We start from the raw sequence: 111,902 nt of genomic DNA, 5'->3' as shown, positions 1-111,902 counted from the left end.
GCACAGAGCGAGGTCGTGGAGTCCGTGGACACCCTCCACCGGACGGCCGACGCGGCCTGGGAGCGGGCCCAGGCCGAACCGGACGCCGAGGCTCCGACCTGGACCCGGTACGTCGTCGAGCCGGCCGAGGCAGAGTTCTTCCAGGGCGACGCCCGGCGGCGGCACGTCCGGCTCCGCTACCGCCGTACGGAGGCGGGCACCGGGATCTGGACGCGCGAGCTGCTCTGGCCTTGAGGAACCTCCGTGTCAGATCGTGGGAGGGTCGACCGGAGCCGCCCGCACGCGGCCCCGGTCGGCCGTTCTGGTCCTACGCGCCGGCCAGGACCTTCCGTACACCGTCGGTGACACCCGGCAGATCACCGGTCGGGGCCGCCCACTGATGCAGGTCGTGTTCGGTCAGGACGACCGGCCCGGTCTCGGCGACGGTGACGGCGAAGTTGAACTGGCGTGTGGTGGTACCGCGACTGTTCTCGTAGTCGAAGTGCCCGAGGTAACGGTCCACGGAGGAGACGGTCAAGCCGGTCTCCTCCCGTGTCTCCCGCCGGGCCGCGTCCAGGATGCTCTCCCCGGCGTCCACGTGCCCGGAGGGGATTTCCCACAGGCCGCCCATGAAGTCGTCCGGTTTGCGGCGGACCAGGAGGACGCGGTCGGCGTCGGTGACGACGGCCGCGGCCACGAAGGTGGTGATGCCCTCGGCTTCGGCCTCCTCTGTCAGGGTTCGGGCGAGGTCGGAGGAGACGGTCACAGGAGCTCCTTGTGGTGTTCGCTGACCTTCCTGGCCGCGCTGACGTACTGGCCGGCCAGTTTCAGATCCTGTTCACGGTGCCAGACGGGCAGCTTGATCGTGTGCGTGTGAGCCTTCTCGGCGATGGGGAAGTCGCCTCCCTCGCCGTCCCCCTTAACCCGGTTTCAACAGGAAGAGGGCACTATGGGAGGAAGGCGAGTCGCTGGAGGTACCGATGCCACGAGCCCGTTCCCGTTACGCCCCGGACCGGGGTCTGACCGGTCGCATGGTCACCACCATGTTCCTGATCGGGCTGCTGTACGTCGTCTTCGTGGGCGTGCTCCTCGCGGCCCTGCGCGGTTCCTGGCCGATCATCCTGATCATCACGGGCGGCCTGTTCATCGCGCAGTTCTGGTTCAGCGACCGCATCGCGGCGTACGGCATGGGCGCCCGCGAGGTCACCCCCGAACAGGCCCCCGAGCTGCACGGCACCATCGACCGTATCTGCGCGCTGGCGGACATGCCGAAGCCCAAGGTGGCCATCGCCGAGAGTGACGTACCGAACGCGTTCGCCACCGGCCGCAGCGAGAAGACCGCCCTGGTCTGCGCGACCACGGGCCTGCTGCGCAGACTGGAACCGGAGGAGTTGGAGGGCGTCCTCGCGCACGAGATGTCGCACGTGGCGCACCGGGACGTCGCCGTCATGACGATCGCCTCGTTCCTCGGTGTGCTGGCCGGCATCATCACCCGCATCGCGCTCTGGGGCGGCTTCGCGCGCAGCCGGCCCGGCAACGACCCGGCGGGCATCCTGCTCCTGCTCATCCCGCTGATCAGCGCCGTCGTGTACGCGATCAGCTTCCTGCTCACCCGGCTGCTCTCCCGCTACCGCGAGCTCTCCGCCGACCGCGCCGCCGCCCTCCTCACCGGCCGGCCCTCCGCTCTCGCCTCGGCCCTGACCAAGGTCAGCGGACAGATGGCCCGCATCCCGACCGAGGACCTGCGCAAGGCGGAGCCGTACAACGCGTTCTACTTCATGCCCGCGTTCTCCGCGAAGGAGTCCCTGGGCCGGCTGTTCTCCTCGCACCCGACGCTGGAACAGCGCCTGGACCAGCTGTCCCGCATCTCCACCGACCTGTCCCGATAAGGAGCCGTTCCGTGGGCCTGCTCGACGCCATCCTCGGCCGCAGCAAACCCGTCCGCCCCGACCTCGACCAGCTCTTCGCCGTCCCCTCCGCCGCCCTCACCCTCCAGGCCGCCACCGGCTTCACGCCGACCGGCCTGGGCTCGGTCTGCTTCGCGGGCGTGGAGGGCGGCGGTTTCGCGCGCCTCCAGGAGGACGTACGGGAGCTGCTCGACGCGGACACCGAGCGCGGCGGCATCCCGGTGGAGTTCAGCCGGGACCCGTACGGCTACACCTGGCTCCTCGCCACCCACCCGGCCGACGACACGGCGGGCCTGGTCAACGACCTGCACGCGGTGAACACCCTGCTCCAGGACGGCGGCTTCGGCCCGCACCTGCTCTGCTCACTGATCGGCTTCCGGGACACGGAGGGGCGTGCGCTGGCGCTCGTCTACCTCTACAAGCGCGGCACGTTCTACCCGTTCGCCCCGCTCCCCGGCGGTGCCGAGAAGCGGGACAACCAGCTGGAGCTCCAGGTGCGGGGCGCCCTCGGCGACGACCTGCGGGTGGAGAAGGACCTGTCGCGGTGGTTCCCGGTGTGGGGCGCGCCGGGGCTGTGAGCTGCTGCATGGGCTGGTGATGGCCCAGCTGGCTCCAGCGGCCCACGAGGAGTGACTCCGGTGGACCTCAGCCTGCGGGCCGGAAGACCGGTACCGCCTCTCGGAACGTGACCGTCAGCCCCATCCCTATGCGGAGGTCGGCGTGCGTGCACTCCACGACCTCCGTCATCATCCGCGGCCCCTCGGCGAGGTCGACGACGGCGGCGACGTACGGGACCCGGTCCCCGAACGGCGGCAGGTCGTTGCGGTGGACGACGGACCACGTGTACAGGGTCGCCCGACCGCTGGCGCGCTCCCACCCCACGTCCTCGCTCCAGCAGTACGGGCAGAACTCGCGCGGGTAGTGATGCGCCCGGCCGCACCCGCCGCACCGCCGGATCAGCAGCCGCCCCTCCCCCGCCGCGTCCCAGTACGGCCGGGTGAAGGCGTCCGGCTCCGGGAGGTCGAAGCGCGGGGCCGCCGCTGCCCGGTCCGCGCTCACAGGAACAGCCCGAACGCCGCGTCCAGCGACCACGTCTGCCAGGCCATCGCGAACAGGGCCACCAGCGAGATCAGGGCCATCATCGCGTTCTGCCCCTGCTCGGCCCAGTCGTGGATCATCAGGACCAGGTAGAGCAGGTTGAGGAGGAGACCGGCGACCAGGGCTATCGGGGTCAGGAAGCCCGTCACCAGGCCCAGGCCCAGCGCCAGTTCGGCGTAGACGACGACGTACGCGATCAGCTTCGGGCGTGGCTCGACGACCCGCCGGAAGCCGGTACGCACCACACCCCACCGGTGCTTGCCCGCAACGTCCGCCGCCCAGGCGATCCCCGTCCCCCGCTCGAACCAGCCCTTCCGGTCCTTGTGCCGCCAGCTCTCCAGCCACCACAGGCCGAGGCCTATACGGAGGACGGCGAGCCATTCCGCACCGCTGAGCCAGATCGTCTGCATCGGCCCTCCAACCACTTGTTTCTGACGGTACGTCAGTTCAGCGGATGTGGGCCGACCGCGCAAGAGGTCTGCACAGTCCTCAGCGCCGCTGCCCGCGCCCCAGCAGCCACGCCAGGTAGACACCGCCCAGCGCGCCCGTCACCACACCCACCGGCAGCGGGCCCGCCGTCGGCAGCGTGATCGCCACCAGGTCGGAGGCGGAGAGCAGGAGAGCGCCCATCGCGGCGGCGGGCAGCAGCCCCGTTCCCGTACCGCGGCTGAGGCGGCGGGCCAACTGCGGTGCGCAGAGCGCCACGAACACGATGGGGCCGGCCACCGAGACCGCCACCGCGCTGAGCCCGACCGCGACCAGGAGGACGAGTACGCGGGTGCGGCCCGCGTCGACCCCCAGGCCGCCCGCCGCCTCGTCGCCCATCTCCAGCAGGTCCAGGCGGCGGACCAGCGGGAGAGCGAGCAGGAGCAGGGCCGCCAGCGCGAGGAGAGCCGGGAGGATCTGGTGGCGTTCGGTGGAGCCGAGGCTGCCGATCAGCCAGAGTTGGGCCGACTGGGCGTGGTCCAGGGCGGCTCGCGTGAGCAGGTACGCGTTGACCGAGGTCAGCAGCGAACCGACCGCGATCCCGGCGAGGATGAGCCGGTTGCCCCGGAACGAGCCGCGTCGGGCCAGGAGTTGGACGATCACCGCCGTGGCCAGACCGCCTCCGGCCGCGCCCACCGCCACGTACGCCGGGTTCCCGTGCAGCAGGACCAGCAACGCACCCGTCGCCGCACCGGAGTTGAAGCCGACGATGTCCGGGCTGCCGAGCGGGTTGCGGGAGAGCTGCTGGAACAGCGCTCCGGCCGCGCCGAGTGCCGCGCCCACGACGAGACCGAGCGCCACGCGGGGCAGCCGCAGTTCCAGGACCACGAACGCGGCCTGCTCCGAGCCCGCGCCGAACAGGGCGGCGAGCACCTCGGCGGGCGGTACGAGACCGTCCCGGGTGAGTGCGAGGGCGCCGCCGGCCGCCGCGAGGAGTGCCAGGAGGAGGGTGACGGCGAGGGGGCGGGGGCGTACGCGGAGGGAGAAGGCCCGGCTGCCGCGTACGGTCATGGGCTTGCCGAGAACGGTCACGCCGCCACCGCCTTCCGCGAGGCCGACCGGTTGCGGCCGATCAGCCAGATCAGCACCGGCGCTCCCACGAACGCCGTCACGATGCCCACCTGGATCTCGGCCGGCCGCGCGATGACCCGGCCCACGATGTCCGCGACGAGCAGCAGGCCCGCGCCGATGAGGACCGCGTACGGCATCAGGCGGCGGTGGTCCGGGCCGGTGAGCAGGCGGGCCACGTGCGGGGCGACCAGGCCGATGAAGCCGACCGGGCCGATCGCGGCCGTCGCGGCGCCGCTGAGGAGCACCGTGGCGAGCGTGCCGAGCAGCCGTACGCGTCCCGGCGCGACGCCCAGCGCCCGGCCGGCCTCGTCGCCGAGCGCGAACGCGTTCAGGGCCGGCGCGACGGTGAGCGCCAGCACCGCACCGGCCAGCAGGAACGGCAACACCTCCCACAGCACCGGGAGTTCGCGGCCGGAGAGGGTGCCGACGGACCACATCCGCAAGGTCCCGTACGCGTCCGCGTCCAGCACCCCGAGGCCACTGACCACCGCCCCGAGCACGGCGGTGACGGCGACTCCCGCCAGCACGAGCCCTTCCGGAGTCCCGCGCCCCGCTCCCCGGCCGCCGAGCAGATACACGACCACCACCGCGACCGCCGCTCCGAGCAGCGCCCACCAGACGACGGCCTGGAGCGAGCGCGTACCGAGCAGAACGGTCGCAGCGACGACGGCGCAGGCGGCGCCGGTGTTGACGCCCAGGATGCCGGGATCGGCCAGCGGGTTACGGGACATGCCCTGCATCACCGCACCGGCCAGGCCCAACGCCGCCCCGGCCGCCACGGCGAGGAGCGTGCGCGGCACCCGGACCTCGCGGACGAGCGAGGCGTGCGGCGCGTCCGGGTCGAACAGTGCGGCCAGCACCTCGGCCGGGGGCACGGGCTGCGCGCCCACGGCGAGGCCGCCGGCCACGGCGAGGGCCAGGAGGACCAGCCCCGCCGTGAGCCCGGCGGCGTACCGCACGCGTACGGCGGGTTTCTTACGGATCACAGCGCTTGAGGTTCACGGTGCTCATGGTTCACGTCGTTCCCGGCCACCGTCAGCCGAAGGCCTTCTCGATCTTGTCGATCAGGTTGCCCGCGCTGTAGTAGTCCAGCCGGAAGGTGTCGAGGCCGAGGCCGTAGACGCGCTTGTCCTTGACGGCGGCCAGCTCCTTCCAGACCGGGCGCGCGGTGGCGGCGGTGATCTCCTCGGGCGTGTGGCTGACGAAGAGGAGCGAGCTGTCCTTCGCGGTGTCGGCCACCTTCTCCTGGCTGAACTCGGCGAAGTCCGAACGGCCGCCCTGCGTCTGGCCCTTGCCGGCCGGCGGTTCCAGGACGGTGAAGCCGAGCGAGGTGAGCAGCCGGCCCTGGGCGGACTCGGGGGTGAAGACGGTCATCGCGGACTGGTTGTCGCGGACCAGCGCGGCGGACTGGGTGGGCACGGTGATGGCGGCCTTGACCTCGCCGACCCGCTTGTCGTGGGCGGCGACGACCTCGGTCGCGCGCTTCTCCAGGCCGAGGTCCTTGCCGAGACGGGCGGTGAGGTCCTGCCAGGAGACGTCGTCGTGGCGGTAGAGGAGGGTCGGCGCGACGACGGAGAGCTTGTCGTAGAACTTCTCGGCGTTCTCCGCGCCGGAGGAGGCGCCGACGATGAGGTCCGGCTTCAGCGCGAGGACTTTCTCCACGTCGGGCTCGAAGCCCTGGTAGGCGACCTTGACGCTGTTCTTGGCGGCCGCGTCGGACCACTGGGTGAAGAAGCCCTGCTTGTCGGTGATGACCGAGGGCGGGGTGGCCTGGGAGGCGATGACCGGGGCGTCGAGGGCCAGCAGGTGGCCGGTCATGGTGACGCTGACCGAGACGATGCGCTTCGGCTGGGCCGGGACCTTCTCGGCCGTACCGGCGTCGTGCTTGACGGAGCGGGTGGCCGAGGCGGCCTTGTCACCGCTCTTGTCGCTCTTGGCGCTCGCGTCGGCCGTACCGCCTCCGCCGCCACCACAGGCGGTGAGCGCGAGGAGTCCGGCGACGGCGAGCGCCGCGCCCTTGAACCGAGTCCGGACCTGTCTGCCGTTCATGTACGTCCCACCCCTTCGACCGCCCGGCGGGCTCGCGGCACCGCACCGCGCGAGGGCCCCCCGATGGTCACCTCACATCAACCGAAGCAAGGTTAGCCTTACCTTAGATGGGGCGAGGGGAGCGAAGGGTGCGCAACCGCCACATCACGCCCCTCGTGATCAATTCGCAATCGATTCCCACCTTGACCGAGACCCATCAACAGAGCGGGCGATTACGCTCCGAACCATGCCCAACAGCCCGTCCCCCACCGGCAGTACCGACGCCGTCGCGCTCACCGACCGTACGGACGACCGTCCCGTCTACGTCATCGGCGGCGGCCCCGGCGGCCTCGCCACCGCAGCCGCGCTCCGCGACCGTGGCGTACGGGCGGTGGTCCTGGAGAAGGCGGACCGGGTCGGCGCCTCCTGGCGCGGCCACTACGACCGGCTGCACCTGCACACCACCCGGCGGTGGTCGGCGCTGCCGGGGCTGAAGATGCCGCGCAAGTTCGGGCGGTGGGTCGGCCGAGACGACGTGGTGCGGTACCTGGAGAAGTACACCGAGCACCACGAGCTGGAGGTGGTGACGGGCGTCGAGGTGACCCGGATCGACCCGGCTCCCGACGGTTCCGGCGACTGGCAGCTGACCGCCACCGGCGGCCGGGTCCTGCGGGCCCGCGCGGTCGTCGTCGCGACCGGCTTCAACCACACCCCGCGCATACCGGAGTGGCCGGGCCGCGACACGTTCACCGGCGAGCTGCTGCACGCGGCGGAGTACCGGAACCCGGCCCCGTACGCCGACAAGGACGTCCTGGTGGTCGGCATCGGCAACACGGGGGCCGAGATCGCGGCGGACCTGGCGGAAGGCGGCGCCTCGCGGGTGCGGATCGCGGTGCGTACGGCTCCGCACATCGTGCGCCGCTCCACGGCGGGCTGGCCCGCGCAGGCGACCGGCATCCTGGTCCGCCGGCTGCCGGTGTGGCTGGTGGACCGGGCGGGGTCCGTGATGGCGCGGATCGCCGTACCGGACCTGTCGACGAAGGGGCTGCCGCGGCCGGAGTCGGGCCTGTACTCGCGGGTGCGGGAGGGTGCGATTCCGGTGCAGGACGTCGGCCTGATCGACGCGGTGAAGAGCGGCACGGTGGTCCCGGTGGCGACCGTCGCCTCCTTCGAGAAGGACGCGGTGGTCCTGGCCGACGGCACCCGCCTCACCCCGGACACGGTCATCGCGGCGACCGGCTACACCCGGGCCCTGGAGCCGCTGCTCGGCCACCTGGACGTGCTGGACACACGGGGCCGCCCGCTCGTCCACGGCGCCCGCACACCGAAGCAGGCGCCGGGCCTCTACTTCACCGGCTTCACCAACCCGATCAGCGGGATGCTCCGCGAGATGGCCCTGGACGCGCGGAAGATCGCGAAGAGGGTCGCGCGGGCGCACTGAGACGCCGTTCTCAAGCTGTGAATCGGACGCGGGCATGGGGGCGACGGTCGCGTTCCGGAGGCGTCACCGCGTGACGTCTCCGGATGGCGCTGCGGGTCACCCTGATGCAGAAACAGGTTCCGACCTGGCCGGACTGCGCGTACAACCATCGCCCCAATTCGTGTGTCCATTCTAGTGAGTCACTCGGCTCGTGGATCATTCGGGTCCCGCGGGGCCCTGCCCCGGGGCCCCCTTTTGTTGGGGACACATGCGAATTCGTGCCACGGTGGCCGGCGTTTCCGGTGCCATCGTTCTTTCCGCTCTCGCCGTACCGGCCGCGCAGGCCGATGACGGGCGTTCCTGGACCCTGGAGCCCGGTTTCAAGGCCGTCCTCCCCACGGTCGGGGACACGTCGAAGCAGGCGTCCGACGAGACCGCGACGAGCGATGACCCCAAGATCATCTCGTCTGTTGTCAACGCGGGGAAGCCGATCGTGATCGGCACCAAGGTCAAGAAGACGGTCTCCTTCTCCGCCACAGCGACCGCCGGCGCCTTCTTCGGCGGTGTCAGGGATGTTGCTACGTTCATCTGGGTCGGCGGGTCCATCGATGACGAGGACACCTTCGGCTTCCGCCCCGACGCAAAGTCGATCACCTGCAAGGCTGTCGACGCGGTCACCACGACCTGCAACGGCACCATCACTCTTGACCCGGCACAGATGATCAACTCTCACGCCACCTCGTGGCACGTCGGCGCTTACGCCATGACCGGGCATACCGACGAATTCGTGGAGTTCTCGGCCTCCAGGGTCCGTGTCCAGAGCTTCTCGCAGCTGACGGTGAACGCCTCCCCGGAACCGGTGAAGAAGGGCAAGATCATCACGATCACCGGAAAGCTGACCCGCGCGAACTGGGACACCGGCACGTACAAGGGCTACGTCAACCAGTCCGTACAGCTCCAGTTCAAGAAGAAGGGCGCCAAGAGCTACACGACCGTCAGGACGGTCAAGACCGGCTCGAACGGCATCCTGAAGACCACCGTCAAGGCCACGGTCGACGGCGCATGGCGCTACAGCTTCGCCGGCAAGTCGAACACCGCAGCCGTCTCCTCCGCGGGCGACTACGTCGACGTGAAGTAGAACCACCAGGCCAACGCGGCAGGACACCGTCCCCGCCGAGGCCGCTGAGGCCGCCGCCGCCTGGAGTTCCACAGACACCGGCGTCGGCGGCGCTTCCGTTCGTGGAACGGTCACCACGACCGCTCCACGAACGACCAAGCACAGCTCCCCTTCCGAACCCACCGCGCCCGAAATCAGGCCTCGACTCGTCCGCCCGCACGGCCATCCGCGAGCCCCAGGGCAGCGGCACCCCCGGGTTTCGACCTGACCAGCCTGTGCGTACAACCATCGGCCGCATTCGTGTGTCTGTTCTAGTGAGCCAGTCGGCTCGTGGATCATCCGGGTCCCGCGGGGCCCTGCCCCGGGGCCCCCTCTCGTTGGGGACACATGCGAATTCGTGCCACGGTGGCCGCCGTTTCCGGTGCCATCGTTCTTTCCGCTCTCGCTGTACCGGCCGCGCAGGCCGATGACGGGCGTTCCTGGACCCTGGAGCCCGGCTTCACCGCCGTCCAGCCCAAGGTCGGGGAGAAGTCGAAGCAGGCGTTCGGCGCGACCGCGAAGGCCGCCGCCCCGAGGATCACCTCGGCGGTCGTCAACGCGGGTAAGCCGATCGTGATCGGCACCAAGGTCAAGAAGACGGTCTCCTTCTCCGCCACGGCCACCGCCGACGCCGGCGTCGGCGGCGTCGCCGCGTTCATCTGGACCGGCAAGTCCATCGACGACAAGGACAGCTTCGGCTACGGCCCCAACGCCAAGTCGATCTCCTGCAAGGTCGTCAGCGCGACCACCACGACCTGCAAGGGCACCATCACCCTTGACCCGACGGAGATGATCAACTCCGACGCCACCACCTGGCGCGTCGGCGCTTCGGCCGTGACCGACGAGGGCGACGAGTTCCAGGCCTACGCGGTCTCCAGGGTCGGCGTCCAGAGCTTCTCGCAGCTGACGGTGAACGCCTCCCCGGAACCGGTGAAGAAGGGCAAGATCATCACGATCACCGGAAAGCTGACCCGCGCGAACTGGGACACCGGCACGTACAAGGGCTACGTCAACCAGTCCGTGCAGCTCCAGTTCAAGAAGAAGGGCGCCAAGAGCTACACGACCGTCAGGACGGTCAAGACCGGCTCGAACGGCATCCTGAAGACCACCGTCAAGGCCACGGTCGACGGCGCATGGCGCTACAGCTTCGCCGGCAAGTCGAACACCGCAGCCGTCTCCTCCGCGGGCGACTACGTCGACGTGAAGTAGAACCACCAGGCCAACGCGGCAGGGCACCGTCCCCGCCGAGGCCGCTGAGGCCGCCGCCGCCTGGAGTCTCGTAGACGCCGGGTCGGCGGCGCTTCCGTTCGTGGAACGGTCACCGCGACCGTTCCACGAACGACCAAGCACAGCTCCCCTTCCGGACTCACCACGCGTGACCTGGGAATTCGCGGATCGAAAGCAGCTTCTGAGCTAGTTCCTTAACCTCCGCCCCTACTCTGACACTCCCTAAATCGGGGTGACCATGGCGAGCTGGCTCAACACACTGGTTCGATGCGGCGCGATGATGAGCAGCCTGTGTCCGGTGACAACGTCCGTGAGGGTGTCGTTCGCGTCGGGGACACCGTTCGCCGTCCGGCCGGACCATGAACTCCCGCTGTGCATGCCCTCCTTGCGACCTGGCCCCCTGGAACCTCGTGGCCGAGACGAGACGCGGTGGGCCTTCATCGACTGGGACGGCGCAGGTCCCGGCTCGCGCCTGTGGGATGTCGCCTACGCCGCACGAGCAAACGATGATCACGACGAGCGCGGGTCTCGCCTACGTCGCCGACTTCGGCGCCTACCGCGAGACGGCCGGCACCCTCGGCATGGCCTGCAGGGCTGCGGGCGGCGGCCTGACCTGCGCGGAGCGGGAGGAACAGTTACCGGAGGCCGAGTTCGTGGAGACGTGCCCGGCCGGCCCGTGAGCGGCGCCGACAGGTAAGCGGCCCGAGGCCGGCCACATGCGTGCGCCGTTGACGTCGTCAACGGTGTCCACTGGTCTCCTCGGACTGGAAGCGCGCCCTGCACACCCACTTCACCGCCGCCAACCTCATTCCCGAAGGGGACCTGGCCGTACGTACCCGCCAGGGCGTCAGCCTGCTCGCCGGCGCCCTGCGCACGCTGCGCCCCGTACGGCGCCGCAGGAAGACGCAGTGGGGCCGACCGTGTCGTGACACGGTCGGCCCTTGTGCGGTGGGGGTGCGGGCGGTCAGTTGCCGGAGGCCTGGCGGCGCATCCGGGCGGCGAGCAGCAAGCCCGCGCCGCCGATGAGCGCGGCGCCCGCGCCTCCCGCGATCATGGGCGTGTCGCCCGCGCCGGTGGAGGCCAGCTGAGTGCCGCTGCCGCTCTGCGGGGTCATGGCTGTGTTGCCGGTGCCTGTTCCCGTGTTTTTCTCGTCGTCGTTCCCGGCACCAGCACCGGCATCGTCCTGGTCTGTCCGACCGTCGCTCTTGTCGTCGCCCTTGTCGTCGCTACTGTCGTCGTTCTTGCCGTCGTTCTTGTCCTTCTCCTGCTGGGCCTTTTCGTCCTTCTTCCGGGCCTCGTGCTGGCCGGTGAGCAGGAACGCGGCACGGTCGGCGGGGGTACCCGCCAGAGCGGCGCGGCCGGCCTTGACGAGCTCGGGGCCGCCCCCGTCGATGATCTGGGCGATCTCTACGCGGTTGTCCTGGTCCCGCAACTCGTGCTGCGTCACCTCCAGGAAATGGCGCAGCTCGGCCGGGGTCGGGGAGCCGTTCAGAAGCTTGCTGATTGCTTCGCTGAGGATGGGGCCGTCCCAGCCCTCGTCGATCCGGGCGAGTTCGGCCCGGTCGTCCTCGGCCTGCGCGATGTGACGGCCCTTCTCCAGGAAGGCGATGCGGTCCGCCGGAGTGCCCAAGAGGGCCTTCTTGACGGCTTCCTTCAGCGCTGGACCGGCGGTGTTGGCCAAGCGGGCGATCTCGACCCTGTTGTCGATGTCACGGAGCTTGTGCTGGGTGACCTCGTAGAAGTGGCGGAGGTCTGCCAAGGTCCGCCCGTCGGTCTTCAGGAAGCCCTTGATTCCCTCCTCCAGGCTGGGGCCCGCAGAGTGCAGGAGCCTGATGATGGCGATCCGGTAGTCGTCGAGACGGATGCGGTGCTGGTCGGTCTCGATGAACGTGCGCATGGCCGCGGGGCCGTCGGCGATGGCCTTGTGACCGGCTTCCTTCATGTACTCGCTGGCCATCGGGTCGGCGATGATCGGAGAATGGTCTTGCGGTCCTGCTCCGCCTGGTCCTCGTCGGAGTCTGCCGCGGCCTCGCGGTCGGGGGCGGTCGGAGCCGGCGGGTTGGTGGTGGCCCCGGCGGCCTGGTTCGTGTCGGCGAACGCCGGCGACGCGAGGAGGACGGCCGGAGCCAGGGCAGCGGTGGTCACAGCTGCGGCGATCCGGGACAACTTCACGAAAAATACCCCCTGAAGGAATGGTCTTTGCGACGCAAAGACCATTCACCGCCGCCAAAGGTTGTACACGTAAGCCGTCGGCTCGGCGTCCCGGCCCTCCTGCTCTCGTAAAAGCTGCCGGAGCAGGCCGTGAGCTGCGCTTACATGCCCGCGTCGGCACATTCGGCGAAGTAGCCGTAGACGGTGTTCCAGTGCGGGAAGCCGTGCGGGAGATACCGCCACTGGACCCCGGTGCGGCCCACGTACAAGATCGCGTCCATGATGTCGCGCAGGTCATGCTCAGGCGGCCGGTTCAGAAGCTGATTTCGATCCTGGTGCGCCATGCTGGCCCCATGACGAGTAAGGGGTGGGCCGTCGCAGCCATGGCCTGGTGTGTGATGGCAGTGCTGTTCGTGGGGGTAACCGTCTGGGCGGGAGCTCTGGGACTTGTGCGGCTGGGACTAGCTGGGGAGGAAGCGCAGATACGCCTCTCACATTGCCAGCTCAAGGTCGACGGTCGCGGGGGGAGCCACAACGAGTGCGTGGGCAAGCTCGTGGACGGTGAGAGTAGCGACACTGTGAAAGTGGGATACGACGGTGAGGCGGGGGAGACCGTAGCGGCTACCAAGACACCGTTGGGGGCCTATGCGGTGATTGACACCAGTTTCACCTCATGGGGGATGGCTGCCTTGTCTCCGCTGCTTCCGCTCGTGGCTGCGGGGTTGACTGCCCACCTTGCTGTCGGCGCGGGTCGCCGATGCTTGCGACCGAGCGTGTCAAGCGCCTTGCCATGAGGATTATGGGGGTCGCACCAGTTCCCCCGCGGCTCAGCCTCGTGCGCCCCACCCTCTTCTCCTCACACCGCCATCGAGCCTGGCTGAGATCCGCCTGATCCGCCCTCTTTCGGATCTATAAGGTTCCCGCCCGTACCCCCCTCATCGGTGCCGCGTGCCCGGATGACCTTGTGGCCGCCTTAGTGGAGGACACCTACAGACTGTGCCCCGCCCCTCGCACCCGGCGCCATAGGAAAAGGCAGAGGTCAAAACTCAAGCTGAGGTCCCGCGTCGCCGCTACGGAAGGTTCTCCAGCCGCTCCATGTTGGCCTCGCCCCACTCGCCGAGCGGAGTGAGCGCCGTGATGAGCGAGCGGCCGAACTCCGTCAGCGAGTACTCCACCTTCGGCGGCACCTGCTGGTGCACCTCGCGGTGGACCACGCCACTCGCCTCCAGCTCGCGCAGTTGCAGGATCAGCATGCGCTCGCTGATCCCGGTGACCGTCCGGCGCAACTCTCCGAAGCGCAGCGGTCCCTCGTCGAGCCAGAACAGGAGCAGGCCTTTCCACTTGCCGCCCATGACATCGATGGCGGCGTCCAGTCCGCAGGTGTAATTCCGCTTCGGCATCGGCCCTCCGGGGAAGCTCGCCACTGACAGAACTGTGGGTACCCAACAGAATTGTTGGTACTTGCAGAAGATTCAGTGGCCCCGCAGCATGGAACAGGCGGCGCAGAGAGCCCACAACTCCCCTTTGCGCGACCGTCCTTCACTCCATCCCGCCGTCGCAGGAGCACTCCACGACCGAGCACCCCCGCACGCCCGTGACCGTCATCGGACTGGGCTCGATGGGCCGCGCGCTGGCCGAGGCATACGTCAGGGCCGGGCATCCGACCACGGTCTGGAACAGGACCGCGTCGAAGGCCGCGCCGCTGGTGGCGCTCGGAGCCCGGCAGGCGCGGACGGCCGACGAGGCCGTCGCGGCGAGTGGTCTGGTCATCGCCTGCCTGACCACGTTCGCGTCCACCGCCGAGGCGCTCGGGCCGGCCGCCGCGACGACCGGAGGCCGCACCTTGGTGACTTTGAACAGCGGATCACCGGCCGAGGCCCGTGCGATGGCCGAGTGGGCGTCCGCGCACGGCGCGCGCTACCTCGGCGGAGCGGTCAAGAACGTGCCGTCCGCCGTCGGCGCCGAGGACACCCTGCTGTACTACGGCGGCGACCGGCGCGTCTTCGCCGAGGAGATCGACCGGCGTGACTACGGCGACACCGCGTCCTCGGTGGACCTGTTCCTGGCCGGAGCGGCCCACGACGAGGCGTTCGCCGAGGAGGCCGGGCTGGACGTGGCGTGGCACCTGCCCTTCCACGATCTGCTGCGGCGCGCCGTCGACGCCGGTCATGGCGGCCACAGCATCTCGGCCCTGACCGAGGTGCTCAGGAGCCCGGCGTGATCCGGACGAGGTGCTCAGGAGCCCGGCGTGATCCGGACGCGACGCCCTACGCCCACACTCCGCGCGCCGCGACGCTCCGCGCCCACGGTTCCAGGTGGGCCGGAGCGCGGCCCAGGACCTGTTGGACGCCGTCGGTGACCTCGGCCGTGTGGCCTGCGCGGTGCAGGGCGAACATGGCGTTCAGCGCGTCGGCCGCCGCCTCCGGCCAGCCCTCGGCGAGGAGTTCGGCGCGGTACGCGGCCGGGGTGAGCTCCTCGTAACGGATCGGGCGGCCCGCCGCCTCGGCGATCGTGCGGGTGGCCTCGGCGAAGGTGAGTGCGCGCGGGCCCGACAGGTCGTACGCCTTGCCGTCGTGGCCGTCCTCGGTGAGGACCGCCGCCGCGACCGCCGCCACGTCCTCGGCGTCGATGAACGGTTCCGGCATGTCACCGATCGGCAGGCCGAGCCGGCCGGCGCGGAGCGGGGCCAGCCAGAGGTCCTCGTCGAAGTTCTGGAAGAAGTTGTTGGGCCGCAGGAGCGTCCACGCCGCCCCGGTCTCCTGGACCGCCGCCTCGGCGACCGCCATGCCCTGGCCGAACTCCTCGCCCGCCTTCTCGATGCCGTGGCCGGAGAGCACGACGAAGCGGCGTACGCCGGAAGCCTCGGCCTGCCGCACGAACTCCCGTACGGGAGAAGGGTCGTCGGGCGCCACGAGGTAGAGCGCGTCGGCTCCGGCGAGGGCCGGCTCCCAGGTGTCGGGCAGCGTCCAGTCGAAGCGGACCTCGCCGGAGCGGGAGGCCGGCCGGACCGTGGCCGTGCCGGAGTCGCGCAGTCGGGCCACGACCCGGCGGCCGGTCTTGCCGGTGGCGCCGAGGACCAGGACGGTGGGCCGGGTGGTGCGGTGGGTGCCGGTCTTCGCTGTCATGGGGCAACTCCATCGCGCGGCGGCCATCCGGGCCATGGGCGCCCGTCCGCCGTACATAGGTGAGCGTCCGGCCCAGGGGTACCACCGGTCCGGGCACGTGGTGTTTCTGCCTATCGTGGCGCCATGGACGTGTTCGACGAGCTGTTGCGGGGCGTGCGGGGCAAGGGTGCGGTGTTCGGGCGGTCGGTGCTGTGGCCGCCGTGGTCCCTGCGCTTCACGGACGGGGCCTACCTGACGCTGTGCCTGCCGATGCGCGGGGCCGGGTGGATCGTGCCGGAGGGCGGGGAGCCGCTGCGGCTGGCGGTCGGGGAGGCCGCGATCGTACGGGGGCCGGCGCCGTTCACCTTCACCGACGACCCGGAGAACGCGGCGAAGCCGGGCGTACGGGAGGTGCGGTGGAGCGCGGACATGGCCGCCGCGCCCGAACTGGACGGCCCCACCGTGCTGTTGGCCGCCACCTACGACGTACAGGAGCAGGTTCCTCAGCGGCTGCTCCGGGCGCTCCCGCCAGCGCTCGTCGTGCCCGACGAGGACGACTGCGGGCCGATGCGCGACTATCTGGTCGCGCAGATCGGCGGCGCGCGGCCCGGGCACCAGATCGTGCTGGACCGGCTGCTGGACTGGATGCTCGTCTGCACCCTGCGCGACTGGTTCGACCGCCCGGAGGCCGAGCCGCCCGGCTGGTACGGAGCCCTCGGCGACGAGGTCGCGGGCCCCGCGCTACGGGCGATGCACGAGGACCCGGCCCACCCCTGGACCACGGCGGAGCTGGCGGCCCGGGCCGGGGTCTCGCGGACCACGCTGGCGAAGCGGTTCACGGAGCTGGTCGGCGACGGCCCGGTGGCGTACCTGACCGAGTGGCGCATGACCCTCGCCGCCGACCTGCTGACCCGCCCGGAGCTGACGGTGGCGGCGGTGGCCCGACGGGTCGGCTACGCGGACGCCTTCGGCTTCAGCGCGGCGTTCAAGCGGCTGCGGGGCGAGAGCCCGAGCAGGTACCGCCAGGAGGCCACGGCGGCGGGGCGCGCGCCGGGGCGGGAGGCTCCGGCGGGGTGAGTGCGGGGGCGGCTCCGGCGGGGGGAGCGGGTGTCGGCCGTCAGGCCGTGACCACCGGAACGCCTTCCGGCCGTCCCGCCAGCAGCGCCGCGATGTGGTCCGCGCAGCGCAGGGCGGCGGTGGCCATGGCGGTCCTGGTCATTCCCGCGATGTGCGGGGTGAGCAGGGCGTTCGGCAGGCCGAAGAGTGGTGAGGCGAAGGCCGCGTGCTCGTGCGCGAAGGTGTCGACGGCGGCCGCCGCGAGCGGGTGCGCGGGGTCGCGCAGGGCCTCGGCGAGCGCCTGCTCGTCGACGATGCCGCCCCGCGCGGTGTTGAGCAGGATGGCTCCCGGCCGCATCAGCGCCAACGCGTCCCGCCCGATGAGCCCTCGGGTCTCCGGGGTGAGCGGCAGGTGGAGCGAGACCACGTCACTGGTGGCGAGCAGGTCGGAGAGGGTGGCGGCGGGGCGGAGGTTCGGGGTCGGTGGATCGGGCGCGGGTGCCGGGGGCCCGGGTACGGCTTCCGGTACCGGGGGCCCGGATGCGGCTTCCGGTGCCCGGCGCCGGCCGTACGTCCGCACCTCCATGCCCAGCGCTTCCGCCCGACCCGCCAGGGCCAGCCCGATGCGGCCCGGGCCGACGATGCCCAGGGTCAGCTCCGACAGCTCCGGCGGCGGCGCCACGGGCGCCCGCCACTCCCCCCGGTGCGCGGACTCGTCGTACGACCGTATGTCCCTTGTCAGCGTGAGCAGTTGGGCCAGCGCAAACTCGGCGACCGCCGCCGCGTTGGAGCCGGGCGTGTGGGTCACCGCGATCCCGTGCCGGGCGGCGGCCGCCAGGTCGACGTGGTCCGTGCCCGCGCCCGCCCGGCCGATCACGCGGAGCGGGTGGGCCAGGCCGGGCCGGGTCGCCCCGGCGAGGAACGCCGCCCGCAGCGGCACCCCGGCCCGGGACTTGACCGCGTCGTGGCCGAGCCCGTCCCGTACCGTCTCGGCGAGCAGCGCGGCCTCGTCGAAGGGGTCGAAGTCGGTGAAGTCCACCCGGCCACCCCGGCCTCCCCAATCGGCCCGACCTCCCCAGTCGGCCCGCGCCCCGGCGCGATCGGCCACCCGCCGCAGGTTCAGCGTGACGGCCAGCCCGTGCCCGAGCAGCCGCTCCAGCTCCCGGCCGAGCAGCGCACCGGGCGCCGCGTCCACCAGCAGCACACGGAACCGTTCCATCAGCCCCTCCGTCCGGTAGGCGGCCCGACCTCCGTAAGGCCTGAACACCCCCTGCGCACCCTACCGCGCACCCCCGCCCCACCACCTCCTTGACCTCAACTCAACTTGAGGTTCTACGTTCGACTCATCGGGCAACACCCGCAAGGAGCAGCCCACATGACGACGACCCCGTACCTCACCGACGCCGAACTCGCCGGTCAGCCCGCCGCCTACTGGACCGGTCTCGCCTACGAGGCACTCATCGCCTTCACCCGGGACCAGCAGGCCGAACTCGGCTTCACCCAGCCCCAGTTCTGGCTGCTGCGCAACCTGTCGGAGAACGACCTCTCGCCCGACGGCCACGGCATGACCGTCCCCGAGCTCCAGCAGGCCATGCGCACCTACATCCGGCCCGAGGACGACCTGGCGGCCGAGTCGGAGGGGCTGGTGGGGCGCGGGTGGCTCACCCGGGACGGGAGCGGGCGGCTGTGGATCACCGAGGCGGACGAGGAGGCCCGGGTCGGGCTCAAGCGGCACGCACCGGCGATCCGGGCCCGTATCCACCAGGACATCGACGACGCCGACTACGTCACCGCGCTCAAGGCGCTCCGGCAGATGATCCACAACACCGGCGGCGACCCGGACCGCTGAGGCCCGGACACCTCACCCCCAGGCCCCCTCCGCCGCCGCGTCCCGGAAGACGTCGGCAACGTCACGCGGCGGGCGGCCCAGGGCTCGGCGCACACCGTCCTTCAGCGGGGCCTCCCGGCTCGTGCGGATCGGGTCCAGGGCGGCCGTCCAGAGCTTGGCCTCCACCTCCGACATGCCCTGCGCCACCAGCCCGTCCCGGAACGCGGTCTCCTCGGCCGCGACGTAGACGGCAGGTGCGCCGCCCCGCGCCTTCGCGATCTCGTCCAGGACGTCGGCGATGCCCAGCGCGCGCGGGCCCGACAGCTCGTACGCCTCGCCGTCGTGGCCGTCCTCGGTGAGGGCCGCCACAGCAACGGCCGCGATGTCGTCCGCGTCGATGTACGCCGCCTGACCGTCGCCGACCGGGAGGGCGAGCTCGCCGTCGCGTACGGCGTCGAGGAAGACGCCCTCGGTGAAGTTCTGGATGAACCAGCCGGGCCGCAGGATCGTCCAGGCCAGGCCGGAGGAGCGTACGGCCTCCTCACCTCGCACGTGCGGGCCGTCGTCGAGGAGCGGCGAGCCGAAGTAGCCCGGCACGTCCACGCCTCGGGCCGAGAGCAGCACCAGCCGTCGCACTCCGGCGGCCACGGCCTGCTCCACGAAGGCGGGCGTCGGGGACGGCTCGGTGTCCAGCGGGACGATGTAGACGGCCTCGGCCCCTTCCAGGGCCGGCGCCCAGGTCGCCGGGTCGGTCCAGTCGAACCTGGTCTCGCCGGACCGGGAGGCCGCCCGGGCCTCCACCCCGATCTCGCGGAGGCGGGCCACCACGCGGCGGCCGGTCTTGCCGGTGCCGCCGATCACCAGAACCGGAGACGAGGACGAGGACGGGAGCGGGGACGAGGGCGAGGACGGGGACGGGGCCTGTGCGGGCGTTGCGTCTGGCGTGTGTGTCATGGCTCAAGCCTGGCCCGGGCCCCTCCGGCCCGCCATGGCTCAGCGTCCGGGAGGGATGTCCGACCGTCCGGGCCCCGAAGGGACCGCCCGGACCCCGGAGGAACCGCCCGAGCCCCGAAGGGACCGCCCGAGCCCCGGAGGAACCGCCCGAGCCCCGGAGGAACCGCCCGAGCCCCGGAGAGACCGTCCGGGTCCCGGAGGCGGAAACGCGTGAGGCCCGGATCCAGGGGATCCGGGCCTCAGACGTTTTCCATCAGTAGCGGGGACAGGATTTGAACCTGCGACCTCTGGGTTATGAGCCCAGCGAGCTACCGAGCTGCTCCACCCCGCGTCGGTGAACCCCACCCTACGCCACTTCCCGCCCGGCCGTGACCAGCGGCGACCGTCGTCCCGTACCGCCGGAAGCCTTTGCCTGCACGACCATTCCTGACGGCCCGTCAGTTCAGTAACCTGACAGAGCGTCAGCCAATCGCGCCTGCCCCCCACAAGGACACCGGGCCGGCGGACCATCGAGCAGGACCATCGAGCAGGAGTGGCGGAACGATGCTTGGATCGACTCACGGCACCCTCACCACCGACTTCCGCGCCCGGGTGGTGGCCTGCGGCGAGGAGCCGCACGCCTCCGTCGTCAGTCTGCCCACCGCCACCCGGCAGGGTGGGCTCGATGTCAGCGGGCGGCCGCTGCACCTGGCCGTGCCCGACCTGGACCGCTTCTTCCGGCCGCGTTCGGTGGCCGTCGTCGGCGCCTCCGACACCGAGGGCCGCCCGAACACCGGCATCACCCGGCAGCTCATCGCCTGGGCCGAGCGCGTCGGAGCGCGGCTGCATCCGGTGCACCCGGCCCGCGACGCCGTGTTCGGCCTGCCCTGCGTCCCCTCGGTCGCAGCGCTGCCCGAACCCGTCGACCTCGCCGTCCTCCTGGTCGCCGACCCGCTCCCGGTGGTCGAGGAGCTCGGCGAGGCCAAGATCCCCTTCGCCGTGGCCTTCGCCTCCGGGTTCGCCGAGACCGGGGAGGCAGGCGCGGTGGCGCAGGCGCGGCTGGCGGCGGCCGTGGAGCGGTCCGGCGTACGGCTGCTCGGGCCGAACACCAACCTGAACGCCTTCGAGGAGTTCCGGGACGACCTGGAGGGCCCGGCCATCGCCCTCATCACCCAGTCCGGCCACCAGGGCCGGCCGCTCTACACGCTCCAGGAGCTCGGCATCCGGCTCTCGCACTGGGCGCCCACGGGCAACGAGGCCGACCTGGAGACCGCCGACTTCCTCGCGTACTTCGCGCAGCGCCCGGAGGTGGGGGCCATCGCCTGTTACGTGGAGGGGCTCAAGGACGGCCGGGCCTTTCTGCTCGCCGCCGACCGGGCCGCGCGTGCGGGGGTGCCGGTGGTGGCGGTGAAGGTGGGGCGTACGGAGGCCGGGGCCGAGGCCGCCGCCTCGCACACCGGGAAGCTGACCGGGGCGGACCAGGTGGTGGACGCGGCGATGCGGCAGTTCGGGGTGGTCCGGGTGGACGGCCTCGACGAACTCCAGGACACCGCGGCCCTGTTGGCCCGCGCCCGGCCGCCGCAGGCCGAGGGCGTCGCCGTGTACTCCATCTCCGGCGGTACCGGCGCCCACTTCGCGGACCTGGCGACGGCGGCCGGCCTCCCGCTGCCCGCGCTCTCCGCCGCCAAGCAGGACGAGCTGCACACCTGGATACCCGGCTACCTCAACGTGGCCAACCCCATCGACAACGGCGGCCATCCGGTCGGCGACGCGCGCGGCCGGAAGATCATCGACGCGATCCTCGCGGACCCGTCCGTGGGGGTCCTGATCTGTCCGATCACCGGCCCGTTCCCGCCCATGAGCGACCGCCTCGCGCAGGACCTGGTGGACGCCGCCGAGGCCACGGACAAGCTGGTCTGCGTGGTCTGGGGCTCCCCCGTGGGCACCGAGGACGCCTACCGCACCACGCTCCTCGGCTCCTCCCGCGTCGCCACCTTCCGTACGTTCTCCAACTGCGTCACCGCCGTGAAGGCCTACCTGGACCACCACCGCTTCGCCGCCGCCTACCGCTCCCCCTTCGACGAGGCCCCCCGCACCCCCTCCCCGTCCTTCCGCAAGGCGCGGGCCCTGATGCGCCCGGGGCAGCAGCTCAGCGAGCACGCGGCGAAGCAGCTCCTGCGCGCGTACGGGATCCGGGTGCCGCGCGAGCAGCTCGTGACCAGCGCGGCGGGCGCGGTCCGGGCGGCCGGTCCGGTCGGCTACCCGGTCGTGATGAAGGCCTCCGGGCCGCACCTGGCCCACAAGACGGAGCTGGGCCTGGTGAAGGTGGGCCTGACGTCCGCCAGCCAAGTACGCGACGCCTACCGCGAGTTGACCGACATCGCCCGCTTCGAGTCGGTGGACCTGGACGGCATCCTGGTCTGCCAGATGATCGACCGGGGCGTGGAGATGATGGTCGGCGTCACGCACGACCCGCTCTTCGGCCCGACGGTCACGGTCGGGCTCGGCGGTGTCCTGGTGGAGGTGCTGCACGACACGGCGGTACGGGTGCCTCCGTTCGGCGAGAAGGAGGCCCGGGACATGCTCGGCGAGCTGCGCGGCCGGGCGCTGCTGGCAGGCGTACGCGGCGGAGCGCCGGTCGACGTGGACGCGCTGGTGGAGGTGGTGCTGCGGGTCCAGCGGATGGCCCTGGAGCTGGGCGACGACCTGACGGAGCTGGACATCAACCCGCTGGTGGTGCTGGGACGCGGCCAGGGCGCGGTGGCGCTGGACGCGCTGGCGGTGTGCCGGTGAGCGGGGAGGCCGGGGGCCGTACGCCGGAGGTCGGCCCGGAACCCGGGGGCCGTACGCCGGTGACCGGCCGGGAATCCGGGGGGCGTACGCCGGTGGTCGGCGCGAAGGCCGGGGGCCGTACGCCGGAGGTCGGCCCGGAACCCGTGAGCCGGGCGCCGGGCGCGGGCCCGGAACCCGTCGACCGTATGCCACCGACCCCCGCACCCGCCGAGTCCACCGTGCTCCACCGCCTCACCACCGACGGCGTCTCCTGGATCACGCTCAACCGGCCCGAGGCCATGAACGCCGTCACCTGGGAGCAGCGCGAGCGGGTCATCGCCCTGCTCGCCGAGGCCTCCGCCGACCCCGCCGTACGGGCCGTCGTGCTCACCGCCACCGGGCGCGGCTTCTGCGCGGGCGCCGATCTGCGCGGCGCGCCCGCGCAGGCCCGCGAACGGGTGCCCGGCGATGTCGCCCGGACCATCCGGCTCGGCGCGCAACGGCTGATCGCGGCCGTACTGGATTGCGAGAAGCCGGTGATCGCCGCCGTCAACGGGACCGCCGCCGGGATCGGCGCGCATCTGGCGTTCGCCTGCGATCTGGTCCTGGCGGCCGACACCGCGACGTTCATCGAGGTCTTCGTACGCCGAGGACTCGTCCCGGACGGTGGCGGCGCGTATCTGCTGCCTCGGCTGGTGGGGCCGCAGCGGGCGAAGGAGCTGATGTTCTTCGGGGACGCGCTGTCGGCGGCGGATGCGGAGCGGACGGGCCTCGTCAACCGGACCGTACCGGCTGACGAGTTGGCCGGCCTTGCCGCCGCGTGGGCCGGGCGGCTGGCCTCCGGGCCCACGCGGTCCCTGGCCCTGACCAAGCAGCTGGTGAACGCGTCCCTGGACAGCGACCGGGCCACGGCGTTCGCGGCGGAGGCGGCCGCCCAGGAGATCAACATGACCACGCGGGACGCCGGCGAAGGTGTGACGTCCTTCGTCGAGCGGCGGACGCCGGAGTACCGGGGGTACTGACCGGGGCAGTCCGCTCTCCTCGCCCGGCCGCCGCATCCGCATGGGCATCCGCATCCGCCGTACACGCACCTGAGGCGAACGAGCACGTGGCTCATGCGGGTTCACATCTGACGATCCGTCAGTTCTAATGGCCGGGTGATGGGACACGCAGGCATGGCCGCCACCGCCGTCCGGTACCTCAGGTCCGTCGGCGCCGCCACGACAGCAGACCGGACGCCGCTGGAGGCGCTGCCCCGGCCGGACCTCAGGGCCGTCCGGGACGGCGAGCGGCTCCCGGTCGACCCGGGCGAATTCCGCCGCGTACTGGGCCACTTCGCCAGCGGCGTCACGGTCGTCACCGCGCGCGACGCGGACGGGCCCACCGGCTTCGCCTGCCAGTCCTTCGCCTCGCTCTCGCTGGACCCGCCACTGGTGTCCTTCATGGTGGCCCGTACGTCGACGACCTGGCCGCGCATCGCCCGCGCCGGGGCGTTCTGCGTGAACATCCTGGGCGCCGAACAGGGCCCGCTGTGCCGGGCGTTCGCGGTGAGCGGGGCCGACAAGTTCGCGGGCGTGGCGTACGAGGAGGCCCCGGCGACCGGTTCACCGCTGCTCGACGCCGTACCGGCCTGGATCGACTGCCGCGTCCACGCCGTCCACACCGGCGGCGACCACCTCATCGTGGTGGGCCGGGTGGAGGCGCTGGGCGCGGCGGAGGACGCGGAGCCGCTGCTGTTCCACCGGGGCGCGTTCGGGCGGTTCAGCCGCTGAGGGCCTCGGTATCGGTCCGGCCCGGCGGTTCACCGGTCAGCCGCCGGCGGCCCCCGAAGCCGCTCTCGCCCGCCGGATTACCAGCGACATCAGCGCGGCCACCGCGCACAGCGCCCCCGACGCGTACCAGACCACGTCGTAGCTCCCGAAGACGTCCCGCGCGACCCCGCCGAGGAACGCCACCACCGCCGCGCCCACCTGGTGCGAGGCCAGGACCCAGCCGAAGACGATGGCGCTGTCCTCGCCGTACTGCTCGCGGCAGAGCGCCAGCGTCGGCGGGACCGTGGCGACCCAGTCGAGGCCGTAGAACACGATGAAGAACACCATCGGCGGCCGCACATCGGGCGCCATCAGCATCGGCAGGAAGAGCAGCGAGACACCGCGCAGCGCGTAGTAGACGGCGAGCAGGCGGCGGGCGTCGAACCGGTCGGTGAGCCAGCCGGAGAAGATCGTGCCGATGACGTCGAAGACGCCGATCACCGCGAGCAGCGAGGCGGCCGCCGTGATCGGCATGCCGTGGTCGTGGGCGGAGGGGACGAAGTGGGTGCGGATCAGGCCGTTGGTGGAGGCCCCGCAGATCGCGAAGGTGCCCGCCAGCAGCCAGAACGGGCCGGTGCGCGCGGCCTGGAACAGCACCTTCACCGTGCGGCGCGCGGCACCCCGGGCCGGGGCGGGCTTCGCCACGTACACACCGCCGTACGGGGCGAGCCCCACATCGGCCGGGTGGTCGCGCATCAGGAGCCAGACAAACGGGACCACGACCAGGGCCGCCAGAGCGACCGTGACGGAGGCGGGCCGCCAGCCGTGCTCGTCGACGATCCAGGCGCAGAGCGGGAGGAAGACGAGCTGGCCGGAGGCGCCGGCCGCGGTGAGGACGCCGGTGACCAGGCCCCGGCGGGCGACGAACCAGCGGTTGGTGACGGTCGCGGCGAACGCCAGCGCCATGGAGCCGGTGCCGAGGCCGACGAGCAGGCCCCAGTAGATCATCAGCTGCCAGGACGCCGTCATCCAGACGCTGGCGAGCGCCCCGGCCGCCACCAGGCTCAGCGCGGCCGCCACGACCCGCCGGATGCCGAAGCGGTCCATCAGCGCGGCGGCGAACGGCGCTGTCAGGCCGTACAGCGCCATGTCGATGGAGACCGCGAGCCCGATCTCACCGCGCGACCAGCCGAATTCGGTGTGGAGCGGGTCGATGAGCAGGCCGGGCAGCGAGTTGAAGGCCGCGCCGCCGATGATCGTCACGAAGGTGACGGCGGCGACGATCCACGCCCGGTGGATACGGGGACGGCGGCGGCGCGCCTCGCCGGATGGCCGCCGCTCGTCGTCCTGGGCGGCGCTTTCGATGGTCTCGGTCACGGGGAACAGCTTCCTGGCCTGCGCGTTCCGTCACGAGTGGCCCGAGGGACATGGTTCGCAGGGATCGGGCCACCGGGCCCCGGGGTGGCGTACGGGGCCGATGGCCCCCGCACGTACCATCGGCCGTCGGTCAGCGCGGCCGTCCGGCCGGGCGCCTCGTACGCAACGGATCCGGGGGATCTCATGCAGTGGGTCGCACGTCAGCAGTTCCATCGCACCTCGACATCGATGCAGACGTGGGGAGCCGTCGTGCTGCTCGCCGCCTGCGCGTTGTGGGTGCGGCTGGCGTTCCTGCTGGTGGAGCAGTCGGACGCGTCCTGCTACGGGGAGACGCAGAACTGCGACCTGATCGCGGCCTGGCCCGGGCAGTTGACGCTCCTGGCGATCTCGGTGCCGGTCTCGGTGCTGGGTGTGGCGCTGTTCGTGGCCGGGACGGTCCGCCGGCAGGTCAGCGCGCACGTCCTGGAGGTCATCGAGCTGCAGCGGGCGGAGGCCCGGCAGAAGGAGAGGGCGAAGGCGAAGGGGAAGTAGCGCGCCTTCGGGTGGGACGGGCGCATCAGGAAGAGGCAGGCGCCGGAGACCGCCAAGGTGGCCGCGTCGGCCGCGTGGACCGCTCCGGTGCCGGCCGGCCCGACGAGCACGCCCGCGAAGGCCGGGCCCCGGCCGGTCCGAGCGGCGTAAGTGAAGGCGAGGGCGGTCGGGTGTCACGTGAGGCGTCGGGAATGGACGCGGTCCCTGTCGGCTTCTCCATCACGTCGCTAACCTGTATCCGCCGTTGGTCTATACCAGCCACCGAGTTTCCCGGTGGGCTCCAGGCGAGCCCGTCGGCGCGTTCCGAGGAGGCCCCGCCATGCCGCACCGCGTCGCCGTCCTGGCCCTGGACGGGCTGCTCCCGTTCGAGCTCGGCATCCCCGACCGGATCTTCGGCCGCTCGCTGGACCCCGTACCGGGCAACAAGGGCGGGAAGCTGTACGAGGTCGTGACCTGCTCGGTCCGCCCGCCGGGGCCGGTCCGGACCGACTCCGACTACGCGATCCTCGTGGAGCACGGCCCGGAGGCGCTCGCCACCGCCGACACCGTGGTCGTCCCCGCCTCCTACGAGCTGGGCCCGGTCTTCGAAGAGGGCAGGCTCACCGAGGAGTTGGCCGCCGCGCTCGCGCTCGTCCGGCCCGGCACCCGGATGGTCTCCATCTGCACCGGCAGCTACGTCCTGGCCGCCGCCGGATACCTGGACGGCCGGCCCGCCACCACGCACTGGTCCTCCGCCGACCACTTCCAGCAGCTCTTCCCGCAGGTCCGCGTGGACCCGGACGTCCTGTTCATCGACGACGGCGACGTCCTCACCTCGGCCGGGGTCGCCGCCGGGATCGATCTCTGCCTGCACCTGGTGCGCCGCGACCACGGGGCCGCCGTCGCCAACGAGATCGCCCGGCGCACGGTCGTACCTCCGCACCGGGACGGCGGCCAGGCCCAGTTCATCCACCGCCCGGTCCCCGAACCGCAGTTCGCGACCACCACCACGGCCCGCGCATGGGCGCTGGGCCGGCTGGAGAAGCCGATCCTGCTGCGGGACATGGCCCGGCAGGAGTCCATGAGCGTACGGACCTTCACCCGCCGCTTCCGGGAGGAGGTCGGCATCAGCCCGGGCCAGTGGCTGACCCAGCAGCGGGTGGAGCGAGCGCGCCATCTGCTGGAGTCCTCGGACCTGTCGATCGACCAGGTGGCCCGGGACGCGGGTTTCGGCACGGCGACCTCGCTGCGCCAGCACCTCCAGGCCGCGCTGGGCGTGCCGCCGACGGTGTACCGGCGTACGTTCCGCCGGGCCTCGGCGGACACCGCGTAGGCAGGGCCGTCACATCACCAGGTCGTCCAGCTCCGCCGCGAAGAGCTGCGCCGGGTCGAAGCGCATGCCGGTGAAGTGCCCGCCCAGCTCCAGGGAGAGGACTCCGTGCATCCGGGTCCAGAAGCTCATGGCCAGGTGCAGGGCGGCGGGCGGGGCGGGGTGGTCACCGGCCCAGTCGCGGTGCGCCTCCAGGTGAGCGGCGAACGGAACTGCCGGGGCTCCCTGGACTTCGGTGGTGAGTGCCGCGCAGGCGGTCAGCAGGGTCGCCATGATCTCGGAGGAGATCGCGGTGGTGTCGTCGGGCGCGTGGTAGCCGGGAACCGGCGTGCCGTAGAGGAGGAAGTACCGGTGCGGGTCCTCCAGCGCCCAGCCGCGCAGCGCGTGCGCCAGGCCTGACAGGTCGGCACCGTCGACGGCGGCCGTACGCAGGGTGTCGGCGAGGCTGCGGTACCCGTCCCGGATCAGCTCGGTGATCAGCTCGTCCCGGCCGGCGAAGTAGCGGTAGAGCGCGGGGCCGCTCACCCCCATCCGCTTGGCGATCGCGTTGAGGGAGAGCGCGGAGGCGCCGGCCGTGGCGATCTGCTCCCAGGCGTGTTCCTTGATCTCCGTACGGACCTGCGCGCGGTAGCGCTCGCGCGGGGTCGCGGGGCCGGACGTGACGTCGGATCCGGCGTCGGACTTCGCCATGGTGGGTCACCTTCCGCGGCCGCGCCGTGAGGCTACTTACTCAAAATTTCGTTAGAAGGTATCACGGAACCTCTTGACCCGTCAGTTCGCGGTGCGTTACAACTTCTAACGAACGCAGGAGCCACTAGCAGAGGGAGCAATCGCATGGCCCGCACCCGCACCGTCGCCGCCCTGTTCACCGCCCCGCTCGTCGTCGCCGGAGCCCTCGCCACCACGGTCGCCACCGCCGCGTCTGCCACCGCCGCATCTGCCACCGCCGCGTCTGCCACCGCCGCATCTGCCACCGCCGCGCCCGCTGCCGCTCGTCCCGGGCCGTCGCTCACCTGCCAGGGCAAGGGCGTTGACGCCAAGGCGGAGGTCCGGGCGCGGGCGGAGACCGTCATCGACGCGCCGCTGAGCACCATCTGGAAGCTCCAGACGGACGTGGGGCGCTGGCCGAGCTGGCAGGCCCACGTCACGGAGGTGGACCGCCTCGGCCACGGGCCCTTCCGTCCCGGTTCGGCGTTCCGCTGGACGACCCCGATCCCGCCCAACCCGGTCACTCCCGCCACCAGCCTGGACATCACCTCCACCGTCCAGCAGCTGAAGCGCGGCTCCTGCATCCGGTGGACCGGTCCCGCCATCGGCGAGGGCCTGCACATCGACGGCGTCCACGTCTGGAGCTTCGAGAAGGTCCGGGGCGGCGTCCTCGTCCGTACCGAGGAGACCCACACCGGCGAACAGGTCGACGCCGACGTGCCGTTCGCGACCGGGATCCTCCAACAAGGGCTGGACGCCTGGCTGGTCGACCTGAAGGCGGCCGCCGAGGCGCGCCCGTGCCTCCACCGCTGACTCAGAAGACCAGGACTCCTCGCGCCACCCGCCCGTGGTGCGCGTCGTCGGCGGCCTTGGCGAAGTCCTCCACCGGGTAGGTCTCCGTGACCAGTTCGTCCAGGAGCAGTCGGCCCTCCCGGTACAGGTCCGCGTACAGGGCGATGTCGCGCTGCGGCCGCGAGGAGCCGTAACGGCAGCCGAGGATCGACTTGTCCAGGTACATCGAGGAGACGGTGAACGACGCCTCGGCGCTCGCCGCCGGTACGCCGAGCAGGACCGCCTGGCCGTGCCGGTCCAGCAGGTCGATCGCCTGCCGGATCAGCTCGGTGCGGCCGACGCACTCGAAGGCGTGGTCGGCGCCGTCGGGCAGGATGTCCCGTACGCCGTCGGTGGAGGTCAGGAAGTGTGTGGCGCCGAACTGCCGGGCCACCGCCTCCTTCGCCGGGTTGCTGTCGACGGCGACGACGGTCAGCGCGCCCGCCAGCCGCGCACCCTGGAGCACGTTGAGGCCGATGCCGCCGGTGCCGATGACCACGACGGTGTCGCCCCGGTCGACCTTCGCCCGGTTCAGGACGGCCCCGACGCCGGTGAGGACCCCGCAGCCGATCAGCGCGGCGGAGGTGAGCGGCAGGTCGGCGGGGATCTTCACGGCCTGGACGGCGCGGACCAACGTACGTTCCGCGAAGGCGGAGTTGGAGGCGAACTGGAAGAGTTTCCCGCCGCCTCGCGAGAACGGTCGGCCAGGCCGTCCGATCGCCTTGCGGCACATGGTCGGCCTGCCCCGGTCGCACTCCGCGCACGCCCCGCAGTTGGCGAGGGTGGAGAGGGCGACATGGTCCCCGGGCCGTACGTGGCTGACGCCGGGGCCCACGGCCTCCACCACGCCCGCGCCCTCGTGGCCGAGCACGACGGGGACGGGGAACGGGATCGTGCCGTCGATGACGGACAGGTCGCTGTGGCAGAGGCCGGCGGCGGCCACCGCGACGAGCACCTCGCCGGGGCCGGGGTCGCGTATCTCCAGGTCGTCGACGACCTCGGTCCGTGTGCCGTCGAAGACGACGCCTCTCATCTCGGCTCCCTCGGTAGGCCGAGCACCCGCTCGGCGATGATGTTCCGCTGGATCTCGTCGGAGCCGCCGTAGATGGTGTCGGCTCGGCTGAAGAGGAACAGGTGCTGTGCGGTGGTGAGTTCGTACGGAGTCGTGGCCGACCAGGGCTGTCCGCCGACGGCTCCCGCCTCGCCGCTCACCTCCACCGCCAGCTCGCCGAGCCGCTGGTGCCAGCCGCCCCAGAGCAGCTTGGCCACGCTGGGGGCGGCCGGGTCGGTGGTGGTGCCGAGGGTGCGGAGGGCGTGCCGGCGCATGGTGGCCAGCTCGGCCCACTGGCGTACGAGGCGGGCCCTGATGGCCGGGTCCTCGGCGGTCCCGTTGGCCCGGGCGGTGGCGATCACCTGGTCCAACTCCTGCGCGAACCCGATCTGTTGGGCCAACGTGGAGACCCCGCGCTCCAGGGCGAGCAGACCCATGGCGACCGCCCATCCGTTGCCTTCGCCGCCGACCACCTCGGCGGCCCGGGCCCCGTCGAAGAAGACCTCGTTGAACTCGCTGGTGCCGGTCATCTGGCGGATCGGCCGTACGTCGACGCGTCCCGGCTGGTCCATCTCGACGAGGAGGAAGGAGAGGCCGTGGTGGCGGGTGGAGCCGGGGTCGGTGCGGGCGAGGACGAAGCACCAGTCGGCGTCCTGGGCGAGCGAGGTCCAGATCTTCTGCCCGGTGACGGTGTACCCGCCCGTCCCGTCCGGTACGGCGGTGGTGCGTATCCCGGCCAGGTCGGACCCCGCGCCCGGTTCGCTGTACCCCTGGCACCAGAAGGTCTCGCCACGGGCGATGGGGGGCAGGTGGCGGCGTTTCTGTTCCTCGGTGCCGTAGGTGATGAGGGTCGGGGCGAGGAGGTTCTCGCCGATGTGGCCCAGCCGGGCGGGGGCGGTGGAGCGGGCGTACTCCTCGGCCCAGATGACCTGCTCGGCGAGGGTGGCGCGGCGGTTGCCGTACGTCTCGCCGTCCTCGCCCGGCCACCCGATCCCGATCCACCCCGCCTTTCCCAACTCGCGCTCCCACGCGCGGGGGTTGATCGCGTCGGCAAGGTGGGTCTCCAGCCAGGTACGGGCGTGCGCGCGAAAGGCGTGGTCGTCCTCGGTGACCCGGAAGTCCATACGTGCCTCCTGTCGCTCCAGGGGCGCAGCCCCCGGCTCCTCCGCTCGTGAAACGGCCACCCCCAGCCCCTCCGGCGTTTGAGGAGCGGGGTCCGGGGCCGCGCCCCGCGGGCTCCGCCCCCAGACCCCCGCTCCTCAAACGCCGGAGGGGCTTGGTTGTTCGGGCACCCGCTCCTCAAACGCCGGAGGGGCTGGATCGTCGGCCCCAACGCCGGAGCGGGCCGGAAAGGGGGCGGCCCCGTCCTCAATCGCCGGACGGGCTGGAGGGTGCGTTCGGTCGCGCACCCCTTCTCGCCGCCTCCGCCATCCCCTCCACCCGCGCCAGCATCGGCATCGGGTCCACCCCCACCGTCCCCGGCAGGAACTCCGCGATCCGTTCCGGGGTCCACGGCGCCCCCTCCGCGTACCCCGCCCGCAGCTCCCTCGGCTGGGCCCAGACCGCGATCTTGGGCCCGGCGATCGTGTACACCTGGCCGGTGATCCCCTCCGCCCGCGCCCGCTCGCTCAGCAGGTAGACCACCAGCGCCGCCACATCCTCCGGCTCACCGATCTCCGCCAGCTCCATCGGCACCCCGGCCGACATCCGGGTCCGGGCCACCGGTGCGACCGCGTTGGCCGTGACGCCGTACCGGTGCAGGCCCAGCGCCGCGCTGCGGACCAGCGAGATGATCCCGCCCTTCGCCGCGCTGTAGTTGGCCTGGGACACGCTCCCCTGGTGGTTGCCGCTGGTGAAGCCGATCAGCGTGCCGCCGCCCTCCTGCTTCCGCATCACCGCCGACGCGGCCCGGAAGACCGTGAACGTGCCTTTCAGATGGGTCGCGAGGACCGGGTCCCACTCCTCCTCGGACATGTTGAAGAGCATCCGCTCGCGCAGGATCCCGGCCACGCAGACGACCCCGTCGAGCCGTCCGTACTCCGCCAGCGCCGTGTCCACGATCCGCTGCCCGCCCGACATCGTGGAGATGTCGTCCGCCACCGCGACCGCCTGCCCGCCCGCCGCCTCGATCTCCTTGGCGACCGACCGGGCGATCTCGCTGGTCGGCTCGGAGCCCTCCACCGAGACGCCGTAGTCGTTGACGACGACCCGCGCGCCCTCCGCCGCCGCGGCGAGCGCCACCGCCCGTCCGATGCCGCGGCCGGCCCCGGTGACGGCGACCACCTTGCCTGCCAAGAAGTTCCCCATGCCCGGCCCCTCCCACGGTTTCTGACGGTCCGTTAGATTTTACGGGCAGGCGGACAGTCCCGCACAAGACCCAGGAGGCCCCCATGTCCCTGCCGGCCGAGTTCCACGAGATCGCCAAGCGCGTGAACAACTGGGGGCGTTGGGGCGCGGCCGACGAGCGCGGGACGCTCAACCTGATCACCGACGCCGTGGTCCGGGAGGCCGTCGCCACCGTCCGGAGCGGTCACCGCGTACCGCTCGCGCTTCCGCTCCGGCACGGCGGCGTGCAGAGCGGGTTCATCCCGGGCCGGATCGACCCGCTGCACACGATGGTCCAGATCAACCAGGAGATGTTCGGCCCGGGGACCGTCGCCACCAGCGACGACACCGTCACCATGGGGCTCCAGGCCGCGACCCACTGGGACGCCCTGACCCATGCCTCGCACGGCGGCCGGATCTACAACGGGCGGCCCGCCGACACCATCACGGCGCACGCCGGCGCGCAGTTCTCGTCGATCGCCGCCGTGGAGCACGTCGTGTCGCGCGGCGTGCTGCTGGATGTCGCGCGCGCCCGGGGCGTGGACCGGCTGGAGGGCGCGCACGCCGTCACGCCGGAGGACCTGGAGGCGGCCGAGGAGTTCGGAGGCGTACGCGTACGGGCCGGGGACGTCGTCCTCGTACGGACAGGGCAGGTGCGGGTCGTGCTGGCCGGGGACCGGCAGGCGTACGGCTATCCGTCGCCGGGGCTGTCCGTGCGCACGCCCGAGTGGTTCCACGCCCGGGACGTGGCGGCGGTCGCCAACGACACCCTGACCTTCGAGATCTTCCCGCCGGAGATCGAGGACCTGTGGATGCCGGTGCACGCCCTCCACCTCGTCGAGATGGGGATGCTCCAGGGCCAGAACTGGGACCTGGAGGCGCTCTCCACCGTCTGCGCGGAGGAGCGGCGGTACGCGTTCCTGCTCACCGCCGCGCCGGAGCCGTTCACCGGGGCCACCGGATCTCCGGTCGCCCCGGTCGCGGTGCTCTGAGCCGGTGAGCGTGACCCGGTAAGGAGCCGAGGAGCGTGGACCGGCGGGAAGAGGGCGCTCAGGCCAGGTGGTCGGTGAAGACGCAGGCGGGCGGGGTGCACACCTCGCCGCCCTGGAGCACGACCTTCGGCGGCGCGTCCGGGACCGCCACCACCGGTCCGCCCCGGTCCACCTCGCACCAGATCTGCTTCCCGGCGCCCTCCGGCTGCCAGCCCCAGCGGTCCGCGAGGCCGTCCACCAGCTCCAGGCCCCGCCCGTTGGTGTCCTCGCCCTCCGCATGGCGCTGGAGCGGCGGGCGGTCGCTGGCGTCGGCGACCTCCACCCGCACGGTCCCGGCCCCGCCGGCACCGCCGCCTCCGCCGAAGAGCATCCGCAGCACGGCGGGACAGCCCGTATGGACGACCGCGTTGGTGACCAGCTCCGAGATCAGCAGGATGAGCGTCTCCGCGAGCGGCTCGTCATCCCCTATCCCGGAACCGACCAGACGCGACCGCGCCCACCTACGGGCCCGTCCCACCTCTGCGGGATCCGGACCGACCTCCAGCTGAACCTGAAGCACCTGCACCGCTCACACCATCCGAACCGGCGGACACATCGCCTCGCGCCTCCTCAGGGTCACGGAACGTGATTCCCTTACGCGACAGCATGGTTGACGTACAGTCACCGCAACAAGCGCTTCGGGCATATTCCAGCGCGAAGGAGTACGCGTGGTGCATACTGTGCGACGCACGCTGCGGGGAGTCGAACAGGAGCGCGCAGAGACCGCGAGAAACGCTCTTCGGGCAGGCCCGGCACATCTCCGGCAAGAGCCCTCGCCCCGGACCGGAGCCGCCGCACAGGCCGCCCCCGGATCGCCCGGTTCCAGAACCACTCGCATCCCACGGAGCGTACCCGAGCGCGGCGCCGACTCCACCCGGTGACGAATCACGCAAAGGACACAACCCGGTATCGACGCCGACCGGCTGCACTGAGTCACGCTCCACCCCCGGCTTCGTCCGGCCGTCGCCCCGAGGCCGCTGAACTGCCGTGCGGCAGCCGTACGGGCCCCAGATCGGCGGCCAGGATCTCCTCCGCCTCGGCCGCCGTGAGCCAGCGGGCCGCCCGGAGCCAGGCCCGTTTCAGGTGGAGGTGAACATCTGACTCCCAGGTGAACCCCATACCGCCGTGGATCTGGAGGCAGTCCCGTGCGTTGCGTACGGCCGCCTCGTCGGCGAGCAGTTTCGCCGCCGCGATCTCCACCGGATCGCCGGTCAGCGCGGCCGCGTACACGGCGCTGCGGGCCGGTTCGGTGCGGGCGAGCATGTCGGCGCAGAGGTGTTTGACCGCCTGGAACGAACCGATGAGCGAACCGAACTGTTCGCGCGCACCGGCGTGTTGAACGGCCCTTTCGGTGGTGCGCGCGGCGCTCCCGAGTTGTTCGGCAGCAGTGAGAAGCGCCCCCTCGCGGCGGAGTGCGCCGGGGTACGCCTCCGAGGCGCCCGCACCCGCCGAGCGCCCCTGCGCCCGGTGCAGCGGGGTCAGCGGGTCCATCGACCGTACGGGAACGGCCCCGGCCACGAACGCCGCCAGCCTCTCCCCCGTGAGCACCTGGGCGCCCCCTGCCAGCACCGCGTCCGCGCCCCCCAGATCCGCCACCGGCCGGCCGGCCCCCTCCGCCGCCGTCACCACCGCCTCGCCCTCCGCCGCGCCCTTCACCAGCCCCGCCGCCAGGTGCGTCGCCACCAGCGGTCCCGGCAGCAGCGCGCGGCCCGCCTCCTCGAAGAGCAGCACCGCCTCCGGCAGCCCGAGCCCCACCCCGCCCGCCTCCTCCGGCAGCCGCAGCGCGAAGAACCCGGCCGCCCCCAGTTCCCGCCACAGCGCACGGTCCACGCCACCGCCCCGCTCCACCGCCGCCCGCAGCCGCTCCCGGTCGAACACCGCGCCGAGCAGGTCCCGCATCGCGGACCGCAGGGCCCGCTGGTCGTCCGAGAGCTGGAAGTCCATGGCGGGTCAGCGCCCCTTCGGGAGGCCGAGGATGCGCTCGGCGACGATGTTGCGCTGGATCTGCGAGGTGCCGGCGGCGATGGTGTACGAGAGGGAGGAGAGCCGGCCCAGGGCCCATTCCCGGTCCAGGTCGAAGGCGTCGGCGCCGCCCAGCACCTCCGCCGCCGCCTCGTACAGCTCCTGGCGGACCCCGGAGTAGCGCAGCTTGAAGACCGACCCGCCGACGCCCGGGACCCCTCCCGTCCGTTCCGACTCGCTCACGTTCGCCTGCGTCAGCCGCCACAGCGCGCGGAATTCGGCGTTCAGGCGGCCGAGCCTCCGCCGGAGCACCGGGTCGTCCCACCGCCCGTTCCGCCGGGCCTCGGCGGCCACGGCCTCCAGCGTGCGGCGGCAGGCGACGACCTCGCCGACGAAGGCCGTACCGCGTTCGAAGGAGAGGGTGACCATGGTGACCCGCCAGCCGTCGTTCTCGGCGCCGACCCGGTTCCGTACCGGCACCCGCACCTCGTCCAGGAACACCTCCGCGAACTCCGTGGAGCCGGCCAGCGTCCGCAGCGGCCGGACCGTGATGCCGGGCGCGTCCATCGGCATCGCCAGCCAGCTGATCCCCCGGTGCTTCGGCGCCCCGGGGTCCGTCCGCACCAGCAGCTCGCACCAGTCGGCCACCTCCGCGTGCGAGGTCCAGATCTTCTGCCCGCTCACCACGTAGTCGTCGCCGTCGCGCACCGCCCGCGTCCGCAGCGCGGCCAGGTCCGAGCCCGCGTCCGGCTCGCTGAACCCCTGGCACCAGATCTCGTCCCCGCGCAGCACCGGCGGCAGCCAGCGGGCCCGCTGCTCGGCCGTGCCCTCGGCGGCGATGGTGGGCCCGGCGTGCAGCAGCCCGACGAAGTTGGCCCCGACGTAGGGCGCTCCGGCCTTCTCCGTCTCCTCCAGGAAGATCAGGTGCTGGGTGGGGGTGGCACCCTGACCGCCCGCGTCGGCCGGCCAGTGCAGGCCCGCGTACCCGGCGTCGTACAGCCTCCGCTGCCACGCCGTGTCGTACGCCCGGCGCGCGGGCCAGTCGTCCGGCGAGGGCTTCGGGGGCAGGCCGGGGAGCACGGCGGCCAGCCACTCCCCCAACCGCCGCCGGAACTCCTCCTCGGCGTCCGTGTACGCGAGATCCACGAGCCCGCCGCCTACTTGTCCAGGTCCAGGCCGAGCATCCGGATCGCGTTGCCGCGCATCAGCTTGTAGACCGTCTCGTCGTCCAGCCCCTGGACGTGGTCGAGCGCGACCTCCTTGGTGTGCGGGAAGGTCGAGTCCACGTGCGGGTAGTCGGTCTCGAAGGTGGCGTTGTCGCGGCCGACGACGTCCAGCGCGGAGATGCCGTGCTTGTCGCGGAAGAAGCAGCAGAACATCTGGCGGTAGTAGTACGTGGACGGCGGCTCGGGGATCAGATCGCGCACCCCGCCCCACGCCCGGTGCTCCTCCCACACGTCGTCGGCGCGCTCCAGGGCGTACGGAATCCAGCCCATCTGGCCCTCGCTGTAAGCCAGTTTGAGCGTCGGGAACTTCACCAGCACGCCGCTGAAGAGGAAGTCCATCATCGAGGCCATCGCGTTGTTGAAGGAGAGCGAGGCCTGCACGGCGGGCGGTGCGTCCGGCGAGGCGGCGGGCATCTGGGAGCTGGACCCGATGTGCATGTTGACGACCGTGCCGGTCTCCTGGCAGACCGCGAAGAACGGGTCCCAGTAGCCGGTGTGGATGGACGGCAGTCCGAGGTAGGTCGGGATCTCGGAGAAGGTGACCGCGCGGACACCTCGCGCCGCGTTCCGCTTGATCTCCGCGACGGCCAGGTCGATGTCCCATAGCGGGATGATGCAGAGCGGGATGAGGCGGCCTCCGCTGTCGCCGCACCACTCCTCGACCATCCAGTCGTTGTAGGCGCGTACGCAGGCGAGCGCGACCTCCTTGTCGTGCGCCTCGGCGAAGGTCTGGCCGCAGAAACGCGGGAAGGTCGGGAAGCAGAGCGAGGCCTCGACGTGGTTGAGATCCATGTCCTTGAGCCGTTCGGCCGGGTCCCAGCAGCCGGGCCGCATCTCGGCCCGCGTGATGCCCTCCAACGTCATGTCGTCGCGGTCGAAGCCGACGGCGGCGATGTTCCGCTTGTACGGGAACCTCAGGTCCTCGTAGATCCACCAGTCGGTCGGCGGCCCGTCCGGGTCCATCGTGATGACGTACTTCCCGCCCGTGTACGCCAGCTCCCCGATGCCCGCCGTCAGCGGCTGCGGTCCGCGCTCGCGGTACTTCGCGGGCAGCCAGGTGGAGAAGAGGTGCGCGGGCTCGATCACATGGTCGTCGACGCTGACGATCCGAGGCAGTTCCCTATCCGTGTCCGTCATGGTGGGTCGTCCCCTCCGGCGCGCACCCCGGCGATCCCTGGGCGCTTTCTGATGGTCCGTCAGATGGCGGTGCGGCACTCAGGCTAGCCCCGCACCTCTGGACCGACAAGGCGCGGAGCCCTACGCTCTCCGCACTATCTGACTGGTCGTCAGTTCGGAGGGACCCCTGTGACCGCCGTGAACGACGTGACCGCGACCGCGCACGCGCTGAGCTCCTCCCGCACCTTCTGGGAGCTGATCGAGGCCCGCGCCGCCCTCACCCCCGACCGCCCGGTCCTGCTCCAGGAGGACCGCTCCCTGACCTTCGGCGAGCTGCGGGACCGGGCCGAACGGGTCGCCGCCGGGCTGTACGGAATGGGGGTGCGGGCGGGGACCGTCGTCGCCTGGCAGCTGCCGACCCGGCTGGAGACGGCTCTGCTCTCCTTCGCCCTGGCCCGGCTCGGGGCCGTGCAGTCGCCGGTCATCCCGTTCTACCGGGACCGCGAAGTGCGGTTCGCGCTACGGGAGTCGGGGGCCGCGTTCTTCGCCGTGCCGGGTGTGTGGCGCGGCTTCGACCACACGGCGATGGCCGAGCGGATCGCGGGTGAACTGCCGGACCCGCCGCAGATCTTCGAGGCGTACGAGGACCACGCCCTCCCCGACGGCGATCCGTCGGCCCTGCCGCCTCCGCCGGAACCCTCATCGGGTGACGAGGTCCGCTGGATCTACTGGACCTCCGGCACCACCTCCGACCCCAAGGGCGTCCTGCACACCGACCGTTCGCTGATCGCGGGCGGCTCCTGCCTCGCGCACGCCCTGAAGCTGAACGCGGACGACGTGGGCTCGATGGCGTTCCCGTACGCGCATGTCGCCGGGCCCGACTACACGGTGATGCTCCTGCTGTACGGGTTCCCGGCGGTGATGTTCGAGCAGTTCGCGCTGCCGGAAGCCCTGGGCGAGTACCGGAGGCACGGGGTGACCGTGGCGGGTGGGTCGACGGCGTTCTACGCGATGTTCCTGGCCGAGCAGCGCAAGGAACCGGGCACGCCGCTCATCCCCTCGCTCCGGTTGCTGGCGGGCGGTGGTGCGCCGAAGCCGCCGGAGGTGTACCACGCGGTGGTGCGGGAGATGGGGGTCCAGCTCACGCACGGGTACGGGATGACCGAGGTCCCGATGATCACGATGGGCGCGCCGGACGACACCGCCGAGCACCTGGCGCTGACCGAGGGGCGGCCGCCGGAGGGGATGGAGATCCGGATCACCGACGAGCACGGCAAGCCGCTCCCGTACGGCGTGGAGGGCGAGGTACGGCTGCGCGGGGAGGCGGTCTGCCGGGGGTATCTGGACGCCTCCGCCACCGAGGCGGCCTTCGACGCGGACGGGTTCCTGATCACCGGGGACCTCGGCCGGGTCCAGGAGAGCGGGCACCTCACGCTCACCGGGCGGCTGAAGGACATCATCATCCGCAAGGGCGAGAACATCTCGGCCAAGGAGATCGAGGACCTGCTCCACACGCACCCGGGCGTGGCGGACGCGGCGGTGATCGGGCTCCCAGACGCCGAGCGCGGTGAACGCGTCTGCGCGGTGGTGGAGCGGGTGCCGGGCGCGCCCGCGCCGACCCTCGCCGAGCTGGCCGGCCATCTGCGGGACGCCGGGCTCTCCGTCCACAAGGTGCCGGAGCAGCTGGAGGTGCTCGACGCCCTCCCGCGCAACGAGACGCTGCGCAAGGTGCTGAAATACCGGCTGCGGGAGCGCTTCGGCGGGGGTGCCTGAGGGGGTTACGGGGGCGGCGCGGCCACCCCCGTACGGACACGCCCTACGTGGCGTCGGGCTCGATCACCGTGAAGTACACGGCGAGCGCGGAGACCACATCGCTCTCGGCGATCAGCCCGTCCCGGTCGGTGTCCAGGCTCTGGGCCGCGATGCCCGCGATCTCGGTGCTGGCCCCGAGCACCTTCAGGGCCCGCTCCACGGAGGCCACCGACGCCCGGCCGCCGTTGTTCTCGCTGTCGGCCACCGCGATCGCCGCCCGCAGGAAGGGGCGCGCGATCTCGGCGAACCGCTCGGGATTGTCCCGCAGCCGCTTCACCGCCCCGCCGACGAACTCCTCGCGGGTGACCCGCTGGTCCCCGTCCACGTCGGCGATGCCCGCCATGCCCTGCCAGAAGGCCTCGGCCCCGGTGTAGAGCGCCTGGCCCTTGTCGCAGCGGGCCGTCGTACCGAACTCGGTGAGCAGACGGGCGGCTGCGGCGTTGAAATCGGCGCGATCGATGGTGCCGTTGCCGTCCTGGTCGAAGGCGGCGAAGCGGTGCGCGATCTTTCGCTCGTACTCTGCGCTGTCCATGCGGGGAGCGTACGTCGCCCGGAGCCTTCACGTGTCACCGAGCGACGCCTCCTGTGTGACAACCTCGCTTCAGCACCGAACGCTTTCAGCCGGTCACGCGCTGCCCCGAGTGTTCAGGCCGTCAGCGGCTCGCACGCCTCGTCGACCGCGGAGACCGTGTCCGGGTAGACGTCGAAGAGCCGACGCACGCCCAGCGCTCCCAGCACCTTGTTGACGTGGGAGCCGTCCTCGGCGCCCCGGGCCGGGAGGATCAGCCGCAGCCGGCCGCCGCAGGACTTCATCAGGCGGCGCGAGGCGATCAGCACCCCCACCCCGCTGGAATCGCAGAAGAACACCTCGGACAGGTCGAGCACCACATCGTGCTGCCCCTCCGCCACCGCTTCGTGGACGGACTGACGCACGACGGGTGAGCTCACGAGATCGAGTTCACCGCGTATCCGCAGCACGGTCCAGTCGCCCTGCTCGGTCTCGTCCACCTTCAGCGTCACGCGACTGGACCTCTCGTTCCGGGGCTCCCGGCAATACCGGAAGTTTCCGTTCCTCCTCGCGGCTGCCCCACCGCTCATCCATGAAACACCGCCCTCACCCGGAAGACCCAGGGGGTTTCCGGTGGAAATGATCACTTCGGCCGGTTTCCCCTGCTCAGAGGAGCCAGGTCCGCGAGAACGGCTGAAATCGATTGGTGAAGTCTTGGCATTCCTTACATCGGACAGTTGCGGCAAAGGCAGGTACGGGGCCCGCGCGGGCGACTACATTCGGACAGCGAGGGCAGAGGCTGGATCACGGAGCATCGCGGAACATCACGGCGCCGGGGGCTGGGGGTTTCATGGCGAAGGACGCACCGCCCCGCTGGGACCGCAGGATGCAGCAGAGGCTGGTCCGCGGCGAGGCGGCGGCGCTCGGTGAGCTGTACGACCTGTTCGCCGCGCTCGTCCACAGCCAGGCGCACCGGATGCTGGACGACGAGGACGCCGCCGACCTGGTGACCCGCGAGGTCTTCGCCCAGGTCTGGGAGAACCCTGAGGCGTACGACCCGCGGCAGGGCTCGATGCGCTCGTGGGTCGCCAGGCTCACCCACCGCCACTCCGTGCAGCGGCTGCGGCGGGCGGCCGCCGCGGCGTACGCGGAGGAGCACGGCGAGGGTTCCGTGCCGGACCCGGAGGAGCTGGAGCGGCGGGTGCGCAGCGCCACCGCGGCGGCCCGGGCCGACTACATCGTCTCCTCGATGCCCGTCCCGCTGCGGCAGGCGCTGGAGCTGGCGTACACCCGGCGCCGGGACTACCGGCAGACCGCGGCCGACCTCGGCGTCACCGAGGACGAGGCCCGCCGCCGGCTCCGGCTGGGACTCCAGCTGCTGTCCACCGCCAACACCCGGCCGCTCGAAGGGTCCTCACCACCCGGTTACGGACGCGTCCGGTGAGCGGCGACGGGCGCGAGGGCGGCCGCCGCGACGACGAGGTGCGGGGCGCGCGGCGCATACCGGGCCCGCGCGGCGCGGTGGACGACCTCGACCTGGAGGCGGTGGACCGGCCGGTGCTGCCGCCGCCGGGCTCCGGTGCGGCGGAGGATGCGGTGCCGGAGCAGGGCGTCCCGGAGCAGGGCGCTCCGCAGCAGGGCGTTCCGGAGGATGCGGTGCCGGAGCAGGAGGTTCCGGAGCAGGAGGTTCCGGAGGAGGGCGCGTGCGAGGCCGGTGAGGAGGACCCCGTCCCCGACGCCCCAGCCCTCTCCCATCAGGTCCTCAAGGCCCTCCTCGGTGCCTGGGCGCTCTCCGCCTGTTCGGCCGAGGAGACGCTCGCCGTCGAGGACCACCTCACCGCGTGCGCGCCCTGTGCCGACGAGGCGCTGCGGTTGCGGGACGCGGTGGGGCTGCTGCACACCGACGGGTCGCTGGATCTCGATCCGGGACTGCGGGTCCGGGTGATGGACGGCTGCCTCGGGCGCCGCCCGGCCCGCATCCCGATTCCGGAGTGGGCCGGTCCGTACGACGCCGAGACCGCCCGGCTCGACGCGCTGCTCCGCGACATCGGCGACTCCGACTGGCACGCGCCGGTGCAGCTGCAGTGGTTCGAGGACGAGCACGCGGTGACCCGCCGGACCACGGTCGCCGGAGTGATCGGCCATCTGATGGCCGTCGACGGGCTGGTCTCCGCCGCGCTCGGCCTGGCCGACCCGCTCGACACGGCCGAGGTGACCGGTGGGGCCGCCGAGGTGCCGCTCTCGCCGACGCGGCGTACCGAGACGTACTGGTCGGCCACGCACCCGCCCGCCACCCGGGCCGTCCGCGAGCCGTGGCGCAGCCTCACCCACGAGCTGATCCGGACCGCGTCGCTGGCCGGCCGGAGCGTAGCCGAGCGCTCCGTCTCGTACGGGGAGTTCGCGCTGCCGCTCCAGGACGCGCTGCTGGACCGGGCCTTCGAGTGCTGGGTGCACGGCACGGACATCGCGGAGGCGGTGGACTACCCGTACAAGCCGCCGTCCGCCGCCCATCTGCACCGGATGATCGACCTGGCCGCCCGGATGCTCCCGGCCGCGCTCGAAGGGCGCCGCCGCGCCGGACTCGCCGGACCGGCCAGGGAGCTGGTGGCGCCCGGAGAGCCGGGGCGGTCGGTCCACCTGGAGGTCGAGGGGCACGGCGGCGGTGACTGGTACATCGCGCTCGACTCACCGGCCGCCCTCGGCACGCCCGGCCGCGCGGTGGCGCAGGTGGCCCTGGACGGCGTGGAGTTCTGCCGGCTGGTCGCGGGCCACATCTCGCCGGTCGAAGCGGCGGCGGGCCAGGAGGGCGACCGCGAGGCCATCCGCGACGTCCTGTTCGCGTCGGCCTCGCTCAGCCGCCTGTAGCCGTCCGTACGCGGGTCAGTTGAAGATCACCGTACGGCGGCCGTTGAGCAGGATGCGCCGCTCCGCGTGCCACTTCACCGCGCGCGCCAGCGCCTGGCACTCCACGTCCCGGCCGATCGCCACGAGCTGGTCGGGGGTCACGTCGTGGCCGACGCGCTCCACCTCCTGCTCGATGATCGGGCCCTCGTCGAGGTCGGCGGTGACGTAGTGCGCGGTGGCGCCGATCAGCTTCACGCCCCGGGCGTGCGCCTGGTGGTACGGCTTGGCGCCCTTGAAGCTCGGCAGGAACGAGTGGTGGATGTTGATGATCCGGCCGCTCAGCTGCTTGCACAGGTCGTCGGAGAGCACCTGCATGTAGCGGGCGAGGACGACCAGCTCCACGTCCTCCTCGCGGACCAGCTCCAGCAGCTGCGCCTCGGCCTCCGGCTTGTTGTCCTTCGTCACCGGGAGGTGCCGGAAGGGGATGCCGTACGAGGCGGTGAGCTCGGCGAACTCCGTGTGGTTGGAGACGACGGCCGCGATCTCGACCGGCAGCGCCCCCGTACGGGAACGGAACAGCAGGTCGTTGAGGCAGTGGCCGAACTTGCTGACCATCAGCACGATCCGCATCCGCTCCGCCGCCCGGTGGATCTGCCACTCCATCCGGAAGGCCTCCCCGATGGCGGCGAAGCTGGCCCGCAGCTTGTCGACCGTGACCGTGGAGTCCGCCGAGAAGTGGACCCGCATGAAGAACAGACCCGTGTCGTGGTCCCCGAACTGCTGGCTGTCCTCGATGTTGCAGCCGGTCATGAAGAGGTAGCTGGAGACGGCGTGCACGATGCCCTGTTTGTCCGGGCAGGAGAGCGTGAGGACGTACTGCTCGGGCAGCGCGGTGTCCGAGGCGGCCGGGGCGGCGGTGGGCTGCGGTGCGGTCATCCTCGTAGGGTGCCACAGCCGCCCGAGGTCAGGCGCTCGTGCTCACCATGCGGCCCCGGCGTTCACGCGGCCCGGCCGCGATCGCTCAGGCGGCCCGGGTCATGATGCGGATGACGTCCAGCGAGCGCGGCGGGATGTCCGGGTCCTCGGCGTCGTTGGTGGCGAGCATCACATGCGCCTCGCGGGCGGCGCGGACCGCCTCCGGCCAGCCGTGGTGCTCCAGATAGGCCGAGACGGGGGCGTCCGCGCCGACCTGGTGCATGATCCGCAGGACCCGCAGCGCGGCGGTGTCCACGGCGGCCGCCTCGGCGGAGTCCCGGAAGATGGTGCCGACGTACTTCTCGGCGGACCAGTTGTCGAGCCAGGTGTCCTCGACCAGGCGGTACACGGCGTCGGTGACGTCCCCGTACCCCTCCCGGCCGGCCAGCCAGCACTCGTGGTGGAAGACGGGGTCGGAGAGCATGTGCAGCGCCGAGCGCACGTTGGTGCGCCAGCGCCACCACGGCATGTCAGTGAGCGGCATGACGCCCATGGTGGAGGAGCGACGGCCGCGACGGGAAGAGTTCTCCGAACCTTGCTGCACGGTGGTCGATCGTACGTTCCCCTCCGGGGGCCCCGCGCGGGCCCCCGTAATTCACCTGGACGTCACCGAGCGTTGAGCACGTCACACCGTGGCGTTACCCCGGGGGCGGGAGCGTTGCTGAACATGACCGGACGGAGACGCACCGCCTTCCCCCGCCCCTTCCAGTTCGTCATCGGCACGGCGGTGGCCGGTGCGCTGCTGCTGTCCGGCTGTGGCGTGCTCCCCGGGGGCTCGGGGGGCTCCGGGGAGCCCGTCACGGTGATGACCTGGGCGCCCGACCGGGTGGACGACGCCGACGCGGTGACCATGCCCGGCGTTCCCGCGATGGCCCGGACGTACGCGCGCTGGGTCAACGAGCAGGGCGGCATCGACGGGCGCGAGCTGCGGGTGATCACCTGTGACGAGCGCGACACCGCGGCGGGCGCCGAGCGGTGCGCCCGGCAGGCCGTGGACCGGAAGGTGGCCGCGGTCGTCGGTTCGTACAGCCGGCACGGCCAGAGCGCCATCCCGGTGCTGGAGTCCGGCGGCATCCCGTACATCGGCGGCTACGGCGCCTCCGACGAGGAGTTCCGCAGCTACCTCTCGTACCCGGTCAACGGCGGCCAGTCGGCGCTCCTGGCGGGCCACGGCCGGCAGCTGGCGGGCGGCTGCGAGCGGGTCGCGCTGGTGCGGCCCGACTCGCTCGGCGGCGCCCGGATGCCGCAGCTCCTCAACACCGGGCTGCTCGCCGCCGAGCGGCCCGAGTCCACCGACATCCTGGCCCCGGAGAACGCCACCTCCTACGACGAGCAGGCGGGCCGGGCCCTGGAGCGGCGGGCCGGCGGCAGCTGTGTCGCGGCCGTGCTCGGTTCCCGTACGGAGACCTTCTTCGACTCCTTCCGCCGGCTGGAGCCGGAAGGCGAGCGGGTCAGGATCTCCTCGGTGCTCGGCAGCGTCAGCCAGCCGCTCATCGACCGCACCGGCGGCCGCACGAGCCCGTTCGAGGGCGCCTACGTCACCGGCTGGTACCCGGACGCGGGCGACGCGCGCTGGAACGGGATGCGGGAGGTGATCCGGAAGTACGCCTTCGGGGACAACCGCATCGACCCGGACGACACCGGTGTGCAGACGACCTGGATCGCCTACACGGTGCTGCGGGCGGTCGTCGAGGCGATCGACGACGACGGGATCACCGCCAACAAGGTCACCTCGGCGCTCAACCGGGGCACCGAGGTCGACACCGGCGGTCTGACGCCGGTGCTCCGCTGGCGCTTCAAGGACCTGCTCGGCACCTCGCCGTATCCGCGCATCGTCAACGCGGACGTGACGTTCCAGGTGGTCCGCGAGGGTCGGCTGACCGCGCAGAAGAAGGGCTTCGTGGATGTCACGGAGGCCCTGTCGGACGCCCGGCGGGCGGTCGGCTGAACCGCGCCCGCCGGACCGGGGCTACGGTCGGCCGACCGCACCCACCGGGCAGGGGCTGTCCACGGTCAGAGCTCGACCGGTGAGTGCTTGGTCAGGCCGTACTTCCCGGCGATGGCGTTCCAGAGCCCGGAGGCCTCCTGCTTGGCCTTGGTCGCCACGCCGCTCTGCTCGTTGGCGCGGGCCGTCTCGCCGGTCGACTTGGCCTGGCCGCCCTTGCAGACGCTCTTGTTCTTCTTCGCCTGCCGGGCCCAGGCGGCGTAGTGGTCGTCGGCCGCGGCGGAGGCCTTCCACGCCTTCGTCAGCGAGGAGTTGAGCGCTTGGTGCCGCGGCAGCTGGTCCAGGGTGAGCCCCTCCAGCCGGGTCACCAGGTCACGGCGCTGCTGGGCGGCGTCCTTGAGGTCGGTGTTCGCCTGGTCCAGGTCCTTGCAGGACTTGATCTTCTCCACCGCGCTGATCACCGCGGCCCGGCTGTTGTTGCTGTCGGCGAGCAGCTTGTCCAGCGCCTCGGCCTGCGGCTTGGCCGGGTCGACGGCGGCCTTCGTGGTGGGGGCGGTGGTGGGCGGTGAACTCTGCGAGGCGATCGGCTGCTTGTCGTCCTTGGCCGGCTCGTCGCCGCTCATGCTCCACCAGGCGCCCGCGCCGAGCCCGATGACCGCGCAGCCGACGACGACCGCGGCGATGAGCGGGATGTGGGCCGAGCGCCTGCGCGGGGCGTCGCCGCCGTCGTCGTCGTACCGGGGCGGCTCGGCGGGGCCGCCGCCGTGCGGGCCCTGGAGCCCGGACCGGTAGCCCCCTTGCGGCGCCTGGGGCGGCAGCTGACCGCCGGGGCCCGGGTAGCCGTAACCCTGCTGGGGCGGCGGCTGCTGGTCGTACTGCTGCTGCGGTATCTGCGGTATCTGCTGGGTGGCGCCCGCCGGCTCCTCCGTACGGAACAGGTTGTCGAACTCCGCGGGCGGCTGCCGGTCGTCCGGCGCGCCGGACGCTGCCGGTGCGCCCGGTGTGCCCGGCCTGATGCCGTACGGGGCTCCGCCCGGCACCGGCGGTATGTACTGCGTGGCGTCCGCGTCGCCACCGCCGGGAACGGGAGCGATGTACTGCGTCGCGTCGGCGTCACCACCGGGGAGGCCTTGGCCGGGGGCGGGACCGGCGCCGGCCCCGCTCCCGGCTTCCGGCGGGAGCGGCTGCGCGTAAGGCTGGGGCTGGTGGTGCTGGGGCTGGTGGTGCTGCGGCTGCTGATGCGGGTACTGCTGGTGCTGCTGGTACGGGTCGGAGTGCTGCGCCTGCTGCTGCGGCTGCTGGTACGCGCCCGCGCCGCTCTGCCCGTACGCCTGGCCGTACTGCTCGCCGTACTGCTGTCCCTGCGCGGGCGGCAGCGGCTGGGACTGGGGCTGCTGGTGGGCCTGCTGCGGGTATCCGTACGCGCCCGCTGCCTGGCCGCCCGGCTGTCCCGGCGCGTCGGACTCCGGCCCCCAGGGCCGGCCCCACGGCTGGCCGCCCGCGGGCGCGGCCTGCCCGGCCTGCTGCCCGCCCTGGTCGCCGGTGGGCGCCCCCGGGATCCAGGGGGCGCCGCCGTCGGAGGGCAGCACGACACCTTCGTGCGCGGGTCGTCCGGCGGGGGGCTGTTGCTCGCCGCCCTGTCCGCCCTGTCCGCTCTGCGTCACCGGGACTCCTACGTGTGAACCAACGGAATCGTCGGCTCACGCTATCGGGTGGCCGCCCGCCTCCGCCAAGCGCGTGGTCCCCCTCACCACCCCTTCACAGGCCCGGTAACGCCCAGCGCCCGCAGAACGCTGTTAACGGCCGGCCCACCGCGGAGACCGTGAACACCACCTCTCACGCCGCCTGGAGCTCCAGCCGCTCGCCGAACTCCCGGACCGCCGGCTCCTGTCCATACGGCGCCAACCGCTGCTGGAGGTCGTCGAGATACTCGGCACCCCGGCTGGAGCGCACCGTCCCGAGCAGCTCCATCGCCCGCGTCCCGGTGTGGCAGGCGCGCTCCACCTCGCGCTGCTGGACCTGGGCCGAGGCGAGCAGCACGAGCCCGATGCCCCGGCGCCTGGCCCGGGTCTCCGGCAGGGCGGCCAGCGCCTCCTTGGCCCGCTTGGCGGCCTCCGGCGCCTGGTTCAGGTCGCGGTGGCAGTGGGCCAGCTCGTCCGCGAGGTACCCGTGGTCGAAGTGGGCGATCCAGTCCGGGTCGTCGCCGCTCTCCGGGTCGGCCTGCTCCAGCGCGGCGACCGCCCGGGCCGTCACCACCTGGCAGGTGCGGGCGTCGCCGAGCAGCGCGTGGCCCCGGGCCTCCGCCGCGTAGAACATGGCCTGGGCACGGGGCGTGACCTGGCCGCGGGCGCCTTCCTGGGCGGCGCGGGCGAGTTGGGCGATCTCGCGCGGGTTGCCGAGCTGGGCGGCGAGGTGGCTCATCGAGGCGGCGAGCACATAGCCGCCGTACGCTCGGTCGCCGGCGGCCTGGGCGAGCCGCAGGGCCTGGATGTAGTAGCGCTGGGCGAGGCCGGGCTGGCCGGTGTCGACCGCCATGTACCCGCCGAGTTCGGTGAGACGGGCGACGGCGGCGAACAGCTCGCGGCCGACCTGTTCGCGGTACGCCCCCGAAAGCAGGCCGGAGACCACGCTGTTGAGGTAGTGCACGAGGACCGGGCGGACATGGCCGCTGCCGAAGCGGTGGTCGAGGTCGGTGAGCGCGGTGGTCATCGCCTGGACCGCCGCCACGTCCGCCTTCCCGACGCGGGCCCCGGCGACCCGTTCGACCTGCGGGTCCTTGCCGGAGATCAGCCAGTCGCGGCTGGGCTCGACGAGGGCGGAGGCGGCGACGGAGGAGCCGGTGAGCAGATCGCGGCGGCCGACGTCGCTGCGCCAGAGCTCGCAGACCTGCTCGATCGCCCCGGCGACGGTCGGTGCGTACTGCAGGCCCACGCCGGAGGCCAGGTTCTTGCCGTTGGCCATGCCGATCTCGTCGATCGTGACCGTACGGCCCAGCTTGCGGCCGATCGCCTCGGCGATGATGCCCGGGGCCCGGCCCCGGGGTTGCTGTCCGCGCAGCCAGCGGGCCACGGACGTCTTGTCGTACCGCAGATCGAGACCGCGCTCGGCCCCGACCATGTTGACGCGGCGCGCGAGGCCCGCGTTGGAACAGGCGGCTTCCTGGATGAGCGTCTGGAGCCGTTCGTTGGGCTGGCGGGCTACGAGAGGCCTTGCTGCCATATTTCCCCCTGGAACAGTCTGAAAATACCTGGATACGCAGATACATGGATACGCGGTGATCGATGGAAGCATCACTGCCCGTCACACACTCAAGAAATGCGCATATTCCATCGGCATTCGGTACGGGTACGGCAAGTTGTCCGGCCCTGGAGGGCTCTACCCGCCCCTCGCTCCCCCGCCTCACGCGCGCCCCCGTCCGTGCACCGATGCGCCCCGCGTGCGGAATCGATGCACCGTGACCGGCTCGCGCGCGCCCGTAACCCCGAGTGAGGCTGGGAGTTGAGCTGGACGTGGAAGAGCCCATCGGAGTCACGGAAGCCGCACAGGTCCCTCAGCAGCGGGGCGAGCCTCTGCTCGACGCCGCGGTGCGGTATGCGGAAGAGCGCCATTGGGACGTGTTCCCCGGCACCTGGCTGGAGGCGGTGGAGGGCCGGGAGCGCTGCTCCTGCGGCGACGCGGCCTGCCCGCTGCCCGGCGCGCACGCGGACCGGCCGGACTGGGCGGGCCAGGCGACCGGCAGCGGGGCCGCGGCCCGGCGCATGTGGTCCCGGCAGCCGCGCGCCTCGGTGCTCCTGCCGACCGGCCGCGCGTTCGACGCGCTGGAGGTGCCGGAGTCGGCGGGGTTCCTGGCACTGGCCCGGATGGAGCGGATGGACCTGACGCTCGGCCCCGTCACCTGCACACCCGACCGCCGGATGCTCTTCTTCGTGCTGCCGGGCGGAGCGGGCAAGGCCTCCGAACTGGTGCGCGCGCTCGGCTGGAACGCGGAGGCGATCGATCTGACCGGCCGCGGCGAGGGCCACTACATCGCGGCCCCGCCCACCCGGGTCGGCGGCCGCGGAGCCGTGCAGTGGGCCCGCAAGCCCACGCACGTCAACCGCTGGCTGCCCGATGTGGACGAGGTGGTCAGCCCGCTGGCGTACGCCTGCGCACGCGAGGCGGCGGACGCCCGGACCCGCGTCTCGTAGCTCCTGGCAGGCCTTTCGTAGGGTGGTCCCCATCTAGCGGGGATATCGAAAGGCTGTGCCATGCCGGACCAGGCGGATGCACGTGACATGACAGGCGCGGACGTGACGGCGGGCGGGGCGCGAACCGCGCCCCCCGCTGTCCGCGTACAGGGGCTGTGGAAGCGGTTCGGGGAGCAGGTCGCCGTCTCGGGGATCGATCTGGAGCTGCCGGCGGGCAAGTTCATCGGGCTGGTGGGGCCGAACGGGGCGGGCAAGACGACGACGCTCTCCATGGTCACCGGGCTGCTGCGGCCCGACATGGGGAAGATCGAGGTCGCGGGCCACGACGTGTGGAGCGACCCGGTCGCGGTGAAGTCGCGGATCGGGGTGCTGCCCGAGGGGCTGCGGCTCTTCGAGCGGCTGTCGGGGCGCGAACTGCTCGCGTACAACGGGCGGTTGCGCGGGCTGCCGGGCGACGAGGTCGACAAGCGGGCCGCGCAGCTCCTCGACGTACTGGATCTGGCCGGTTCGCAGCACAAGCTGGTCGTCGACTACTCGACCGGGATGCGGAAGAAGATCGGGCTCGCCGCCGCTCTCCTCCACAACCCGGAAGTGCTCTTCCTGGACGAGCCGTTCGAAGGCGTGGACCCGGTGTCGGCGCAGACGATCCGGGGGGTGCTGGAGCGGTACACGCGGTCCGGGGCGACCGTGGTCTTCTCCAGCCATGTGATGGAGCTGGTCGAGTCGCTCTGCGACTGGGTCGCCGTGATGGCGGCGGGCCGGATCAAGGCGCAGGGCACGCTGGAGGAGGTGCGGGGCGACGCGCCGTCGCTGCAGAACGCTTTCCTCGAACTGGTCGGCGCGGGCGGCCGGGACACCTCCGGCGACGCGCTCGACTGGCTGGGCGGCACCCGATGAGCGTGCTCGACGCCCCGGTCACCGCCGCCGCTCCGGCGCCTCCCGTGACGGGCCTGACCTCCACCTTCGTACGGCTCAAGCTGACGCTCCTGCGCAACGGACTACGGCAGTCCAGCGGGCGCAAAGCCGCGTTCATCATCTCGCTCGTCTTCACGCTGCTGCTCGCGGCGGGCCAGGTCCTCGGCCTCGTCCTGCTGCGCGGCGACGCGCACGCCGGCACGGTCGTGGTGCTGCTGACGGCCGTCGTGGCGCTCGGCTGGGCGGTGCTGCCGCTCTTCTTCCCGAGCGGCGACGACACCCTCGACCCGACCCGGCTGGTGATGCTGCCGCTGCGGCCGCAGCCGCTGGTCCGGGCGCTGCTGGTCTCCTCGATGATCGGGATCGGGCCGCTGTTCACGCTCTGCCTGGTGCTCGGCTCGGTCCTCGCGCTGGCGCACGGACCGGCGGGCGTGGTGTTCGCGGTGCTCGCGGTCCCGCTGACGATGCTGCTGTGCGTGGCGCTGTCGCGGGCCGTCGCCACCGCCAACGTACGGCTGCTCAACTCCCGCAAGGGCCGGGACCTGGCGGTGCTCAGCGGGCTGGTGATCGCGGTGGGCATCCAGTTCGTCAACTTCGGCGCGCAGCGGCTCGGCCAGGCCGGCGGGCTCTCCGCGCTGGATCCGGCGGCGGACGTGGCGCGCTGGCTGCCGGGCGCCTCGGCGATAGCGGCGGTGGACGCGGCGTCGAAGGGGTCGTACGGGGTCGCGGCCGCGCAGGTGCTGGTCACGGTGGTGGCCCTGGGGGCGCTGGTGTGGCTGTGGCAGCGGGGACTGGTGAAGCTGATGACCGCACCGGACGGGTCGACGCTGGCCGCCGCCGGACCGGCCCGCAAGGAGTCGCGGCGCACCGGGCTCTCCGGGCTGCTGCCGGAGGGGCGTACGGGCACGGTCGTGCAGCGCAGCCTGCGGTACATCGCCCGGGACCCGAAGACCAAGGCGGCCTGGGTGACGGCGCTGGCGATCGGCGCGATCGTGCCGCTGCTCAACGCGCTCCAGGGCACCGGCTCGATCTACTTCGCCTGCTTCGCCGCCGGGATGCTCGGCATGCAGATGTACAACCAGTTCGGCCAGGACACCTCCGCCTTCTGGATGGTGGCCCTGACGATCTCCTCGGCCCGGGACGCGTACGTCGAACTGCGGGGGCGCGCAGTGGCGTTGCTGCTGATCACGCTCCCGTACACGGTGCTGGTGTGCGTGGCGACGGCGGCGCTCCTGGGCAGCTGGCGGACGCTGCCGAGTGCGCTCGGGATCTCCTTCGCGCTGCTGGGCTCGATGCTGGCGATCGGGGCGGTGGCCTCGGCGCTGTTCCCGTACTCGATCCCGCAGGAGGGCGCGTTCAAGAACGTGGCGCCCGGGCAGGGCGGGCTGGCGTGGATCTCCATCCTCGGCGGCATGCTGGCCGCGCCGGTGCTGGCCGGTCCGGTGATCGGGCTGACGATCTGGCTGCGGGTGGCGGACCACCATGACGCGCTGTGGCTGGTCGTTCCGGCCGGTGCGGTGTACGGGGCGCTCATCGGGTGGGCGGGTCTGCGCATCGCGGCCCCGCGCACGGCGAACCGGCTGCCGGAGATCCTGGCGGCGGTGAGCAAGGGGTGAAGTCTCCCTCCGTCCGGCGACGGTTGGCGCCGGCCCTCGTCATCGCCCAACTGGCCTACCTGGTGCTGATGCAGCTCGCCTTCACGTTCCTGGCCCCCGAGTCCGCCGAGCCGCGCTCCGAGGAATCCGCCCGGACCGCACTGCTGGGCTACGGGGCCACCGTGGCAGCGGTGGCGGTGGTCCTGGCGGGCGGCGCGCTGATGCTGGCCTCGTCCCGGGCGAGCGCCAGGGTGCCGCGCCCGGTGCGAGCGGCCCTGCTCGTCCTGCTCGGCCTGGTGGAACTGGGCATCGCGGCGGCCTTTCTCCGCTCGGCCGTCACCGGTTCCCTCGGACCGGACACCCTGATCGCGGGGGTGGCCGTGGTGGTCAGCGGGTGTGTCGCGGCCGCCTGTGTCCAGGGGCTGCGTACGCAGCCGGACGGGTCCTACGGGGCGACCGGCTCGCGGTCGCCGCGGGGGTCCTCCGCGAGCTGTTCCAGGAACGGCTCCACCGCCGCCCGCCACCCTTCCGGCTGGTCGTAGTGGACGAGGTGGCCCGCGTCGGCCACCTCCGCGTACTGGCCGCGCGGCAGCACCCGCACCATCTCCTGCGCCTCGGCCCGGCCCAGCTCGCCGTCGAGCCCGCGCAGCACCAGCGCGGGGCAGCGCACCTGCGCCAGCTCCTCCCAGTGCGCGTCGTAGACCCAGGTGGCGCGGGAGCTGAGCATCTGGCTGCGGGAGAAGACCGGGCGCCAGCCGTCCTCCGTCTCCGTCATCACCTCGGCGTAGAACTCGCCGCGCATGGGGTTCGGCCGCTCCACCCACGGGTCGTCCTCGCCGAACCATCTCCGTACGTCGGCGAGCGTGGCGAAGGGCAGTGGCCAGGACGCGAACCAGTCGCTCCACTCGCGCTGCGAGGCCGCGCCGAGCGCGGAGGCCCGCATGTCGCAGATGACGACCGCGCGGACCAGGTCGGGGCGCTTGGCGGCGAGCTGCCAGCCGGTGAGCGCTCCCATGGCGTGGCCGACGACGGTGACGGGCCCGAGGTCCAGCTGTTCGATCGCGGCCTCGGCGTCGGCGACGTACGCGTCGCGGGTGTACGGGCCGTCGGCCGGCTTGTCGCTGCGGCCGTGGCCCCGCTGGTCGAGGCCGACCGCGCGGTACCGCTCGGAGAGCCAGCGGGCGGTGGGGGCCCAGTGCGAGGCTCGGCCCATCAGCCCGTGCAGCAGTAAGACACCGGGGGCGCGGTCCGCTCCCGCGCGGTCGGCCCCCGCCCGCTCCTTGGGCGGATCCGCGAACTCCCATGCCGCGAGGCGTACGCCGTCGGATCCGGTCACATCGATGCGCCGCACCATGGTCCTGGCACCCCCTTCTGGTCCTCGGTCACCGCGTGGTGGCGTCGCCAGACTATCGAACTCTTATTCGAAAACAGGGATCCGCCGCTCAACACCCCACGTTCGAGTGACACGCGACGAGGATTGCCGCCGACCGGCCTGGGGAGATCTTCAACGGGAGGCGGACCGCTCGGGGACAGGGGTCCGCAGGGAATGACCTTGAGAGCTCGGGGCTCCAGGTCAGCACAGGGGAGGACCGGCCCCGGCGCCTTAGGGCGCCGGGGCCGACCCGTGTTCACGACAACGATGGCAGAGCACGGCGCGGCCATCGCAAGACCATCCCTGACCAGGGCATCTCGGGCCAGGGCATCGCGGACCATGGCAGCCACCGGTCGGCGTGCATGCCGGTAAGACGGGCGCATTCCCTGCTCCCTCCCCGACCGTGCCGACCGCATCCGGTCCGGCACCCTCAGGTCATATGCCTGGCCTCAGCCTGGCACGCGATCGCCCCGCCCGCTGAGAGTTCAGCGCTTTCCCTGCCCACCCCAGCCCGTCCGGCGTTCGAGGACGGAAGCCTCACGCCGGGGAGCGGCGCCCCGACCAGCACCCCAGCACCACAGGGCCCAAGACGCCAAAGCCCTCAGCGCGTCACTTCTTGGCGACGAACACGTGCGAAGCCACCTCCGTGTCCAGCTCCGCCGCCTCGCCGCTGGACCCGACCAGCACCCCGCCCGGCGACTCCGTCACGCTGACCACGGACCCGGGCTGGACCCCGGCCCGCCGCAGCGTGTACATCAGCTGGGCGTCCGTCTGGATCGGCTCCCCGATCCGCCGCACGACCACGGTCTTGCCCTCCGCGCCCGGGTCGAGCTCGGCCAGGCTCACCATGGAGTCGTCCAGGAACGGATCGGCCTCCGCCTTCTCGCCCAGCTCCTCCAGACCCGGGATCGGATTCCCGTACGGAGACTCCGTCGGGTGCCGCAGCAGCTCCAGCACCCGCCGCTCCACGGCCTCGCTCATCACGTGCTCCCAGCGACAGGCCTCGGCGTGGACCTGCTCCCACTCCAGGCCGATCACGTCGACCAGCAGGCACTCGGCGAGCCGGTGCTTGCGCATCACCCGCGTCGCCAGCCGGCGGCCCTCCTCGGTCAGCTCCAGATGGCGGTCCCCCGCGACCTGGACCAGTCCGTCGCGCTCCATGCGGGCCACCGTCTGGCTGACCGTCGGACCGCTCTGGTCCAGCCGTTCGGCGATCCGGGCGCGCATGGGGACCACGCCTTCCTCTTCGAGTTCGAGGATGGTGCGGAGATACATCTCCGTGGTGTCGATCAGTCCGGACATACATGCCCCTCGATGCTGTGACAGAAAATCGTCGTGCGATGGCCCTGCACCAATTCTGACGCATAGCGCCGACAACCGTGCCGCGTCGGCCGAAGCCGTACGCCGGAGGCCGCCGGGCGCTATTGACAGGCCACTGGTCCAGACCGCAACGTGATCCGCGGCACAGCCATTCCCGCCCCGCCGAAACCCCTCGCGATCCCGTCGAAAGGCTCTCCCCGATGAGCGACAGCAAGCTGGCCGGCCAGTTCTTCGATGCGGCGATCGGCCTGCTGCAGCGGGTACGGGACGAGGAGTCGGCGAGCATCGCGGCGGCCGGGGCGGCCATCGCCGACACCGTCGAGGCGGGCGGCCGGCTCTTCGCGTACGGCGCGGGCCACTCCTCGCTCGCCGCCCAGGACGTCGTCTACCGGGCGGGCGGGCTGGCCCTGATGAACCTGCTCACCGTGCCCGGCACCACCGGCGTGGACGTCATGCCCGCCACCCTCGGATCGGCGTTGGAGCGGGTGGACGGACTGGCCTCGGCGGTCCTGGACTCCAGCCCGGCGGCCGCCGGCGACGTGCTCGTCATCATTTCGCTCTCCGGCCGCAACGCGCTCCCGGTCGAGATGGCGCAGAACGCCCGGGCCCTCGGGCTGAAGGTGATCGGCGTGACCTCGGTGGCGTACGCGGAGAACACCCGCTCCCGGCACGCCTCGGGCGGATTTCTGCGCGACCACTGCGACATCGTGCTGGACAGCAAGATCGCGATCGGCGACGCCGAACTGAGCGCACCCGGCATCGAGGCGCCCTTCGCGCCCGCCTCCACCGTCGTGACCAGCGCGATCATGCAGTCGATGATGGCGGCGGCGTCCGAGGCGCTGGTGGCCCGGGGCATCGAGCCGCCGCTCCTGCGCTCGGGGAACGTGGACGGCGGCCACGACTGGAACGGCCGGGTCATGACGGAGTACCGGGAGCGGATCTTCTACCGCCACTGAGGTCCGCACTACGCGCAGGTAGGCGGATCTTCTACCGCCACTGAGCCCCGGACCTTATGCACAGGTGGGCAGCGTCACCCGGGCCGTCAGTCCGCCGCCCGGGTTCGCCGTCGCGCCGACGTCACCGCCGTGCGCCCGGGCCACCGACGCCACGATGGAGAGCCCGAGCCCCGCGCCCTCGCCCGGTGCGTGGCGGCGGGCCTGCGCGCGGCGGAACGGCTCGAACAGCAGCGGTACGGCCGCCGGGTCCACCACGGGCCCCGTGTTGGCGACCTCCAGGCCGCCCGGGCCGACCCGGACCCGTACGGTCCCGCCGGGATGGTTGTGGCGCAGCGCGTTGGCGACCAGGTTGTGCACGAGGTGGTCCAGGAGGACCGGGTCGCCCTGGACGCTGACCGGCCGGGCCTCCACGTCGACGGTGACGGCCCGCTCCGCCGCCTCCGCCGCCAGCGCCTCGGTGACCGTGGTGGTGGTGGCGTCCAGGCCGACCCGTTCGCGCCGCCGCAGCCCCTCGTCGGAGACCGCGAGGAGCAGCAGGCCCTCGATGAGCTGCTCGCTGTTGTCGGCGGTGTCGATGAGCTTGTCCCGGATCCAGGCGACCTTCTCGGGCGGCGGGTCGTCGGCGAGCCCGATCTCGGCGGCGGCCCGCTGCACGGCGAGCGGGGTGCGCAGTTCGTGGGCGGCGTTGGCGGCGAACCGCTGGCGGGCGGCGACCAGTTGCTCGATCCGGTCGAGCATCCCGTCGAAGGTGTCGGCCAGCTCCTTGAGCTCGCCGGGCGGGGCCTGGAGCGCGATCCGCTCGTGGAGGTTGGAGCCGGAGAGCCGGCGGGCCCGGGCGGTGATGACGCCGACGGGCCGCAGCACCCGGCCCGCCATCCACCAGGCGAGCGCGACGGAGAGCGCCGAGTAGACGGCGAGGGAGATCCCGGAGACGGTGAGGAGCCGGCTGAGCGCGGCGTCCCCGGCGGCGGTGGAGACCTTCCGCGCGACGGCGTACTGGCCGGGCTGGATGACGGTGGTCTGCGCCCAGTCGGAGGAGGGCAGCGCGGGGGCGGAGGCCTCGTTCAGCTGGTAGGTGGGGACGGCGGGGGCGACGGCGGTCATGACGGTGCTGTAGAGCCCGTCGCTGACGAGTACGTAGACGAGCCCCATGAGCAGGACTCCGGCCAGCACCAGCAGGCCGCCGTAGAGCGCGGTGAGCCGCGCGCGCTCGTTGTTCACGGGGCGTCGCCGCCCGCCATGGGTCGGTCGCCGATGCGGTAGCCGGCGCCCGGCACGGTCTCGATCACGGGTGGCGCCCCCAGTTTCGTACGGAGTTTGGAGAGGGTGACCCGGACGGCGTTGGTGCGGTAGCTGGTGTCCTCCTCCCACACCTCCTCGATCAGGTCGTCGCCGCTGACGACGGCGCCCTCGGCCCGCAGGAGCGTCTCCAGCACGGCGAACTCCTTGCGGGAGAGTGAAAGGAAGCGGCCGTCGCGGCAGACCTGGCGGCGGGCGGTGTCGAGCGTCAGCCCGGCCCGTTCCAGGACCGGCGGGAGGGCCGGGCGGGAGCGGCGGCCGAGCGCGAGGACCCGGGCGAGGAGTTCGTCGTACGCGAACGGCTTGGTCAGGTAGTCGTCGGCACCGAGCCCGAGGCCGGCCACCCGGTCCCGTACGGTCCCCGAGGCGGTGAGCATCAGGATCCGGGTCAGCAGGCGGGCGGCGACGACCCGGCGGCAGACCTCGTCGCCATGCAGGCCCGGCAGGTCGCGGTCGAGGATCATCACGTCGTACACGCCGAACCGGAGCTTCTCCAGCGCGGTCGGCCCGTCCGGCGCGATGTCCACCGCGACGGCGTCACGGCGCAGCCCCTCGGCGATCATCCCCGCCAGGAACTCCTCGTCCTCCACCACCAGCACGCGCATGGGGTTCTGTGTACCTGAAAGCGATGTTTCGCCGGTGTAAGCACCGGCGCTGAGAGAAACGAAACCGGCTCCTCGCCCACGCTCGGGCCGTCCCTTCCGACGTCCCGAGGAGCCCTCCATGACCGTTCTCACCGCACTCACCGCGCGGCGGCGCACCGTCGCCGCCGCCTGTCTGCTCGCCACGACCGTCGTCCTGTCCGCCACGGCCTGTTCGGGCGACGGAGCCGGCGGGACGAAGAGCAGTGGATCTTCTTCCGGGACCGAGAAGACGGAGGAGGACCAGGCGCTGGAGCACCGCACGTGCCTCCGCGAGCAGGGCCTGGACATCCCGGAGCCGAAGCCGGGCGAGAACGGCATGGGCGTGACCATCGACGGCGGGTCGAAGAGCAAGCAGCAGATGGAGAAGGCGTTCAAGGCCTGCCAGGACAAGGCGGTCGGCGGCGGACCCAAGGAGCTGAGCCAGGCGGAGAAGGACAAGATGGTCGCCTTCGCCCGGTGCATGCGGAAGAACGGCTTCGACATGCCGGACCCGAAGTTCGACGGCGGGGCGATGCAGGCGGCGCCCGCGCTGAAGGCCGAAGACATGAAGAAGTTCGAGAAGGCCAACAAGGCGTGCGAGAGCGTGGCTCGATGAGGCGCGGACGGGCGGTCGCGGCGGTGGCGGCGGTGCTCGCCGTGACCGCCGGGACCATCGCGGTCACCCAGCTCGGCGGCGGCAGCGGCGGTACGGAGTCGGCGGGCGCGAAGAACACCGGCCTGCCGCCGGCCACCGCCCCGGTCGAACGCGGCGACCTGCGCGACAGCGCCCAGGCGGACGGGACCCTCGGCTACGACCGGCAGCGCAAGATCAACGCGGGTGCGGCGGGCACGCTGACCTGGACCCCGCGCACCGGCTCGACGGTCGAGCGGAACGAGCGGCTGTACGAGATCGACGGCCGGGCGGTCCGGCTGCTGTACGGGTCGGGCCCCATGTACCGGACCCTGAAGCCGGGCGACGAGGGCCGGGACGTCGAGCAGCTGGAACGCAACCTCGCCGCCCTCGGCTACACCGGCTTCACCCCGGACACCGAGTACACCGAGCTGACGGCGGCCGCCGTCAAGCGCTGGCAGAAGGCGCACGGCGGGAAGCAGACGGGCACGGTCGGCCCGCGGGACGTCGCGTTCGCCCCCGGCAAGGTCCGGATCAAGAGCGTGGCGGCGGCCGTCGGCGATCTGGCCCAGCCCGGCGCACCGGTCCTGACCACGACCGGCTCCGAGCGCATCGTGACCTTCGAACTCGACGTGGCGGAGAGCCAGTTGGCCAAGGCCGGCACCAAGGTCACCGTCGAGCTGCCCGACGGCACCAGTGCGCCCGGCACGGTCTCCTCGGTCGGCCGGACGGCGAAGCCCGGCAAGGACCCGCAGGACGGCAGCCCGAAGGTGACCTTGACCGTCTCCTTCGACCGGCCGGAGAAGGTCGGCGGCTTCGACCAGTCGCCGGTGACGGTGAACCTGACCGGCGAGACCCGCGAGGACGTGCTGACGGTCCCGGTGAACGCGCTCCTGGCGCTGCCCGGTGGCGGCTTCGGGGTGGAGGTGGTGAGCGGTGGTGCGGTCCGCGAGGTGAAGGTGGAGCTCGGCATGTTCGCGGAGGGCCGGGTCGAGGTGTCGGGCGGCGGGCTGCGCGAGGGCATGAAGGTCGGGGTGCCGAAGATATGAGCGACGCCGCACCTGTGAATGACGCCGCACCGGCGAATACGGTCGTCGGCCTGCGGGGCGTGACCAAGGAGTACGCGGGCGGGGTCACGGCCCTGCGCGGGGTGGACCTGACCGTGGCGGAGGGTGAACTCCTCGCCATCGTCGGCCCGTCCGGCTCCGGCAAGTCCACGCTGCTGCACATCATCGGCACCCTGGACCGCCCGACCGCCGGCTCCGTCCACATCGCGGGCCACGACGTGGCGGCCCTGACCGACCGCCGCCTCTCCGCGCTGCGCGCCCAGCACGTGGGCTTCGTCTTCCAGGCGTTCCACCTGGTCCCGGGCGTCTCGGCCCGCGACAACGTGGCGGAGGGCCTGCTCTACTCCGGCCTCCCCCGCTCCGTACGCCGCCGCAAGGCCGCCGAGGCGCTGGACCGGGTCGGCCTCGCGGACCGCCTGGACCACCGGCCGCACCAGCTCTCGGGCGGCCAGAAGCAGCGGGTCGCCATCGCGCGGGCGGTGGTCGGCGAGCCCGCGCTGCTGCTGGCCGACGAGCCGACGGGCGCGCTCGACACGGCGTCGGGTGCGGCGGTGATGGAGCTGCTGCGGGACCTGAACCGGGAGGGGGCGACGATCGCGGTGATCACGCATGACACGGAGATCGCGGGGAGCCTGCCGCGCGAGGTGCGGATCAGGGACGGCGAGGTGGTGGCGGACGTACGGAACCTCGCGTCCGTCGCGTCCGTCGCGTCCGTCGCGTCCGTCGCGTCCGTCGCGTCCGTCGCGTCCGTCGCGTCCGTCGCGTCCGTCGCGTCCGTCGCGTCCGTCGCGTCCGTCGCGTCCGTCGCTTCCGTCGCTTCCGTCGCTTCCGTCGCTTCCGTGGCTTCCGTGGCGACGGGGGCGGAGCTGTGAGCCGCGCGGGACGGGGCCGCCTCAAGGCGGCCCGCCTGGGCCCCCGGGACGTCCTCCACGTCGGCTCGTCCGGCCTGCGCAGCCGCCCGATGCGGGTCGTACTCTCGGCCCTGGGCATCGCCATCGGGATCGCGACGATGATCGCGGTGGTCGGCATCTCCGCCTCCAGCCAGGCCAAACTCCTCCGCGAACTCGACACGTTGGGCACCAACCTGCTGGTGGCCTCGCCCGGCGACTCGATGTTCGCCGGGGAGGAGGTGCATCTCCCGGAGGGCTCGGTGGGGATGGTCGGCCGGATCAAGGGCGTCCAGGAGGTGGGTGCCACCGCCGACCTGGACGCGACCGCACGCCGCAACGAGAAGATCGACGAGGACGATACGGGCGGGATCACGGTCAAGGCGACGACGGCCGACCTCCTCCGCGTCCTGCGCGGCGAGGTCAGCAGCGGCAGCTGGCTCAACGCGGCGACCGGCCGCTACCCGTCGGTCGTCCTCGGCCACGTCTCGGCCGAGCGCCTCGGCATCACCAAGCCCGGCCAGCAGGTATGGATAGGCGACCGCTACTTCACCGTCACCGGCATCCTGGCCCCGCTCCCGCTGGCCCCCGAGATCGAGCGCTCCGCGCTGGTCGGCTGGGAGGGCGCGAAGCGCCTGCTGGACTTCGCGGGCCACCCGACGTCGATCTACGAGCGGTCGGACGACGCGGCGGTGCGGGACGTACGGAAGGTGATGGCGGCGACGGTCGACCCGCAGAACCCGCAGAACGTGAAGGTCACCGACCCGTCGTCGGCGCTGCGCGCGAAGGCGGCGACGGAGGGCGCGTTCAGCAGCCTGCTGCTGGGCCTGGGCGGCATCGCGCTGCTGGTCGGAGGCGTAGGAGTGGCCAACACCATGATCATCTCGGTCCTGGAACGCCGGTACGAGATCGGCCTGCGCCGCTCGCTGGGCGCGACCCGGGGCCAGATCAGGATCCAGTTCGTCACGGAGTCCCTGATGCTGTCGGGCCTCGGCGGCCTGGCGGGGGTCGCGCTGGGCGCGGCGGCGACGGGGGCGTACGCGCACACGGGCGGGCTGCCATGGGTGGTCCCGCTCTGGGCGGTCGCCGGAGGCTTCGGCGCGACGCTGGTGATCGGCACGGTGGCGGGCCTCTACCCGGCGGTGCGGGCGTCCCGGCTGTCCCCGACGCTGGCGCTGCACGCGGCGTGAGGGGGAATCCGGCAATCCCTGGCCGGTGCGGGCGCGCGAGGCGCGTGCCGCCGTATCCGGAGATTGCCGGAATCAGGAAGGCAGCGGCTCCCTCCGCTGCCCGCTCCCGCCCTGGTTCGGCAGGCCGGGCCCGGCGAATACTGGGCTCTCGCCGGGCGTACTGACGTCCCGCAGGGGAGAAACAGGGGGAAACCGGATGAGACACGTGCCGGTGTTCCGGTGGGTGCTGGCCCTCGGGCTGGTGCTGATCACGTGGTCGGGGTTCCTCTACGCGACCACGCCGGACCATCCCGAGCTGCGGCAGGTCCAGTTGACCGTGCTCGACGAGAAACCCGACGGCGCCTGCACGGTCACCTGGACCGACCCCTTCCGGGGCGGCGACCGGAAGGGCACCTACCGGTGCGACGCCGGGCGGGACCCCGTTCTGAAAGCGCCGCGCTGGGACGGCACTGATGTCGGCTGGGACACCGGATGGGTGCGCGCCGAAGGCCCGGGCCACGGCGAGCTGTACTCGATGGAGGATGACGGCGGGGCCGCCGCCGAGCGGATGGACCGTTCCGACGCGGCCGTGGTGTTCGGGCTGCTCCTGACGGTCGTCGCCCTCGTCGGCGGGAACATCCGCTCGCTGTCCCGGGCGAGCGGGGTGCGGCCGGGTGTCATCCGCCGGGCACAGCGGCTGCGGGAGGCCGCCGAGCTGGTGGCCCATGACCACCGCAGGGCGGTGGAGGCGGTGCGGACCGCATGGGCCCCGCTGCACCGAGAGCTGGTGGACGGGGAGCTGGCCCGGATTCCGGTCACCCGGCTGAAGGGCGTGACCGAGCGGCGGCTGCGGGCCGGAGAGCTGGAGAAGGCCGGCGTCCGGACCGTACGGGATGTGCTCGACGCCGGAACGTGGACGCTCGTGCAGTTCTTCGGCATGGAACGGGATACGGCCGAGCAGACGGTGGCCGCCGCACGCAGAAAGGCAGACGCGGTGGGCCGGGACCTGTCCCGGGGCCTGGGCCGGAGCGGGGGCCCAGGCACGAGCCGGAGCCTGGGCCGGAACGGGAGCCCGGACATGAGCCGGAGCGTGGGCCGGGACATGGGCCTGTGGATGGACACGATCGGCCCCGAACCTCGCACCACGGCGCTGCTCGCCGCGCTGCGGGTGTTGGTGGACGCCGGACCGCAGGCGCGGAACGCCGGCCGGACGGGTGAGGAGCTGGCCGCACGGCTGGAGGCGCTGCTGGTCGCCGCCGCACCCGCGGCCGGGGTCCGGGAGATGCTGCGGACGGGGAAGTACGAGCGCGACAATGTCCTGGCGGCGGTGGCCAAGCTGCGTCAGGTGCTGGCCGAGGCCGAACGGGAAGGCTGGACCGAGCAGTTCGCCCAGGCTTCGGTCGACCTGCTGCGCGGGCCGGACGCCGACGCGGACGAGCTCTCCACCTGGGCGGACTTCGAGGCGCGGCCGTCGGCGTACTACGGCATGCTCGCGAAGGTCACCAAGGACGAAGCCTCCGCGACCGGCCGAAGCCCCGGAGGGACGGGGGCGGGGATGGTGTCCAGGGTCGTGGCCAGAGCCCGAGCGAAAGCCGGGGCGAGGACTGGGGCTGGGACCGGGACTGGGACCGGGGCGAGAGCTGGGGCCGGGGCCGGGGCCACGACCCGCCGCCGGATCCAGGCGCTGACGAAGCGGGTCCCAGGGGGCCGTTAGACCCCCACCGGACCCGACTCCCCCGCTCCCCCGTTACCCCCGCCCCTCCCCGCCCCCTCGCCCCCCACCACCCGGGCCAGATCCACGGCCCCCGCCACCCGGGCCGCCACCGTCTCCGCGTACGCCGTGTCCGGGCGTTCGAAGGCGGTGCGGTTCGCCGCGCGGAGGAACGTCAGCACGCCCAGCGTCCGGCCCCGGCTCCGGAGCACCGTGGACAGCGCGTGGGCCGCGTCCTCGGGCCAGCGGCGCTCGGCCGCCCAGGCCGCCGCCGCACCCGGCTTGTCCCCGGCGCCCGCGCTCGTACGGACCGAGCCCGTGCGCTCGACGGCCTGGAGGGCCGGGTGCCCGGCCCCGTAACGGACCGGGACCGACCCGCCCGCGACCAGCAGACACGGACCGGGCGCGTCCGTGGGCGTGGCGGCGGTACGGACGAGGTGCTCACCCTCCGTCACGTCGAGGAGCACATGGTCGGCGAAGCCGGCCAGCGCGAAGTCGAGCAGGGAGGTCACCGCCTCCATCGGGTCCTCGCACTCGGAGGCCGTACGCGCGGCCCGGTGCAGCTGGCTCGTCCGGAACCGCAGCCGGTCCGCCTCCTGCTGCGCGAGCTTCGTGGCCGTCACATCCCGGAACAGCCATCCGACCCCGAGCGGAACCGGCTCCTCCGCCAGCGGAGAGGCCAGCCGCAGGAACCCGCTGCGCCAGCACCGCCGCCGCTCGCCCTCCACCGTACGCAACGTCACCCACAGCTCGGCCGGAGCGCCCGGGGCTCCTCCGGCGAGCACATGCTGGAGGGCCGCCTCCAGCTCTTCCCCGCCCCGGACCACCAGCTCACCGAGCGGTCGGCCGAGGAGCGTGGTGCGGCCGCCGCCCAGCGCACGGGAGGCGTACGCGTTCACTACGGTCGGGCGGAGGTCGACATCGACGAGCACCACGCCCCACGACGCGTCCTCCAGCAGCGCCTCGCTCAGCGCGATGGCCCGCTCCAGGTCGATCTGGGCGTGCACCTCGCTGAACGCGCAGTACACCCCGGCCGGCTTGCCGTCGGCGCCGAGCACGCGGGCGGACTGGGTCCGTACGAGCACCCGGCTGCCGTCCTTGCGCAGCAGCGCGAACTCGTGGACCTGGCGCCCGGGCGTGTCCATGGCCGCCATCAGCCGCCCCTGCACCTCGTGCGCGTCGGCCCGGCGCACCGCCCACCCGGCGAAGCCCGTACGCCCCACGGCCTCCTGCGCGGACCAGCCGAGGATGCGCTCGGCCTCGCGGTTCCAGTGGGTGACCACGCCACCGGCGTCGAAGGCGCAGAGGGCCGCGTCCATGCCGTCGAGGAGGGCGGCGAGCAGCTCGGCGCCGGAGTCGGGCGGCGATTCGGGGCACAGGGGCTCACCCACGCCGCCCGGGCTCTCCTCCGGCGCTCCCCCGGCGCCCTCCTGCGGCGGACCCCCCGCGCCCTCGTCCCCTCCGAGCGCGTCGGTGGTCCCGCTGCTCCTGGAAGCACCCACTCCGTACCCCCCGCAGAACGTGTCGGCCGTTTCCCCACGCGTCACCGCGCGTATTGCTGCACGTCAGACCATTCAACTCGAACGTGACCCAGCGCACATCCCCCTTCGCCAAATAAATGGGTTGAACCGCCGACGGGCCCGCTCCTAGGCTTCAGAGCACACAAGAAAGGAGGTGTTCCGGAAGTGATTTCTCTTCGGACTCGTGAGGTGGCTGCGGGCTGACGCCCGTTGTCACGCACTTTCGCAGTGCATGGCCGGTCGCCGGCCAATACCCAGCAGTCACCGACCCGCAGGCTCGCCGGTAAGTCCGGCCGGCTCCTCTGTGCACGGAGGAACCAGAGCCTGCGGGTTTCTGCGTTGTACGGACTCTTGAGGACTTACGGATCTACGGGCCTACGGATCTACGGGCCGACGGATCTACGGGCCGACGGATCCACGGATCTACGGGCCTACGGGCAGAGCCGCTCCACCCTCCAGGAACCGGCCCCGGCCGCGTCCTCCCTGACGTAGCGCAGCCGGTCGTGCAGCCGGTTCCCGTGTCCCTGCCAGAACTCGATGGTCTCCGGCACCACGCGGAAGCCGCCCCAGTCCGGCGGAGCGGGCACCTTCTCGCCTTCCGGGTAGCGCGCGGCCAGCTCCTCGTACCGCTCGATCAGCTCCTCGCGGGAGGAGACCACCGTGGACTGGTCGCTGGCCCAGGCGCCGAGCTGGGAGCCGTGCGGCCGGGTACGGAAGTAGCCGACGGTCTCCTCGCGGGAGACCCGGGCCGCGGTACCGGTGACGATCACCTGGCGGGCCATCGGGTGCCAGGGGAAGAGCAGCGAGACGTGCGGGTTGGCGGCCAGTTCGCGGCCCTTGCGGGAGCCGTAGTTCGTGAAGAAGACGAAGCCCCGGTCGTCGTACTGCTTCAGCAGGACCGTACGCGAGGAGGGCCGGCCGTCCGGTGTGGCGGTGGAGACGACCATCGCGTTGGGCTCGTGGAGCACTCCGCCGACGGCGACCTGGCGGAACCAGCGGGCGAACTGGTCCATCGGGTCGGCGCTGAGGTCGGACTCGGTGAAGTCCTCGGAGCGGTAGTGCTCGCGCATGGCCGCGGGATCGGTGGTGAAATCAGGAGGGGAACCGAGAGGGACCCCGGGAGGGGAATCGTCGGTGGGACGGGAGGCGGACTCGTCGGGGAGGGATCCCGAGGAACCTTCTGGTGTGGGCACGGGGGCCATCCTGCCGCAGCGGTGCCACAGTGGCCGAGTGTGCCCGGCGAGAAGGTCCCGTAACCACGCACCGCCGAAATGGGGCCCTGTGCCGGATGTCACGCTTCCCCGCTCCGTGGGAACCCGCCAATATCTTGGGGCGGGCCTTGTCAGGGGCCTCCGGAGCGCTGACGCACGGAGACGCCGGGGCCGCAGGGCCGTCGCCCATCCGCCGCCGAACTGAGGGAGCCGCCTGATGTCCGACTTCGTACCCGGTCTTGAGGGAGTCGTCGCGTTCGAAACGGAGATCGCCGAACCGGACAAGGAAGGTGGTTCGCTCCGCTACCGCGGGGTCGACATCGAGGATCTGGTCGGCCATGTCTCGTTCGGCAACGTCTGGGGCCTGCTGGTGGACGGGGCGTTCAACCCCGGGCTGCCGCCGGCCGAGCCGTTCCCGATCCCGGTGCACTCGGGTGACATCCGGGTCGACGTGCAGTCCGCGCTGGCGATGCTCGCCCCCGTCTGGGGCCTGAAGCCGCTGCTGGACATCGACGAGGCGACGGCCCGGGACGACCTGGCGCGGGCCGCGGTGATGGCGCTGTCGTACGTGGCCCAGTCGGCCCGTGGCCAGGGCCTGCCGATGGTGCCGCAGAGCGAGATCGACAAGGCGCACTCGGTGGTCGAGCGGTTCATGATCCGCTGGCGCGGTGAGCCGGACCCGAAGCACGTGAAGGCGGTGGACGCGTACTGGACGTCGGCGGCCGAGCACGGAATGAACGCCTCCACGTTCACGGCCCGGGTCATCGCGTCGACGGGCGCGGACGTCGCGGCCGCGCTCTCCGGCGCGGTGGGCGCGATGTCGGGCCCGCTGCACGGCGGCGCCCCGTCCCGGGTCCTCGGCATGATCGAGGAGATCGAGCGTACGGGCGATGCCACGGCGTATGTGAAGCAGGCGCTGGACCGGGGTGAGCGGCTGATGGGCTTCGGCCACCGCGTCTACCGCGCGGAGGACCCGCGCGCCCGCGTCCTGCGCCGCACGGCCCGCGAGCTGGCGGCGCCGCGCTTCGAGGTGGCGGAGGCGCTGGAGAAGGCCGCGTTGGAGGAGCTGCACGCGCGGCGTCCGGACCGTGTGCTGGCGACGAACGTGGAGTTCTGGGCGGCGATCGTGCTGGACTTCGCGGAGGTCCCGGCGCACATGTTCACGTCGATGTTCACGTGCGCCCGTACGGCGGGCTGGTCGGCGCACATCCTGGAGCAGAAGCGCACGGGCCGCCTGGTCCGCCCGTCGGCGACGTACGTGGGTCCCGGCACGCGGAACCCGCGCGAGATCGAGGGATACGCGGACATCGCGGACCTCACGTAGGAGATGCGGCGGGGCGCGGTCGGGGGCGGGGCGCGGCACTCGGCGCTCGGCGCTCGGGGCTGATGAATGTGCCGGTACGGGGTACTCGTACCGGCACATCTCCGATCCGAGGAGGCCACGGTGACCACTCCCCGACCGACCCTGACCCTGTCCAGCACGGTGCTCGAAGCCCCGGACGCGGCAGAGCTGGCGGACTTCTACCGCCGCCTGCTGGGGTGGGAGACGGTGCAGGAGGAGCCGGACTGGGTGAAGCTGCTGCCACCGGGCGGCGGTTCCGGCCTGGGGTTCCAGACGTCGAAGCCGTACGTGCCTCCGGTCTGGCCCGCCTCCCTCACCTCGCCGGGCGACCAGCTGATGATGCTGCACCTGGACTTCGAGGTGACGGACCTGGAGGCGGGTGTGGCCCACGCGGTGGCGGAGGGCGCGACCCCGGCGGAGTTCCAGCCGCAGCACGACGTACGGGTCCTCTTCGACCCGGCGGGCCACCCGTTCTGCCTGTTCGTCCGCGACCAGGTCCTCGGCGAGACGCCGGCGATCAGCCCGGAGTGGGTCGCGGAGCAGGCCCGGGACATCAGGACGCAGAACCCCGTGGCGGCGGAGGCGGTGACACCGGACCGGCGGGAGGCCGCGGGCACGGCGGAGCCGGACATGGCGTCGTAACGCGTGGGTGCGCCTCGGGCCCGCCGGTGCGTCACTAGGGTGCGTACGTGATCAATGACGCCCTGCCGCCATCCGCCATGCGGCACATAGTGTTCATCGAGACCTGCGCACGCAGCGACGACCACCGCTGGCGGCTTGCCCAGACCATCGACGTGGAGGGTGACCGCACGGATGCCGCGGCCCGTGCATGGGAGTTGGCACTGACGTATCTCCCCGAAGAGATCCGGTCCGAGATCAGAGGCGACGCCAGCGCCGGCCGGAAGGTGTTCCGGGTCTCCGACGGGTCGTGGCTGGTCGAGGTGTGGTCGGCGCTCAGGCGGGCGAGGTTCAGGATCAACACAGCCGAGCAGGTTCACGATGAGAAGTACACGCGCTGACGCTGCTGTCGGCCCCGGCAGCCGCACACGGGCTGGCTCCTGACGGGCGGCCGGAAGCCGTAGGCCGAGCAGCGGAGAGGGGAGAACGGAGTGCTGGGCTCCGGGGCTGCCCGCGCAAGGCCGGGGTAAGCGGTGCGGCATGAGCCGAAACCTGTTCGACCCCGAGAACTTCATCCAGCCCGCGCAAGCCCCCGGGCTGACGCAGGAGAACCCCATGGCGGTGCGTTACGCCGTCAAAGGTGAGGTGTACGCCCGCCAGGGCACGATGGTGGCCTGGCGGGGAGCGCTGTCGTTCGAGCGGAAGGGCCAGGGCGTGGGCAACTTCCTCAAGCGCGCGGTCACCGGCGAGGGGCTGTCCCTGATGACCGTGACCGGCGAGGGCGAGGCGTGGTTTGCCTCCGACGCGGCGCACTGTTTCCTCCTGGACGTGGACGAGAGCCACGGTCTCACCGTCAACGGCAAGAACGTCCTGTGCTTCGACGCCTCGCTCAGCTATGAGATCACCACGGTGGAGGGTGCGGGGATGGCCGGTGGCGGCCTGTTCAACTGCACCTTCGGCGGGACCGGCCGCCTTGCGCTGACCAGCGCCGGCGTCCCGCTCGTGCTGCCGGTCACGCCCGAATCGCCGGTGTACGTCGACACGGACGCGGCCGTCGCGTGGAGCCCGCAGTTGCGGCCGTCCCTGCACCGGTCGCAGAGCATCGGCTCGATGTTCAAGGGCGGCAGCGGTGAGGCGGTTCAGCTGAAGCTGGAGGGAGAAGGGGTCGCGGTGGTCAATCCGGGAGAGCCGAAGCCCGCGCAGGCGTCCACCTGAACCCTCCTGTCCTCCGGAGGTGCGGGCCGGCGGAAGGGCCCGCACCTCCAGCGCTGCTCACGCCCTGGCGGGCCGGATGACGTCGTGCGGGTCGCGTAGCCACACCTGCTGCGCCCGGTCGGTGACGGTGAGCCCGAACTGTTCGGGACCGGGCCGCCCTGCCGTCTCGTACTCCCACCAGGTCTGTTCGATCTCCTCCCACAGGAGCCCGGGTCCGTACTGCCACACCTGCTCCCCGGTGGCGGCTGTCGCGGCGGCCCCGTTCTCGCGGGTGACCCAGACCTGGGCGCCTTCGGGGACGGTCTGGTGGATGAGCCGTACGCCGGGCAGCCGGGCTCCGGCGTAGAGGGCGAACCCGAGGTCGAGGATGCGGGCGGGGTCCAGGCCTGCGGCGCGGGCGCGCCCCTTGCCGTGGACCGGGTGGAGGTCGGGGGCGCGGTGGGAGCGCATGGGCATGTACGTGGCCCCGCCGCAGAACGGGCCCGACGCGGTGCCGTCGTCCTGGACGTGGAGCTGGACCAGGGCCCCGGACCAGAACTCCCGGGCCAGCGGGGCGACAAGGATCCCGCCGGGCCGCACCTGCCGCAGCAGCGTACGGGACGTGCCGCAGGGCGCAGGTGGCGATCAGCCGGTCGACGAGCCCCAGGGAGGGCCAGGGCTGTTCACCGTCGCCGACGCGCAGGTGCGGCCGGTACCCGGACTGTGCCAGGGCTTCGGCAGCCTGCCGGGCCACGACCGGATCCAGCTCCACACTGTGGACCAGCTGATCCCCGAGCCGCTCGCACAGCAGCGCGGCGACATACCCGGTGCCGGTGCCGATCTCCAGCACCCGGTGCCCGTCCTCGACGCGGAGCAGGTCGAGCATGCGGGCCACCATGGACGGCATGGAGTTCGAGGAGGTGGCGACGCCGGGCCCGCCGACGGCGCCGTCGTCGAGCTGCGTAACAACAGGTTCGTCGCTGTTGACCAGGGCCAGCCACGCATCCGTACCGACGACCGGCTCGCACCGGTCGGACAACTGCCGCCACACCTCGGCCGGAACGAACCGGCTGCGCGGCACGGCCTCGAACACCCGCCGCCACCGGGCATCCAGCAACCCCCGGTCGGCGAGATCCTGCACGAGGTCCGGGTAGGTGGGGATGGACTGTGAGGTGCTCACGACGGCGAAATGTACTGGGGGCGGCTACCGTCCGGAGACGGCTTCGGCTCCTGGGGCGGCGTCCACGGCTTGTCCGACGGCGGCCCACCATGCTTACCGTCATCCATCAACGCAACGGTGCTCATCATGCATCTCCCTCTGTCGGGTGGGTTGTTGTCCAGTTACGGGGGCGATGGAGCCGGTAGATCCCGTACGGCGGGAAGAGGTCGACGCGCCGCGGACAGCCGCCCAGGGCACACGCCCGGCACAACAGATCCCGGCCGTCGGCGGTGCGGCGGACGGCTGCGACGGGAGCACGCCAACACGCCTCGCACGTACGGACATCCGTGGCCGACAGGCTGACGCTCACCCGCCCTCCCGCAGGCCGGTGCCGGTCCCGTGACACGGGCAGACACAACCCGCCCGCCGGCAGAGCATGTGGGCTGCGACCAGGTCCGAACCCGAGGCACCACGGCAAACAACGCTGTACGGTCCCTCCACCCCGCCCGTCAGCTCACCCAACCGCGTGTCCGCCTCCGCGGCCAGACCGGCCCCGGCGATCGGCTCACCACGCCAGAGCAGCGTCACCCCGTGCTCGGGACAGTAAGCACCGGTGGCGTCCTCGACCGGAAACTCATGCGCGCCGCCGTCCGCGTAACACCTCATCGGCGAACCTCCCGCCAGGCCCGGCCAAGGCGGACGGCTGTCGGACAGGAGACCCCGGCACGGCAGGTGGCACAGTGCTGGGTGTGACCGAGCCAGGTCCGGTACGCACGGTCTCCCGCAGCAGCAGTCTTCACGAGGCACCCTCGGCACAGGCGAGGCACTCGCAGGCAGGGAACTCGTGCGAGAACTCCGGTCCTTCGAGCGGCGTCACCTCGGATTCCGGACGGATCACCCGTGTGCTGCCCTCGCGGTTCACCTCGTACACCTTGATCGTCATCGTCACGACACAGGCCCTTCCACTACCCTCAGTTGATCGGCCGTCACTGTTGCTACAAAGCTATGGAGCAGGGGCTGCCGCTTGAACTGACCCGGAGTACGAGTGCCCGGCTGTGGTCGACAGGCAAGGGGGGGGCTTTATGGGCAACGACTCACGCACCACCCTGACCAGTAGTCGGGGAATGCCATGGAGGAGCCGTGGCGGCACAGTGTCCGGGTACGTATTCCGCCTGATTCGCGAGCAGCTCGGCCGTACCCAGGAATCCCTCGCCGAGCAGCTGCGCATTTCGCCCGACACTGTCGCAGGCTGGGAGTCAGGACGCCGTGCCCTGACTGCTGTGCCGGTCGGCCAGATGCTCGCGTACCGCCATCAGTTTTTACGGCTGGGCAGCGCGCCAGCCTTGCTCCTGGCTCTGGAACGGGCCACGGAGGCCGACGTACTGCTGGGAGCTGCTCTTGACGAGGACGTACCCACCCTTGACAGTCCGCTGGGGGCGTGGGTCATGCAGCGCGAGCTGGTCGAGGTGCTGTCGTGGCCACTCAACGGCGTGACTCCGACGCCGTTACGCATGTTGCCCGCCCCGCCGCGACCGCGCCGGGGCCCCGTGCCGCGAGGGCCGGAACTGCATGCTGCCGACCGCAGACGCTTCTTTTCGCGCATGCGCCAGGCGGCAGAGCAGGCACGTGGCAGAGACCGGTTTCTGCTGCGCCGCCAAGCTCTCTATCTGGCCGGGTACGACGATGCGTCAGACACTTCCGAGTGGCTGGCTCAGCAGCAGCGGACCGAGCGGCCGGACGGCTGGCTGACCGACTGGCTCAACGCTCGTTCGGTCGCGGCCGTCGCCGCCAGGCAGGGCGACCGGGACCGGATGGAGCACTTCATCACCGTCGGCCTCGCCGGTGATAACGGCGAGGCAGCGAACCTCAACTACTGGGCATACTGGATCGGCGAGGCACCGCATATCCAGCTGTCCGACGACTTCATCGCCGATTCCAGGCCAGGTCCCTGGCCAGGCGACAAGCTGATGCGCCACCTGGTGCGGGGTCTGTCCCCGGACCACGGATTCTTTGATCTGAACGTCCATACGCTGTGGGCACTGATCGCCGCTCGCCCGAACCTGCTGCGCCCCGGAACCGTGATCGGGAGCGAACTACGCGCATCCCTTCCCTTGATGTTGGATGGTCGGGAGTTGTCGGCGCGATCGCGCCGGGAGCTGGAGGGCATCCGGTACGCGATTCGCCTCGCTGAGGCGTGAGAGGAGAAGGCCGTGGCTGACGACCTGTCCGCGGTGGGCCGCTTCCTGTACGAGGCGGGCACGCTCAAGCAGACGCGGCGCACCGGTTGGTGGATGGCCGGAGTCCGTGACCCGGAGAGCGTCGCCGAGCACTCCTGGCGTACGGCGCTGATCGCCACGATCATCGCGAAGCTGGAGGGCGCCGACCCCGCCCGGGCCGCCTACCTGGCCGTCTGGCACGACACGCAGGAAAGCCGGACCGGGGACGTGAACCACCTCGGGAAGAAGTACGCGCCCGCCGGCGACCCGCAGGAGGTCACCGCCGACCAGACGGCGGGCATGCCCGAGGTACTGGCCTCGGCGGTCCGGGAGCTGGTGGCGGAGTACGAGGCGAAGGAGTCGCCGGAGGCAATCTGCGCCCGCGACGCGGACAAGCTGGAGTGCCTGCTCCAGGGCATCGAGTACAGGGCGCAGGGCTACGAGAACGCCCAGCGCTGGATCGACAACAGCCGTGGCCGTCTCGTCACCGGTACGGCGAACCGGCTGGCCGATGAACTCCTGGCCCAAGGAACCATCGACTGGCTCCGGACCGCCCTGGGCGAGGACGAGAAGTAGACCGAAGCTCGGGTCCCGGGATGCGGGCCTCGGGATGCGAGCTTCGAGGTTCGGTCGCCTTCTCTAACCGGCAGGCAATGTAGCGGGGTTGGGAAAATCACCCCCCACCTCCCTGACCCCCGTAACGGCGAGCAAGTATGACTGATCGTGACAGCTTAGGGCGGAGCGTCACGACTGCTGACGGTTCGAGAACCAATCGGCCCCGACACGGTGTTGCCACACCAGGCCGGGATCTGACCGCAAGATCAGAACCCTGGCTCCGCCCTGCGCTGGACGGTCTTCCTAGAGGAATGAGGCGTCCTCAGCGGTCACTGACGGGCAGAATGACCCCTGACATGCCCAGCTTCAGGCAAGGACTGTTTGCGACGCGGGGGAGATATGTCCGTTTCTCAAGAAGTAAGTAAAAACGAGCCTCCGGCCACCTAAACCTGCAGGTCACGAACTGTGGTCCCCGCGCGTGCGGGGGTGTTCCCAGGTCCACGCGCCACCCCCACTTGCGCGCCAAGTGGTCCCCGCGCGTGCGGGGGTGTTCCCACCGCAAGAGACGCCGCCATCGTCACGGCCGCGTGGTCCCCGCGCGTGCGGGGGTGTTCCCCTCTCCCTTCGCCCCGGCCTTGACGAGAACCAGTGGTCCCCGCGCGTGCGGGGGTGTTCCCGAGCTGGCCACCGTGCACGGGGCCGGTGACGGTGTGGTCCCCGCGCGTGCGGGGGTGTTCCCAAGGGGAACGGCTTCCCGGCCGCATGGGTGAAGTGGTCCCCGCGCGTGCGGGGGTGGTCCCGCAGCGACGGGCGCGGTCTCGGTGATCTCGCCGTGGTCCCCGTGCGTGCGGGGGTGGTCCTCCCTCTCCAGCGCCCTCGACGAACACCAGGCCCCTGCCGTCGAGGACCGGCTGTACCGCGTCATGGCGCAGCTGGCCGGCACCGCGGCCACCATGGCGTGGGACTCCGGGCTGCACCGGCGCGCGCAGGACTACTACCGCCTCGCCCTCCGCGCCGCCCACGCCGGAGGTGACGTCGTCTTCGGGGCCAACGTGCTGGCCGGAATGGCCCGGCAGATGCTCTACCGCGACCGGGCCGACGACGCACTCCAACTGATCCACCTTGCTCAGGAAGGTGCCGGCGGCGCGATCGGCCCCCGGGCCCGCGCCATGCTCCACACCCGCGAAGCCTGGGCCTACGCCGCACAGGGGCGCATCGCCGGATTCCGCCGGGCAACCGCCAAGGCGGCCGAGGATCTCGCCGACGCCGGTACCGGCGATGACGAGCCGTACTGGATCGCCTACTTCGACGAGGCGGAACTCGCGGGGGTCACCGGAGGCCGACTCCTCGACCTCGCCCGCACCGACCCACGCCGACATGCCACCGAAGCCGCGGAGGCAATTCATACGGCCCTGTCGTCCCGAGGTACGGAAGCCGGACGCTCCCACGCGCTCGACCGCATCGGCCTGGCCGAATGCCACTTCCTCGCCGGAGACACTCGAACGGCCGCCGCCGAAACGGCCTTGGCCGTGCAGGCCGCGCGAAACACCCAGTCGGGGCGCGTACGTACGCAGCTTGGCCAGCTGTACCCCTACACCGTGGGACACAGCGCGTCGCGGCCGGTGCGCGAGGTGCGCGATAGTATCCGCGACCTGCTGTCGAGCTGAGGAACGGGCATATGACGACGCTTGCCGTGACCGGTCACATGGACCTGACCGACGAGAGCGTGCCGCTGGTACGAGCCGTGCTGCGTGAGCTGCTCGCCGGATACAGCGACGATCTGACCGGCGTCTCCTGCATCGCCGCCGGGTCGGACAGCCTCTTCGCGGAAGAGGTCACCGCCATCGGTGGCCGCCTCGTCGCGGTGATCCCTTCACAGGACTACCGCGCGACGAAGGTGAAGCCCGATCATGCCGCCGTCTTCGACCACCTGGTCGAGGCCGCCGAGGAGGTGGTGACCCTGCCGCACCCGACGGCGAACCGCGCTGCCTACGAGGCGGCCAACGCCGAGCTGCTGCACCGCGCGGACCGCCTCGTCGCGGTCTGGGACGGCACGCCCCCATCGGGCAAGGGCGGCGGCACTGCTGACACCGTCGAACAGGCCCGGCAGGCTGGGCTGGCCGTCGACGTGGTCTGGCCCGGCGGTGCCGCTCGTCGCGGGTAGCGGACGTACGAAAGCACCCCGCCCCCAGCCGGGTGCGGTCCCCGCGCGTGCGGGGGTGGTCCCGTCGCGTGAGCGGTTTACCGCGGTAAACCGCCGTGGTCCCCGCGTGTGCGGGGGTGTTCCCGGCCGGCTGATCAAGTACGTGGCGGACGGTGAGTGGGTCCCCGCGCGTGCGGGGGTGATCTCCTGACCGACAAGCTCACCTCGTGGAAGGGTCCGTGATCCCCGCATCTGCGGGGCCGCCCCCACGCGCCCTACCTCCGCGCCAGCCCGCGCCCCGGTCACCGCCCCCGCGACGCCCCCGACGCAGTGAAGTACAACTGGGGAACGGATCATCGCCGAGGAAGTCGTCCAGGTGGTGGGCGGAACAGCGTGTCCGTCAGGTCGGGTGGGGGCGGTTGTGGGCTTGAGGGAAAAGGCAGGGCGTATGCGAAGGGCTTCAGCTCCGATGGTGAGAGAGGCCGAGGCGCGTTCTGCCGGGCCGGCCCCAGCCGCATCCGGCTTGCCCTGGCCGCGCGCCAGAATACGCAGCGTCCTCCTCTCCCTCGGCTCCGTCGTCTCGCTGGCCGGGTGTGTGGCTCAGCAGGGCAACATGTGCACGCTCAGCGCCATGGACTCGGCCGTCTCCGTCGTCTGGCGGCCGGCCGACTTCCAAGGGGCCGGCGGGGCCACCCTTCGGGTCTGTGTGGACGGCTCCTGCGAAGAGCGTGCCTCCGGTGATCCGAGCGAGCCGATCGGGCTGGCGTCGGTGCGGCTTCCGCAGGACATCGGGGCCAGGAAGCTGCCCGTCGAGCTGACCGTGACTCCGGCCGACGGGAGCAGGGCGGTCACGCACACCGCGCAGGCCCAGCTGACCGTGGAGTATCCCAACGGGCCGGGCTGCGACCCCGTCGCCTGGGTTGCCTCCTTCCGTGCCGATCCGGTCAAGGGGCTGGTCTCCTCGGAGGGCTTTTCCCTCCAAGGGGATTAGCCGTTCTACGAGGGGGGCGGCGCCGCCTTCGTCCTCAGGCCCAACCTGTCGTGCTGGTCCGTGATCGCCTCCGGGTGTGCGGCCAGCAAGCGGCCCGCCACCGGGAGTGGCATCCGGATCACCACCGGTTGCGGGAGGGTCAGTTCGCGGTCTGCCAGCTCAGTACGGGACGGCCGTGCGCGGTTCGCCACCCTCGCCACCACCCGTACGTCCAGCGTGAATTGGACCAGGACCGACGCGAACTTCGGCTTGTGCAGCGGCATCGAGCCCGCCCCGTGAGCCGAAGCGCCTGTTGCCGAGCCCGAGCCGCCCGTGTTGGCCATCAACTGGTTGAGGCGGAACTCGTCGGCGTTCAGGACTCCGGCTCCCAGGAGGCCTCGGGCCTGTCTGCTCTGCTCGGCCGCGCTCTGGCCGTCCGTCTGGGTCGGGCGTGGGGCGCCCAGGTGGCTCTGCGCCGCCGTTTCGAACGTCATCTTGTCCCCGGCGCCCAGCACGCGGCCCGCCCTCAGGCGGGCGTGGACCGATGCCCGGAGGTCCTGGCCCGTTGCGCCGCTCGCGTGGATCGGAGGCAGCTCCGCGCCGGCGTTGGTGAGGAGGGGCAGGGCCGCGATCAGCCACTCCGTGGAGACCGCCTCGCCCAGCGTGTACGCGGCGGCATGGCCCTTGTCGCGGAAGCGGTCGTTGCCGCCTGCCGCGCGGATGGCCGTGGACACCAACTCCCGTACGCGTGCCGCCCCCTGGAAGCCGTTCACCTGCGCCTCCATCGGAAGCGGCACCCCGGCCGCCCGCCATGTGCCCAGCCCGGCCGCGGCCGAGGCGCCCGCGTCGGTACCGGTGCCGATGCCGGGAGCAGGGCGTGGCGCGCGGCGAGAGGGCGTCACTCGGGACAGGGCCTTGAGGTCCTCCTCCAGGACTCGGTGGACCAAGGACGTACGGCCGAGGCCTGCTACGGCCAATCTCCTTGCGCCCTGATGAAGTTCCAGGGACGGCACGATCGGGACCCGCATCTTCGCCGACTTGGCCGTCTTCGCCTCCGCCACCGTCTTCATGCCCAGCTGGCCACGTGCCGCCCCGCCCCTGCGGCGGCCGGAGCCCGAGGCAAGACCCAGTCCGGCCGCTCCGCCCGTGCTCTTCAACTGGCCTGCCCCGCCGTCCGGTTTGCCGGAGCCCGCCAGGATGCCCTCCACGCCCGCCGTCTCGCCCTCGTCGTGGGAGGTGGACTGCTGGGCGACCGCCGACGTGATGTACTCCATGTCCCGGCCGTCGTCCGCCTCCCCGTCCCAGACGCCGTCGCCGACGCGGTCGACCTTGAACACCGCCCAGTACGGCGTTTTACGGCCGTCCAGCAGCTCCACCGTCACCCCGCCGTCCATCGCGCTCGCCAGCAGGCCGGTGGAGCCGTCGCGGTCCAACACCCGTAGCAGGCGCTGCACGTTGTCGTTGCGGTCCCGCAGTTGCTGTCGCGGCAGCAGGTCTTCGGCCAGGTCCTGTCGGCCCGTCAGCGACAGCGTGTTGCGCAGGCCGGACAGCAGCGGGACGAAGTCCGGTACGTCTTCGATCATGCCGAAGCCCAGCGGGAGCGCGCGGGACAGGGTCGGTCTCGGGCGGGACGGACCCCTGCCTGCGCGTGCGCCGGCGGCCGATGTCTCCGCGCGTTCGCTCGGAGCCTCCACCTTCAGCGCCTTCCGCGCCGAACCCGGCAGGTCCAATCCCGACGCCCGCAGCTGCTCCGCCGTCAGCCACACCGCTGCCGCGCCCGGCAGCGTCCGACCCGCGCTCGCCACGTACGGGCCGCCGCCCGTCACCTTCACCTCCGCCACCATCGTGACCAGCAGATCGCACCGGACCAGGTACAACGGCGCCTTCTTCGGGGTGTGGGCGTTGCGCTCCACCGTTCCCGCGACCGTGGCCGACTCCGTGTCGCCCGTACTCGTCGACCAGGACGCCGACAGGCCCTCGCCGACCCGCCATTCCGGGCCGTTCTGTACGAGGGTGGCCCCGGCCTGCACCGTGGTGGAGGTGCCCTCTCCCTGCTGGCCGCCCGCCTGGTGGCCGCCCAGGATGAACGTCTCCGTACCGGGGCCCGACGCCTCGTGTACCAACTGGGGTGAAGACAGGGCCAGTCGCGTGCCTACCGCTCCGTTCAGCGCGGCCATGCGGCGCGGGTAGCGCAGGTTCTTCACCACCCAGCCCGACGAGGCCGCCTGCCGCAGCGACGCCGTGATCGCGCGCGGGCTGAACCGCTCCTCCACCGCCAGCCGGGGCGCCAGCCCTTCCGTCCCCAGCGCCTCGTCCCGGCGGCCCGCCTCGCCGCGTGCGGCCGCCCGGGACAGCAGTGCCAGGGCGAGGTCGCGTACCGGCTGCCCGTCACCGAGCGTCTCCACCAGCTGCCAGTCCCGTACCAGCTGCCCGGCCGTCGGCACCGGCGCCAGCGCTGCCAGGTCGCCGATGCCCGACGCGCCGGTCACCGGGCGCTCCGGGCCGGGGGCCTGACCGGCGCCCGCGTCCAGCCGCGCCTTCTCCTCCGCGCCGACCGTGAACTCCGCCGGAGTCAGCAGCCGTACGTCCTGTTCCTCCAGGTGCAGGCCGGAGAGCAGCCGTGCCTCCGGAGCGTCCCGGCCCGGAGCGCCCGGGGTCAGCGCGCGGGTCAGCTTCCGCTGCCGTGAGGTCATCGTGACGTCCACTTTCAGGCGCAGCGCCGCCCCGAACGCGCTTGCCTGCTCCGAACCGTTGGTCAGGACGTCGGTACGGGTCGTGGGGCCGGCCTGGTTACGGCGCATGCCGGAGCTCTGCCGCTCGTAGCGGGCCGAGCCGGTCAGCACGCCCGGGATCAGCCGCGCCTGAGCCAGCACCATGCCGCCGATCGAGCGCGAACTGCTGCGGCCAGTCTGCGCATTGGCCGCAGCCCCCGCATGAGCGCGTACCAACCAGTCGTCGATCTCGCCGAAATGGTGCGCCTCGCCCATCGTTCCGTGCACCCGCAGTTGTACGTCATGGGAGTGCATCGCGGTCTTGCGGCGCAGCCGGACGCGGATACCCGTCGACAGCAACTGGTCTTTGTTCACCCGGAGGTTGGCCTCGGAGAGCGCGGCCGTCAGCTCGCGGTAGTTGGCGCGCTGCGCCTCCGCCTCCTCCCGGCTGAGGTCGGCCGGAGGCGGCGTGGCGCCGAACGCGGGGAGGTAGCCGGTCAGCCGGGGATCGGTGGCGAAGAGCTCCCGTACGGCCTTCATCATCGGTGCGGTGTCCAGGCGGCCCAGCGTCACGCTCGCCCCCGTCGCGCCGAAGGGCAGGTGCCGTTCGTCCGCCCCGCTCTCCGGCTCCTTGACGAACTCGCCCGCCTCCACGCCCGGTGGCAGCGGCAGGCCCAACTCCCTGGCTTCGTCCGCCCGCAGGCTGATCCGGACCCGCATCGCGTGCGTGGCCACCCGCGCCTCGGGGCGCAGGATCATCCGCATCGACCGAGGGCCCGTCCCCTCCACCGTGAACTGCACGGTCCCCGTGTACAGCGCCTTCTCGCCCCGCACCTCCGCGCCCTGGCGGCTGGAGACCGTCTGCTCGTTCACGCTGAACCGGGCCTTGCGCGCGGCGGCGACGGGCATCGCGGTGGCCCGTACCACCGCCGCGTTCGCCGCCGCGCCGACGCCGATCGCCGGGCCGACGCCGCCCGCGACGGACCGGCCCTTGCCCGCCGACTCGGTCGCGGTGTGCTGGGCCTGCTGGTGGGTACGGAGCTGGGTCTTCCCGGTCGACCAGGCCGGGGTCAGGCCGGTGACGGCGGCGCGCATGCGGTAACTGCCCGCGCTGCTGCCGTCCTTGGAGTACAGGTCGTCGCCGGTGACGCCGTCGCCGCCCAGCAGCCGTGGCAGGTCCTCCAGCACGGTCGCGGTGGCGGTCGCCTCGTACAGCCGGGAGCGGCCGGGGGCTCCGGGCGCGGTCAGCGACGGGTGCAGGACGGAGGCGACCGCGTCGAACAGCCCGCCGCCGCCCCGGTGCGGTCCGGCCGTGTCGGAGACGGCCACCGGCGCCAGCGAGTCGGCCATCGCGACCTGCCGCGCCCGCTCCGCGTCCACCGGTTCCGGACGGGCCGGAGCGCCGGTCCCCGCCGGGATCAGGTGCTCCGTCGGCACCCGCTGGGTCAGTCCTCCCGAGCCCCGGAAGACCTGCTCGTCCCCGCCCGCCTGCCGCCGCACCCGTACGACGTACACCACCCGGCGCGCGACCTCCACCGAGCCCTTGTCGCTCCGCAGCACGCGCGGCTCGGCCACCCCGCGCTGCGAGCGGGAGTCCCGCGAGGAGTGCCAGGGCTGCACGCTCCCCGTCGCCGCCGCGCCCAGCCACAGCCCCGGCGCCACCGGCGCGAGCCCGAAGACCGTGCCGCCCACGCCCGTGCTGGAGGAGTTGCCCACCGAACTGCCGGCCGTGGCACCGCTGTTGTGCTGGACGTCGACCTTGGTCTCCTTGCCCTCCGCGTCGTCCACGGCGGCCAGCGGCGCCCCGCCCGGGTCCGGCGCGGCCGTGGCGAGATCGGCGGCGGGGTGGAACGTCGGCGGCCGGTCGTCCGGCGCCGGCGCGATGCTCACCGTCACATCGAACCCGCCACCACCATCAGCGCCCTCACCGCCCGACCCACCCTCCACCGCGAACGCGCGCCCCCGGCCGAAGAACGACTCGGGGCGTCCTGCCAGTTCGGCAGCGATCCCCGCCACCGTGCCGTCGCCGTGCCCGACCACGGCCGCCACCGCGTTGCGGACGAACTCGTGCCCGGTCAGCCCGTACGCCGTGGAGAGCCCGCCCGCCTCCAGGTCCAGCAGGTACGGCGGCAGGACGAGCCCCTGTTCGGCCCGCTCGTCGATGGCCGGTGGCGGCGCGGCCGGGCGCTTTCCGCGTCGAAGCGCGCGTGTGGTGGCCTCGTTGCCCAGGGTCTGCTGCATGGCCCGCAGGTCGCGGGGGCCGCCGTCGAGGACGCCCGGGCCGGCCGGACGCGCCGTCCGGGGCGCGCGCACGGCGGCCCCGGACTCGGACACGCCCCGCACGCTCGCGCCGGAACCACCGCCCCCGCCACCGCTCCCGCCGTCGCTCCCTGACCGCTGCTGCCTGCGCACAGCGTCAACGTAGCCAGCGGCAGAGCCCCCCACGCCCGATCCGCAGGCCCGGCGGCCATTCGCCGCCGACTCCACATCCGTACGTCAACTCCCGTACATCCAACCGTCCGTACCCGCCCGGCCCGGCCTCACCCCAGCCCCTCCTCCACCAGCCTCGCCCACTGCGCCACCACCCGCGCGCGCCGGGCCGTGTCGTCGGTGAGGAGGTTGGCGAGGCCCAGGCCGCGGGCCATGTCCAGCAGGCCCTGGACCGTCTCGCGGGCGCCGGGGCGGGACTCGTCGGCACCCAGGAGTTCGACGGCGATGCGGTGCGTCTCGCGGCCCACTCGCGCCTCCAGCTCCGTCACCCGCGGCCGCAGCTGCTCCTCGTTCGACGCCGCCACCCACAGCTGGAGCGCGGCCCGGAACAGCGGTCCGGTGTACAGGTCCACCAGCGCCGCGACCACCTCAGCGCGGCCCTGCACGGGGAGCGCGCGCAGAGCGGCGGACCGCTCCTCGGCCACGTACTCCACCGCCCCCGTGAACAGGTCCTCGCGGGTCGGGAAGTGGTGCTGGGCCGCGCCGCGCGAGACCCCGGCCCGCTCGGCGACGACCGAGACGGTGGAGCCCGCCCAGCCGTGTTCGGCCAGGCAGGCCACCGCCGCTTCCAGGAGCCGCTGCCGGGTCGCCCGGCTGCGGTCCTGCTTGGGCGCGTGAGCAGCCCGGGAAGCAGAGGAGGAAGAGGTCACCGCACCCATGCCGGGTCCCGTCGTTCGAGGAAGGCCGTCATCCCCTCCCTCGCCTCGTCGGAGGCGAACAACGCGGCGGAGCGGGCGATGAGGTCTTCGGCGTACTGGTCGAAGCTCCTCAGCACCGTAGCCGTGACCAGCTCCTTCGATGCGGCCAGCCCCTGCGGTGACGCTCTGCGCAGCCCGTCCAGGACCGGTACGAGCGCCTTGTCCACGTCCTCGGCGGCCACCGTGACCAGGCCGATCCGTGCCGCCTCCGCCGCGTCGAACCGCTCGCCGGTGAGGTAGTAGCGGTTCGCCGCCGTACGGTCCACGCGCGGCAGCAGCGTCAACGAGATGACCGCCGGGGCCAGGCCCAGCCGCGACTCCGTGAGCGCGAAGGAGGACGCCTCGCCCGCCACCGCGATGTCGCACGCGGCGAGCAGGCCGAGGCCCCCCGCCCGTACGTGCCCGTCGACCCGGGCCACCACCGGCTTCGGCAGCGCCACGACCTCCCGCATCAGCCCCACGAACGCCTCCGGGTCCGGCGGCGCCTTCAGGTCCGCGCCGGCGCAGAACGTCGACCCGGTGTGGGCCAGCACCACCGCCCGTACGGTGTCGTCGGCGGCGCAGGCCGTCAAGGCATCCCGCAACTCCGCCACCAGCCGCGCCGACAGCGCGTTGCGGTTGGCCGGGGAGTCCAACGTCAGGGTCGCGATGCCCCGCTCCCGGGATGTGACGATGAGACTCACTGTTCCTCCGTCTTCTCCCGGTCGCGCAGCTCGCGCCGGAGGATCTTGCCGGACGCCGCCCGGGGCACCGCCGCGACGAACTCGGCCTGCCGCACCTTCTTGTACGGCGAGACCCGCTCGGCGACGTACGCCATCACCTCGTCCGTGGTCAGGCTCTCCGCCGCCGGGCCCCGGACCAGGAACGCCTTCGGGACCTCGTTGCCCTCGGCGTCGTACACCCCGATCACCGCCGCGTCCGCCACCTGCTCATGGGTCAGCAGCAGGGCCTCCAGCTCGGCCGGGGCGACCTGGTACCCCTTGTACTTGATCAGCTCCTTGACCCGGTCGACGACGTACAGCCAGCCGTCCTCGTCCGCCCGGCCGACGTCCCCCGTGTGCACCCAGCCGTCCGCGTCGATCATGTCGGCGGTGGCGTCCGGGCGGCCGAGGTAGCCCTTCATCACCTGCGGGCCCCGGATCAGGATCTCGCCGTCCTCGCCCGGCTCCGCGTCCCGCGTCGGGTCCTCCAGCGCCACGATCCGCATCTCGGTGTTCGGCAACAGCTTGCCCACCGTGCCCGGCGGCGGCTGCTCCACGGAGAGCGGCACCACATGCGTACCGGGCGACAGCTCCGTCATCCCGTACGCCTGGCGCACCGGCGGCAGTCCCAGCCGGGCCGAACACGCCTCCGCCAGCTCGGCGTCGAGCGGAGCCGCGGCGCTGACGATGTACCGCAGCGAGGACAGGTCGTACTCCCCCACCAGCGGGTGCTTCGCCAGCGCCAGCACGATCGGCGGAGCCACGTACAGACCGGTGATCCGGTGCGTCTGGATGGCCTCCAGGAACTGCGCCAGGTCGAAGCGCGGCAGGACGACGACGGTGGATCCGCAGCGCAGGGGCGCGTTCATGAGCGCCGTCAGGCCGTAGATGTGGAAGAACGGCAGGACCGCCAGAATCCGGTCGCCCTCCCCCATCGGGATGAACGGTCTCAGCTGCTCCAGGTTGGTCCCGATCGACCGGTGCGTCAGCATCACGCCCTTCGGCGTGCCGGTCGTGCCGGAGCTGTACGGGAGCGCCGCCACGTCCTCGCCGGGGTCGATGGCGACGGTCGGCTCGGGGGCGGTGGAGGCGAGCATGTCCAGGATGGAGGTGTGGCCCTCCGAGGCCGGCGCCTGGTCGCAGACGTAGATCTCCTGGACGCCGCCGGTCAGTTCGGCCGCCCGGCGGGCCGTCTCCAGGAGCGGGGAGACGGTGACGATCCACTTGGCCCCGCTGTCGGACAGCTGCTTGGCGAACTCCTCGGCCGTCGCCAGGGGGTGGACCGTCGTGACGGAGGCGCCGGCGCGGGTGGCGCCGTAGAAGACCGCCGGGTACGCGATGGTGTTCGGGCTGTGCAGGGCGAGCACGTCGCCCTTCCTGAGCCCGGCCTCCGCGAGTGCGGCGGCGATGCGGCGGTGGAAGCCGTCGAGCTGGGCGTACGTGAGGGACATGCCGTTCGTCCCGTCGATCAGAGCGACCGTGTCACCGAAGCCGGCCGCCTCGCCGAGGACCGCTTCGTGGATGGGCACATCGAGGGCCGGTACATCTGCGTACTCACTGCGGAACACCATGGCGGTCAACCCCTGTCGTCGCGGTGGCCCGCGCTGCCCGGGAGGCGGCGCGGGACGCCGTGCGGGTGGTGCGGAGAGTCAGAATCGCCCCTGGGGGAGGGAAAGAGGGAGAGGTCGGACGGGTTTCTTCACCCCTGGTTCGACTGGTACGCCCAGTGCGCCTAGTACGACTTCGGCAGGCCCAGCGACTGGTGCGAGACGTAGTTCAGGATCATCTCGCGGCTGACCGGCGCGATCCGGGCCACGCGGGAGGCGGTGATCAGCGAAGCCAGGCCGTATTCCCTGGTCAGGCCGTTGCCGCCGAGCGTGTGGACCGCCTGGTCGACGGCCTTCACGCACGCCTCGCCGGCCGCGTACTTCGCCATGTTCGCCGCCTCGCCCGCGCCGATGTCGTCGCCGTCGTCGTAGAGCCGGGCGGCCTTCTGCATCATCAGCCGCGACAGCTCCAGGTCGATGTGGGCGGTGGCGAGCGGGTGGGCGATGGCCTGGTGGGCGCCGATCGGGTCCTTCCAGACCTGGCGCGTGCGGGCGTACTCGACGGCCCTGCCGAGCGCGAACCGGCCCATCCCGATGCCGAAGGCGGCCGTCATGATCCGCTCGGGGTTCAGCCCGGCGAAGAGCTGGAGCAGCCCCGCGTCCTCGTCGCCGACCAGCGCGTCGGCGGGCAGCCGTACGTCGTCCAGGACCAGCTCGAACTGCTTCTCCGGCGCGTGGAGTTCCATGTCGATCGGGCGGCGGCCGAACCCTTCGGTCTCGCGCGGGACGATGAAGAGGCAGGGCTTGAGCTTGCCGGACCGGGCGTCCTCCGTACGGCCGACGATCAACGTGGCGTCGGCTATGTCCACACCCGACACGAAGACCTTGCGGCCGGTGAGGACCCAGTCGGCGTCCGGTCCCGTGCCGTCGCGGCGGGCGGTGGTGGTGATCCGGTGCGAGTTGGACCCGGCGTCCGGCTCGGTGATGCCGAAGGCCATGGTGAGCGTGCCGTCGGCCAGGCCCGGCAGCCACGTCCGCTTCTGCTCGTCCGTGCCGAAGCGGGCGATGACCGTGCCGCAGATCGCCGGGGACACGATCATCATGAGGAGCGGCGACCCGGCGGCCCCCAACTCCTCCAGCACGATCGAGAGTTCGGCCATCCCGCCGCCTCCGCCGCCGTACTCCTCGGGCAGGTTCACGCCGAGGTAGCCGAGCTTGGCGGCCTCCGCCCACAGTTCGTGGGTGTGGGAGCCCTCGCGGATGACGGTGGTCATGTAGTCGCGCCCGTACCGCTTGCCGAGGGCGGCGACGGCGGCGCGCAGGGCCTGGTGCTCTTCGGTTTCGAGAACGGCGGTACGGACGGTGCTCATGCGGTCTCCTCCGTTGCGGGGGCGGGGCCCAGGTCCTCCTGGACCACGGCGAGCAGGGCGCCGACCTCGACCTGGTGGCCGGGTGCGGCGTGCAGGGCGGTGAGGGTGCCGGAGGCGGGGGCGAGAATGCGGTGCTCCATCTTCATCGCCTCCAGCCAGATCAGCGGCTGCCCGGCCGCGACGGCCGCTCCGGGTACGAGGCCCTCCGCGAGGCGGACGACGGTGCCGGGCATGGGGGCGAGGAGCGATCCGGGGTCGGTGCGGGTGGCGGGGTCGGTGAAGCGGGGCAGGACGGTGAAGGTGCACGAGGCTCCGGCGGTGTCCACGTGGACGCGGTCGCCGCCATACGTGAGGTCGAAGTGGCGTGTCACACCGTCGAGTTCGAGCGAGACGCGGGTGGCGGTGACGGAGAGGACCCGGACGCCGTTCGCTTCGTACGGCTGCGGGATGCCGGTGCGTGGAGTGCGGTAGGCGATCTCGTGCTCGGTGCCGTCCGGTTCGCTGCGGTAGCGCTTGAGCTGGGGCTGCGAGGGGACGTTGCGCCAGGCGCCGAGGCGGGTGGGTGCGGGGCCGGTGCCGCGCGTGGTGGCGCGTACGGCCTCCGCCAGGGTGGCGGCGAGTGCGGCGGTGGCGGGATCGCCGTCCCCGGGCGCGGTGAGGTCGGCGAGGTGGCGGTCGTAGAAGCCGGTGTCGAGGCGGGCCGCCACGAAATCCGGGTGGCGCAACGACCTTACGAGCAGAGCCCTGTTGGTGACCGGGCCGTGGATACGGGCGCGCTCCAGGGCCCCGGCCAGCAGGCGTATCGCCTCCGTGCGCGTCGGGGCGTGGGCGATGACCTTGGCGAGCATCGGGTCGTAGTGGACGCCGATGGTGTCGCCGCCGGCATACCCGGTGTCCAGGCGCAGACCGGGCGCGTCCGGCACCTCCAGCGTGAGCAGTGCTCCGGTCTGCGGCTGCCAGTCGCGCGCGGGGTCCTCGGCGTAGAGCCGGGCCTCCACCGCGTGGCCCGCGGACGACGGCGGCTCCGGGGCCGGCAGCGGCTCCCCCTCCGCGACCCGCAGTTGCAGCGCGACCAGGTCCACCCCGAACACGGCCTCGGTCACCGGGTGTTCGACCTGGAGGCGGGTGTTCATCTCCAGGAAGTACGGGCGGCAGTCGGCGGAGACGAGGAACTCCACGGTCCCCGCGCCCCGGTAGCCGACCGCCCGCGCGGCCGCCACCGCCGCGTCGTGGAGCCGTGAGCGCAGGGCCTCGTCCAGGCCGGGCGCCGGGGCCTCCTCGATGACCTTCTGGTGGCGGCGCTGGAGCGAGCAGTCCCGAGTCCCGAGGGCCCACACGGTGTCGTACGCGTCCGCCATGACCTGCACCTCGACGTGCCGGCCCCGCTCCACATACGGCTCCGCGAACACCTCGCCGTCGCCGAAGGCGGACGCGGCCTCGGCGGCGGCGGCCAGCAACTCGCCTCCCAGGGAGTCCAGTTCGCTAACAATCCGCATCCCACGGCCACCACCACCGGAAGCCGCCTTCAGCAGCAGCGGCAGATCGTCCGGGCCCGCCGTCGCCGGGTCCACCGGCGCCAGCAGCGGCACCCCGGCCCCCGCCATCAGCTCCTTGGCCCGGGTCTTCGACGCCATCAGCTCGATCGCCTTCACCGGCGGACCGACCCACACCAGCCCCGCGTCCTGCACGGCGGCGGCAAAGGCGGCGTTCTCGGAGAGGAAGCCGTAGCCGGGGTGCACGGCGTCCGCCCCGGCGGCCAGCGCGGCGGCCACGACGAGGTCGCCGCGCAGATAGGTGTCGGCCGGGGCGGCCCCCGGCAGGCGTACGGCGAGGTCCGCCTCGCGTACGTGCAGGGCGTCGGCGTCCGCGTCGGAGTACACGGCGACCGTGGTGATGCCCAGGTCACGGCAGGTGCGGAAGATCCGGCAGGCGATCTCGCCCCGGTTGGCGACAAGAAGAGTCGTGATGGTCATCCGGGCCTCACATTCGGAAGACGCCGAAGCCGCCACGGGCGCCCTCGACCGGTGCGGTATGGATCGCGGACAGGCACATCCCGAGGACGGTCCGGGTGTCGCGCGGGTCGATGACCCCGTCGTCGTACAGCCGCCCGGACAGGAACATCGGCAGCGACTCCGCCTCGATCTGCTGCTCCACCATCGCGCGCAGCCCGGCGTCCGCCTCGTCGTCGTACGGCATCCCCTTCGCGGCGGCCGAAGCACGGGCCACGATGGACAGGACGCCCGCGAGCTGCTGCGGGCCCATGACGGCGGACTTGCTGCTCGGCCAGGCGAAGAGGAAGCGCGGGTCGTAGGCGCGGCCGCACATGCCGTAGTGCCCGGCCCCGTACGAGGCGCCCATCAGGACCGACAGATGCGGGACCCGGGAGTTGGCGACCGCGTTGATCATCATCGCGCCGTGCTTGATGATGCCGCCCTGCTCGTACTCCTTGCCGACCATGTAGCCGGTGGTGTTGTGCAGGAAGAGGAGCGGGATGTCCCGCTGGTTGGCGAGTTGGATGAACTGGGCGGCCTTCTGCGACTCCTCGCTGAACAGCACTCCCTGCGCGTTGGCGAGGATCCCCACCGGATACCCGTGCAGCCGCGCCCAGCCCGTCACCAGGCTCGTCCCGTACAGCGGCTTGAACGCGTCGAAGTCCGAGCCGTCGACCAGCCGCGCGATCACCTCGCGCGGGTCGAAGGGCACCTTCAGGTCGCCCGGCACGATCCCGAGCAGCTCCTCCTCGTCGTACTTCGGCGGTTCGGCGATCCCCGGATCGGCGTGCGCCTTGCGCCAGTTGAAGCGGGCCACGATGCGCCGGGCCTGGCGGATCGCGTCCTGCTCGTCGACGGCGAAGTGGTCGGCGAGGCCCGACGTACGGGCGTGCATCTCGGCGCCGCCGAGCGACTCGTCGTCGCTCTCCTCGCCGGTGGCCATCTTCACCAGCGGCGGTCCGCCGAGGAAGACCTTGGAGCGTTCGCGGATCATCACGGCGTGGTCGGACATACCGGGGACGTACGCGCCTCCGGCGGTCGAGTTGCCGAACACCACGGCCACGGTGGGGATTCCGGCGGCCGAGAGCCGGGTGATGTCCCGGAACAGCGCCCCGCCCGGGATGAAGATCTCCTTCTGCGACGGCAGATCGGCGCCGCCGGACTCCACCAGGCTGATGCACGGGAGCCGGTTGGCGAAGGCGATCTCGTTGGCGCGCAGGGCCTTCTTCAGCGTCCACGGGTTGGAGGCTCCGCCACGTACGGTCGGGTCGTTGGCGGTGATCAGGCACTCGACGCCCTCCACCACCCCGATGCCCGTGATGAGCGAGGCGCCGACCGCGTAGTCGCTGCCCCAGGCGGCCAGCGGTGACAGCTCCAGGAACGGCGTGTCCGGGTCGACGAGCAGCTCGATCCGCTCGCGGGCCGGGAGCTTGCCGCGCCCCCGGTGGCGAGTGACGTACTTCTCGCCGCCGCCCGCGAGCGCCTTGGCGTGCTCGGTCTCCAGCGCGGTGAGCTTCTCCAGCAGAGCGGCTCGATTCGCCGCGTATTCAGGGCTGTTGGTGTCGAGTGCGGTGGGCAGGACGGTCATGCGGTCACCTCCGGTACGGGATCGGCGTCGTCCAGCAGGGCCACCGGGATCGGCAGCCACCGCGACCGCAGCCACTCCCCCACCGCCTTGGCCTGCGGATCGAACCGGGCCTGCGCGGCGACACCTTCGCCGAGGAGGCCGTGCACGGTGAAGTTCAGGGCGCGCAGGTTGGGCAGGACATGGCGTACGACGGCCAGTTCGGCTGTCTCCGGCAGGAGTTGGCGGAAGCGCTCGACGGTCAGCTCGTGCGCCAGCCACCGCCACGCGTCGTCGTCCCGGACCCAGACACCGACGTTGGCGTCGCCACCCTTGTCCCCGCTGCGGGCACCGGCGAGGAGCCCGAGCGGCGCGCGGCGGGTGGGGCGGCCGGAAGGGTACGGGTCGGGCAGCGGCGGGTCATCGACCTCGGCCAACTCCATTGTCCGGAGGGGCGGTTCGATGGTTGCGCGGCTTCCGTCCGGCAGCACGGCGGTGTGCTCGACCTCCGTCGCCGGTACGTAGGTGGCCTCGAACACTCCGTACGGTGCGCCCTTCCCGGGCGGGGCGGTGACATGGAAGCCCGGGTAGCTGCCGAGAGCCAGCTCCACGGCGGCCCCGGAGACCGCCCGGCCCACGGCCTCCGCGTCCTGGTCGCGGACGATGAGCCGGAGCAGCGCGCTCGCCCGCTCCTCGGTGTCGGCGTCGGGATGGTCCGTACGGGCCAGCTCCCAGCGCACCTCGGCCGGCGGCCGCCCGCCGCCGCGTTCCAGGGCCTCGGCGAACTGCTCCTTCACCAGGTCCGCCTTGGCCTCGACGCCCAGGCCGGTGAGGACGAAGACAACCTCGTTGCGCCAGCCGCCGAGCCGCGTGAGCCCGGCCTTGAGCGTGGGCGGCGGGGCCTCGCCGCGTACGCCGTCGACGCGGACCCGGTCCGGGCCGTCGGGCGTCAGCCGTACGGTGTCGAGACGGGCGGTGACGTCGGGTCCCGCGTACCGGGCTCCCCCGGTCTCGTACAGGAGTTGGGCGGTGACCGTCCCGACGTCGACGACGCCTCCCGTACCGGCGTGCTTGGTGATCACGGCGGATCCGTCGGCGTGGATCTCGGCGAGCGGGAAGCCGGGCCGGCGGATGTCGTGCTCCCCGAAGAAGGCGTAGTTCCCGCCGGTCGCCTGCGTACCGCACTCCAGCACGTGCCCGGCGACCACCGCCCCCGCCAGCGCGTCCAGGTCGTCCGGGCCCCAGCCGAAGTGGGCGGCGGCCGGGCCGGTGACGAGGGCCGCGTCGGTGACCCGGCCGGTGACCACGATGTCGGCACCGGCCCGCAGGCAGGCGGCGATCCCGGCGCCGCCGAGGTAGGCGTTGGCGGTGAGGAACCCGTCCGGCACGGGCAGGCTGTCGCCCTCGACATGGGCGACGGTGACCGGGACGCCGACCGTGGCCGCCAACTTCCGCACGGCGTAGGCGAGTCCGGCCGGGTTGAGGCCACCCGCGTTGGTGACGATCCGCACGCCGCGCTCATGGGCGAGACCGAGACCTTCCTCCAGCTGGCGCAGGAAGGTGGTGGCGTACCCCTTCTCCGGGGCCTTGAGGCGGCTGCGGCCGAGGATGAGCATGGTCAGCTCGGCGAGGTAGTCGCCGGTGAGGACGTCGAGCGGGCCGCCGGTGAGCATCTCGCGGACGGCGTCGAAGCGGTCGCCGTAGAAGCCGGAGGCGTTGCCGATGCGGAGGGGCGCGGGGGCGTCGCTCATCGGAGTCCGCCCCGCTCCGCGCGCGGCAGGCGGCCCGGTCCCGGTGGTCCGGCGAAGGCCTGCGCGATGGAGAGCCACTGGTCGGCGTCGCGGCCTTCGGCGGTGACCGTGAGGTCGGTGCGGTGGGCGCGCTGGGTGACCAGGAGGCAGAAGTCGAGGAGCGGCCCGGTGACGCGCTGGGCGGCGCCTTCGGGACCGTACGGGATCAACTCGCCGCCTGGCCCGCGCAGTTCGACGCGGAACTCCTCCTGCGGTGCCTCGATCCCCCGTACCGCGTAGGCGTAGTTCCGGGCCCGCACACCGATCCGCGCCACGTGCCGCAGCCGGGCGGTGGGGGTGCGGGTGACCCCGAGGGCGTCCGCGATGTCCTGGCCGTGGGCCCAGGTCTCCATGAGCCGGGCGCTCGCCATGGACGCGACGCTCATCGGCGGCCCGTACCAAGGGATCCGGGTCCCTTCCGGGGCGTCCCGCAGCACCTTCCCGAGCCGCTGCCGCCCGTCCCGCCACCGCGCGAGCAGGGCGTCCGGGGCGTGGGCGGCGACCAGGGCGTCGGCGGCCTCGTCGACGAAGGACTCGGGAGCGGCGAGCGCCTTGGCGACCTCGTCGCCGAACCGGTCCGGCTCGGTGGCGGCCAGCAGCGCGACCTCGTCGGTCCAGGCGAGGTGCGCGATCTGGTGGGCGACGGTCCAGCCCTCGGCGGGCGTCGGACCGCTCCACCGCTCGGCCTCCAACGCCGCGACCAGCGCGTCGAGTTCCTCGCTCTCCTCGCGCAGATCATCGATCACGGCTACGACAGCGGACACGTGCGCTCCCCTCGGGACCGGGTGTGGTGTCCAGGAGCATGGCAGCGGCCTGAGAAACAATCAAGCGCGCTTGCATGATTTTCTGTCCGGCGGCCACCGAGGACCGGCGCGTCACCGGGAGGGCGGAACGGCTCAGGCCGCGTCCAGCGCCGGGGCGAGGACGGCGAAGGCCCGGTCCGTCAGCGCGGCGGGGTCCTCGGCGCCGCCGCTGTCGCTCCAGCGCCGCAGCACGGTGTCGAAGGCGGCGAGGGCGGCACCGGCGGCGAGACGGGGGTAGAGGTCGGCCTCGGGGTCGAGCCCTTGACGCCGGGCCACCTCCACCGCGAGGTCGTCGCGCCACTGCCCCTGGTGCTCCAGGAAGCGGGCGCGCAGGGCGGGGGTGCGCAGGATCAACTGGACGACCCGCAGGGCCCGGCCGGAGTGGTCGACGCCGTCGGCGCAGGCCGCCATGGCGACCCAGACGGCGTGCCGGAGCGCCACGGAGGGGGGCTCGTCGGCGGGGCGGGCGGCGAGCTCGGCGCACATACCGGTGCCCATGTCGGCCAGGAACTGGACGACCACGTCCTCCTTGGACGCGAAATAGCGGAAGAACGTCCGCTTGGAGACTCCGGCGGTGGCCACGATCTCGTCGACGGTGACCGCGTCGAACCCCTCCACCGCCATCAACTGAAGCGCCGCTTCGGTCAGTTCGGTCGAGACGAGCTGACGCTTGCGCTGGGCCATGGTCACTTCGGGGCGGGGGCTCACGCCGACCATCGTAGCGCCATGCCACCGTTGACATCCAGTGCCACTCAGACACTCAGTAACCTATTGACACTTGGTGCCACCCGCGACATCGTATGCCGCATGACTCGGAACCCGACACCGAAACAGCCCTGGACCGTCGAGCGGATCCCGGACCAGACCGGCCGCGTCGCGGTCGTCACCGGGGCCAACAGCGGCCTCGGCCTGGCGACCGCGCGCGCTCTCGCCCGCCGGGGCGGGCACGTGATCCTCGCCGTGCGCGACGAGGAGAAGGGCCGCCGGGCCGCCGCGGACATCGCCGCCGGGCAGCCCGGCGCCGACCTGGAGGTGCGCGGGCTGGACCTGGCCGACCTCGACTCCGTACGGGCGTTCTCCGACGCCCTGCACGCCGACCGCCCCCAGCTGGACCTGCTGGTCAACAACGCCGGAGTGATGGCGCCGCCACGCTCGTCCGGCGCCCAGGGGCACGAGTTGCAGTTCACCGCCAACCACCTCGGCCACTTCGCGCTCACCGGGTTGCTGCTGGACCTGCTGGAGCGGGGGCGGGACCCCCGCGTCACCACGGTGACCTCGGTCAACCACCGTAAGGCGCACCTCGACTTCGACAACCTGAACGGCGAGCACGGCTACAAGCCGATGGTCTTCTACGACCGGTCCAAGCTGGCCAACGCCGTGTTCGGGCACGAGCTGCACCGACGGCTGGCGGCATCCGGCAGTCCGGTCCGCAGCGTGCTCGCGCACCCCGGCTACACCGCGACCCGTCTCCAGACGAGCGCGCCGACGGGCCTGGTGAAGCTGCTGTTCGGCCGCGTCCTGCTCCCCCTCGCCCAGCGCCCCGAGGCCGGCGCGCTCCCGCAGCTGTACGCGGCGACCGCCCCGGGCGTGCGCGGCGGCGAGCTCATCGGCCCGGACGGCCGCGGAGAGCTGCGCGGCGGCCCGACCCGGGTGCCCCTCGCCCCGGCGGCCACCGACGCGGAGACGGGGCGGCGGCTGTGGGAGGTGTCGGAGGAGCTGACGGAGGTCCGCTTCCCGTTCCCGGCACCGGCCTAAGACCCGGGGCCGTCTCCGGTTGCCGTTCGGGCGCGCGCCTGAGGCCCGGGGCTGTGTCCGGTTCCCGTTCCCGCCGCCCGCCTGGCACCGGCCGCCGCTGCTAACCTCCGCCGATGACTGCCGAACCGCACCTGGTGAACCCGCACTTCGACGGCGACCGGCTCATCCTGGAGGAGCGCCACGACGACGGATTCCTCCGCTACGCCTTCCCCGGTACGACGCCACCGCCCCCGGGCCCGCTGCGCGCGCTCTCCCTGGACGAGGCCCTGCACGCGCGCCTCTGGCCGGCCGGCACGGCGGAGGCCGTCCTGCGGGCCTGGGCGGAAGGGGCGGGCGAGGTGGGGGCCGTCGCGGTGCACGATCCGGCCGCCGTCCCTCCCGTACGGGTCCGGGCCGGGGCGATCGTGATCCACGACGGGCACATGCTGCTCATCCACTTCCGACAACCGGACGAGGGCGGCCCGCACTTCGAGATCCCGGGCGGCGGGGTGGAGCCGGGCGAGACGCCCGAGGAGGCCGCCGTACGGGAGCTCCGCGAGGAGACCGGTCTCCACGGGAACGTCGGGCGCGAGGTGGCGCGGGTCTGGAAGGAGGGCCGGCACGAGCACTACTTCCTCATGGCGGCCGAGGGGCGTCTCGGGGACCCCGAGACGCTGGACACCTACGGCGGCGCCCCCGTCTGGGTCCCTGTGGACGAGCTGCCTGCCACCCCGCTGTGGCCGCGCCGGCTGTCCTGGCGGATCGAGCACTGGCACCGGACGGGGTGGCCCGCCCACCCGGCCGAGCTCGCCGACTCCATCACCGACCTCCAGGCACGCTGCACCTGGTGACCGCACGGTGGAAACTCGCGCCCTGCTCTCCGTAGGGCGGGACAGCGTCTCGGAGCACCGCGAGAGGGAACACGATGGGCATTCCGGAAGAGCTGGAAGGACGACTGGACGCGGAACGGCCGGACGCCGAGCGCCGAAGCGCGGACGGGAGTTGCCGGTCTTCGACAGCGGACGTTCGCTCGCACCCGAGGAGATGGACGAGTCGGTGTACGAGCACATCAAGGAGCGGGCCGCACGCCGTTGATCACCGGCGCCGACCGCTGATCACTCCTTGCGCCGCGCCCGCGCCTGGCTGCGTACCGCCCCCATGCTCGCCCCGATGACCAGCGCGATGGCGAGGGCGTCCGTCGTGGAGAGGGCCTGGTTGAGGATGAGGAAGCCCGCGGTCGCCGCGATCGCCGGTTCCAGGCTCATCATCACCGCGAACGTGGAGGCGGGCAGGCGGCGCAGGGCCATGAGTTCCAGGGTGTACGGGAGGACCGAGCTGAGGACCGCCACCGCCGCGCCGAGCGCCACGGTGGACGGGACCGTGAGCTTCGCGCCGGACTCCCAGATGCCGAGCGGCAGCGAGAGGACCGCCGCCACCACCATCGCCAGGGCCAGCCCGTCCGCCTGCGGGAAGCGGCGGCCGGTGCGGGCGCTGAAGACGATGTACGCCGCCCACATCGCCCCGGCCCCCAGCGCGTACGCCGCACCGACCGGGTCCAGGCGGTCGAAGCCCCCGCCGCCGAGCAGGACCACGCCGACCAGGGCGAGTCCGGCCCACACCACGTTGATCAGGCGGCGCGAGGCGAAGACGGAGAGCGCGAGCGGGCCGAGTACCTCCAGGGTGACGGCGATACCGAGCGGGATCCGGTCCAGCGCCTGGTAGAACAGCGTGTTCATGCCGCCCATCGCGACGCCGAAGGCGACCACCGTGCCCCAGTCCGCGCGCGAGTGGCCGCGCAGCTTCGGCCGGCACACCACCAGCAGGATCAGCGCGGCCGCCGCCAGCCGCAGCGTGACGACGCCCAGCGCGCCCGCCTTCGGCATCAGCAGCGCCGCGACGGCCGAGCCGAACTGGACGGAGAGGCCCCCGGCGACCACCAGCACGACCGGCACCAGCGCCGCGCGCCTTCCAGGGCCGGCGTCCTGCCGGCCGGAGTCCTGCCGCCCGGAGTCCTGCCGGCCGGCGGCGTCCAGAGCGGGTGCCGCCTCGGGTACGGCGACGGCTGCGGCGGCGGCCGGCTCGGAAGCGCTGGGCTGGACGTTCACGGGCGGCCTTCCGGAGGTACGAGGAGTGGGCGGGCCTCACAGCCCCCACGCCCACCCACGGTAGAGACCCGCGCGCGTCCCGTGAAATGACTTCTGGACTCCCGTTATGCTCCGGACGCATGAACCGAAGGAAGCGCGCCCCACGAGCCACCCGGAAGCGCGTCCCATGAGCCACCCGGAAGGCAGCGGACCCACGGCGGACCCCGCACGCCCCGCACGTGACCCCGCACGCCCCGCACGTGACCCCGCACGCCCCGCGCGCGACGCCGCACCCCCCGCACCCCCCACCCGCGCCGTCGAACTCCGCCATCTGCGGGCCTTCCTCGCCGTCGCCGAGGAGGGCAACGTCACCCGGGCCGCCGCGCACCTCGGCCTCACCCAGCCCGCCGTCTCCCGCACCCTCGCCGCCCTGGAGCGCCACCTCGGCATCCGGCTCGTCGACCGCTCCACCCACCACCTCGCCCTCACCCCCGAGGGCGTCGCCTTCCGCGACAAGGCCGCCGCCGCGGTCGCCGCCTTCGACGAGGCGCTCGACACCGGGCGGCTGCGCCACTGGCCCCTGCGGCTCGGGCACGCCTGGTCGGCCTTCGGCCCGTACACCACACCGCTCCTGCGCACCTGGCAGCAGCGGTATCCGGACACCCCGCTGGAGCTGCTCCGGATCGACGACCGCACCGCCGGGCTCACCCGCGGCGAGGTCGACGCGGCGCTGCTGCGCGGACCGGTGGAGGCGCCGGGGCTCGTCACGGAGGTGCTGTTCACCGAGGCCCGGGTGGCGGCGGTGACCGCGGACGGCCCGCTCGCCTCGGTGACGTCGCTGCGCCTCGCCGACCTCGCGGGCGGCCCGGTCGTGCTGAACACCGTCTCCGGCACCACGACCCCCGGTCTCTGGCCGCCGCACGCCCGGCCCGCCGCCACGCTCACCGTCGCCAACACCGACGACTGGCTGGCCGCCATCGCCGCCGGCCGCGGCAACGGGGTCTCGGCCGCCTCCACGGCCGCCATGCACCCGCACCCGGGCGTCGCGTACGTACCGCTCGACGACGCCCCGGGCGTCCCGGTCCTCCTCGCCCGCCGCGACGGCCCGGGGCACCCGGCGCTGCCGAAACTGGCGGAGCTGGCCCGGGAGATCGTGGCGCGGGGGTGAGGCCGGACCCCAGCCCCGTACGACTACGAGCTACGAGCTACTCCAGCACCTTCGGCAGCGTCAGCCGGACCGGGCCGCAGCCGATGCGCTCGGCCTCGGCCTCCACGTACTTCGGCAGCAGGGCGCGGACCAGGTTGGCCCCCTCCCCCTTCACGCTGCTGACCGCCTTCATCCGCTCCACCACGAACGCCACCTCGCCGGTCTGGCACTGCGCGAGGTACACCCCGCGCGTCACGCCGATCGAGCCGAACCCCTCGGGGCCGCCCTCCGTACGGTCCAGCCGCGTGCCGCCGTAGTCCGCCTCGTCGGCGAAGACCTGGGCCAGCGCGGGGTCGACGACCGTGGTCAGCCGCAGGCTGCCCGGCGGGTAGCGGCCACCGGCCTCGCAGCTCCGTGCGGCGCCGCCGTCCGGACCCACGCGCACGCGCCCCAGCGAGTCGCTGTAGGCGGCGGGCGCGCTGAGCCCCTCGACCCCGCAGAAGGCGCCCGGCTCCGCGTCCTGCCAGCCGACGAGGCCGGCCAGCTTGTCGGGGGCCGGAGCGGGGTACGTGCCGGAGCAGCCCAGCTCCCGCAGGACGCCGTTGGTCACCGCCACCACCGCTTCGGCGAGGGCGGCGCGGTTCCTGCGGTCGTTCTCCGCGACGAGACCGCTGTGGGCCAGGTCGCCCGAGGCGAGGTCCACCACGGCCGGGGCGGACAGGATGCCCACCGGCCCGGTGCAGCTCTCCGGCAGCGTCAGCCAGGCCCGGACCGGCGAGACCATGCCGGGCAGCCCCGAGCCGAGCGGAACCATGTCCGCCCCCAGGAACTCGGCGGGCCACACGTCCTGCCTGCCGTAACCGGCCGCCCGGCGGACCTGCACGGTGAGCTGTTTCGCCGCCCGTGCCCGCTCCTCGTCCTTGTAGCTGGTGATCCGGCACTGCCCGTACACGGCGGTCCTGCTGTTCGGGTCGGTCCGCAGCCGCTGGGTCTCCGCGACGGTCTCGCGGTCGCCGAACACCCGCTCGGTCAGGGCGTCGTCGAAGGTGTTCCAGCACGGGTCGGGGGAGAGCAGCGGGAGGGTCTCCGTCCGCCAGGCGACCGTGCCGGCGCCGAGCAGTACGCCGACGAGCCCGGCCGCAGTGACGGCCCGGGCCACCCGGCTCCGTACCAGCCGCTTCAGCAGCGGGGGCCGGGGCGCCGTGCCTCCGGCCGAGGTGGTGTCGTCCGTCATCGTGCCGCCTCCTCGGTGCCCACTGCGGGCTCGCACCCCACGCGCTTGCCCACGGCGTCGGTGAAGCGCTCGAACACCCGCCGGTCCTTCTCCCCGCCGCCGTCCCCGAGTCCCGCCCCGATGTGGGCGTAGAACACGGTGTTCCGGCCGTCGCAGGTGGTCCGTACGACCCCCTGCCCGGCGCCCTCGGGAAGTCCGGCGAAGACCGCCGCCGTACGAGGTGAGCCGGCCATCACGAACTGGGCCGCCGGTTCGTCCTGGCTGCCGAGCTCCCGCAGGACCACCGAACAGATCTGGAGCCGGTCGCCGACCACGCCCACCCGCTGTTCGTACCGCAGCTCCTCGTCCAGGGTGAACGTCACCCCGGGGATCCGGCAGACGGGGGTCTCGGCCGACGTGCCGTCCTCCGCCAGCCGGGCCATCGGCTCCGTGATCCGCAGCGGCTCCTCCGGCGCGCAGCCCGCCTTCCGCATCCCCGCGTCCGCCGCGTCCAGCAGCATCGTGGAGACATCCGGCAGGGAGGCGATCGTCAGCGGCATCGCGTACCTGCCCTGGGGGCCGTCGCCCCAGCTCTCGCCCCACAACGTCACCGCCGACGGCCGGCCGGCCGCATCGCACGCCTCGGGCAGGATCAGCATCGCCCGGTCGGTCGAGACGAGCCCGTCGAGCCCGCTCGGCAGCGGCGAGGCCGAGCCGCTGAAGTAGCGGTCGATCCACGCGCGCCGCTTCTCCGGGGCCTCGGGCACGGGTCCGTAGGTGAGCGTCAGCCGGTCGTGGAAGCCGGTCGGCTGGGCGGACGAACCACCGGACCCGGCGGAGGAATCGTCGGACCGGCCGACGGAGTCGTCGGAACCGCCGGAACCCGAGGTCGCCACCGAGACCGTGCAGGTCGCCGTCTTCCCGCCGGAGCCGGGAGCGCCCGATTCGGCGGATGTCCGCTCGGTGCCGGAGTCGCGGAGCACGTAGTCACCGAGGAACCGCGGCCCGCTGTCCTGCTCCCAAGCACCCCAGCAGTAGCGGTCCTTGAACGGCCCGCTGTCCGTCGCCCAGAGCCCGATGCCGGATATGAGCACCGCCCCGGCCAGCACCGCGCCGAGGGCCACCCACCTCCTCCGCCGCCGCCGCTTGCCACCGTCTTCCACGACGTTCCCCCTTGCGAACCGCGACGACCACTGCAAACCCGTCGATGCTAGCGTCCGGCCCTCCGCACCCCGCCGCTCACCTCACATGCCCGGCGATCGTCCGCGCGCAGACCAGTGATTCGGTACGGGTGGTGTCGACCTCCACGTCGTAGACCACGCCCCGGTGGACGAGCTCCGCCTGCGCCGCGGCCATTCCCACGACCCGGTCGCCGCGGGCGATCTCCCGGCCCGCCGCGACCTCGCTCTCACACCGGACGCCGACCCACAACACTCCCAGCCCGCCCAGCCGTTCCTGCCACCGTCGCCGGCCCGCCGCCCCACTGAGGAACACCTCGTCGACGATGATCCGGGCCCCCGCGCGGGCCATCGCGGCGACCCCCTCGGTCCACGCGTCCTCCAGCTCCCGGAACTCCGGCCCGATGCTCACCCCGCCGTCCGGGCCGAACGCGATCCCGGTGTCCGAGGCCTGGAGGGAGGCGGGCATCGCGTCGACCATCGTGTCGGTCCCCAACGCGAGCCAGGGGTCCGGCAGTACGGCCTGCAGACACCGGACGATCCCCGACTTGCCGGAGCTGGAACCACCGTTGAGCACGATCACCTGAGTCTTCACGCGCGCCACCGTACAAGCGCCCGCAGGGGTGGGAAACGCATTTCAGGAGCGGCCGTCCTCCAGCCCCTCCGCGATCACCTCCGCCAGGTGGCGCGCCCTCCGCCCGGCCAGCTGGTCCAGTTGCGTACGGCAGGAGAACCCGTCCGCCAGCAGCTCCGCACCCGGCTCCGCTCCCCGTACCGCAGGCAGAAGTTGCTCCTCCGCACACGCAACGGACACCTCCCAGTGGCCCTTCTCGAAGCCGAAGTTCCCGGCCAGGCCGCAGCACCCGCCGCTCAGTTCGCCCGTCAGCCCCATCCGCTCGCGCAGCCGCCGCTCCGCCGCGTCGCCGAGGACCGCGTGCTGGTGGCAGTGGGTCTGGCCGACGGCCGGGCGGTCCAGGCGGGGTGGGGTCCAGTCGGGGGCGTACTCCTCCAGGTACTGCGCGAACGTCCTTACGGAGGCGGCCAGTTCGGCGGCGCGCGGGTCGTCCGGGAGGAGTTCGGGCAGGTCGGTACGGAGGGTGGCGGCGCAGCTCGGTTCGAGGACGACGAGCGGGTGGCCCGGGAGCGGGTCGAGCCGGTCCAGGGTGCGGCGCATCACCCGGCGTGCCGCGTCCAGTTGGCCGGTGGAGACGTACGTGAGGCCGCAGCACACCCCGCTCGGCGGCGGCAGCACCGTACGGCCTGTGGCCTCCTCCAGCACCCGGACCGCCGCCCGGCCCAACTGCGGCGACAGGTACTCCGTGAAGGTGTCCGCCCAGAGCCGCACCACCTGGTCGGACGAGACGGTCCGCGTCCCCTTGCCCTGGCGGCCCCTTAGCCACCGGCTGTACGTCTCCGTCGCCAACACCGGGATCGTCCGCTCGGGCGCGATCCCCGCCAGCCGTTTCGTGAGCGCGGCCAACAGGCGTACGCGGACCAGGGCGTTGAGCGGGCGGGCGAAGGGCGCGGCCAAACGCAGCCAGCGCGGGAGGCGGCCCATGGCGTAGTGGGCGGCGGGGCGGAGGCGGCCTCGGTAGTGGTGGTGCAGGAACTCCGCCTTGTACGTGGCCATGTCGACACCCACCGGGCAGTCGCTGCGGCAGCCCTTGCAGGAGAGGCAGAGGTCGAGCGCGTCCCGGACCTCCTCGCTCCGCCAGCCGTCCGTGATCACCTCGCCCGCGAGCATCTCGTGCAGCAGCCGGGCCCGGCCGCGCGTGGAGTGCGCCTCCTCGCCGGTCGCGCGGAAGGACGGGCACATCACGCCCGCGCCCGGCGCCTGTGTCGTACGGCACTTGGCGACGCCGACACACCGCCGGACCGCGCCCGCGAAGTCGCCGCCGTCCTGCGGGTAGCCGAAGGCCACGTCCACCGGGCGCCCCGGCCCCGGCAGAACGGCGAAGCGGAGGTTCTCGTCGAGCGGGGCCGGGCGGGCGAGGATGCCGGGGTTCAGGCCGCCGTCCGGGTCCCACAGGTCCTTGAACGCGCCGAAGAGGGCGACGAGTTCGTCCCCGTACATCCGTGGCAGCAGCTCCGCCCGTGCCTGGCCGTCGCCGTGTTCGCCGCTGAGCGAGCCGCCGTGCGCGACGACCAGGTCGGCCAGCTCCTCGGAGAAGCGGCGGAAGCGGGCCACCCCCGCCTCGCTGACCAGGTCGAAGTCGATGCGTACGTGGATGCAGCCGTCGCCGAAGTGGCCGTACGGCGTTCCGCGCAGGCCGTGCTCGGCGAGCAGCGCCCGGAAGTCCCGGAGGTAGCCGCCGAGCCGGGCGGGCGGGACCGCGCAGTCCTCCCAGCCGGGCCACGCCTCGCTGCCGTCGGGCATCCGGGTCGCGGTGCCGGCGGCGTCCTCCCGGATGCGCCACAGGGCCCGCTGCCCGGCCGGGTCGGTGATCACCGTGGAGTCCACCGCGTCGGCCGCCCGCAGGATGCGCTCGGCGTGCGCCCGCGCCTCGGCCGGTGTGTCACCGCCCGTCTCGACGAAGAGCCAGGCGGCCCCGCGCGGCAGCCCGGCCGGTTCGCGTACGAGGTCGGCGGCCATGCCCTCGACGGTGAGCGGGCGGTACGGGAGGAGGCCCGGGGCCGCTTCGGCCGCCGCCGGTTCGTCGGCGTACCCGAGGACGGCCAGCGCCCGGGCACGCGGGGCCTCGACCAGGCGGACGGTCGCCTCGGTGACCACGGCGAGCGTGCCTTCGCTGCCGCAGAACGCCCGTACGGGGTCGGGGCCGCCGGGGTGTTCGGGGAGGAGGGCGTCGAGCGCGTAGCCGGAGATGCGGCGCGGGAGGTCGGGGTAGCCGGTGCGGAGGAGCGCGAGGTGGGCGTCGACGAGTTCGCGTACACCGTGGGGGCCGGGCAGGCGCGACCGTACGCCTTCGGGGCCGTGAGCCGCCCCCTGCCGTACGCCGGAAGGCTCGAAGCGCGCCCCCTGCTCCAGCCGCAGCGCCTCGCCTCCGTACCGCACCACCTCCAGTCCCCGCACGTTGTCCGCCGTCGTGCCCCAGGCGACCGAATGCGCGCCGCAGGAGTTGTTGCCGATCATGCCGCCGAGCGTGCAGCGGCTGTGCGTGGACGGGTCGGGGCCGAAGGTCAGGCCGTGCGGGGCGGCGGCCGCGCGCAGGTCGTCCAGGATCACGCCGGGCTGGACGGTGGCGGTGCGCACCTCCGGATCCAGGGCGACGATCGAGCGCAGGTGGCGGGTGAGGTCCAGGACGAGGCCGGTTCCGGTGGCCTGGCCGGCGATGGACGTCCCGCCGCCGCGCGCCACCACCGGTACGCCGTACTCCTGGCAGACCGTCAGCGCCGCCGCGATGTCCTCGGCGTCGCGCGGGGCGAGGACGCCGAGCGGGACGCGGCGGTAGTTGGAGGCGTCCATCGTCGTCAGGGCCCTGGCCGCCGGGCCGAAATCGCTCTCGCCGCGTACGGCGGAGCGGAGCGCGGCGGCGAACCCGTCGGGGGCCTCGGCGGTCGGGCGGTGCTGTTCGGCCATGGCTTCAGGATGCCGTCGGTACAGATGAACTCTTGGGATGTGGGCGGACATAATCCCGCAAGCCGCTCAAAAAAGGCCACAAGATCTTCCCAAACAGACCGTCAAGTCTCCTATAGTGACCAAGACTTGAGCAGGAATTAGCAGCTCCAGTTGTGCATGATCGCCCGCACCCGTGGTGAACTGTCCGGATTCGACCGGCGCAGTTTCGCCTCGTCCGCACCGTCCGCCACCGAGGACTCCGATTGCGCCCCTCATTCAGGCCCACCGCACTCGCCCTGCTGATCTCGGCAGTCGCCACCGGCACGCTGACCCTGTGGGCCGTGGCCGCGGCCCCCGATGCGGTACGGACCCCGCTGGCCTGGGGCGCGGGCGCGGCCGCCGTGCTGCTGAGCGTCTGCGTGGCCGTCACCGTCCACACCCTGGGGGCCGCGCGCACGCTGCGCTCCCTGCGGGCCGCCGACACCCAGCGGTTCACCTCCGAGACCTCGCGCCTGGTCTCCGCCTCCGCCGCCGAGGCCCAGCGCTTCACCGCGGAGACGGCCAGGATCAAGGCCGCCGCCTCCGCCGAGAGCGCCCGGGTCGCGGCCGAGGCCCGCGCCGAGAACGAGCGGATCGCCGCGGAGGCCGCCGCCGAGCGGTCCCGGCTCTCCGTCACCGTCGACCGGCTCACCGCCCGCGCCACGCGCGCCGAGACCGAGCGGTCCGCCGCCGTCGCGGCCTGCGCCAACGCGGCCGGCCGGATGCAGGCCCTGTCCACCAGCATGCTGGCCGACCTACGGGAGATGGAGCACCGGCACACCGACGAGTCCGTGCTCGGCGACCTGCTCTACCTGGACCACCGCACCGCCCAGGCGGGCCGGCTCGCCGACTCCATCGCCGTACTGACCGGCGCGCGGTCCGGCCGCCGCTGGGCCAAGCCGATCGTCATGGAGTCGATCCTGCGCGGCGCGATGGGCCGCATCGGCTCCTACCAGCGCGTCCGCCTCCACTCCACCAGCGATATCGCGATCGCCGGCCACGCGGCCGAGGGCGTCATGCACGCGCTCGCCGAACTCCTCGACAACGCGGCCAACTTCTCGCCGCCCACCGCCGAGGTCCACGTCTACGTGGAGGAGGTCCCGGCGGGCATCGTCATCACCGTCGAGGACAGCGGCCTGGTCATGAGCGAGGTGCAGCTGCGCCGCGCGGAGCGGGCCGTCTCCGCCGACCACCAGGACCTCACCAACCTCTCCGGCACCCGGCTCGGTCTCGCCGTCGTCGGCCGGCTGGCCCGTAAGCACGGCCTGACCGTCTCCTTCCGGCCCTCCGCCCGCGGCGGCACCGGCGCGCTGATGATGCTCCCGCAGGACCTCATCTCCCGCTCCACCGCACCGGCCCCCGGCCCCGCCTCCGCCCTCCCCGAGGCCACCACCACCGCGGCCGAGCCGGAGCCCTCGCACGCCTCGGCCGAAGGCGCGGACACCTCCGACGCCGCGCCCACGGCCCGGTCCACCGCCGACGGCGGGACCGAGCCGGCTCCGGCCCAGGAGCCGGCGCCCGCGGAGTCGGAGTCCGAATCCACCGGCACCGTCCCCTCGTTCGGCGACAGCGGCCTGCCCAAGCGCCGCCGCGGCCGCACGCTGGCCGCCGCCGAAGCCCGTACCGGCCACGCCACCCCCGGCGGAGCCGACACCCCCCGGGCCCGTACCACCGACCCGAAGGTCCAGGCAGCGCGCTTCGGCACTTTCAGCCGGGCCGTACGTGCCAACTCCCCGCACCCGGAAGGCAACACCCGATGACCGCGACCACCGACGAGAAGCTCAACTGGCTGCTGGAGGGGCTGCTCGACCGCACCCCCGGCACCCGCCACGCCCTCGTCCTCTCCCGCGACGGCCTCAAGCTGTGCCGCACCCCCGAGCTCTCGGTCGACCAGGCCGACCAGCTGGCCGCGATCTCCGCCGGGATCCAGAGCCTCTCGCACGGCGCGTCCATCGAGTTCGGTGACGGCACCGGCGGCGTACGCTCCGCGATGGCCGAGTTCTACGGCGGTGTGCTGTTCATCGTCGAGGCGGGAGCCGGCGCCCACCTGGCCGTCGTCGCCGACGAGGACTCCGACGTGGGCCTGGTCGGCCACAACATGAGCGAGCTCGTCGAACAGCTCGGCGAACACCTCGTCGCCCCGCCGCGCACACCCGTGGCAGAGAGCTCGGCCGTATGACGACGGCACCCCGCCCGCGCCCGGGCCGTGACGACGGCCCGGACCGGCTGTACACCCTCACCGGGGGACGCAGCCGCTCCGACTCGGCCGCCTTCGACCTGGTGACCCTCGTCGTCGCCGAGTGCGACCCGGCCCCCGGCATGCAGTCGGAGCACGTCGCGATCCTGCGGATGTGCCAGGGCCCGACCGCCGTCGTCGAGATCTCCGCGACCCTGAACCTGCCGGTCAGCATCGTCCGCATCATGCTGTGCGACCTGCTGGACACCGGCCGGATCAGCGCCCGCCACCCCCGTACCGCCCGTGTCGCGGACCGGCTCCCCGACCCCGACATCCTGGAACAGGTGCTCGTTGGACTCCGCAACCTCTGACCGCGCCACCCTGAGCGAGACGACCGACAACGGACTGAAGATCGTTGTCGTCGGCGGCTTCGGCGTCGGCAAGACCACCATGGTCCGATCCGTGAGCGAGATCCGTCCGCTCAACACGGAGGAGACGATGACCCGCGCGGGCGAGGCCGTCGACCACCTCGACGGCGTACAGGCCAAGACGTCCACCACCGTGGCGTTCGACTTCGGCCGCATCACGCTCGACGCACGCTCGGTGCTGTACCTCTTCGGCGCGCCCGGACAGGAGCGGTTCTGGTTCCTGTGGGACCGGCTGTTCTCCGGCACGCTCGGCGCGGTCGTCCTGGTGGACACCCGCCGGCTCGCCGACTCCTGGTACGCCATCGACCGCCTGGAGCACCACGGCACGCCGTTCATCGTGGCGTGCAACGACTTCGGCGGCCCGCTCCACAGCGAGCAGCAGATCCGCGAGGCGCTGGACCTCTCGGAGGACGTGCCGCTGGTGGAGTGCGACGCCCGGGACCGGTCCTCCAGCAAGTACGTGCTCATCACGCTCGTCGAGCACCTCGCCGCGCTCTCCGCCGCCCGCCTGAGCGCCGCCGAGGCGGCCGTACCCGAAGCGGCCGCCGACGCCGCGGCGCTGGCGGCGGCCGCCCCGACCCCGGAGCCCGCCCCGTGACCACGACCCCCGGCACCACCTCCGGCTGCCCCGTCACCCACGGGTCCGTACCCCTGTCCGGGCCCCGCTTCCAGAGCGACCCCGTCCAGCTCTACCGGGACATGCGGCGCGACCACGGCGCCGTCGCCCCGGTCGTGCTCGACGGCGACGTGCCCGCCTGGCTCGTCCTCGGCTACCGCGAGCTGCACCAGGTCACCGGCGACCCGGTCCTCTTCAGCCGGGACTCCGACCTGTGGAACCAGTGGGACCGCATCCCGGACGACTGGCCGCTGCTGCCGATGATCGGCCGCAAGCAGCCCTCGATCCTCTACACGGTCGGCGAGCGGCACAGCGTCCGCGCGATGATGATCAGCAACGCGCTGGAGGGCGTCGACCCGTTCTCCCTGAAGCGGTACGCGGAGGAGTTCGCGGACGAGCTGATCGACCGGTTCTGCACCAAGGGCGCGGTCGACATCATCGCGGAGTACGCCAAGCTGCTCCCCGCCCTGGTCCTGGCCCGGATCTACGGCTTCTCCGACGAGGAGGCGTATCCGCTGGTCGGCGCGATCAACGACATGATCGACGGCCGGGAGCGGGCGCTGGCCGGACAGCAGCACCTGGCCACCTCGATGTTCCAGCTGCTGGCCGACAAGCACGCCGAGCCCGGTGACGACGTGGCCAGCCGCATGATCGCGGACGCGGGCGGCTTCACCGACGAGGAGGTCGCCCAGGACCTCATGGTGATGATGGCGGCGGGCCACCAGCCCACCGCCGACTGGATGGGCAACTCGCTGCGCCTGATGCTCACCGACGACCGGTTCGCCGCCTCGCTCTCCGGCGGCCGGCACAGCGTCGCGGAGGCCATGAACGAGGTCCTCTGGGAGGACACCCCGACGCAGAACGTGGCGGGCCGCTGGGCCACCCGCGACACCCACCTCGGCGGCCGCCACATCCGCGCCGGAGACCTGCTGCTGCTCGGCCTCGCCGCCGCCAACGGCGACCCGCAGGTGCGGACCGACGGCTCGGCGCTGACCGGCGGCAACAACGCGTTCCTCTCCTTCGGCCACGGCGAGCACCGCTGCCCGTTCCCGGCCCAGGAGACCGCCGAGGTCATCGCCCGTACCGGCATCGAGGTCCTGCTCGACCGGCTGCCGGACGTGGACCTCGCCGTCCCCGCCGAGCAGCTCACCCGCCGCCCGTCGCCGTGGCTGCGCGGCCTCACCGACCTGCCGGTGCTCTACACGCCCACGCCCGCTCTGGGCAGACCCGCGAGCCTCGGAGGCCCCGTATGACCCGCATCGCGCTCGACCCCTTCGTCAGAGACCTCGACGGCGAGAGCGCCGCGCTGCGGGCCGCCGGCCCGCTGGCGGAGGTGGAGCTGCCGGGCGGTGTACACGTGTACGCGGTCACCCGCCACGCGGAGGCCCGCGCGCTGCTCACCGACAGCCGGGTGGTCAAGGACATCAACGTGTGGGGCGCCTGGCAGCGCGGCGAGATACCGATGGACTGGCCGCTGATCGGCCTGGCCAACCCGGGCCGCTCGATGCTGACGGTCGACGGGGCCGACCACCGCCGTCTCCGTACGCTGGTGGCGCAGGCGCTCACCGTACGCAGGGTGGAGCGGCTGCGGGCCGGGATCGAGGCGCTGACGAACGCGAGCCTGGAGAAGCTGGCGGCCCACCCGGCCGGGGAACCGGTCGACCTGAAGGCCGAGTTCGCCTACCCGCTCCCGATGAACGTGATCAGCGAGCTGATGGGCGTGGACGCGGCGGACCACCCGCGGCTGAAGGAGCTGTTCGAGAAGTTCTTCTCGACGCAGACGCCGCCGGAGGAGGTCCCGCAGATGATGGCGGACCTGGGCGCGCTCTTCACGAAGATCGTCAACGACAAGCGGGCGAACCCCGGCGACGACCTCACCAGCGCGCTGATCGCGGCCTCGGAGAACGGCGACCACCTCACCGACGAGGAGATCGTCAACACGCTGCAGCTGATCATCGCCGCCGGACACGAGACCACCATCAGCCTGATCGTCAACGTGGTCGAGGCGCTCCAGACCCACCCGGAGCAGCGCAAGCAGGTCCTCAACGGCGAGATCGGCTGGGACGGCGTGATCGAGGAGACGCTGCGCTGGAACACCCCGACCTCGCACGTCCTGATCCGCTTCGCCACGGAGGACATCGAGGTCGGCGACAAGATCCTCCCGAAGGGCGAGGGTCTGCTCATCTCGTTCGGCGCGCTGGGCCGGGACGAGGAGCAGTACGGCCCGACGGCAGGCGAGTTCGACGCCGCCCGCACCCCGAACCGCCACATCGCCTTCGGCCACGGCCCGCACGTCTGCCCCGGCGCGGCCCTCTCCCGCCTGGAGGCGGGCATCGCGCTCCCGGCCCTCTACGAGCGCTTCCCGGAGCTGGAGTTGGCGGTCCCGGCCGCCGAGCTGCGCAACAAGCCGATCGTGACGCAGAACGACCTGTACGAGCTGCCGGTGAAGCTGGGCTGCCCGTTCGGCCACGACGCGTAGCGGTTCCCCGTCACGGGGGTCCACGGGTCGGAGCACACGTCTCATCGGACGGACACGGTTACGGCGCCGTGCCACCGAGGGACTACGCTCCGACTCGTGGCCGACATCCAGATTCCCGCTGACATCAAGCCCGCCGACGGGCGCTTCGGCGCCGGTCCTTCCAAGGTGCGGACGGAGGCGCTCGACGCGCTGGCCGCCACCGGCACCTCCCTCCTCGGTACGTCCCACCGCCAGGCCCCGGTCAAGAACCTGGTCGGCGAGGTACGCGACGGTGTGCGCGCGCTCTTCTCCCTCCCCGAGGGTTACGAGGTCATCCTCGGCAACGGCGGCTCCACCGCCTTCTGGGACATCGCGACGCACGGTCTGATCGAGACGAAGTCCCAGCACCTGAACTTCGGTGAGTTCTCCTCCAAGTTCGCCAAGGCCGCGAAGCTCGCGCCCTGGCTGTCCGACCCCACCGTCATCGCCGCCGACCCGGGCACCCACCCGGACCCGCGGGCCGAGGCGGGCGTGGACGTCTACGCCTTCACCCACAACGAGACCTCCACCGGTGTCGCGGCGCCCGTCAAGCGCGTCGCGGGCGCCGACGAGGGCGCGCTCGTCCTGGTGGACGCCACCTCGGGCGCGGGCGGCCTCCCGGTCGACATCACCGAGTCCGACGTCTACTACTTCGCCCCGCAGAAGTCCTTCGCCTCCGACGGCGGCCTGTGGATCGGCGTGTTCTCGCCGGCCGCCCTGGAGCGCGCCGCCCGGATCCACGCCTCGGGCCGGCACATCCCGGAGTTCTTCTCGCTGCCGACGGCGATCGACAACTCCCTGAAGAACCAGACGTACAACACCCCGGCGCTGTCCACGCTCTTCCTGCTGAACGAGCAGCTGAAGTGGATGAACACCCAGGGCGGCCTGGACTTCACGACGGGCCGCACGGCCGCGTCCTCCGGCCACCTCTACGGCTGGGCCGACGAGTCCAAGTACGCGACCCCGTTCGTCACGGACCCGGCGAAGCGCTCGCAGGTCATCGGCACGATCGACTTCGCGGACGAGATCGACGCGGCGGCGGTCGCCAAGGTGCTGCGCGCCAACGGCATCGTGGACACCGAGCCGTACCGCAAGCTGGGCCGCAACCAGCTGCGCGTGGCGATGTTCCCGGCGATCGACCCGGCGGACGTGCAGGCGCTGACGGCGTGCATCGACTACGTGATCGAGAAGCTGTAGCTCTTCGCTTCTTCCACGGCTGTACGGAGACGGCCCGGCACCCACGTGGGTGCCGGGCCGTCTCCGGCACCAAGCCCTTCGCAGGAGGCCCGCGATGCCCGCGACAGCAGTCGACCACCCGTGCGGCCATGAGTCGAAACCGCTGATCGAGGCGGCGAACAGGACCATGGAACGGCTCCCGGGGCACCGCGTCGAGATCATCGACGGCATGATCACCGTGGCGCCGCTGCGGGACGGCCACCATGCGAACGCACTGACCACGGTCATGCGCCCCCTCCTCGCCGCAGGCCTCGGCGACGGCGACACCGATGTCCTCCAGGGGATCGGCCTCTGGCTCCCCAGCGGCCCCGAGGACTACGTGATCCCCGACTTGGCGATCGTCGACGCCGACTTCGACGGGCACCTGATCGAGAACCACTGCTATGACCCCGCCTGCTTCCGCTTGGTACTGGAGGTCACCTCCGAGAACCACCGGACCGACCTCCACCACAAGGTCACCGCCTACGCCCAGGCCAATATCCCGGTATACGTGATCGTCGACCGCAAGCACGACCGGGTCCACGTCCTGACCGAACCGCTGCCCGGCGGCTACGACCGCCACGAGGTGTACGCGCCCGGCCAGGAGGCCCCGCTGCCCTCCTCCATCGGCGCCGAACTCTCCCTGGACGTCGACGAGATCGTGCGGGCGGGCCGCCCGAAACGCTGAGGACGGGATCCGGGAGACGGACCTGGAGACGACGGGCACCGCGTGGGAAGGGCGCCGCTACCCGGGCACGCAGTGAGCCCGCCGCTTCCCGGGGCCGGGCTCACCGCACGCGAGAGCCTCCGGAGCCGCCGCCGCCCGAACCGTCCTCGTCCTCATCGTCGTCGTCCGGGATGTGCACGTCGAAGACGTTGATGTTGATCTCGACGACCTTCAGTCCGGTCATCGTCTCCACGGCGTCGATGACGTGAGTACGGATCCGGTCGGCCAGCTCATGGATCGGAACGCCGTACTCCACCTCGACGTCGACGTCGATCGCCGTCTCCTTCTCGCCCACCTCGACCTTCACGGTCCGTCCGCTGCTCGACGATCCGGAGACCCGGCCCGTCACGGCGCCCAGCGCCTTCGAGGCGCCCTTGCCCACGGAATGCACACCGTCGGTCTCACGGATCGCGATGCCCGCGATGGTGGCCACGACGCCGTCGGCGATGGTGGTCCTGCCGCGTACGCCGTTTCCTTCGCTTCCGCCGCTCGTCGCCGAGTTTCCGCTCCCAGGTTCGATGTCGACCATGTCGCTCCGCCTCACAGAGAGTGGTTGCCACGGGTGCTCCTCCCACCCGCGCGGGCCCCCTCATCCACTCTCCGCCCGCCTGCGGCCATCCGCCATTCGGGGTACCGGACCTCAGTCGCGGGGCAGCAGGGTCCCGAGCGGGCCGAGGTCCAGATTGAGGTCCTCCGGCCGCACCCCGTGCTGGTCGCAGAGCTCCTTCATCCGCTGGTCGAGCAGCATGAGCGTGGTCCCGATCTCCTCGACCTGCTCATCGCTGAGGTCGCCCTGTTCGACGCGGCGGATCGCCTGGCGCTCCATCAGCTGCCGCAGCAGCTCCACCACGGTCAGGACCAGGGCCACCAGGTCCCGCCCCATCTGCTCGGAGTCCAGATCGACCCGTGAACCCGAGCCCCGGCCCGCTGATTCCCCGCTCGGGCCCGTCACAGCGGGCCGCCGTCGGCCCAGGGCGCCGGAACCCGCTCGCTGACCGACGACAGCAGGGCGTGCAGCGACACCCGTACAAGAGGTACGTCGGCGATGGCGATCACCAGGTCCCCGCTGACGACGACCCCGGTCGCCAGCACCCGGTCCAGCAGGTCCACCAGCGGCACCCCGATGGGCCCGCTCAGCGGCTCGGGATCGTCCCACGGCACCACTTCGCGCTCCGCCACCGCTCCTCACCCCTCCCCGACGAAGGAGTACGGCACCCAGGGCCCGGTCAGCTCGATCCGCGCCCCGGTCCGCTCACCCAGCCTCCGTACGTGTTCAGCCAGTTCGCCGGCCCGCTCCTCGGCCACGAGGTAGGTCGCGTTGAGTACGTGCACCCGGCCGTCGCCGCCCGGTACGGCACCGTGCGTACGGAGCCGGCGCGACGCGGCCGCCAGGTCACGGAGTTCCGCGTCCACCGTCTCCGCGACGGACAGGGCCTGTTCGCGGCGGCGCTCGCGGCGCTCGTGGAGCCCACGTTTCCGGTTCAGATA

103 protein-coding genes, 1 tRNA gene, 3 pseudogenes and 1 CRISPR repeat array (2 of these 108 running past the window's edge) are annotated in these 111,902 nt (G+C 72.4%); of the genes and pseudogenes, 51 read left to right on the top strand and 56 right to left on the bottom strand.

The features are described 5' to 3' along the window. Positions 1–234, top strand: partial view of a pyridoxine/pyridoxamine 5'-phosphate oxidase gene (locus tag ACQP09_RS20740; RefSeq protein WP_433401827.1) — the end only. The gene continues 453 nt to the left of window position 1, outside the view; 234 of the gene's 687 nt are visible here — the last part of the coding sequence; the start codon falls outside the window, past its left edge; it ends in the stop codon at positions 232–234. A gap of 73 nt (positions 235–307) precedes the next feature. On the opposite strand, the gene ACQP09_RS20735 is transcribed toward ACQP09_RS20740, so the two are convergent. After that, on the bottom strand, positions 308–745 hold the full coding sequence (locus tag ACQP09_RS20735) for an NUDIX hydrolase (protein WP_433401825.1): 438 nt from the start codon (positions 743–745) through the stop codon (positions 308–310). Between the two features lie 214 nt (positions 746–959). Here ACQP09_RS20735 and htpX point away from each other — a divergent pair, with 214 nt between their 5' ends. Both htpX and pspAB read left to right on the top strand, forming a co-directional pair. Then, positions 960–1,868: a zinc metalloprotease HtpX gene (htpX, locus tag ACQP09_RS20730; RefSeq protein WP_018510731.1), complete on the top strand. Its 909-nt coding sequence runs from the start codon at positions 960–962 to the stop codon at positions 1,866–1,868. An 11-nt stretch (positions 1,869–1,879) separates the two neighbouring features. Then, positions 1,880–2,464, top strand: coding sequence for a PspA-associated protein PspAB (gene pspAB, locus ACQP09_RS20725; protein WP_433401823.1), 585 nt, complete (start codon positions 1,880–1,882; stop codon positions 2,462–2,464). A gap of 67 nt (positions 2,465–2,531) precedes the next feature. Here pspAB and ACQP09_RS20720 read toward each other — a convergent pair whose 3' ends face one another. From ACQP09_RS20720 to fepB, 5 genes are all read right to left on the bottom strand, one after another. After that, the gene (locus ACQP09_RS20720; RefSeq protein ID WP_433401821.1) at positions 2,532–2,945 is read right to left on the bottom strand and encodes a Zn-ribbon domain-containing OB-fold protein; all 414 of its coding nucleotides are present in this window, start codon (positions 2,943–2,945) and stop codon (positions 2,532–2,534) included. Then, on the bottom strand, positions 2,942–3,394 hold the full coding sequence (locus tag ACQP09_RS20715; protein WP_326704174.1) for a DoxX family protein: 453 nt from the start codon (positions 3,392–3,394) through the stop codon (positions 2,942–2,944). The genes ACQP09_RS20720 and ACQP09_RS20715 overlap by 4 nt, the downstream gene beginning before the upstream one ends. A gap of 79 nt (positions 3,395–3,473) precedes the next feature. Beyond that, a complete protein-coding gene (locus ACQP09_RS20710) occupies positions 3,474–4,481 on the bottom strand; it encodes a FecCD family ABC transporter permease (protein WP_433406686.1) in 1,008 nt (335 codons plus the stop codon). A 17-nt stretch (positions 4,482–4,498) separates the two neighbouring features. Further along, a complete protein-coding gene (locus ACQP09_RS20705) occupies positions 4,499–5,527 on the bottom strand; it encodes a FecCD family ABC transporter permease (RefSeq protein WP_433401819.1) in 1,029 nt (342 codons plus the stop codon). Positions 5,528–5,576: 49 nt separating this feature from the next. Then, the gene (fepB, locus tag ACQP09_RS20700; RefSeq protein ID WP_433401817.1) at positions 5,577–6,590 is read right to left on the bottom strand and encodes a Fe2+-enterobactin ABC transporter substrate-binding protein; all 1,014 of its coding nucleotides are present in this window, start codon (positions 6,588–6,590) and stop codon (positions 5,577–5,579) included. Positions 6,591–6,816: 226 nt separating this feature from the next. On the opposite strand from fepB, the gene ACQP09_RS20695 reads away from it, so the two are divergent. From ACQP09_RS20695 to ACQP09_RS20680, 4 genes are all read left to right on the top strand, one after another. Then, positions 6,817–8,010, top strand: a complete 1,194-nt coding sequence (locus ACQP09_RS20695; RefSeq protein WP_433401815.1) for a flavin-containing monooxygenase — start codon at positions 6,817–6,819, stop codon at positions 8,008–8,010. A gap of 247 nt (positions 8,011–8,257) precedes the next feature. Beyond that, a complete protein-coding gene (locus ACQP09_RS20690) occupies positions 8,258–9,127 on the top strand; it encodes a calcium-binding protein (protein WP_433401813.1) in 870 nt (289 codons plus the stop codon). A gap of 366 nt (positions 9,128–9,493) precedes the next feature. Next, complete coding sequence (locus ACQP09_RS20685; RefSeq protein WP_433401811.1) at positions 9,494–10,354, top strand: DUF5707 domain-containing protein; 861 nt, start codon at positions 9,494–9,496, stop codon at positions 10,352–10,354. 524 nt (positions 10,355–10,878) lie between these two features. Further along, positions 10,879–11,052 carry a hypothetical protein gene (locus ACQP09_RS20680; RefSeq protein ID WP_433401809.1) on the top strand — a complete coding sequence of 58 codons (174 nt, stop codon included), beginning with the start codon at positions 10,879–10,881 and terminating at the stop codon, positions 11,050–11,052. 284 nt (positions 11,053–11,336) lie between these two features. On the opposite strand, the gene ACQP09_RS20675 is transcribed toward ACQP09_RS20680, so the two are convergent. From ACQP09_RS20675 to ACQP09_RS20660, 4 genes and pseudogenes are all read right to left on the bottom strand, one after another. Then, positions 11,337–12,329: an ALF repeat-containing protein gene (locus ACQP09_RS20675; RefSeq protein WP_433401807.1), complete on the bottom strand. Its 993-nt coding sequence runs from the start codon at positions 12,327–12,329 to the stop codon at positions 11,337–11,339. Continuing rightward, positions 12,311–12,517 carry a hypothetical protein gene (locus ACQP09_RS20670; protein ID WP_433401805.1) on the bottom strand — a complete coding sequence of 69 codons (207 nt, stop codon included), beginning with the start codon at positions 12,515–12,517 and terminating at the stop codon, positions 12,311–12,313. Before ACQP09_RS20670 ends, ACQP09_RS20675 begins: the two co-directional genes overlap by 19 nt. A 93-nt stretch (positions 12,518–12,610) precedes the next feature. Continuing rightward, positions 12,611–12,834: pseudogene (locus ACQP09_RS20665) on the bottom strand (transposase); the annotation flags it as partial. A gap of 759 nt (positions 12,835–13,593) precedes the next feature. After that, entirely contained in the window at positions 13,594–13,923 is a 330-nt protein-coding gene (locus tag ACQP09_RS20660; RefSeq protein WP_433401804.1) for a winged helix-turn-helix transcriptional regulator, read from the bottom strand. Positions 13,924–14,117: 194 nt separating this feature from the next. Between ACQP09_RS20660 and ACQP09_RS20655 the strand changes: the two genes are divergently transcribed. Continuing rightward, positions 14,118–14,744 (top strand): NAD(P)-binding domain-containing protein, encoded by a 627-nt coding sequence (locus tag ACQP09_RS20655; protein ID WP_433401802.1) that lies wholly within the window; start codon positions 14,118–14,120, stop codon positions 14,742–14,744. A 46-nt stretch (positions 14,745–14,790) separates the two neighbouring features. Here the strand turns inward: ACQP09_RS20655 and ACQP09_RS20650 are convergent, their stop codons facing one another. Then, positions 14,791–15,648, bottom strand: a complete 858-nt coding sequence (locus ACQP09_RS20650) for an NAD(P)H-binding protein (protein WP_433401800.1) — start codon at positions 15,646–15,648, stop codon at positions 14,791–14,793. A gap of 123 nt (positions 15,649–15,771) precedes the next feature. On the opposite strand from ACQP09_RS20650, the gene ACQP09_RS20645 reads away from it, so the two are divergent. Beyond that, entirely contained in the window at positions 15,772–16,704 is a 933-nt protein-coding gene (locus tag ACQP09_RS20645; protein WP_433401798.1) for an AraC family transcriptional regulator, read from the top strand. A 40-nt stretch (positions 16,705–16,744) separates the two neighbouring features. Here ACQP09_RS20645 and ACQP09_RS20640 read toward each other — a convergent pair whose 3' ends face one another. Then, positions 16,745–17,902: an NAD(P)-dependent oxidoreductase gene (locus ACQP09_RS20640; RefSeq protein WP_433401796.1), complete on the bottom strand. Its 1,158-nt coding sequence runs from the start codon at positions 17,900–17,902 to the stop codon at positions 16,745–16,747. A 156-nt stretch (positions 17,903–18,058) separates the two neighbouring features. Between ACQP09_RS20640 and ACQP09_RS20635 the strand changes: the two genes are divergently transcribed. After that, the gene (locus ACQP09_RS20635; protein ID WP_433401794.1) at positions 18,059–18,532 is read left to right on the top strand and encodes a MarR family transcriptional regulator; all 474 of its coding nucleotides are present in this window, start codon (positions 18,059–18,061) and stop codon (positions 18,530–18,532) included. A 12-nt stretch (positions 18,533–18,544) separates the two neighbouring features. Here ACQP09_RS20635 and ACQP09_RS20630 read toward each other — a convergent pair whose 3' ends face one another. Both ACQP09_RS20630 and ACQP09_RS20625 read right to left on the bottom strand, forming a co-directional pair. Further along, positions 18,545–19,372: an NAD(P)H-binding protein gene (locus tag ACQP09_RS20630; protein ID WP_433406685.1), complete on the bottom strand. Its 828-nt coding sequence runs from the start codon at positions 19,370–19,372 to the stop codon at positions 18,545–18,547. Between the two features lie 350 nt (positions 19,373–19,722). Further along, positions 19,723–19,796: transfer RNA gene (locus ACQP09_RS20625), tRNA-Met, on the bottom strand. Positions 19,797–20,008: 212 nt separating this feature from the next. Here ACQP09_RS20625 and ACQP09_RS20620 point away from each other — a divergent pair. The 3 genes from ACQP09_RS20620 (at position 20,009) to ACQP09_RS20610 (ending at position 23,988) form a co-directional block, all read left to right on the top strand. Continuing rightward, positions 20,009–22,237: an acetate--CoA ligase family protein gene (locus tag ACQP09_RS20620; RefSeq protein WP_433401793.1), complete on the top strand. Its 2,229-nt coding sequence runs from the start codon at positions 20,009–20,011 to the stop codon at positions 22,235–22,237. 185 nt (positions 22,238–22,422) lie between these two features. After that, entirely contained in the window at positions 22,423–23,238 is an 816-nt protein-coding gene (locus tag ACQP09_RS20615) for an enoyl-CoA hydratase/isomerase family protein (protein ID WP_433406684.1), read from the top strand. Positions 23,239–23,391: 153 nt separating this feature from the next. Then, positions 23,392–23,988: a flavin reductase family protein gene (locus ACQP09_RS20610; RefSeq protein WP_433406683.1), complete on the top strand. Its 597-nt coding sequence runs from the start codon at positions 23,392–23,394 to the stop codon at positions 23,986–23,988. A 36-nt stretch (positions 23,989–24,024) separates the two neighbouring features. Here ACQP09_RS20610 and ACQP09_RS20605 read toward each other — a convergent pair whose 3' ends face one another. Continuing rightward, complete coding sequence (locus tag ACQP09_RS20605; protein WP_433401791.1) at positions 24,025–25,344, bottom strand: MFS transporter; 1,320 nt, start codon at positions 25,342–25,344, stop codon at positions 24,025–24,027. A gap of 228 nt (positions 25,345–25,572) precedes the next feature. Here ACQP09_RS20605 and ACQP09_RS20600 point away from each other — a divergent pair, with 228 nt between their 5' ends. Further along, entirely contained in the window at positions 25,573–25,875 is a 303-nt protein-coding gene (locus ACQP09_RS20600; RefSeq protein WP_433401789.1) for a hypothetical protein, read from the top strand. A 319-nt stretch (positions 25,876–26,194) separates the two neighbouring features. After that, the gene (locus ACQP09_RS20595; RefSeq protein ID WP_433401788.1) at positions 26,195–27,187 is read left to right on the top strand and encodes a GlxA family transcriptional regulator; all 993 of its coding nucleotides are present in this window, start codon (positions 26,195–26,197) and stop codon (positions 27,185–27,187) included. Positions 27,188–27,196: 9 nt separating this feature from the next. On the opposite strand, the gene ACQP09_RS20590 is transcribed toward ACQP09_RS20595, so the two are convergent. After that, complete coding sequence (locus tag ACQP09_RS20590; RefSeq protein WP_433401786.1) at positions 27,197–27,874, bottom strand: TetR/AcrR family transcriptional regulator; 678 nt, start codon at positions 27,872–27,874, stop codon at positions 27,197–27,199. A gap of 144 nt (positions 27,875–28,018) precedes the next feature. Between ACQP09_RS20590 and ACQP09_RS20585 the strand changes: the two genes are divergently transcribed. Beyond that, positions 28,019–28,705 carry an SRPBCC family protein gene (locus ACQP09_RS20585; protein WP_433401785.1) on the top strand — a complete coding sequence of 229 codons (687 nt, stop codon included), beginning with the start codon at positions 28,019–28,021 and terminating at the stop codon, positions 28,703–28,705. Position 28,706: 1 nt separating this feature from the next. Here the strand turns inward: ACQP09_RS20585 and ACQP09_RS20580 are convergent, their stop codons facing one another. From ACQP09_RS20580 to ACQP09_RS20570, 3 genes are all read right to left on the bottom strand, one after another. Next, positions 28,707–29,756 carry a Zn-dependent alcohol dehydrogenase gene (locus ACQP09_RS20580; RefSeq protein ID WP_433401783.1) on the bottom strand — a complete coding sequence of 350 codons (1,050 nt, stop codon included), beginning with the start codon at positions 29,754–29,756 and terminating at the stop codon, positions 28,707–28,709. Then, the gene (locus ACQP09_RS20575) at positions 29,753–30,898 is read right to left on the bottom strand and encodes an acyl-CoA dehydrogenase family protein (protein ID WP_433401781.1); all 1,146 of its coding nucleotides are present in this window, start codon (positions 30,896–30,898) and stop codon (positions 29,753–29,755) included. The genes ACQP09_RS20580 and ACQP09_RS20575 overlap by 4 nt, the downstream gene beginning before the upstream one ends. 244 nt (positions 30,899–31,142) lie before the next feature. Next, positions 31,143–32,081: an SDR family oxidoreductase gene (locus ACQP09_RS20570; RefSeq protein ID WP_433401779.1), complete on the bottom strand. Its 939-nt coding sequence runs from the start codon at positions 32,079–32,081 to the stop codon at positions 31,143–31,145. Positions 32,082–32,164: 83 nt separating this feature from the next. Between ACQP09_RS20570 and ACQP09_RS20565 the strand changes: the two genes are divergently transcribed. Beyond that, positions 32,165–33,091, top strand: coding sequence for a cyclase family protein (locus tag ACQP09_RS20565; RefSeq protein WP_433401778.1), 927 nt, complete (start codon positions 32,165–32,167; stop codon positions 33,089–33,091). A 58-nt stretch (positions 33,092–33,149) separates the two neighbouring features. Here the strand turns inward: ACQP09_RS20565 and ACQP09_RS20560 are convergent, their stop codons facing one another. The 4 genes from ACQP09_RS20560 to ACQP09_RS20545 form a co-directional block, all read right to left on the bottom strand. After that, positions 33,150–33,656, bottom strand: a complete 507-nt coding sequence (locus ACQP09_RS20560) for an ATP-binding protein (RefSeq protein WP_433401777.1) — start codon at positions 33,654–33,656, stop codon at positions 33,150–33,152. Positions 33,657–34,063: 407 nt separating this feature from the next. Next, positions 34,064–35,074, bottom strand: coding sequence for an acyl-CoA dehydrogenase family protein (locus tag ACQP09_RS20555; RefSeq protein WP_433401775.1), 1,011 nt, complete (start codon positions 35,072–35,074; stop codon positions 34,064–34,066). A gap of 6 nt (positions 35,075–35,080) precedes the next feature. After that, positions 35,081–36,238, bottom strand: coding sequence for an acyl-CoA dehydrogenase family protein (locus ACQP09_RS20550; protein ID WP_433401773.1), 1,158 nt, complete (start codon positions 36,236–36,238; stop codon positions 35,081–35,083). Between the two features lie 11 nt (positions 36,239–36,249). After that, positions 36,250–37,455: an amidohydrolase family protein gene (locus ACQP09_RS20545; RefSeq protein ID WP_433401771.1), complete on the bottom strand. Its 1,206-nt coding sequence runs from the start codon at positions 37,453–37,455 to the stop codon at positions 36,250–36,252. A gap of 168 nt (positions 37,456–37,623) precedes the next feature. On the opposite strand from ACQP09_RS20545, the gene ACQP09_RS20540 reads away from it, so the two are divergent. Further along, the gene (locus ACQP09_RS20540) at positions 37,624–39,207 is read left to right on the top strand and encodes a class I adenylate-forming enzyme family protein (RefSeq protein ID WP_433401769.1); all 1,584 of its coding nucleotides are present in this window, start codon (positions 37,624–37,626) and stop codon (positions 39,205–39,207) included. Positions 39,208–39,250: 43 nt separating this feature from the next. On the opposite strand, the gene ACQP09_RS20535 is transcribed toward ACQP09_RS20540, so the two are convergent. Beyond that, entirely contained in the window at positions 39,251–39,778 is a 528-nt protein-coding gene (locus ACQP09_RS20535; RefSeq protein WP_404065098.1) for an EF-hand domain-containing protein, read from the bottom strand. Positions 39,779–39,891: 113 nt separating this feature from the next. Beyond that, positions 39,892–40,266 carry an STAS domain-containing protein gene (locus ACQP09_RS20530; RefSeq protein WP_018510768.1) on the bottom strand — a complete coding sequence of 125 codons (375 nt, stop codon included), beginning with the start codon at positions 40,264–40,266 and terminating at the stop codon, positions 39,892–39,894. A 338-nt stretch (positions 40,267–40,604) separates the two neighbouring features. On the opposite strand from ACQP09_RS20530, the gene ACQP09_RS20525 reads away from it, so the two are divergent. Together ACQP09_RS20525 and ACQP09_RS20520 are read left to right on the top strand one after the other, a co-directional pair. Next, positions 40,605–41,198, top strand: a complete 594-nt coding sequence (locus tag ACQP09_RS20525) for an RNA polymerase sigma factor (protein WP_433401767.1) — start codon at positions 40,605–40,607, stop codon at positions 41,196–41,198. Next, on the top strand, positions 41,195–42,619 hold the full coding sequence (locus ACQP09_RS20520) for a zf-HC2 domain-containing protein (RefSeq protein WP_433401765.1): 1,425 nt from the start codon (positions 41,195–41,197) through the stop codon (positions 42,617–42,619). Before ACQP09_RS20525 ends, ACQP09_RS20520 begins: the two co-directional genes overlap by 4 nt. Positions 42,620–42,634: 15 nt before the next feature. Here ACQP09_RS20520 and purU read toward each other — a convergent pair whose 3' ends face one another. Both purU and ACQP09_RS20510 read right to left on the bottom strand, forming a co-directional pair. Then, complete coding sequence (gene purU / locus ACQP09_RS20515) at positions 42,635–43,534, bottom strand: formyltetrahydrofolate deformylase (RefSeq protein WP_432147323.1); 900 nt, start codon at positions 43,532–43,534, stop codon at positions 42,635–42,637. An 85-nt stretch (positions 43,535–43,619) separates the two neighbouring features. Continuing rightward, entirely contained in the window at positions 43,620–44,066 is a 447-nt protein-coding gene (locus ACQP09_RS20510) for an SCO4402 family protein (RefSeq protein ID WP_018510773.1), read from the bottom strand. 174 nt (positions 44,067–44,240) lie between these two features. On the opposite strand from ACQP09_RS20510, the gene ACQP09_RS20505 reads away from it, so the two are divergent. Then, a complete protein-coding gene (locus tag ACQP09_RS20505) occupies positions 44,241–45,521 on the top strand; it encodes an ABC transporter substrate-binding protein (RefSeq protein ID WP_433401763.1) in 1,281 nt (426 codons plus the stop codon). 65 nt (positions 45,522–45,586) lie between these two features. Here ACQP09_RS20505 and ACQP09_RS20500 read toward each other — a convergent pair whose 3' ends face one another. Further along, positions 45,587–47,182: a hypothetical protein gene (locus ACQP09_RS20500; protein ID WP_433401762.1), complete on the bottom strand. Its 1,596-nt coding sequence runs from the start codon at positions 47,180–47,182 to the stop codon at positions 45,587–45,589. Between the two features lie 172 nt (positions 47,183–47,354). After that, on the bottom strand, positions 47,355–48,737 hold the full coding sequence (locus tag ACQP09_RS20495; protein WP_433401761.1) for a transcriptional regulator: 1,383 nt from the start codon (positions 48,735–48,737) through the stop codon (positions 47,355–47,357). A 290-nt stretch (positions 48,738–49,027) separates the two neighbouring features. Between ACQP09_RS20495 and ACQP09_RS20490 the strand changes: the two genes are divergently transcribed. From ACQP09_RS20490 to ACQP09_RS20475, 4 genes are read left to right on the top strand one after another with little or no spacing between them, the layout of a single operon-like run. Then, positions 49,028–49,705 (top strand): bifunctional DNA primase/polymerase, encoded by a 678-nt coding sequence (locus ACQP09_RS20490; protein ID WP_433401759.1) that lies wholly within the window; start codon positions 49,028–49,030, stop codon positions 49,703–49,705. A gap of 60 nt (positions 49,706–49,765) precedes the next feature. Continuing rightward, positions 49,766–50,602, top strand: coding sequence for an ABC transporter ATP-binding protein (locus ACQP09_RS20485; protein WP_433401757.1), 837 nt, complete (start codon positions 49,766–49,768; stop codon positions 50,600–50,602). Continuing rightward, entirely contained in the window at positions 50,599–52,236 is a 1,638-nt protein-coding gene (locus ACQP09_RS20480) for a transporter (RefSeq protein ID WP_433401755.1), read from the top strand. Before ACQP09_RS20485 ends, ACQP09_RS20480 begins: the two co-directional genes overlap by 4 nt. Beyond that, on the top strand, positions 52,233–52,757 hold the full coding sequence (locus tag ACQP09_RS20475) for a hypothetical protein (RefSeq protein WP_433401754.1): 525 nt from the start codon (positions 52,233–52,235) through the stop codon (positions 52,755–52,757). The genes ACQP09_RS20480 and ACQP09_RS20475 overlap by 4 nt, the downstream gene beginning before the upstream one ends. Here the strand turns inward: ACQP09_RS20475 and ACQP09_RS20470 are convergent. Continuing rightward, a complete protein-coding gene (locus ACQP09_RS20470; protein WP_433401753.1) occupies positions 52,661–53,569 on the bottom strand; it encodes an alpha/beta fold hydrolase in 909 nt (302 codons plus the stop codon). The genes ACQP09_RS20475 and ACQP09_RS20470 overlap by 97 nt on opposite strands. A 627-nt stretch (positions 53,570–54,196) precedes the next feature. Then, positions 54,197–54,889, bottom strand: coding sequence for a metal-dependent transcriptional regulator (locus ACQP09_RS20465; protein ID WP_432147331.1), 693 nt, complete (start codon positions 54,887–54,889; stop codon positions 54,197–54,199). Between the two features lie 218 nt (positions 54,890–55,107). On the opposite strand from ACQP09_RS20465, the gene ACQP09_RS20460 reads away from it, so the two are divergent. Further along, the gene (locus tag ACQP09_RS20460) at positions 55,108–55,863 is read left to right on the top strand and encodes an SIS domain-containing protein (protein ID WP_433401751.1); all 756 of its coding nucleotides are present in this window, start codon (positions 55,108–55,110) and stop codon (positions 55,861–55,863) included. A 54-nt stretch (positions 55,864–55,917) separates the two neighbouring features. Here the strand turns inward: ACQP09_RS20460 and ACQP09_RS20455 are convergent, their stop codons facing one another. Both ACQP09_RS20455 and ACQP09_RS20450 read right to left on the bottom strand, forming a co-directional pair. Continuing rightward, positions 55,918–57,084 (bottom strand): sensor histidine kinase, encoded by a 1,167-nt coding sequence (locus ACQP09_RS20455; protein WP_433401749.1) that lies wholly within the window; start codon positions 57,082–57,084, stop codon positions 55,918–55,920. Next, positions 57,081–57,767, bottom strand: coding sequence for a response regulator transcription factor (locus ACQP09_RS20450; RefSeq protein WP_433401747.1), 687 nt, complete (start codon positions 57,765–57,767; stop codon positions 57,081–57,083). The genes ACQP09_RS20455 and ACQP09_RS20450 overlap by 4 nt, the downstream gene beginning before the upstream one ends. Positions 57,768–57,885: 118 nt before the next feature. Between ACQP09_RS20450 and ACQP09_RS20445 the strand changes: the two genes are divergently transcribed. The 5 genes and pseudogenes from ACQP09_RS20445 (at position 57,886) to ACQP09_RS20425 (ending at position 63,253) form a co-directional block, all read left to right on the top strand. Continuing rightward, entirely contained in the window at positions 57,886–58,401 is a 516-nt protein-coding gene (locus ACQP09_RS20445; RefSeq protein WP_433401745.1) for a hypothetical protein, read from the top strand. Further along, positions 58,398–59,465 (top strand): efflux RND transporter periplasmic adaptor subunit, encoded by a 1,068-nt coding sequence (locus ACQP09_RS20440; protein WP_433401743.1) that lies wholly within the window; start codon positions 58,398–58,400, stop codon positions 59,463–59,465. Before ACQP09_RS20445 ends, ACQP09_RS20440 begins: the two co-directional genes overlap by 4 nt. Next, positions 59,462–60,163 (top strand): annotated as a pseudogene (locus tag ACQP09_RS20435) (ABC transporter ATP-binding protein); the annotation flags it as partial. The gene ACQP09_RS20440 and the pseudogene ACQP09_RS20435, both read left to right, overlap by 4 nt. Before the next feature lie 188 nt (positions 60,164–60,351). Then, the gene (locus ACQP09_RS20430) at positions 60,352–61,560 is read left to right on the top strand and encodes an ABC transporter permease (RefSeq protein WP_433401741.1); all 1,209 of its coding nucleotides are present in this window, start codon (positions 60,352–60,354) and stop codon (positions 61,558–61,560) included. 196 nt (positions 61,561–61,756) lie between these two features. Further along, positions 61,757–63,253, top strand: a complete 1,497-nt coding sequence (locus ACQP09_RS20425) for a hypothetical protein (protein WP_433401739.1) — start codon at positions 61,757–61,759, stop codon at positions 63,251–63,253. Here the strand turns inward: ACQP09_RS20425 and ACQP09_RS20420 are convergent. Next, the gene (locus tag ACQP09_RS20420) at positions 63,250–64,752 is read right to left on the bottom strand and encodes a PAS domain-containing protein (RefSeq protein WP_433401737.1); all 1,503 of its coding nucleotides are present in this window, start codon (positions 64,750–64,752) and stop codon (positions 63,250–63,252) included. The two genes, ACQP09_RS20425 and ACQP09_RS20420, sit on opposite strands and share 4 nt — an antisense overlap. Positions 64,753–65,201: 449 nt before the next feature. Beyond that, positions 65,202–65,840: a pyridoxamine 5'-phosphate oxidase gene (gene pdxH / locus ACQP09_RS20415; protein ID WP_433401735.1), complete on the bottom strand. Its 639-nt coding sequence runs from the start codon at positions 65,838–65,840 to the stop codon at positions 65,202–65,204. Between the two features lie 358 nt (positions 65,841–66,198). On the opposite strand from pdxH, the gene ACQP09_RS20410 reads away from it, so the two are divergent. From ACQP09_RS20410 to ACQP09_RS20395, 4 genes are all read left to right on the top strand, one after another. Next, positions 66,199–67,305, top strand: coding sequence for a citrate synthase 2 (locus ACQP09_RS20410; RefSeq protein WP_433401734.1), 1,107 nt, complete (start codon positions 66,199–66,201; stop codon positions 67,303–67,305). Positions 67,306–67,425: 120 nt separating this feature from the next. Beyond that, the gene (locus ACQP09_RS20405; RefSeq protein WP_433401732.1) at positions 67,426–67,965 is read left to right on the top strand and encodes a VOC family protein; all 540 of its coding nucleotides are present in this window, start codon (positions 67,426–67,428) and stop codon (positions 67,963–67,965) included. 47 nt (positions 67,966–68,012) lie between these two features. After that, complete coding sequence (locus ACQP09_RS20400) at positions 68,013–68,342, top strand: hypothetical protein (RefSeq protein WP_433401730.1); 330 nt, start codon at positions 68,013–68,015, stop codon at positions 68,340–68,342. A 139-nt stretch (positions 68,343–68,481) separates the two neighbouring features. Continuing rightward, positions 68,482–69,156, top strand: coding sequence for an AIM24 family protein (locus ACQP09_RS20395; protein ID WP_433401728.1), 675 nt, complete (start codon positions 68,482–68,484; stop codon positions 69,154–69,156). A gap of 57 nt (positions 69,157–69,213) precedes the next feature. Here ACQP09_RS20395 and ACQP09_RS20390 read toward each other — a convergent pair. Beyond that, positions 69,214–70,315, bottom strand: a pseudogene (locus tag ACQP09_RS20390) (methyltransferase domain-containing protein). 775 nt (positions 70,316–71,090) lie between these two features. Beyond that, a complete protein-coding gene (locus ACQP09_RS20385) occupies positions 71,091–71,243 on the bottom strand; it encodes a hypothetical protein (RefSeq protein WP_433406853.1) in 153 nt (50 codons plus the stop codon). Between the two features lie 175 nt (positions 71,244–71,418). On the opposite strand from ACQP09_RS20385, the gene ACQP09_RS20380 reads away from it, so the two are divergent. The 5 genes from ACQP09_RS20380 to ACQP09_RS20360 all read left to right on the top strand — a co-directional run bounded on the left by ACQP09_RS20380 (position 71,419) and on the right by ACQP09_RS20360 (position 76,199). Continuing rightward, positions 71,419–72,492 carry a helix-turn-helix domain-containing protein gene (locus tag ACQP09_RS20380; RefSeq protein ID WP_433406682.1) on the top strand — a complete coding sequence of 358 codons (1,074 nt, stop codon included), beginning with the start codon at positions 71,419–71,421 and terminating at the stop codon, positions 72,490–72,492. A gap of 12 nt (positions 72,493–72,504) precedes the next feature. Continuing rightward, entirely contained in the window at positions 72,505–73,086 is a 582-nt protein-coding gene (locus tag ACQP09_RS20375) for an HD domain-containing protein (protein ID WP_433401726.1), read from the top strand. A 444-nt stretch (positions 73,087–73,530) separates the two neighbouring features. Continuing rightward, positions 73,531–73,926: a CRISPR direct-repeat array (repeat unit 29 nt; unit sequence GTGGTCCCCGCGCGTGCGGGGGTGTTCCC). A 62-nt stretch (positions 73,927–73,988) separates the two neighbouring features. Beyond that, positions 73,989–74,732: a hypothetical protein gene (locus tag ACQP09_RS20370; protein ID WP_433401725.1), complete on the top strand. Its 744-nt coding sequence runs from the start codon at positions 73,989–73,991 to the stop codon at positions 74,730–74,732. A gap of 11 nt (positions 74,733–74,743) precedes the next feature. Next, positions 74,744–75,229, top strand: coding sequence for a hypothetical protein (locus ACQP09_RS20365; protein ID WP_433401724.1), 486 nt, complete (start codon positions 74,744–74,746; stop codon positions 75,227–75,229). Positions 75,230–75,731: 502 nt separating this feature from the next. Then, positions 75,732–76,199, top strand: a complete 468-nt coding sequence (locus tag ACQP09_RS20360) for a hypothetical protein (RefSeq protein WP_433401722.1) — start codon at positions 75,732–75,734, stop codon at positions 76,197–76,199. Between the two features lie 5 nt (positions 76,200–76,204). Here the strand turns inward: ACQP09_RS20360 and ACQP09_RS20355 are convergent, their stop codons facing one another. From ACQP09_RS20355 to ACQP09_RS20310, 10 genes are all read right to left on the bottom strand, one after another. Then, positions 76,205–81,223 carry a hypothetical protein gene (locus tag ACQP09_RS20355; protein WP_433401720.1) on the bottom strand — a complete coding sequence of 1,673 codons (5,019 nt, stop codon included), beginning with the start codon at positions 81,221–81,223 and terminating at the stop codon, positions 76,205–76,207. Between the two features lie 206 nt (positions 81,224–81,429). Further along, a complete protein-coding gene (locus ACQP09_RS20350; RefSeq protein ID WP_433401719.1) occupies positions 81,430–82,038 on the bottom strand; it encodes a TetR/AcrR family transcriptional regulator in 609 nt (202 codons plus the stop codon). Continuing rightward, positions 82,026–82,760, bottom strand: a complete 735-nt coding sequence (locus ACQP09_RS20345) for an enoyl-CoA hydratase family protein (RefSeq protein ID WP_433401717.1) — start codon at positions 82,758–82,760, stop codon at positions 82,026–82,028. The genes ACQP09_RS20350 and ACQP09_RS20345 overlap by 13 nt, the downstream gene beginning before the upstream one ends. Then, positions 82,757–84,349 (bottom strand): 4-coumarate--CoA ligase family protein, encoded by a 1,593-nt coding sequence (locus ACQP09_RS20340; RefSeq protein WP_433401715.1) that lies wholly within the window; start codon positions 84,347–84,349, stop codon positions 82,757–82,759. The genes ACQP09_RS20345 and ACQP09_RS20340 overlap by 4 nt, the downstream gene beginning before the upstream one ends. Positions 84,350–84,510: 161 nt before the next feature. Then, the gene (locus tag ACQP09_RS20335) at positions 84,511–85,695 is read right to left on the bottom strand and encodes an acyl-CoA dehydrogenase family protein (RefSeq protein ID WP_404065203.1); all 1,185 of its coding nucleotides are present in this window, start codon (positions 85,693–85,695) and stop codon (positions 84,511–84,513) included. After that, a complete protein-coding gene (locus ACQP09_RS20330; RefSeq protein WP_433401713.1) occupies positions 85,692–87,668 on the bottom strand; it encodes an acetyl/propionyl/methylcrotonyl-CoA carboxylase subunit alpha in 1,977 nt (658 codons plus the stop codon). The genes ACQP09_RS20335 and ACQP09_RS20330 overlap by 4 nt, the downstream gene beginning before the upstream one ends. Before the next feature lie 7 nt (positions 87,669–87,675). Beyond that, positions 87,676–89,274: an acyl-CoA carboxylase subunit beta gene (locus tag ACQP09_RS20325; protein WP_433401711.1), complete on the bottom strand. Its 1,599-nt coding sequence runs from the start codon at positions 89,272–89,274 to the stop codon at positions 87,676–87,678. Beyond that, positions 89,271–91,001 (bottom strand): acyclic terpene utilization AtuA family protein, encoded by a 1,731-nt coding sequence (locus ACQP09_RS20320; protein WP_433401709.1) that lies wholly within the window; start codon positions 90,999–91,001, stop codon positions 89,271–89,273. Before ACQP09_RS20320 ends, ACQP09_RS20325 begins: the two co-directional genes overlap by 4 nt. Further along, a complete protein-coding gene (locus tag ACQP09_RS20315) occupies positions 90,998–91,804 on the bottom strand; it encodes a TIGR03084 family metal-binding protein (RefSeq protein WP_433401707.1) in 807 nt (268 codons plus the stop codon). Before ACQP09_RS20315 ends, ACQP09_RS20320 begins: the two co-directional genes overlap by 4 nt. Positions 91,805–91,936: 132 nt before the next feature. Beyond that, positions 91,937–92,560: a TetR family transcriptional regulator gene (locus ACQP09_RS20310; RefSeq protein WP_433401706.1), complete on the bottom strand. Its 624-nt coding sequence runs from the start codon at positions 92,558–92,560 to the stop codon at positions 91,937–91,939. 90 nt (positions 92,561–92,650) lie between these two features. Between ACQP09_RS20310 and ACQP09_RS20305 the strand changes: the two genes are divergently transcribed. Both ACQP09_RS20305 and ACQP09_RS20300 read left to right on the top strand, forming a co-directional pair. Beyond that, positions 92,651–93,598 carry an oxidoreductase gene (locus tag ACQP09_RS20305; RefSeq protein WP_433401704.1) on the top strand — a complete coding sequence of 316 codons (948 nt, stop codon included), beginning with the start codon at positions 92,651–92,653 and terminating at the stop codon, positions 93,596–93,598. A 113-nt stretch (positions 93,599–93,711) separates the two neighbouring features. After that, a complete protein-coding gene (locus ACQP09_RS20300) occupies positions 93,712–94,428 on the top strand; it encodes an NUDIX domain-containing protein (protein WP_433401702.1) in 717 nt (238 codons plus the stop codon). A gap of 264 nt (positions 94,429–94,692) precedes the next feature. On the opposite strand, the gene ACQP09_RS20295 is transcribed toward ACQP09_RS20300, so the two are convergent. Continuing rightward, positions 94,693–95,682 (bottom strand): EamA family transporter, encoded by a 990-nt coding sequence (locus ACQP09_RS20295; protein ID WP_433401700.1) that lies wholly within the window; start codon positions 95,680–95,682, stop codon positions 94,693–94,695. A 166-nt stretch (positions 95,683–95,848) separates the two neighbouring features. Between ACQP09_RS20295 and ACQP09_RS20290 the strand changes: the two genes are divergently transcribed. Further along, positions 95,849–96,829, top strand: coding sequence for a LysR family transcriptional regulator (locus ACQP09_RS20290; RefSeq protein WP_433401698.1), 981 nt, complete (start codon positions 95,849–95,851; stop codon positions 96,827–96,829). 37 nt (positions 96,830–96,866) lie between these two features. Here the strand turns inward: ACQP09_RS20290 and ACQP09_RS20285 are convergent, their stop codons facing one another. From ACQP09_RS20285 to ACQP09_RS20270, 4 genes are all read right to left on the bottom strand, one after another. Further along, positions 96,867–98,042, bottom strand: coding sequence for a hypothetical protein (locus tag ACQP09_RS20285; protein ID WP_433401696.1), 1,176 nt, complete (start codon positions 98,040–98,042; stop codon positions 96,867–96,869). After that, on the bottom strand, positions 98,039–99,184 hold the full coding sequence (locus ACQP09_RS20280) for a hypothetical protein (protein WP_433401695.1): 1,146 nt from the start codon (positions 99,182–99,184) through the stop codon (positions 98,039–98,041). Before ACQP09_RS20280 ends, ACQP09_RS20285 begins: the two co-directional genes overlap by 4 nt. A gap of 76 nt (positions 99,185–99,260) precedes the next feature. After that, positions 99,261–99,794: a chloramphenicol phosphotransferase CPT gene (gene cpt / locus ACQP09_RS20275; protein WP_433401693.1), complete on the bottom strand. Its 534-nt coding sequence runs from the start codon at positions 99,792–99,794 to the stop codon at positions 99,261–99,263. Positions 99,795–99,836: 42 nt separating this feature from the next. Continuing rightward, positions 99,837–102,737 carry an FAD-binding and (Fe-S)-binding domain-containing protein gene (locus tag ACQP09_RS20270; RefSeq protein ID WP_433401691.1) on the bottom strand — a complete coding sequence of 967 codons (2,901 nt, stop codon included), beginning with the start codon at positions 102,735–102,737 and terminating at the stop codon, positions 99,837–99,839. A gap of 242 nt (positions 102,738–102,979) precedes the next feature. Here ACQP09_RS20270 and ACQP09_RS20265 point away from each other — a divergent pair, with 242 nt between their 5' ends. The 8 genes from ACQP09_RS20265 (at position 102,980) to ACQP09_RS20230 (ending at position 110,375) form a co-directional block, all read left to right on the top strand. After that, positions 102,980–104,515: an ATP-binding protein gene (locus ACQP09_RS20265; protein ID WP_433401690.1), complete on the top strand. Its 1,536-nt coding sequence runs from the start codon at positions 102,980–102,982 to the stop codon at positions 104,513–104,515. After that, complete coding sequence (locus tag ACQP09_RS20260) at positions 104,512–104,934, top strand: roadblock/LC7 domain-containing protein (RefSeq protein WP_053559945.1); 423 nt, start codon at positions 104,512–104,514, stop codon at positions 104,932–104,934. The genes ACQP09_RS20265 and ACQP09_RS20260 overlap by 4 nt, the downstream gene beginning before the upstream one ends. Further along, positions 104,931–105,302: a DUF742 domain-containing protein gene (locus tag ACQP09_RS20255; protein ID WP_433401688.1), complete on the top strand. Its 372-nt coding sequence runs from the start codon at positions 104,931–104,933 to the stop codon at positions 105,300–105,302. The genes ACQP09_RS20260 and ACQP09_RS20255 overlap by 4 nt, the downstream gene beginning before the upstream one ends. Beyond that, complete coding sequence (locus tag ACQP09_RS20250) at positions 105,283–105,957, top strand: GTP-binding protein (RefSeq protein WP_433401686.1); 675 nt, start codon at positions 105,283–105,285, stop codon at positions 105,955–105,957. The genes ACQP09_RS20255 and ACQP09_RS20250 overlap by 20 nt, the downstream gene beginning before the upstream one ends. After that, entirely contained in the window at positions 105,954–107,228 is a 1,275-nt protein-coding gene (locus tag ACQP09_RS20245; protein ID WP_433401685.1) for a cytochrome P450, read from the top strand. Before ACQP09_RS20250 ends, ACQP09_RS20245 begins: the two co-directional genes overlap by 4 nt. Further along, entirely contained in the window at positions 107,225–108,454 is a 1,230-nt protein-coding gene (locus tag ACQP09_RS20240) for a cytochrome P450 family protein (protein WP_433401683.1), read from the top strand. Before ACQP09_RS20245 ends, ACQP09_RS20240 begins: the two co-directional genes overlap by 4 nt. Positions 108,455–108,550: 96 nt before the next feature. Continuing rightward, complete coding sequence (serC, locus tag ACQP09_RS20235; RefSeq protein ID WP_433401681.1) at positions 108,551–109,669, top strand: phosphoserine transaminase; 1,119 nt, start codon at positions 108,551–108,553, stop codon at positions 109,667–109,669. Positions 109,670–109,763: 94 nt separating this feature from the next. Then, positions 109,764–110,375, top strand: coding sequence for a Uma2 family endonuclease (locus ACQP09_RS20230; protein WP_433401680.1), 612 nt, complete (start codon positions 109,764–109,766; stop codon positions 110,373–110,375). Between the two features lie 100 nt (positions 110,376–110,475). On the opposite strand, the gene ACQP09_RS20225 is transcribed toward ACQP09_RS20230, so the two are convergent. The 4 genes from ACQP09_RS20225 to ACQP09_RS20210 all read right to left on the bottom strand — a co-directional run. Then, the gene (locus ACQP09_RS20225) at positions 110,476–110,943 is read right to left on the bottom strand and encodes an Asp23/Gls24 family envelope stress response protein (RefSeq protein ID WP_433401679.1); all 468 of its coding nucleotides are present in this window, start codon (positions 110,941–110,943) and stop codon (positions 110,476–110,478) included. A gap of 111 nt (positions 110,944–111,054) precedes the next feature. Continuing rightward, positions 111,055–111,366: a gas vesicle protein K gene (locus tag ACQP09_RS20220; RefSeq protein ID WP_433401677.1), complete on the bottom strand. Its 312-nt coding sequence runs from the start codon at positions 111,364–111,366 to the stop codon at positions 111,055–111,057. After that, positions 111,363–111,593, bottom strand: a complete 231-nt coding sequence (locus ACQP09_RS20215; protein WP_356747856.1) for a gas vesicle protein — start codon at positions 111,591–111,593, stop codon at positions 111,363–111,365. The genes ACQP09_RS20220 and ACQP09_RS20215 overlap by 4 nt, the downstream gene beginning before the upstream one ends. A gap of 6 nt (positions 111,594–111,599) precedes the next feature. Next, on the bottom strand, positions 111,600–111,902 hold the end of the coding sequence (locus ACQP09_RS20210) for a GvpL/GvpF family gas vesicle protein (protein ID WP_433401675.1). The gene runs 519 nt beyond the window's last position; the window shows 303 of its 822 coding nt (coding positions 520–822); the start codon falls outside the window, past its right edge — the gene reads right to left on this strand; its stop codon occupies positions 111,600–111,602.

Source organism: Streptomyces sp. CA-146814 (assembly GCF_050942385.1).
Classification (GTDB): domain Bacteria; phylum Actinomycetota; class Actinomycetes; order Streptomycetales; family Streptomycetaceae; genus Streptomyces.
The sequence above is the reverse complement of the archived record's forward strand: the minus strand, read 5'-3'. Positions and strand labels throughout refer to the sequence as shown.

What these genes read in the sequence shown, in the direction of transcription:
- ACQP09_RS20410 (WP_433401734.1), top strand. Translation starts at nt 66,199, where the DNA reads ATGTCCGACTTCGTACCCGGTCTTGAGGGAGTCGTCGCGTTCGAAACG.
- ACQP09_RS20565 (WP_433401778.1), top strand. Translation starts at nt 32,165, where the DNA reads ATGTCCCTGCCGGCCGAGTTCCACGAGATCGCCAAGCGCGTGAACAAC.
- ACQP09_RS20340 (WP_433401715.1), bottom strand. Translation starts at nt 84,349, where the DNA reads ATGGTGTTCCGCAGTGAGTACGCAGATGTACCGGCCCTCGATGTGCCC.
- ACQP09_RS20290 (WP_433401698.1), top strand. Translation starts at nt 95,849, where the DNA reads ATGAGCCACCCGGAAGGCAGCGGACCCACGGCGGACCCCGCACGCCCC.
- ACQP09_RS20535 (WP_404065098.1), bottom strand. Translation starts at nt 39,778, where the DNA reads ATGGACAGCGCAGAGTACGAGCGAAAGATCGCGCACCGCTTCGCCGCC.
- ACQP09_RS20425 (WP_433401739.1), top strand. Translation starts at nt 61,757, where the DNA reads ATGAGACACGTGCCGGTGTTCCGGTGGGTGCTGGCCCTCGGGCTGGTG.
- ACQP09_RS20685 (WP_433401811.1), top strand. Translation starts at nt 9,494, where the DNA reads ATGCGAATTCGTGCCACGGTGGCCGCCGTTTCCGGTGCCATCGTTCTT.
- ACQP09_RS20310 (WP_433401706.1), bottom strand. Translation starts at nt 92,560, where the DNA reads ATGGTCGGCGTGAGCCCCCGCCCCGAAGTGACCATGGCCCAGCGCAAG.
- ACQP09_RS20300 (WP_433401702.1), top strand. Translation starts at nt 93,712, where the DNA reads ATGACTGCCGAACCGCACCTGGTGAACCCGCACTTCGACGGCGACCGG.
- ACQP09_RS20595 (WP_433401788.1), top strand. Translation starts at nt 26,195, where the DNA reads ATGCCGCACCGCGTCGCCGTCCTGGCCCTGGACGGGCTGCTCCCGTTC.
- htpX (WP_018510731.1), top strand. Translation starts at nt 960, where the DNA reads ATGCCACGAGCCCGTTCCCGTTACGCCCCGGACCGGGGTCTGACCGGT.
- ACQP09_RS20350 (WP_433401719.1), bottom strand. Translation starts at nt 82,038, where the DNA reads ATGGGTGCGGTGACCTCTTCCTCCTCTGCTTCCCGGGCTGCTCACGCG.
- ACQP09_RS20610 (WP_433406683.1), top strand. Translation starts at nt 23,392, where the DNA reads ATGGCCGCCACCGCCGTCCGGTACCTCAGGTCCGTCGGCGCCGCCACG.
- ACQP09_RS20460 (WP_433401751.1), top strand. Translation starts at nt 55,108, where the DNA reads ATGAGCGACAGCAAGCTGGCCGGCCAGTTCTTCGATGCGGCGATCGGC.
- ACQP09_RS20445 (WP_433401745.1), top strand. Translation starts at nt 57,886, where the DNA reads ATGACCGTTCTCACCGCACTCACCGCGCGGCGGCGCACCGTCGCCGCC.
- ACQP09_RS20635 (WP_433401794.1), top strand. Translation starts at nt 18,059, where the DNA reads ATGACGACGACCCCGTACCTCACCGACGCCGAACTCGCCGGTCAGCCC.
- ACQP09_RS20555 (WP_433401775.1), bottom strand. Translation starts at nt 35,074, where the DNA reads ATGGACTTCCAGCTCTCGGACGACCAGCGGGCCCTGCGGTCCGCGATG.
- ACQP09_RS20320 (WP_433401709.1), bottom strand. Translation starts at nt 91,001, where the DNA reads ATGAGCGACGCCCCCGCGCCCCTCCGCATCGGCAACGCCTCCGGCTTC.
- ACQP09_RS20270 (WP_433401691.1), bottom strand. Translation starts at nt 102,737, where the DNA reads ATGGCCGAACAGCACCGCCCGACCGCCGAGGCCCCCGACGGGTTCGCC.
- ACQP09_RS20590 (WP_433401786.1), bottom strand. Translation starts at nt 27,874, where the DNA reads ATGGCGAAGTCCGACGCCGGATCCGACGTCACGTCCGGCCCCGCGACC.
- ACQP09_RS20645 (WP_433401798.1), top strand. Translation starts at nt 15,772, where the DNA reads ATGGACGTGTTCGACGAGCTGTTGCGGGGCGTGCGGGGCAAGGGTGCG.
- ACQP09_RS20640 (WP_433401796.1), bottom strand. Translation starts at nt 17,902, where the DNA reads ATGGAACGGTTCCGTGTGCTGCTGGTGGACGCGGCGCCCGGTGCGCTG.
- ACQP09_RS20545 (WP_433401771.1), bottom strand. Translation starts at nt 37,455, where the DNA reads ATGACGGACACGGATAGGGAACTGCCTCGGATCGTCAGCGTCGACGAC.
- ACQP09_RS20575 (WP_433401781.1), bottom strand. Translation starts at nt 30,898, where the DNA reads ATGGACTTCCGGGTCACCGAGGACGACCACGCCTTTCGCGCGCACGCC.
- ACQP09_RS20495 (WP_433401761.1), bottom strand. Translation starts at nt 48,737, where the DNA reads ATGGCAGCAAGGCCTCTCGTAGCCCGCCAGCCCAACGAACGGCTCCAG.
- ACQP09_RS20585 (WP_433401785.1), top strand. Translation starts at nt 28,019, where the DNA reads ATGGCCCGCACCCGCACCGTCGCCGCCCTGTTCACCGCCCCGCTCGTC.
- ACQP09_RS20365 (WP_433401724.1), top strand. Translation starts at nt 74,744, where the DNA reads ATGACGACGCTTGCCGTGACCGGTCACATGGACCTGACCGACGAGAGC.
- ACQP09_RS20255 (WP_433401688.1), top strand. Translation starts at nt 104,931, where the DNA reads ATGACGACGGCACCCCGCCCGCGCCCGGGCCGTGACGACGGCCCGGAC.
- ACQP09_RS20240 (WP_433401683.1), top strand. Translation starts at nt 107,225, where the DNA reads ATGACCCGCATCGCGCTCGACCCCTTCGTCAGAGACCTCGACGGCGAG.
- ACQP09_RS20525 (WP_433401767.1), top strand. Translation starts at nt 40,605, where the DNA reads ATGGCGAAGGACGCACCGCCCCGCTGGGACCGCAGGATGCAGCAGAGG.
- ACQP09_RS20470 (WP_433401753.1), bottom strand. Translation starts at nt 53,569, where the DNA reads ATGGTGCGGCGCATCGATGTGACCGGATCCGACGGCGTACGCCTCGCG.
- ACQP09_RS20325 (WP_433401711.1), bottom strand. Translation starts at nt 89,274, where the DNA reads ATGACCGTCCTGCCCACCGCACTCGACACCAACAGCCCTGAATACGCG.
- ACQP09_RS20695 (WP_433401815.1), top strand. Translation starts at nt 6,817, where the DNA reads ATGCCCAACAGCCCGTCCCCCACCGGCAGTACCGACGCCGTCGCGCTC.
- ACQP09_RS20260 (WP_053559945.1), top strand. Translation starts at nt 104,512, where the DNA reads ATGACCGCGACCACCGACGAGAAGCTCAACTGGCTGCTGGAGGGGCTG.
- ACQP09_RS20335 (WP_404065203.1), bottom strand. Translation starts at nt 85,695, where the DNA reads ATGAGCACCGTCCGTACCGCCGTTCTCGAAACCGAAGAGCACCAGGCC.
- ACQP09_RS20440 (WP_433401743.1), top strand. Translation starts at nt 58,398, where the DNA reads ATGAGGCGCGGACGGGCGGTCGCGGCGGTGGCGGCGGTGCTCGCCGTG.
- ACQP09_RS20580 (WP_433401783.1), bottom strand. Translation starts at nt 29,756, where the DNA reads ATGAGAGGCGTCGTCTTCGACGGCACACGGACCGAGGTCGTCGACGAC.
- ACQP09_RS20285 (WP_433401696.1), bottom strand. Translation starts at nt 98,042, where the DNA reads ATGACGGACGACACCACCTCGGCCGGAGGCACGGCGCCCCGGCCCCCG.
- ACQP09_RS20225 (WP_433401679.1), bottom strand. Translation starts at nt 110,943, where the DNA reads ATGGTCGACATCGAACCTGGGAGCGGAAACTCGGCGACGAGCGGCGGA.
- pdxH (WP_433401735.1), bottom strand. Translation starts at nt 65,840, where the DNA reads ATGCGCGAGCACTACCGCTCCGAGGACTTCACCGAGTCCGACCTCAGC.
- ACQP09_RS20675 (WP_433401807.1), bottom strand. Translation starts at nt 12,329, where the DNA reads ATGGCCAGCGAGTACATGAAGGAAGCCGGTCACAAGGCCATCGCCGAC.
- ACQP09_RS20380 (WP_433406682.1), top strand. Translation starts at nt 71,419, where the DNA reads ATGCCATGGAGGAGCCGTGGCGGCACAGTGTCCGGGTACGTATTCCGC.
- fepB (WP_433401817.1), bottom strand. Translation starts at nt 6,590, where the DNA reads ATGAACGGCAGACAGGTCCGGACTCGGTTCAAGGGCGCGGCGCTCGCC.
- ACQP09_RS20505 (WP_433401763.1), top strand. Translation starts at nt 44,241, where the DNA reads ATGACCGGACGGAGACGCACCGCCTTCCCCCGCCCCTTCCAGTTCGTC.
- ACQP09_RS20660 (WP_433401804.1), bottom strand. Translation starts at nt 13,923, where the DNA reads ATGCCGAAGCGGAATTACACCTGCGGACTGGACGCCGCCATCGATGTC.
- ACQP09_RS20650 (WP_433401800.1), bottom strand. Translation starts at nt 15,648, where the DNA reads ATGACAGCGAAGACCGGCACCCACCGCACCACCCGGCCCACCGTCCTG.
- ACQP09_RS20600 (WP_433401789.1), top strand. Translation starts at nt 25,573, where the DNA reads ATGCAGACGTGGGGAGCCGTCGTGCTGCTCGCCGCCTGCGCGTTGTGG.
- ACQP09_RS20230 (WP_433401680.1), top strand. Translation starts at nt 109,764, where the DNA reads ATGCCCGCGACAGCAGTCGACCACCCGTGCGGCCATGAGTCGAAACCG.
- ACQP09_RS20715 (WP_326704174.1), bottom strand. Translation starts at nt 3,394, where the DNA reads ATGCAGACGATCTGGCTCAGCGGTGCGGAATGGCTCGCCGTCCTCCGT.
- ACQP09_RS20615 (WP_433406684.1), top strand. Translation starts at nt 22,423, where the DNA reads ATGCCACCGACCCCCGCACCCGCCGAGTCCACCGTGCTCCACCGCCTC.
- ACQP09_RS20370 (WP_433401725.1), top strand. Translation starts at nt 73,989, where the DNA reads ATGGCGCAGCTGGCCGGCACCGCGGCCACCATGGCGTGGGACTCCGGG.
- ACQP09_RS20690 (WP_433401813.1), top strand. Translation starts at nt 8,258, where the DNA reads ATGCGAATTCGTGCCACGGTGGCCGGCGTTTCCGGTGCCATCGTTCTT.
- ACQP09_RS20305 (WP_433401704.1), top strand. Translation starts at nt 92,651, where the DNA reads ATGACTCGGAACCCGACACCGAAACAGCCCTGGACCGTCGAGCGGATC.
- ACQP09_RS20395 (WP_433401728.1), top strand. Translation starts at nt 68,482, where the DNA reads ATGAGCCGAAACCTGTTCGACCCCGAGAACTTCATCCAGCCCGCGCAA.
- ACQP09_RS20485 (WP_433401757.1), top strand. Translation starts at nt 49,766, where the DNA reads ATGCCGGACCAGGCGGATGCACGTGACATGACAGGCGCGGACGTGACG.
- ACQP09_RS20330 (WP_433401713.1), bottom strand. Translation starts at nt 87,668, where the DNA reads ATGACCATCACGACTCTTCTTGTCGCCAACCGGGGCGAGATCGCCTGC.
- ACQP09_RS20465 (WP_432147331.1), bottom strand. Translation starts at nt 54,889, where the DNA reads ATGTCCGGACTGATCGACACCACGGAGATGTATCTCCGCACCATCCTC.
- ACQP09_RS20710 (WP_433406686.1), bottom strand. Translation starts at nt 4,481, where the DNA reads ATGACCGTACGCGGCAGCCGGGCCTTCTCCCTCCGCGTACGCCCCCGC.
- ACQP09_RS20480 (WP_433401755.1), top strand. Translation starts at nt 50,599, where the DNA reads ATGAGCGTGCTCGACGCCCCGGTCACCGCCGCCGCTCCGGCGCCTCCC.
- ACQP09_RS20510 (WP_018510773.1), bottom strand. Translation starts at nt 44,066, where the DNA reads ATGGGCGTCATGCCGCTCACTGACATGCCGTGGTGGCGCTGGCGCACC.
- purU (WP_432147323.1), bottom strand. Translation starts at nt 43,534, where the DNA reads ATGACCGCACCGCAGCCCACCGCCGCCCCGGCCGCCTCGGACACCGCG.
- ACQP09_RS20620 (WP_433401793.1), top strand. Translation starts at nt 20,009, where the DNA reads ATGCTTGGATCGACTCACGGCACCCTCACCACCGACTTCCGCGCCCGG.
- ACQP09_RS20450 (WP_433401747.1), bottom strand. Translation starts at nt 57,767, where the DNA reads ATGCGCGTGCTGGTGGTGGAGGACGAGGAGTTCCTGGCGGGGATGATC.
- ACQP09_RS20680 (WP_433401809.1), top strand. Translation starts at nt 10,879, where the DNA reads ATGATCACGACGAGCGCGGGTCTCGCCTACGTCGCCGACTTCGGCGCC.
- ACQP09_RS20570 (WP_433401779.1), bottom strand. Translation starts at nt 32,081, where the DNA reads ATGGGGAACTTCTTGGCAGGCAAGGTGGTCGCCGTCACCGGGGCCGGC.